This is a genomic window from Pseudooceanicola sp. NS-SX9 (assembly GCF_057380705.1).
Genome location: NZ_JBXXRN010000004.1, coordinates 57,672 through 173,014 on the forward strand (window position 1 = coordinate 57,672; position 115,343 = coordinate 173,014).

Below are 115,343 nucleotides of genomic sequence, written 5' to 3' on the forward strand. Positions count from 1 at the left end.
GCCTACAAGCAGCTGAACATCGACGCCATCGAAGAGGGCGCGATCATCCCGCTGCTGCAGGCGGTGCAGACCGTCGCGACCAAGCCCGGGCTTGATTACACGACCTATCCGAACGGCTGGATCCTCGGCCAGACGATGCACTGGTCGTAAGGAGGCCGGGCGATGTTGCTGACGATGTCGAAGGTGATCGGCAAGCGCCTGCTTGTCGTGATCCCGATCCTGCTGTGCGTCTCGATCCTGCTGTTCGCGGTGCTGCGCCTGCTGCCGGTGGATCCGGCCGCCATGTCGCTGCCACCCACCGCCACCAAGACGGAAATCGAGGCGATGCGGACGGCCATGGGGCTGAACCTGCCGATCCCGCAGCAGTACCTGATCTGGCTGCACGACACGCTGCTGGGGCAGTTCGGGACTTCGATCCAGTATCGTCAGCCCGTCGCCCAGCTGATCCTGGGCACCCTTCCCGCCACGATCGAGCTTGCGGTCATGGCCGCGATCATCGCGACCGTGGTGGGGCTGGGGGGCGGCCTGCTGATCTTTCGCGTCCGCGGCACGGTGGGCGAGGCGGCGGGCGATGTCGGATCGCTGCTGATGCTGTCGCTGCCGGATTTCCTGTGGGGGCTGATCCTGATCTTCCTGCTGGGGGTGTTCTGGCCGGTGCTGCCCTTCATCGGGCGCCTTGATGGCGGCATGGTGCAGCCCGGCGGCACCGGTTTCCTGCTGATCGACGCGCTGCTGGCGGGGCGGCTGGACATCTTCTGGTCCGCCATCGTGCATATGCTGATCCCGGCGCTGGCGCTTGGCATCAGCTTTGCCCCGATCATCATGCGGGTGCTGCGGTCCTCGCTGCTGGATGTCTACCAGGAGGGCTATATCGCCCAGGCCCGGATGCGCGGCGTCAGCGAAAGGCGGATCCTGGTCCGTCACGCGCTGAAGAACGCCATCCTGCCGACGCTGACGCTGATGGGGGTGCAGTTCGGCTTTCTGTTCGGCGGCACGCTGCTGGTCGAGGTCATCTGCTCCTACCCCGGCATCGGCAACCTGATGGTCAGTTCGGTGCGCAATGCCGACCTGCCGGTGATCCAGATGGTGGGGCTGACCTATTGCGCCGTCACCTTGCTGATCAACACCTTCATCGACGCGCTCTGCGTGGCGCTGAACCCGAAAGCGAGCGCCTGAGATGACGATCCCCAGACCCCTGCGCGACGCGCGCACCCTGATCGGCCTGGTCATCGTGACCGTGGTCTTCGTCACCGCCGTGCTGGCGCCGCTGCTGGCGCCGCATGATCCGAACGAACAGGACCTGATCTCGGTCCTGCTGCCGCCGGGCTGGTCGCCCGACGGCGATCCGGCGCATCTGCTGGGCACCGACAGCCTGGGGCGCGATACGCTGTCGCGGCTGATCTATTCCGCCCGGGTCGCGATGATCGTGGCCATCGTGTCGGCCTTCGGGGCGATGGTGATCGGGGCGGTGGCGGCGCTGGTGTCGGGCTATTTCGGCGGCTGGGTGGATGCGGTGATTTCCCGGATCGTCGACATCTGGATCAGCTTTCCGCCGGTGGTGCTGTCGCTGATCCTGATCGTGGGCCTGGGCGTGGGCCTCGACAAGGTGATCCTGGCGATCGTGCTGGTCGACTGGACCCGCTTCTGCCGCGTCCTGCGGGCCGAGGTGGTGGTGGTGCGCCAGCAGGCCTATGTCTCGGCCGCGCGGATGCTGGGGCAAAGCCATGTCATGACCCTGACGCGCGAGGTCCTTCCCGCCGTCGTGCCGCTGCTGATCACGCTTCTTAGCCTCGAGATGGGCATTGCCGTCACCGTCGAGGCGATCCTGTCGTTCGTCGGCATGGGCGTCAGTTCCGACACCGCCGCCTGGGGCCAGATGATCGCCGATGCGCGCACCAACATCTATGAATCGCCCTGGGGCCTGATGCTGCCCATTGCCGCCGTCTTCCTGACGGTCGCGGGCTTCAACCTGCTGGGGGACGGGCTGCGCAAGGGCCTGGACGCACGGCAGAACACCAGCCGGGGGGCATGAGCATGGCACTTCTGAAGGCAACCGATCTGTCCGTGGGCGTGCTGAAGGCGGGCCTGCCGATCAACCACCGTGTCAGCTTTGAGCTGCAAGAGGGCCGCGTGCTGGGGCTGATCGGGGAATCCGGCGCCGGAAAATCCATGATCGCCAAGACCATCGCCCGGCTGCTGCCCGAGGGCGTGGGCATCATGGAGGGCCGGCTGGACTATGACGGGCGCGACATCACGACCCTGCCTGCGGCCGAGCACCGCCGCCTTCTGGGCCGCGAGATCGCCTTTATCCCGCAGGAACCGCTGACCGCGCTCAACCCGGTCTACACCGTCGGCCACCAGATCGACGAGCACCTGCGCCTCATTGGTTTCGGTACCGCCCCCGAACGCCGCGCCCGCGCGCTGGAGATGTTCGCGGCCGTGGGACTTGAAGCCGACGATCTGATGCTGCGCAAATATCCGCACCAGTTCTCGGGCGGGCAGTTGCAGCGGATCCTGATCGCCATGGCGTTTTCTTCGCGGCCGCGGCTGGTGATCGCGGATGAACCGACGACGGCGCTGGACGTGTCGATCCAGGGCAAGGTGGTGGCGCTGATCGGCGAAATGCAGCGGCTATACAACACCGCCGTGATCTTCATCACCCATGACCTGAAGCTGGCCACCCAGGTCTGTGACGACCTGATGGTGCTCTATGGTGGGCGGATCGTCGAAAAGGGCCCGGCGGCGGCGGTCTTCGGGGCACCCCGGCACGCCTATACGCGCTGCCTGCAACTGTCGAACCCCGAACTTTACGGGCCCAGGCGGCCGTTGTTCACCATGCCAGACCGGATGCCCGGCCTGGTCGAGCTGAAGGCGATCCCCGGCTGTGCCTTTGCCCCCCGCTGCCCGCTGCGCACCCCCGCCTGCGAGCGCGAGGAGCCGCCCCTGGCCCCGACCGGCGCCCAGATGAGCCGCTGCATCCGCTCCGATCAGGTGGGCACGATCTCGACCGAGGGGCTGCCGCTGCCCGCCCTTGGCCGGATCGAGACCGGCGATGCGCTGCTGATCGCGCAGAACGTGGGCAAGCGCTATGTCTCGCGTCACGGGCTGCGGATGAAGAAGAAGGTCTTCGAGGCGGCGCGCAACATCAACTTCCAGATGCGGCACGGCGAATTCGTCGGCATCGTGGGGGAATCCGGGTCGGGCAAGTCGACGCTGGCGCGGATGGCGGTGGGGATGGATCTGCCGACCTCGGGCAACATGATCCTGTGCGGCGACAATGTCACCGACCGCACCCCCGAGGTCCACAGGCGCCGGGTCAGGAATGGCCAGATGGTGTTCCAGGATCCGCATTCGGCGCTGAACCCGCGTCGTCGCGTCGGCAGTCTGGTGTCGCAGGCGATGGAGGCCCAGGGCGCCCCCCTGCAGGATCGCATGGTCCGCGCCACCCAGCTGTTGCAGGAGGTGGGCCTGTCGGCCGAGATGGCGCTGCGCTATCCCAGCCAGATGTCGGGCGGGCAGAAGCAGCGGGTCAACATCGCCCGCGCGCTTTGCGTCATGCCGCAGCTTCTGGTCGCGGACGAGATCGTCTCGGGGCTGGATGTCTCGGTGCAGGCGCAGCTGCTGAACCTGCTGTCGAAGCTGCGCGAGGAGATGGGCTTTGGCCTGCTGCTGATTTCCCATGACCTGGCGGTGGTGCGCTATATCTGCGAGCGCGTCGTGGTCATGTACCAGGGCGAGATCGTCGAGAGCGGCTGGACCGAAGAGGTCTTTGCCGATCCGCAGCACCCCTACACGCAGCGTCTGCTGGCGGCGGTCCCGGGCGAGGTGCGTCCCCAGGCCGGGGCGGCGGCGGAATGATATCTGTCCCGGGGCCGTCACCGGCCCCGGGCGCCGGGGTCAGTCGCCCAGTTCGGTGGCGACGACCGACATCCAGTAGGCCACGCCGATCGGGATCAGCGCATCGTTGAAGTCATATTTCGGCGTGTGCACGAAGGCGGCTTCGGGGCCGTCGCCATTGCCGATCATGACATAGGCGCCGGGGATCTTTTCCAGCATGAAGGCAAAATCCTCGGACCCGCCGGCAAAGGGGGCCTCGGGGTCGACCAGATCAGCCCCCACCACGGCTGCGGCTGCGGTGACGGCCCGGGCGGTTTCGGCGGCGGTATTGACCAGCGGCGGATAGCGGCGGGTATAGATCAGCCGGGCCGAGACGCCATGCGGCGCCGCGCAGCCCTGGGCGAAGGCCCCGATCGCCTGTTCCAGCAGGTCCCGGATTTCCGGGCGGTAAGAACGCGCGGTGCCACGCACCACAACCTGCGCGGGGATGATGTTGGGGCTGTTGTAATCCCCCGCCGACATATGCCCGACCGAGATCACGGCGGAATCCGTCGCGGGCACCTTGCGGGCGATGATCTGGGCCAGGGCGGCGATGAACTGGCCTGCGGGCACCGTGGGATCGGTCGCGGCATGGGGCATGGCGCCATGGCCGCCCGACCCCTCAAAGATCACCTCCCAGGTGTCGCCGGCGGACATGAAGGCGCCGGGGCGGGTCTGCACGCGGCCCAGGGGTTCTTTCGGGGCGTTGTGGACGCCATAAACGGCATCGCAGGGGAAAAGCTCGAACAGCCCGTCCTCGATCATCACCCGGGCGCCGCCCAGCCCCTCTTCGGCGGGCTGGAAGATGAAATGCACGGTGCCGGCGAAATCGGGATCGGCGGCCAGCTTTTCGGCGGCGCCCAGCAGCATGGTGGTGTGGCCGTCATGGCCGCAGGCATGCATCTTGCCGGGGACGGCCGAGGCATAGGGCAGCCCGGTCTGTTCCTCGATGAAAAGCGCGTCCATGTCGGCGCGCAGCGCGATGACGCGCTGGCCGGGGCGACGGCCCTTCAGCGTGGCCACCACCCCGGTGCCGCCCAGGCCGCGGTGCACCGGCAGGCCCAGTGCACCCAGCCGCGCCGCCACCAGATCCGAGGTCCGGTGTTCCTCGAAGGCGGTTTCGGGATGGCGGTGGATGTCGTGGCGCAGGGCGGTCAGGCGCTCCAGAAAGGCGGTGTCGGCGCGGATCGCCTCAGGCGTGATCGGGGACATGGGGCAGGTCTTTCTCGGGGGCGCTCAGCCGGGCAAGGCCCTGGGCGCAAAAGGCGATCCCGTGCAGGAAGATGGCAAGGATGAAGATCGGCACGGTCACGGCCACGAAGATCGAGGGCATCCCGAAGGTCTCGGCCGTGGTGTAGAGGTTGCGCGCCAGGAACGAACGCGCGGGGTTCAGTCCGGGCCCGTAGAAGCAGTAGAACAGGATCGGTCCCAGAAAGACCAGCACGGCGGCGCCGCGCAGCAGGGCGGCAAGCGCCGAAAGGGGGCGCGGCAGGCGGGCGGGCAGGCGCACCAGCTTGGGGTCGAACCCCGCGCGATAGGACACCGAAGCGCCCAGCAGCCCGACCCAGACCATGGCATAGCGCGCGGCCTCCTCGGTCCAGGCGGGGGGCGCTGAAAAGCCGTAGCGGGCAACGACCTGCAGGGCGATGAAGGCGATCATCAGCACCAGCCCGATCAGCGCCAGGGCGCGCAGGATCTGGTCTGTCCAGTAGCTGATCCGCTCAAGGACATGGGCAATCTTGGTCATGGAAACCTCCGGTTGCGGCCGGCGGGGCAGGCACCCCGCCGGCCGGGGATCACTCCAGCGCGGCCTCGATGTCGTCGACATCCTTCTGCGGCACGATCTGGTTCCAGACAGACCGCGAGGCGGCGACGAACTTGTCACGCTCGCCGGGCTCCAGCGGGGTGATCTGGATGCCGCCGTCCTGGATGACCTTCTCGAAATAGGGGGCCTGCTGCAGTGCCCAGGCGCGGTTGGTGGCCACGCCCTGCGCCACGGCCGCATCGACCCAGCCCTTTTCCGTGTCCGAGAGGCCTTCGTACCAGTCGTCCGACATCATGATGACCTTCGGCACCGGGCCCGCATCGAGCGGGGTGAAGTATTTCAGCAGCGTCACCTGGCCTGCCGCCACCACGGTCGAGGGCGGGTTGAAATGGCCCACCGCCACGCCGGTCTGCAGCGCGTTCGGGGTCTCGGCCCAGCTGACGACGGTGGGTTTCGCGCCCCAGGCCGCCATGAAGGTCACCTGGTCGCCGTTCTGGGCCCGCAGACGCATGTCGGCCACATCCGCCAGCTTCGTCACCGGCTTTTCGGTGTTGAACAGGCCCAGCGTGCCGCCGCGCATCGCAAAGCCCGCGACCCGGATGCCCAGGCGGCCGGCTTCGTCATTGATGCGCTCCAGCCCGTGGCTGTCGGCCACCAGCCGGTCGAAGGAGGCCTCGTCCGAGGTCAGGAACGGCAGGAACAGCGCCGAGGACCATTTCGAGGCCTTCATCAGCGAGCCGCCATTGGCGATGTTGACGTCGATCAGCCCCTGCGAGGTCTGGTCGAAGCGGTCGCTTTCCTTGCCCATCGTGTCCGAAGGGTGCACCACGACATTGACGCCATGGGTCTTCAGGCTTTCGGCAAAGGCATGGATAAAGACGTATTCGGCGTCGTTTTGCAGGTCCTCGGTGCCGGCGAAGGCAATGACGACATCGTCCATGGCCTGGGCTGCGGGGGCGGCGGCCAGCACCGCCAGCCCCAGGCCCGCGGCAAGAAGGGTCTTTTTCATCGGTTTCTCCTGTTGGGGGATCAGTGGTTCAGGCCTTATTGGATCAGGCCAAGGTATCGCGGCAGGGTCAGCGAGATCGCGGGGACGTAGATCAGCACGCCCAGCAGGATCAGCTCGACCAGAAGGAAGGGCAGGGTGGCGCGCACCAGTCGCCAGTAGCCGATGTCGACCACCGTCGACAGGATCAGCAGCACGCCGCCCAGCGGGGGCGTCAGCAGCCCGACGGTCAGGTTGAAGCCGATCAGGATGCCCATGTGCACCGGATCGACGCCCAGGGCGATGGCGGGCGGGATCAGCAGCGGCCCCAGCAGCGCCACGGCCGCCTTGACATCCATCACCATGCCGGCCGCCAGGAACACCAGGTTCAGCACGATCATGTAGCCGGTGGCATCCAGGCCGATATCGCCGATCAGCTCGGCCAGCTTGCGCGGCAGCTGCTCGACCGAGGTCAGGTAGCCGAAGGTCGCCACGGCCACCAGGATGATGAAGACCGCCCCCGACAGCATGATCGTGCGCACCAGCGCCTCGTGCAGGTGTTTCCAGGTCATCCGGCCGTAGAACACCCCCACCGCCAGCGCCGCGATCGAGGCCACGCCTGCGGCCTCGGCCGGGGTCATGAAGCCAAAGAGGATCCCCGACAGGATGATCACCGGCAGCGTCAGCGCGGGCAGCGCCTGCAGCAGCGAGGGCCAGAAGGGCGGGATCTCGGTGCCCTTGCCGCCGGGGTGGTCGTGGCGATGCGCCATGATCGCGTTCACCACCATCAGCACGGCCGCCAGCAGCAGCCCCGGCACCACGCCCGCGGCAAACAGCGCCACCACCGAGGTGTTCAGCAGCGCCCCGTAGAAGATCAGGATGATCGACGGCGGGATGATCGGCCCGATGATCGAGGAGGCCGCGGTGATGGCGGCCGCGTAGTCACGGCTGTAGCCCTGCTTTTCCATCGCCGGGACCAGCGTGTTGCCAAGTGCCGCCGCATCCGCCGTGGCCGAGCCCGAGATGCCCGCGAAGAACACCGAGGTGAGGATGTTCACATGCGCCATGCCGCCCTTGAAGCGGCCCAGCATCGACATGGAAAAGCGGATCAGCGCCTCGGTCACGCCGCCGCGGTTCATTAGCTCTCCGGTCAGGATGAACAGCGGCATCGCCAGGAAGGCAAAGACGTCAAGCTGGCTCATGGCGCGCTGCGGCAGCGCCGCCAGATAGCGCGCCTGGTCCAGGGTGAAGAAGCCGACGATGGTGGCCCCGCCCACGAAATAGGCAATGGCCGAGCCCGAAAGCAGCGTCGCGAAGAGGAAGAGGAAGGGTAGGATCGGCATCTGGGTCTCCTTTGAAGCGGAGACAAGGCAACCGGCGTCATATAGGCAATACGATAAATATTGGATCATCCATGCATAACGACTATGGCTTGGTCTGAGGACACGGCCGAATTCGCCGCTTCACCCCGGTTGGCCGGGAGGGGCCGCAAAGCGGATAGGGCTGCCCGACCGGGGCCGGTCACGGCGCCGTGATGAAAAAACAGGCGCTTTGCGAGGGGCGATGGACCGTATCAACCTGCACCGGCTGGAGGTGTTCCGCCGGGTCTTCGAAACCGGCAGCGTCAGCGCCGCCGCCCGGGCCATGCGGCTGTCGCAGCCGACCGTCAGCCGCCATCTGCAGATCTTCGAGGACGAACTTGCGCTGGTGCTGTTCCGCACGGTCTCGGGGCGGCTGGAGCCGACCTGGGAGGCGCAGAGGCTATATGCGGAAAGTGGCGGACTGTTCGACCGGCTGGGCCAGGTCGAACAGTCGGTCGACTCGATCCGGCGCGGCAAGCAGGAGGCGCTGCGCATCATGTCGACCGCGGCGCTGGCGGGTTCCGTGCTGCCGGCGGCCGTGGGGCGGATCTACCGCGATTTCCCCGAGGTCGAGATCGTCGTCGATGGCGGCCGCCAGAACAACCAGATCCCGGCCCTGCACGAGGGCGCGGCGGATCTGGGCGTGGGCGGCGCCTGGGGCGACCGGCCGGAACTCAGGCAGTGGATCATCGGGCGGATGCCGCTGGTGGCGGTGGTGCCGAAGGAACATCCGCGCGCCCGGGAAGAGGCCTTTGACCTGGCCTGGCTGGAGGGCAGCGACCTGGTTTGCCACAATGCCCATGCGCCGCTCGGCCGACTGGTCGAGACCGAGCTGAACCGGCGTGGCATCGCGCCCCGGCGGCGGCTGACGGCGCTTGGCATTCCCTTCGCCGTGGGGCTGGCGCGCGAGGCGCGGCTGTGCACGGTGGTGGACCGGGTTTCGGCGATGGCGCAGGGCGGTGACATGCGGGTGATCCCGCTGACCACCGATCTGACGCTGGAACTGGCGGTGATCCAGATGGCCAATCGCCCCGAACGCCGGGTGGTGCGGGCCTTCGTGGCGGCGATGCGCAAGGCCTACGAGGCCACCACGCTGCAGCGGACATGAAAAAGGCCCGGCACCTGGATGCCGGGCAGAGCCTTCCTGCGGACAGGAAAGGCGGGGGAGTTCAGCCGAAGGCGCGCGGGCGGCCCTGATCGTCGATGGCAACCATGACGAATTCGGCGGTGACGACGCGGCGCGGCGCGGTGACCGGATCGGCCCAGCCCGTCAGCGCCAGCGTGAACGAGGTCCGGCCCTGGCGGATGACCTCGGCATGGATGGCGAATTCCTGACCGACCATCAGCGGGGCAAGAAAGTTCACCTCCTTGACCGAGCGCGTCAGGCAGGCACCGGCAAAGCGGTTGCCGGCCATGCCCGCGGCCAGGTCGAACTGCATCAGGATCCAGCCGCCGAAGACCCCGCCATGCAGGTTGCCCTGGGCGGGCAGGGTCAGGGTCTGCAGGACCGGGGCGCCCTGGGGCAGGTCGGTGTCAGTCATGGGGGATCACCGCGGTGGCTTCGATCTCGATCCGGGCGGCGTCCTCCATCAGCGCGCAGACCTGCACCACGGCCATGGCGGGGAAGTGGCGGCCGATGATCTCGCGGTAGGCGGCACCGAAGGCGCGCAGGTTCGCCAGGTATTCCTGCTTGTCGGTGATGTACCAGGTCAGCCGCACCAGATGTTCGGGGCGGGCGCCGCCCTTGTCCAGCACCGCCACGATGTTGCGCAGCGTCTGGGCGAACTGCCCGGCCATGGTGGTTTCCTCGAAGACCTGCTGGTCGTTCCAGCCGACAAGGCCACCGGTAAAGATCATCCGGCCCTCGGCCATCACCCCGTTGGCATAGCCCTTGGCGGGCATCCAGCCGTCGGGCTGCAGGAACATGTGGGGGGTCAGGAGACTCATGCGAGGGGGCCTTTCTGTGTGGTCTCGTCCGCCAGAAAGCGGATCATGGCGGCGCGGACATCGTCCGGCCAGGGGGCCGAACGGCCCTTGCGGGTATCGGCATGGACCACCGTGGCCGATGCCTCGAAACGGGTCTGATCGCCACAGGCGCAGCGGATCGCGAAAGTGGCCGAAGAGGTGCCCAGGCGCGCCACTTGCAGCGACAGCTCCAGCCAGTCCTCGAGCATCGAGGGGGCGCGGAAATCGACCTCGATATGGCCCATGGGCACGCCCATCTTCCCCTCCAGGTGCAGCTGCGCGAAGGAAAAGGCGATGGCATCGGTGAAGAAGCGTTCGATCAGCGCCGAGATCATCTCGAAATAGCGGGGATAGAAGACGATGCCGGCCGGGTCGCAATGGTTGAATTCCACCTGGCGGCTTATGCTGAAGGTCTGGCTCATGTCTCGCCCCCCGAAACGGAAATCGCCTGGCCCGTCACCATGGACGCGGCGGGCGAGCACAGCCACAGCACCGTCTGCGCCACCTCTTCGGGGGGGACAAGGCGGTGCATCGGGTTGGTGGCCTCCAGCGTCGCGCGGGCCTCTTCGGGGGTGCGGCCGGTCTTTTCGACGATGTTGGCGATGGATCTTTCGGTCATCTCGGTATCAAGAAAACCGGGACAGATCGCGTTCACCGTGATCCCCTTGCGGGCATATTCCAGCGCCGCCGAGCGCACCAGCCCCAGCACCCCGTGCTTGGCGGCCGCATAGGCGCTGACATAGCCATAGCCCTTCAGCGCGGCGGTCGAGGCAATGGCGATCAGCCGCCCCTCGCGGCCCTTCATCACCCGCGCGCCTTCGCGCAGGGTCAGGAAGGTGCCCGTCAGGTTGACCGAGACCATGCGGTTGAACGCCTCCAGCGAGGTGCGCTCAAAGGGCGCGGTCTCGCTGGCGCCGGCATTGGCGATGACGATATCGGGCCGGACTGCCGCCATCAGGGCGGCGATGGCGGCTTCGTCCGTGATGTCGCAGGTTTCGGCACGGATGCCCGGGGTCTGCGCGATCTGGGCCAGCGGTTCGGGCCGGCGGCCGCAGATCACCACCTGCGCGCCAGCCGCGGCCAGGGCCCGGGCGATGGCGGCCCCGACCCCGGTGCCGCCCCCCGTGACCAGTGCTGTCCGGCCCATCAGCGTCATGCCATGGCCTTCGCGCGTTCGGCCAGCGTAATGGCCTGACGGCGGCCGCCCTCGTAGGGGGCGGGCCAGGCCTGCTCGGTATCGCCAAGGGCCACGGCGGCGTGCAGCGTCCAGTAGGGATCAGCCAGATGCGGCCGCGCCAGCAGCACCAGATCCGCGCGCCCCGCCATCAGGATCGAGTTCACGTGGTCGGGTTCGTAGATATTGCCCGCAACCATGGTGGGCACCTTCAGGTCGTTGCGGATCTGGTCCGAGAACGGCACCTGGAACATCCGGCCATAGACCGGTTGCTCGGCCTTGTCGGTCTGCCCGGACGAGGCGTTGATCGCATCGGCACCTGCGGCGATGAACAGGCGGGAAATCTCGACCGCCTCATCGGGGGTCACGCCCGCCTCGCCCATCCAGTCATGGGCCGAGATCCGCACCGTCATGGGCTTGTCCTGGGGCCAGGCGGCGCGCATGGCGGCAAAGACCTCCAGCGGGTAGCGCATGCGGTTTTCCAGGCTGCCGCCGTATTCGTCTTCGCGCTTGTTGGTGACGGGCGAGATGAACGAGGCCAGCAGGTAGCCGTGGGCGGCGTGCATCTCGATCATGTCAAAGCCCGCAGCCAGCGCGGCCTTCACCGCATCGACATGCTGCTGCTTGACCAGATCCATGTCGGCGCGGTCCATGGCCTTGGGCACCACGTTGCCTTCCATCAGCGGAATGGCCGAGGGGGCCAGTAGCGCCCAGTTGCCATCCTTCAGCGGCTTGTCGATGCCATCCCAGGCCAGCCGGGTCGAGCCCTTGCGGCCCGCATGCCCGATCTGGGCGCAGACCTTGGCAGGCGTTTCGGCATGGACGAAATCGGTCAGCCGGGTCCAGGCGGGGATCTGCGCCGGGCCGATGCAGGGGCAGCCGGGGGTGATGCGGCCTTCCATGCTGACACACAGCATTTCCGTATAGATCAGGCCCGCCCCGCCCTTGGCGCGTTCGGCGTAATGCACGAAATGCCAGTCGTTGGGCATGCCGTCCTGGGCTTTGTACTGTGCCATGGGCGACAGCACGACACGGTTCACCAGTTCCATCCCGCGCATCTTGTAGGGGGCGAACATCGGGCGGCGCTGTGCATTGCTGCCGGCCTGCTTCTGGAACCAGCTTTCGGCCGAGGCCAGCCATTCCGGGTCGCGCAGGCGCAGGTTCTCGTGGCTGATCCGCTGGGACCGCGTCAGCAGCGAGTAGTTGAACTGCATCATGTCGAGATCGAGGTACCGCTCGACCTCCTCGAACCACTGGGTCGAGTTGCGCGCGGCCGAGGTGACGCGGATCACCTGCAGCTTGCGCTCGTCCTGGTAATCGGTCAGCGCCTGTTGCAGCGGCTTGCCCGAGTTCAGCTCGTCCGCCAGGGCAATGGCGCTTTCCATGCCCAGCTTGGACCCCGACCCGATCGAGAAATGCGCCGTCGCCGAGGCATCGCCCAGCAGCACCACGTTGCCGGTGAACCAGTTTTCACAGGTCACTCGGGGGAACCGGATCCAGGCGGAACCGCGGATGTGATTGGCGTTGGTCATCAGGGGATGGCCGCCCAGATGCTTGGCAAAGATCTTTTCGCACAGCGCGATGCTGTCGGCCTGGTTCAGCTTGTCAAAGCCGAAGGCGGTGAAGACCTCGGGGCCGCATTCGACGATGAAGGTCGCGGTGTCGTCATCGAACTGGTAGGCATGGGCCCAGATCCAGCCGTGCTCGGTCTTCTCGAAAATGAAGGTGAAGGCGTCGTCGAATTTCTGATGCGTGCCAAGCCAGACGAAATGGTTGCGGCGCATGTCGATTTCGGGCTGGAAGTCGGCCTGATACAGCGCCCGTGTGCGCGAGTTCAGACCATCGGCGGCGACCACCAGATCGTATTCGGCGCGCATCGCCTCGATCTTCTCGTCGCTGAGGTCGGTCTGGAAGGCCAGCGTCACGCCCAGCTGGCGGCAGCGCTCCTGCAGCAGCAGCAGCATCTGCTTGCGCCCGATGCCGCAGAACCCGTGCCCGCCCGAGGTCATCGCCTCGGCGCCGCGCACCACCTTGACGTCGTCCCAATAGGCGAAGTGATCGCGGATCATCTTTTCGCTGACCGGATCGTTGCGGTCGAAGTTCGACATCGTCTCGTCCGACAGCACGACGCCCCAGCCAAACGTGTCGTCGGCCTTGTTGCGTTCGAACACCGTGATGTCATGGGCTGCGTCGCGCAGCTTCATCGAGATGGCAAAATAGAGCCCGGCCGGACCCCCGCCAAGAACTGCGATCTTCATCGCCAAGGCCTCCTGTCTATGGTTGAGTCGAAGGTAGGGGGTCCGGGAATTTACTTCAAGCCTAAAATAAATGGCGGGAGGCCCAGATTGTCGCATCCCGGCCGAACCGGGCCATTTTTCGGGCTAACCCCTGTTCCATAGGCAGTTTCCGCACCGCCGCTCGACGGGTAAGGCAGATGGAGAACGGTCAGGTCCTATGTGCTTGAAATATGAGCAGTCGGTTTTGACGGGGCCTGACCGTCCTTTGGCAGCCCGGGTCGGCGGAGACGCGAAAACCCCTTTGGAACAAGGCCGAAGGGCGCCTTTTGGTCCTGAGAATAAATATTCTTCATGAAGGAAATGCGAAGAATACATTGGACGAATGTCTTGTCGGCCCCCCCGTATGGTCCGGAACCGACGGAGTAGCCGATGACCCATCACGATATCCCGGTGCCTGATTTCAGCACCCTGACCGAGACCCCGGAATTCCTGACCCTGCTGGCCGAGATCGAGGCCCGCCGCGACGAATTCCACGAAAAACGCCATATCCCCCGCGATGTCGTGGGGCTGATGAAGCAGGCGCGCATTTTCCGGTCCTCGACGCCGAAGCGCTTTGGTGGCGATGCCATGGCGCCGCACCACTTCCTGAAGATGGTCGACAAGATCGGCACGGTGGACGGATCCGCCGCCTGGGTCGCGGCCTTCGGCTCGGCCAATACCTATACCGCGGCGCTGCCGCTTGGCGCGCAAGAGATCATGTATGCCTCGGGGCCTGACCAGGCCTTTGCGGGCGGTCTTTATCCGCTGCATGCGGCCGATCGTGTCGAAGGCGGCTGGAAGGTCTCGGGGCGGTGGAAATTCGCCAGCGGCTGCATGGGCGCGGACTGGATCGGCGTCGGCATCTATGACCGCGCCAACCCGCCGGGCCCGGGCGTGCTGGCAGTGCCGCTGATGGCCGTCGCCCCCGCCTCCGAGGTCGAGATCATCGAGACCTGGGACACCATGGGGATGCAGGCCACCGGCAGCCACGACACCACCGTCACCGACAAGTACTATGCCGATCTGTGGACCTGCGACCGCGGTGCGCCGGGGATCTTCCAGGAGGAAACGCTGTATCGTTACCCGGCGCTGGCCTTCCAGGCGCAGGTGCACTCGGCCTGTTCGCTGGGGCTTGCGCGCGGGGCCATCGACCTGGCGATCAGCCTGGCGGGCGGGGCCAAGCTGATGCCCGGCGCCCCGCGCCTGGCCGACCGCGCCTATTTCCAGACCGGCCTGGCCGAGGCCGAGGCCAAGCTGCGCGCCGCCCGCGCCTGGTATTACGAGGCCGCCGAGGCCGCCTGGGACGTGCTGGATGCCGGCGATGACCTGCCGCTTGATCTGCACAACGACCTGCGCCTGTCGGCAAGCCACGCCGCCAAGGCCTCGCTCGAGGCGATCCAGACCTGCCAGCAGATCGTCGGCATGGTGGGCATCGCCAATTCCAACCGCATGCACCGCATCCTGCGCGACGCCATCGTGGTGACCCAGCACGCCGCGCTGAACGGCTGGACCTTCGAGAAGGCCGGTCAGGTTCTGGCCGGTCTGCCCGCCCCGGTGGCCTTCCCGTGAGCGCGCTGGAGGCGCGCCTGGCGGCGCTGGAAACCCGCGTTGAAACCCTGGAGGCCGAGGCCGAGATCCGCCGCATCCAGGCCCGCTACATGTTCCTGTGCGACACGCCGATGCCGGAATACGGCGTCACCAGCGATGCCGAACGCATCGATCTGATCATGGCGCTTTATGCCCCCGATGCGGTCTGGGAGGGGGTCGGCGAATATTACGACGGCCAGTTCGGCCGGGCCGAGGGCGCCGATGCCATCCGCGCCCATTTCAACCGCTTCTGGGGCGAAAAGAAGGACCCGGAGCTGCTGTTGAACTGCCACTATCTGACCAGCGAGCAGATCCGGGTGACCGGCGACACCGCCGAAGGCCAGTGGGTGCATATGCAGCCCTGGCTGTTTTCCGACGGCAAGGCGCTCCTGCGGTCCTCGCGGCTGAACAACGCCTTCCGGCGCGAGGCCGACGGGGCGTGGAAGATCACCCGCACCCGCACGGAAAACGTCTTCATCGCGCCGCTCTCGCCCGGCTGGGCCTCGGATTACCCGAGCGCCTCTGTGCTGATGAAGCCTTGAGGCCCCGGCGGCCTCTGTCCCCCTGCCCGGCGGGCGGGGGGTGCGCGCCTGTCGCGGTCGCGGGATGCCCCCTTTCCATCAGCCCCATTCATGGTGATACTCGGTGGCATGAAGCCCCTCGATCCACGCTCTTTCGATCTGAACCTCGTGCGGGTGTTCCTGGCCATCTGGGAGATGCGCTCGGTCACCGGGGCGGCGGATCGGCTGGGGCTGACCCAGCCCGCCGTCAGCCATGCCCTGAAACGCCTGCGCGAAAGCTTCGACGACCCGCTGTTCCTGCGCGTCGGACCGCAGATGAAGCCGACCGAGGCCGCGCGGCGCCTGCACGAACCCTTTGCCCAGGCGCTGCGGGTGATTTCGGCGACGATGCGCAGCCAGGGCAGCTTCGATCCCGGCGCCTCGGACCGGGTGTTCCGGCTGGCGCTGTCGGATTTCTCGGAATTCTACATCCTGCCGCAGATCCTGGCGCATCTGGACCCGCTGGCGCCCGACCTGCGGATCGAGACCCTGCCGATGGATGCCGCCACCGTCGCCTCGGATCTGCGCACGGGGCGGGCGGATCTGGCGATCGGCTATCTGCCGGATCTGCAGGCGCCCGACTATATCTCGTCCTGGATCCTGCGCGACCGCTTCCTGTGTCTGCTGGCGGCGGACCATCCGGCCGCGCAACAGCCGCTGACGGTGCAGGCGATGGCCGATCTGTCCTTCGTCGATGTCTCGGTGCACGCGACCGGCTACAAGCGCATCGAAGCCGCGCTGGAGCAGCTGGGGGTCATCCGCCGCACCATGGTCCGGATCGAGCATTTCAACGCCGCCCCCGAGATCGTGCGCCGCTCGCGGCTGGCGACGATCTTTTCGGCCTGCGGTGCCGAACGGCTGGCCCAGCCCGAGGATTTCGCCGCCCTGCCGCTGCCGCACGACCTGCCCGAGATCGACATCCACGTCCATATGCACGCCCATTTCGACAAGGATCCCGGGATCTTATGGCTGCGCGATGCGCTGGTCGCCGCCCTGCGCGCCGAGGCCGATCTGCCGGGCTGACCCCTTCCGTTCCCCCGCTTTCCTCCGGCCGGACCGATCCGCGCCGGATCCTTTTGCATGTCTGACAGGAGCCCCCATGCGTTTCGTGCACTTCATCCACGTCGCCGCCCCCGCCCCGATCCCCGAGGCGGCCTTTGCCGCCACCCGCAGCCTGCTGGCCGGGATCGCGGGCCTGCGGCGCGGTCTGCTTTATGCGCCCTCCGAGGCGCGCGACCTCTACCATGACGACGGGCCATCGCCGGCGATGGCGATCCAGCTTTACTACGACGATATCGAAACCGCCGAAGCCGCCATGGCGGCGGGAGGGGCGCTGCAGATGTTGCGCACCCTGCTGGGCGAGGTCGAGGTCGAACATCAGCTGATGGCGGTGCGGCCCTATCCGCTGGCGGATGCCACCTACGACACCCCCGAAGGCGAACGCCCCTGCGCCTACCTGGTCCATTACGCGGGCCATCCGCAGGACTACAACGCCTGGATCAGCCACTACCTGGATCACCATCCGCAAATCATGCACCGCTTCCCCCGCATCCGCGAGGTCGAGGTCTATACCCGGGCCGACTGGCGCGATGCGCTCGACTGGACGCGGGTGCAGCATGTCCAGCGCAACCGCCTGATCTTCGACAGCCGCGACGCGCTGGAGGCCGCGCTGCAATCCCCCGTCCGCCACGAGATGCGCGCCGATTTCCAGCAGTTCCCGCCCTATGAAGGCGCCGTCTTCCACTTCCCGATGCTGATGCAGGAGGTCCTCGGCTAAGGAAACGTTGCGCCACCCTGCCTTTGCACGGGCGGGCAGGGTGGTATAGTCCGCGCATGGAAATTGCGGAACGGCCCATGCAGTCAGACGAACTTGTGCCCAAAGGCAACGGCTTCAACGGTCAGGACTGGCCGTTCTACTGGGTGGTTCAGGCCTCGGCCAGCTACATGCAGGCGATGGAGACGCGGCTGAAGACCGTCGGTATGGATGTGGCCTACTGGCGTGTGCTGATGTCGCTGGGCGAGGGCGCGGCGCTGTCGATTTCCGAGATTTCAGGCTATTGCATCATCAAGCCCAATACCGCGACGAAGATCGTGCAGCGGATGGCGGGCGATGGGCTGGTGGCGACGCGGCCGCGCGAAACCGACGGCCGCGTGACCGAGGTGACGCTGACCGAGGCGGGCGAGGCGCTGTGCCATCAGGCCCGCGATGTCGCCACCGAGGTCTTCCGGCAGGCCTTTGACGGCTTCACCCGCGAAGAGCGGATGATGCTGAATCTGCTGCTGGAAAAGCTGGTGGGCAAGCTGCGCTAGACCTTCAGGGGATGGCATGCCCTTCCGAACCAAATGAGTGTTTCCGCGGCGCCGTTTTGGAGGTCCATGGCGCGGACCTGGCAGAAGATGACGGTGTGGGATCCGACCTCGGCGGTTTCGGTGATCTCGCAGTCGAAGGCGACGGGGGCATCGTCGAGGACCGGGGCGCCGGTGGCCAGCGTCTTCCAGCGGGCGGCGGCAAAGCGGGCGTCCATCTCGCCCTTGGCGAAGGCTGTCGACAGGGGCTGGTGGCGCTCGGCCAGCAGGTTCACCGCGATGCGGCCATTTTCCAGGAAAGCGCCATGCGCGCGCGCCGCGCGGTTGACGCAGACCAGCAGCGTCGGCGGCTGGTCGGTGACCGAACTGACCGCCGAAGCCGTCATTCCGAAGCGCCCGGCGGGCCCGTCGGTGGTCAGCACCGTGATTGCGGCGCCAAGGCGCGCCATGCCTTCGCGGAAGGTGGCGATGTCGGGGGAAAGATCCTGGGTCATGGTCACAGGTCCAGCACCAGTTTTGCGGAACAGGCACGCGAGCAGCACAGGCACATCTCGGTGTTGTCGGCCTTTTCTTCGTCAGTCAGGAAGTGGTCTCGGTGATCGGGGGTGCCCTCCAGCACGTCGGTCACGCAGGTGCCGCAGATGCCTTCCTCGCATTTGACCTCGATCTTGATACCCTCGCGGGCCAGGGCCGCGACGATGGTTTCCTCGGGGGCGACCGTCACCGTGACGCCGGATTGCGCGCATTCGACCTGGAAGCTGGCGCCGGTCACGTCGACCTCGGCCGAGAAGTATTCGCGGTGCACATTCGCGCCCGTATGGCCCATGGCGGTGGCGGCGGCGATGAAGTGCTCCATAAAGCCCTCGGGGCCGCAGATGTAAAGATGGGTGCCGGCGGCCGGGGCGGGCAGCAGCGCCGCCGGGTCCAGGCTGCGGACGCCGTGGTGCAGATGCACGTGACCGGCGAAGGGCGGCTTGTCCAGCAGATCGGTGAAGGCGGTGCAGTCGGGCGCGCGGGTGCAATAGTGCAGCTCCCAGTCGGCGCCGGAGGCCGACAGCTCATGCGCCATGGCCAGCATCGGCGTGACCCCCACGCCGCCGCCCAGCAGCACGGTTTTCGCCGCCGGAACAAGGGCAAAGTGGTTGCGCGGGCCGGTGATCTGCACCTTGTCGCCAACCTTCAGCCGGGCATGCAGCGCCTCGGATCCGCCGCGCGAGGCCGGGTCCTTCAGGATCCCCAGCTGCCAGGCGGACCGGTCGGCGGGATCGCCCGCCAGGGAATATTGCCGCCACAGCGCGTCGGTGCCGGGCACCAGGATGTCGATATGGGCACCGGCGGTGACGGCGGGCAGGGGCGCGCCCGTGGGGTCGGCCAGGGTCAGCTGCAGGATGTCGCCGCGGTCGTCCCGGCGCGCGCTGACGGTGAGAGAGAGAGGGGTCTCGGTCATCTTGGTCCTTCGCGCCCGGAGGGCGCAATTTTCGGGCGCGCCGGAGGCGCAATGTTCGGGCGCGCCGGGGGCGCGGTGTTTGGGCACGCCGGGAGGGCGCAAGTGTCAGCTGCCTCCGAAGCGACGCGTGGGTCGGACCGCCGGAGGCGCCCTGGGTCGTCACACCCGCAGGGGGCAGGGCGGGCAGGGTCGTCACGCCCGCGGGACGGGGCCGAGGCATTCGCCCCCGTATGGATCCCTTCAGCGCATGTAGAGGCCGCCGTTGTAATCCCAGCAGGCGCCGTTGACGAAGGCCGCGGCGGGCGAGGCCAGCATCGCCACCATCTGCCCGACAAAGCCCGGATCGCCCAGCCGCCCGACGGGGATGTTCTTCAGCATCTGCGGCATGTTCTCGCCCACCAGCGCATGCACCATCGGGCTGTCGAGCGGCCCGGGAGAGAGGCAGTTGCAGGTGATGCCGTATTGCGCCAGATCGCGGGCAAAGACCTTGGTCAGGGTCATGATGGCGCCTTTCGAGGCCGCGTAATGCGCCCCCGTGGTGGTGCCGCCGTTCTGGCCGGCAAGGCTGGCCATGTTGATGATCCGCCCGTAGCCCCGTTCGATGAAGTGGCGGGCAAAGATCTGGCTGCCGGCAAAGACGCCGCCCGCATTGATCCCCATGACGGCGTTGAAATCCGCCGGATCGATCTGCATCAGCGGCTGGGCGCGGGTGACGGCGGCATTGTTGACCAGCACCTCGACCGAGCCCCAGCGATCCACGACCTTGTCCAGAACCTCCTGGAAATCCGAAGGTTTCGACACGTCGAGCGTCGCCGTCAGCGCCAGTTCGGACGCCAGGTCCAGCTCTTCGGCCAGGCGGTAGGTGGCATCGCTGTCGATGTCGGTCAGGATGACCCGGAAGCCCGCGCCATGCAGCGCGCGGGCGATCTCGGCCCCGACGCCGTTGCCGGCGCCGGTGATCACGGCCGTCTGGGTCTGCAGCGGAAGCGGCGCGGCCATCAGAACAGGTAGCTGATCGAGGTCAGCATCCCATCGGCATTGAGCAGCCGCACCACCTTGCCGGCGATCTTCAGCCCGTCTTCGGTGGCCACCAGATCATGGGTGACATTGGCGGCAAACAGGCGCTGGCGGCCGAACTTGTCCTCGACCACGTGCATGGCGTGGCGCAGGGTGATGCGGCCCGGCGCCTGGTCGGTGATCACGAAGCGCGACAGGGTGCGGATGCATTGCGCGGGCGGCGCGGCCGAGATCGAAAAGCCCCCCGACAGGCGTGCCGCGCGCATCTTCCGCATCTCGGCATTGTCGTAGACGATGTTGAGGGAATTGGCGAAATCCTCGGTCTGCACGTCGGTGGGGATGACGTACATGCCGTCCTCGGTCCACAGCGGCAGCCAGGCCTGGTAGTCGTGGCGATCCAGGATGTCGGCCTCGGCCCACAGGAACTGTACCGCCTGGTCCAGGGTGATCTCGGTATCGGTCATGACGTCCTTCATGCCATCATCTCCTTCCACTTGGCATAGGCCGCGCGCATCCCGGTCTCGGCCGAGATATCGCCCACGGGCAGGCCGTTCTTGCTGTCCTTTTCCAGGCCCAGGCCGCGGTGGACCATGACGTCCAGATCGCCGCCGCCGGCCGAGCCGCGCTGCACGCGTTCCCAGACCTCGGCATCATCGGGGCTGCCAAAGCCCATCGGGCCCTGGAAATGCTCGTGCAGGCGCATCCGCATCTGGTTGGCCTCGGCCGGGCCGCCGTCCATGCCGAGGGCGACGTGGCGGATCTCGGTCTCGGTGACGGAGACGGGGCGCAGCACGCGGAAGAACGACAGCGAGCAGCCGACATTGGGGAAGAGGTTCAGGTTGAAGCCGCAGCCGCCGACCGCGCGGACGATCTTGCGCACCTGCGCGTCGTCATAGCCCTGGGCCGCGATGCTTTCGGCCAGATCCCTGAAGCGTTCGGGGATCGGCGCATCAAGATTTTCATCCAGATCAATCAGTTCCGGCATCATCACCATGACCGAATGGCCATTGCCCAGATCCTCGACATAGCCGTCGTCGTCATCCATGAAGGAGAACGTCTCGTTCGCCTCGCCATCGAGGGACTGCAGGAAGGACTTGTGGACGATCGGGAAGTGGTAGGCGTCGGTGGTGTTTTCCAGCTGGATCTTCCAGTTCATCGGCACCTTGAACTGATGCTCGCCCAGCACCTTCACCGGGAAGCCGCCGCCCTGTTTCATGAACAGCTCGATCCAGGGTTTCGCGTTGCCCAGGAAGTCTTCCAGCGGTTCGACGTCGAAGTTGAACGAGGCAAAGATCATGCCGCAGAAGATGCCGACCTTCAGGGGTTTCAGGCCCATCTGGGACTTGTCGAACTCGCCCGAGTAGCCCTCGGGGTAGGGGATGGCGCGCAGGCTGCCATCAAGCGCATAGCCCCAGCCGTGGTAGGGGCACTGGAAGGACGAGGTCTTGCCCTTCTTCACCTCGCAGACGGTGGCGGCGCGGTGGCGGCAGCGGTTGACGAAGACGTGGACCTCGCCCTTGCGGTCGCGCGAGATGATGACGGGCTGCTGGCCCACCCAGGAGAGCTTGAAGTTGCCCTTGCCGGGGACCTCGCTTTCGTGGCCGACCCAGACCCAGGTCGACTGGAAGATCTTCGTCATCTCCTCGTCGAAGATCGCCGGATCCTCATAAAGCGGCGTCGCAACGCGGTCGCCCTTCGCAAGATCGCTGTAATCGGGGGCGGGCCCGGTCGGAAAGGTTTCTAGGGGCATGGCTGGCGGTCCCTGGTGTGAAAGGGTTGGCGGGCGCTGGCGGCGAGGGCCGCGGCGCGCTTGGTAAACTATGTGAAAGTTACGGTATGCTCGTGGCCGAGGCTAGAGGTGTCAGGGACTTCCCTGCGAAAATATGCGGCGGGAACTGAGGAATTTATATAAATCAAATAAAATCAATTAGATGAATGAGATTAAATTTTCATCAATCCGTTTCCGCCTTCGCGCCTTGAAGGGAGTTTTGCTGATTTTTGGGCCTCTTCGAGGTGAATTTTGGAAATTAGAATCAGTGAAAAGGAAGATAAAATCTGGGCGGGCTACCTGACCCCCGAACGGGCTGACCCTCGTGCTTGATGCGGGATGGGGCGCGGCCCTTCTGGGTGTAATATTTTAATCCTAAAGATACATGTCCCAGAAAATAAGGGAAACTTCCCCTGCATCTGTTTTTGGCTGGAAGGGCCTTGCGCCTTTGGTCTGGCGTCGAGATGCGGGATGGATCACCTGTCCAGAAGGCGGCGTTTGCCCCCTTCCGCAGTGATCGGGCCGCGAGAGAATCTGGGTATATCACATAAATTCCCTGCATCCGCACTATGCACGGGATCTTTTCGCTGGAAATGGTCGCGCTTCGGTGGGGCGTAAGAAATATTCCAGATCCGCTTTTTTCACAGGTTTCCGCCTGAAATTCGGGCAGTCCACCGCAGAGAGGAAGTTGCCAGAGGGATTTCCTTTGTGCATGTTTATTTCACGTCTAAACATTAATTCAGTTGTCCCCGAAGAAAGCCGGTCCCGTCGCGGGCAGGTCCAGGACTGGAACCGGTTCCGGCAACCCAGCCACATGACAGAGAGGAAATGCCAGATGTCCAAGCTAACCGCCCTCCGCGGGCTCGCGGCCGCCGCGGCGTTCGGCCTGATGGGCGCCGCCGCCCATGCCGAGGACGTGATCCGCGCCGTCACCTTCGTGCCCGCCCAGGTGTCCTTCGCACAGAACTTCCAGAAATTCGTCGATCTGGTGAACGAGCGCGGCAAGGGTGTCGTGCAGATCCAGGTCATCGGTGGCCCCGAGGCCGTGCCGAATGACCGTCTGGGCGATGCGCAGAAGTCGGGCATCGTCGACATGATGCTGGCGCCTGCCGGTCTCTATCTGAACATGGTCCCCGAGGGCGAGGCCTTTGCCGGCTCCGACCTGAACCCGATGGAGCTGCGCGCGGCCGGCGGCATCGACCTGATCAACAAGGTCTATGCCGAGAAGGGCAACGCGATCGTGCTGGCCCACGTGGACGGCGGCGCCCCGTTCAACATCTGGACCACCGACAAGCCCAAGTTCGACGCCAACGGCAATCTGTCGATGGAGGGGCTGCGTCTGCGGTCCTCGCCGCTTTACCGTTCGTTCTTTGAAAAGCTGGGCGCGACGCTGGTCGTGCAACCCGCCTCCGAAGTCTATACCTCGCTTGAACGCGGCGTCGTCAACGGCACCGGCTATCCGGTCACCGGCCTGCGCGACTACGGCTGGGACAAGTTCCTGAAATACAAGATCGAACCGGGCTTCTTCCAGACCGACGTGCTGATCTCGATGAACCTCGACAGCTGGAACAAGCTGTCGCCCGAGGCCAAGAAGATCGTCCAGCAGGCCGCCATCGACCACGAGAAATCCTCGTACGAGGCCAATATCGCCCTCACCAAATCCGAGGACAAGGCGCTGGCCGACGAAGGCATCCAGACGATCGAGCTGAAGGGCGACCAGGCCAACTTCTTCCTGAAGACCGCCTATGACATCGCATGGGAGCGCCTGAAAAGCCGCGACGCCACCCATTACGAGGAACTCCGCAAGGTGTTCTTCCAGCCGATCGAGTGATCCGGCCCCGGGGCCTGGCCATCCTGGCCGGGCCCTTTCCCAGATGCCGCGCCCTGCTGCGGCCGCTCCGGTCAACGCCCCTGATGCCGGGAACCCCCCATGACTATCATTCTTTCCGCCCTGGACGGACTTTCCAGGCTGCTCTTCGTGCTGGCGGCGCTGATGGTGTTCGCCATCGTCTGTCTGGTCAGCTATGACGTCTTCTCGCGCAACCTCGGTCTGCCGACGTTGTCCTGGGCCGTCAGCTCGGTCGAATATGCGATGCTGCACATCACCTTCCTGACCCTGCCCTGGCTGGTGCGCACCCGCGGCCATGTCTGCGTCGAGATCGCCCTGACCTACATGTCGCCCAATGTCCGCAAGATGTGGGAGGTCTTCCTGCACATCCTGTCGGCCCTCATCTGCTTCTACCTGGCCTATCGCTGCTGGCTGATGTTCCTGGGCGCGCTGCATTCGGGCGATTACGAGGTCCGCTCGTTCGATGCGCCGATGTGGATGGTCTATTCCACCCTGCCGGTGGGCTTCCTGCTGGGCGGCCTGCAATTCCTGTCCTTCCCGCTGCGCGGGCAAAGCTTCTTCGGCGGCAAGCCCGAAGACAGCGCCGGTTTCTGAGAGAGAGGTAACGCATCATGATGGACTGGACCCTCTCTACCCTGATCCTGATCGGCGGGCTGATCCTGTCGATGGGGATCGGCCTGCCGGTGGCGCTTGGCTTTTTCCTGATCAACGTCGTCGGCGTCTTCCTGTTCATGGGTGGCTCGCGCGGGATCGACCAGATGATCGCCAATGCCACCACGGCGGTCTCGACCTATTCGCTGGCGCCGGTGCCTTTGTTCCTGATCATGGGGGCGCTGTTCTTCCATTCCGGCCTGGCGCGGCGCGTGCTGGACGCGATCGACGTGCTGATCGGCCGCCTGCCGGCCCGGCTGAGCTACCTGACCGTGACCACCGGCACCGTCTTTGCGGCGCTGTCGGGGTCTTCGCTGGCCAATACCGGCATGCTGGGCAGCCTGATGGTGCCCGAGATGATGAAGCGCGGCTACAAGCGCCACATGGCGCTTGGGCCGATCCTGGGGTCGGGCGGGCTTGCGGTGATCATCCCGCCCTCGACGCTGGCGGTGCTGTTCGGTTCGCTGGCGCGGATCGACATTGGCGGTCTGCTGGTCGCGGGGCTGCTGCCGGGGGCGGTTCTGGCCTGCCTTTACGCGGTGCTGATCTTCATCCAGTCCAAGGTCGACAAGGATGCCGCGCCCTCTTACGAGGTGACGCCGCTGCCGCTGATGACCCGGCTGGGGATCTTCGGCCGCGACGTGATGCCGATGCTGGTGATCATCATTGCGGTGGTGGGTTCGATCCTGACGGGCTTTGCGACACCGACGGAAAGCGGCGCGCTCGGGATCATTGCGGTGGTGGTGCTGGCGCTGTGCTTCAAGGCGCTGACCTGGGATTCGGTGATGAAGGCCTTCAACGAGGCCGCGCGGGTTTCGGGGATGACGTTCCTGCTGATCACGGCGTCGTCGACCTTCGCGCAGCTGCTGGCGTTCTCGGGGGCGTCGTCGGGGATGGTCCGCTGGGCCACCAGCATGCAGATGAACGGCACCGAGACGCTGATCGTCATGATGCTGATCCTGCTGGTGCTGGGCATGTTCATGGACCAGGTGTCGATGATGCTGATCACCCTGCCGATCTTCGTGCCGCTGGCGACGGGGCACCATTTCGACATGATCTGGTGGGGCCTGATCATGCTGCTGATGCTCGAGGTCAGCTTCACCACCCCGCCCTTCGGCCTGCTGCTGTTCGTCATGCAGGGCGTGGCGCCTGAGGGCACGACGCTGCCGCAGGTGGCGCGCGCCGCGATGCCCTATATCGCCTGCGTCTTCGTGCTGATCTTCCTGCTGATCCTGATGCCGGGCCTGGCGACCTGGATCCCATCGCTGATCGCGCGCGGCTAGCGGGCCGGATTTCGCCGATCCGACAGGGCCTCCGCCTTTGGGTGGGGGCCTTTTTGATTCGGGATTTCGAATGTTGCGCAGGGGCCAGTAAAGGATGCGTATTGCTGCAAATCGTGATCAATAATGGTCACTAAATAAGCTTTATTTACCTCAGATGATCATCTGTTAAGCGTCTTTTCGCAGGGGCGCGGAGGGTGCCCCTTCCGGTCACTGCAAGAAGGAGAGCACATGACCCTTGGCGTCTGGATCAGCCTGATCGTCTATTTCATCGCGATGCTGGGGATCGGCATCTATGCCTATCTGAAATCCAACACCGCATCCGAGGACTACCTGCTGGGCGGGCGCAACCTGCCGCCGGCGGTGGCGGCGTTGTCGGCCGGGGCCTCGGACATGAGCGGCTGGCTGCTGCTGGGCCTGCCGGGGGCGCTGTATCTGTCGGGGCTGGGCCAGGCCTGGATCGGCATCGGCCTGTTCGTCGGCGCGCTGGTCAACTGGATCATCGTCGCCCCCCGCCTGCGCGAGCAGACCGAGCGTTACGACAATGCCCTGACCATCCCCGCCTTCCTGGCGAACCGCTTTCCGACTGCGGCAACGGCGCTGAGGCTGGTCTCGGCGATCATCATCGTGGTGTTCTTCGCGGTCTACACGGCCTCGGGGCTGGTGGCGGGCGGCAAGCTGTTCACCAGCGTCTTCGATGGCGGCTACATGACCGGCGTCTGGGTGACGCTGGGCGTGGTGCTGGCCTATACGGTCATCGGCGGCTTTCTGGCGGTCAGCCTGACCGATTTCGTGCAGGGCTGCATCATGATGCTGGCGCTGGTGATCATGCCGCTGGTGGTGCTGTATTCGGGCAAGGGGCATGGGCTGGGGCAGGCGGCGCAGACGCTGTCGCAGGCCGATCCGCATTTCCTGTCGCTGACCCATGGGCTGACGCTGGTGGGCTTCCTGTCGGCGGTGACCTGGGGCCTGGGCTATTTCGGCCAGCCGCATATCATCGTGCGCTTCATGGCGATCCGCGACGTGCGCTCGGTCGGGACGGCGCGCAACATCGGCATGGGCTGGATGGCCGTGTCGCTGATCGGCGCCGTAGGCGTCGGCATCTTCGGCCGCGCCTATGCGATCCGCAACGGCCTGGAGGTGCATGATGCGGAAACCATCTTCATCGTGCTGGCGGACCTGCTGTTCCATCCGCTGGTGACGGGTTTCCTGTTCGCGGCGCTGCTGGCGGCGGTGATGTCGACGGTCTCCAGCCAGCTGCTGGTCGCCTCCTCCTCGCTGACCGAGGATTTCTACCGCCTGTTCCTGCGCAAGAGCGCCTCGGAAGCCGAGGTGGTGCGCATTGGCCGGCTGGCGGTGGTGCTGGTGGGGGTGATCGCGGCGATCATCGCGGGCAATCCCGACAGCAACGTGCTGGGGCTGGTGTCGAATGCCTGGGCGGGCTTTGGCGCGGCCTTCGGGCCGCTGATCATCCTGGCGCTGACCTGGCCGCGGATGACCGGCAGCGGCGCTGTCGCGGGGCTGATCACCGGCGCCGTGGTGGTGATCGGCTGGATCAGCCTGGGGCTGAACGCCAGCTTCCTGGGCGGCCCGGGCCTGTACGAGATCATCCCCGGCTTCATCGCCTCGTTCATCGCCATCCTGGTGGTCAGCCTGATGACCCCGGAACATGGCGAATACCGCGCAAGGTAAGCGCGGCATAAACGGCAACGAAGGGGGGGCGGCATGTTCGGATGCCGCCCCGTTTTCATCTGCGCCCGGTCCTGCCATCGGAGCGCCCCCGGAACCCCGCCCGGTCCTGCCATCGGAGCGCCCCTGGAACCCCGTCCGATCCTGCCGGGCGGGGAAAACGCCCGTGGGGGCCGTGATCGGGTGCCTAAAGGCGGATGCCGTAGCGGCTGATCTTGTCGTTCAGCGTCCGCCGCGCCATGCCAAGGGCCCTGGCCGCGCGTTCGGTATTGCCGCGGCAGCGTTCCAGGGTGCTCAGGATTTCCCGCGCCTCGAAGGCGGCCACGCGGTCCGCCAGGCTGTCGTCGGCAATTGCGGCGACGGGCGCCTCGGGCAGGTCCAGCCCCAGGGCAAAGCGCTCGGCCTGGGCCTTCAGTTCGCGCACGTTGCCGGGCCAGGGGCGGCGCAGCAGCTGCTGTTTCAGCGCATAGTCGATCTGTGGCAGCGGCCGGCCATAGCGCGCCGCCGCCAGGCCCGCGTAATGGCCGAACAGCAGCACGATATCCTCGCCCAGGGCGCGCAGCGGCTCGACCGAGACCTCGGCCCCCGCCAGCCGCCAGAACAGATCGGCCCGGAAGGACCCATCCAGCGTCAGCGGTTTCAGATCCGTCTTCGAGGTCGCGATGATCCGCAGGTCGAGCGGCCGCAGCCGGTTTTCCCCCAGCCGTTCCACCGCGCGTTCCTGCAGCGCGCGCAGCAGCTTGGGCTGGATGGAGGCGGGCATGGCCTCGACCTCGTCCAGCATCAGGGTGCCGCCCGATGCGGCCTCCAGCTTGCCGGGCTTGTCCTGGGCGCCGGGGAAGGCGCCGGCGACATGGCCGAAGATCTCGATCTCGAACAGGCTTTCGGGCAGGGCGGCGCAGTTCAGCGCCACGAAGGGGCCTGACGCGCGGGGGCTGGCGGCGTGCAGGGCGCGGGCGACCAGTTCCTTGCCGGTGCCGGTTTCGCCTGTGATCACGATGTCCAGATCGGTGGCGGCCAGCGCCTGGATGCGGGCGCGCAGCGCGGTCATGGCGGCGGACTGGCCCAGCAGGCCGCCCTCGTCCCGGGCGGTGATGCGGTCCTGCAGGCGGCCCAGTTCGGTGCGGGTGGCGCGGGCGCGCAGGGCGCGCTCGATCACCATCATCAGATGCATCCCGTCATAGGGCTTTTCCAGGAAATCCTCGGCGCCCGCGCGCATCGCCGCCACCGCCTGCGGCAGATCCCCATGGCCTGAGATCAGGATCACCGGACAATCGGGATCGCGCGCCCGGGCGGCCTCCAGCAGCGCCTGGCCATCCATCCCGGGCATCCTGAGGTCGGTGACGATCAGCGCCGGGCGCTCGGTCGCGGCCATCGCGGCCAGCCCGTCCGGGAAGCCCTGCGCGGCATGGCCCGCCGCCTCGATCAGATCGCAGAGCGCCTCGCGGTGGTCGCGGTCATCCTCGACGACATGGATCAGGGTGCTCATTCGGCGGCCTCCGTCTGGGTCTTCAGGCGGGGCAGGGTGACGCGGACCTCGGCACCGCCCTGCGCCCGGGTGCGGATGCGCATCCGCCCGCCGAATTGCTGGACCACCTCCGAGGAGATCGCAAGGCCCAGCCCCATCCCCTCGGCGCCGATCTTGGTGGAAAAGAACGGCTCGGTGATGCGCGGCAGCAGGTCTTCGGGGATGCCGGGGCCGTTGTCGGTGACGATCAGGTGCAGCGCGTGGGCGTCGCCCTCGAGGGTCAGCGTGACCTCTCCGGTGTCGGGATCGACGGCATCGATGGCGTTGTGCAGCAGGTTGATCAGCACCTGTTCCAGCCGTACCTGACCCGCCCGCACCACCGCATCGCCCTGCGCCACCAGCCGCGGCTGCAACCCCTTGCGGTCGGCCCGCGGCTGCACCAGCTGCAGCGCCGAGCGCGCCACCGGCAGCACCGACACCGGTTGCAGCGGCGCCACCTCCTGCCGCGAGAAGTTCTTGAGGTGTTTCGTCATCCGCTGCATCCGCCTGATCAGCCCGCGCGCCGATTGCAGCCGCGCGGCGGTCTTTTCCGGCGCGCCCGACAGGCTGAATTCGGCCGCCGTCAGCGTCGCCTCCATCGCCGCCAGGGGCTGGCTGACCTCGTGCACGATGGCGGCTGACATGCGCCCGAGCGCCGCCATCTTTTCCGATTGCACAAGGGTCGCCTGGGTGGCGCGCAGATCGGCCTCGGCGCGGGTGCGGGCCTCGATCTCGCGTTTCAGGGCGGCGGTGCGTTCGGTGACCTTGCGCTCCATCACCTCGCTCTGGCGCAGGCGCAGGGCGATCAGGCGGCGGCGGTGGCGGCGCATGTCCGCAAGGCCCAGGGCCAGCCCCCCCGCCAGCAGCACCAGCGCAAAGGTCAGCCCGGCGCCGGCGCGCGCAGGCCACAGGGGGGCTGCGGCCAGCAGCTGCCAGCCGTCTTCGAACGCAGGGCCCTGCAGGGTGGTGGCGCGGCCCTCGGCGGGAATGGCGATGCTGTCATCAGGGCCCAGCAGCGGCGTCGTGTAGGGCAGCGGCGATCCGGCATAAAGCCTCGAGGCCGCCAGCTGCGCCTTCACCTGCGCATCCAGCGGATGCAGTGGGCGATAGCGCCAGTCCGGCAGGCCCGCCAGAAAGACCACGCCATCGGCATCGACCAGCGCGACATGCTGGCCGGCCTCGGTCCAGGCGCGTTCCAGCGGCCGCAGGTCGATCTTGACCACCATCACGCCCAGCGGCTGCCCCCCCGCCCCGTCGATCCGGGCCGAGATGAAATAGCCCGGCTCGCCGGTGGTGATGCCCACCGCATAGACGCCGCCCTGACCCCGCGCCATGGCATCGCGGAAATAGGGGCGGAAGGCGTAATTGTGGCCGACATAGCTGTCGGGATCCTGCCAGTTCGACGAGGCGATGGTGACGCCCTTCGTGTTCAGCAGGTACAGCCGGTCCGATCCGGCATGGGTGGTGATGGTCTGCAGATAGCGGTTGGCGGCCTCGACCGTGGCGGGATCGGCGGGGCGGGCCAGCACGGCGCGCACGCGGGCGTCCTCTCCGGCGACGCGGGGCAGGTAGCGAAAGCGGCCGATCTCGGTCTGGATGGCGCGGTGGGTCAGCAGCTGGGTCTGGGCCAGGCGCTCGCGCAGGGTGCCAAGGCCCACCTGCCAGGCGATGGCGCCCGCCAGCAGCGCACACAGCGTCACCATCACCAGCCGGGCCCGCCAGGCAGGTCGCATCCGGCGCAGCAACGAGCGGCGCCGGGGCCGGTGCAGCCTAGTTCCCCGCACGATCCGTACAGGGCGCCAGGTGGATCGGGGCCTGGGCGGTGGCGCCCAGATCGGTGCAGCCCTGCGCCGTGCACAGGTGCCAGGCCGAAGGCGTATCCCCCGAAGCCGCCAGCGTCAGCGAGGGCACGGGTTTCAGCGTCGGCGTCCAGATCCACCAGCCGTCGGCGAAATGGCCGCCCGGGCCGGGCTCCATCCCGGCGCCCGATCCCTTCACCGCCGCCTCGACCAGGTGCAGGCGGTGGGTTTCGGTGACTTCCCAGGTCTCGCGCCAGTCTTCACGCTCGACCGAATGGGTCCAGTCGAGCGTGAATTGCCCCGAGCCCCCGAGGGCGATCACCATCGCCCCCGCCATCAGGCAGCCGGTCACGCCGCCACCGGGGGCTTGCGCCGCCACCACAGGTTGACCCCGAAGAGGATCGCCAGGGCAAAGCCCAGCTCGTCCGTGACGGGCAGGGCGGCGACCAGGGTGAAGGCCGCGACCATGGCCAGCGCGCGTTCCCACAGTTTCAGCGGGCGTCCCAGCCAGCCGATCACGGTAACGCCCCAGAGGCCGAGCGCCACCAGCGCCTTGACGACGACATAGGCGACGGCGGGCCAGTAGCCGATGTCCGTGGCCAGAGCACCGCCGTCCTGCAGCATCAGGGCGGGGGTATAGACCGCCATGAAGGGCACGACAAAGCCCGCGGCGGCGACCTTGATGGCCTCCATGCTGATTTTCAGTCCGCTTTCCTTGGCGATGGGGGCGGCGGCAAAGCACGCCAGCGCCACCGGCGGTGTCAGGTCCGCCAGGATGCCGAAGTAGAAGACGAACATGTGGCTGACGATCAGCGGCACGCCCAGGGCCAGCAGCGCCGGGCCCGCGATGGACGAGGTGATGATGTAGTTCGGGATCGTCGGGATCCCCATGCCAAGGATGATGCAGGTGATCATGGTCAGGATCAGCGACAGGAACAGGCTGTTCTGGCCGACGCTGACGATGAACTGACCAAAGGTGTTCGCCGCCCCCGTCAGGGTCATCACGCCGATGATCACGCCCACCAGCGCGCAGGCGATCCCCACCGGCAGCGCGGTCTTGGCGCCATCCGCCAGGCTGTCGCGGCAGATCGCCAGCGTCTCGCGGCCGCCCTTCGAGAAGGCATTGACCACCACCAGCACCGCCAGGATCAGCAGCAGCGCATTGATCCCCACCTTGAAGAACGCTGCCGCGCACAGGCCAAGCGCGATCCAGAACACCACCCGGATCACCATCGACGACATGCCCATCGCGACCGCCGTGCCCAGGATCAGCAGGCCGGTCATCGCCAGCCCGATGGTGCCCGCGAAAAGCGGCGTGTAGCCCGAGAACAGCAACCACACCAGCACCGCCAGCGGCAGGATCAGGTACCAGCCTTCCCGCAGCGCCTTGCGCGCCGAGGGCATCTGGTCGGGTGCGAGGCCCCGCAGGTCCTGCTTGCCGGCCTCAAGATGCACCATCCAGAAGGTCGCGGCGAAATACAGGATCGCCGGCACCAGCGCCGCCTTGACGACCTCGATGTATTGCACGCCCAGGGTCTCGGCCATGATGAAGGCCACCGCGCCCATCACCGGCGGCATCAGCTGCCCACCCATCGAGGCCGTGGCCTCGACGCCCCCGGCGAAGGCCGAACGGTAGCCGAAGCGCTTCATCAGCGGGATGGTGAACTGGCCGGTGGTCACGACATTCGCCACCCCGGACCCCGAGATCGTGCCCATCAGCCCCGACGACAGTACCGAAACCTTGGCCGCGCCCCCCATCCGGTGCCCCACCAGCCCCAGCGAGACATCGGTGAACAGCTTGATCATCCCGGCCTTTTCCAGGAAGGATCCAAACAGGATGAACAGGAAGATGTAGGTGGCCGACACATAGGTCGGAATACCGTAGATGCCTTCGGTGCCATAGGCGATCTGCTCGACCACCTGTTCGAAGGCATAGCCGCGGGTCTGGAAGGGGCCGGGGGCATATTGCCCCAGGAAGGCATAGGCCAGGAAGAAGGCGCAGATGATCGGCAGGGCCGGGCCCATCAGCATCCAGGCGGCGGCAAAGACGCAGAAGATCGCGATGCAGCCGATGATCAGGTCCGGCAGGTTCGGATCGCCCGCCCGGAACAGCAGCGGCGTGTATTCGACCCACTGGTAGGCCGCGACGGCGACACCGGCGGCCGCCAGCACCCAGCACAGCGCCTTCGACACCGGGCCCATCTTCTTGGCGATGGCCAGCAGCGGAAAGCCGATGGCCATCAGGAAGCCCACGTGCACCGCCCGCATCACCTGGCTGGGCAGGTCGATCACGTGCGCCGCGATGGCGATCTGATAGGCCGAAAACACCACGGCCAGCCAGAACAGGAACCGGCCCACGGTCCCGGCCGGAAAGCTCTCGGCGAGGGGATCGTGCAGATCGGCGGTCTCCGCCGCGGCAGAGGTCTGTGATTGTTCGGTCATGTGGATACTCTCCCAGGGCGGAAGACGGCCCCCGCAGGGGCCGCCTGCGCGGGCCTTACATCAGGCCCATTTCCTTGTAGTACTTGATCGCGCCGGGATGCAGCGGGATGGGCGAGTTCTTGACCGCATCCTTGATGTCGATCGCCGCCGCTGCCGCATGGGCCGCCTTCATCTGGTCGAGGTGCTCGAACAGCAGCTTGGTCATCTGGTAGGCCAGTTCGTCCGAGACATCCGACGAGGTGACCAGGATGTTGGTGATGGTCAGCGTCGGAATGTCGGCATCCTGCCCCGGATAGGTGCCCGCCGGGATGATCCCCGAGGCATAGGGCGCGCCCAGCTTCTCGGCCACTTCGGGCGGGACCGAGACATAGGTCACGTCCTGGGTCGAGCTGAGGTCCTTCAGCGCCGCCGAGCCCAGCCCCGAGGATTGCAGCGTCGCATCCAGCTGGCGGTTCTTCATCAGCTCGACGGATTCCGCGAAGGGCAGGTATTCGACCTTGCCCAGATCCTTGTAGGTCATGTCCATGGCGCCCAGGATCTTGCGGGCGTTGACCTCGGTGCCGGATTTCGCCGCGCCGACCGACACTTTCATCCCCTTCAGATCCGCCACCGTCTTGGCGCCCGAGGCCGCGGTGGCGGCGATCTGGATGTAGTTCGGATAGATCGCGGCAATGGCGCGCAGCTTGGTCAGCGGCTTGCTAAAGCCCACGTCGGCATTGCCCTCATAGGCATCCTTGACCGAATCCCCGAGGGCAAAGCCGATCTCTCCGCGGCCCTGCTGCAGCAGGTTCAGGTTCTCGACCGAGGCCTTGGTGGATTGCACCTGTGCCTTCGCGTCGGGGATGTTCTGGGCATAGATTTCCGACAGGGCGACGCCCAGCGGATAATACACGCCCGAGGTGCCCCCGGTCAGGATGTTGATGAATTCGGTTGCCTGAGCGGCGGGTGCAGCAATGGCAAGGCTGCCGGCGAGCAAGGCGCCGAGCCCAAGGGTTCTGATCATGATGTCCTCCCGTTACGGTGCGTCAGGGCGCACGTCGTGCGGGTATTGTTGGGGTGGACTCGCTTGTATGCAATGGGTTTTTGCGCCGGGGTGCGGATTTCGTCGCGGCGTTCTGCCCGGGGTCTGGCAGAAATCTGCCCCGCGTTCAGGCGGGTTCGGGGGCGAGGCGGCGCAGCGCCTGGCCATGGTCAGGCAGCTGCGACAGGATCTGCCGGGTCAGCGCCTGCATGGGCGGCGCGAAGGGCGCGGGGCCAGGAGCCGCAGCCTTGGGGCGCCAGCCCATGCCCAGCAGGATGAACTCGTAAGCGGCGGGGCTGAAGGGCGAAAACCGCGCCGAGAAATCCGCGAAGGAAGGCGGCCGAAGCTCCCACAGCGCCAGCAGATGCGCCAGGCGTTCGGTGCGTTGCGCGGCTGCCGCGGCATCGCGCCAGAATGCCGTGTAGCGGCGCTGCGCCACCGCGTAATGCAGCGCCAGGAAATCCGCCAGGTCGTCGTGCATCTCGGCCAGCAGCTGGTTGTAGCGCAGCGCCAGCGGGGCCATCGGCAGATGCGGCGCGGGGGGGAACATCTCGCACAGGACGCGGGCGGCGTAATCGGCCAGATACAGGCCGGTGCTTTCCAGCGGCTCCAGGAACCCCGCGGCCAGGCCAAGCGCCACGACATTGCCCTGCCAGGGCGCGGGGCGGCGGCCGGGGGCAAAGGGGATCATCCGCACGGGCAGGTCGGGATGGCCTTCGCTGGCGCGCAACGCCGCTTCGGCCGCTGTATCGTCCAGATGCGCCGAGGAATAGACATAGCCGCGCCCCCGCCGCGCGCGCAGGCCGATGTCCCAGCTCCAGCCCGCATCCAGCGCCCGGGCGCGGGTGTAGGGGCGGGGGGTGAAGGCGGGGTCGGGCTCGGGGATGCGCATCACCACGGCGCGGTCGCACAGCAGTCGGTCGCCATAGCCCACCCAGCCGCGATCACCCAGCAGCCGGGCGCGGAAACCGGTGCAGTCGATCCACAGGTCGGCCTCCAGCCGCCCGGCGTCGCGGGTCTGCAGGGCAAGGACATCGCCCGAGGCCGCGCGTTCGACCTGGGTCACATGGGCCTCGATGTGCCGCACGCCCTGCCCCTGCAGGTGCCGCGCCAGAAGCCCGGCGAATTTCTCGGCATCGAGGTGATAGCCATAGGGCACCGGGCCGGTGTAATCGCGCCCCTCGGCCGCGCGGGGGGCACGGTCGGCGGCGATCAGGTCGGGCTGGGCGCTGGCGATCCGGGCAAAGGGGATCTGGCCGTCGCCCGCCAGCCAGCGCGCGACAATGTCGCGCGGCAGGGCGTGGCGGTGAAAGGGATGCAGGCAGCGGCTGCCGGGGCCGGACCAGTCGTCGAAGGCGATGGCGTGCTTGAAACTGGCATCGCAGCCGCGCAGCACATCGGCCTCGGCCAGGCCGAAGCGGCGCAGCATGTCGCGAAAGGTGGGGATGGTCGCCTCTCCGACGCCGATGCGGGGCGTTTCGGGGCTTTCGACCACGCTGATCAGGACCGGCCCGGGGCCGGTCCCGTTCAGATGCACCTGCAGGGTGGCGGCGGCGATCCAGCCGGCCGAGCCGCCGCCCACCACGGTCACGCGCATCAGGCGTCTTCGGTCTCGGCCTCGGGGGCGGGTGCTGCGGCCTGCGCGGCGGCGGCCCGTCGGGCCATCGGCGTCAGATTGTTGAGCGATTGCATGTGGATGTAGCACAGCTCCAGCTCGTCCGTCTGCGCCATCGCGGCAAGCGTCTCGGGTGGCAGCGCCTTCAGCTTGTCGCGGTCGATGGTGAAGAAGCCGCCCAGCTGCGTCTGCTCGCCCCCCGGCAGGCTGAACTGGGCCTGGGCGGGTTTCAGAAGATCGTTGTCCTTCAGGCGCTTGCAGAACAGCTGCGTGCGGTCGAACAGGCCCTGGTATTCGCGGGTGAAGGTCAGCATGGTTTCCAGATAGCGGGTCCGGTTGCCATCGGCATCAAACAGGCGCTCGCCGCGGCCGTCCTTGTTGAAGCCCTCGAATTCCTCGTCGATGCACAGGGTGAAGGTCTTGCCGTCCTGGGCGCGGGCAAAGACGAAGGGATAGCGGCGCAGGAAGGCCGGAACATAGCCGCCGGTCCAGCTGCCATCGGCGGCGACATTGGCGTTTTCATTGGCGCGCATCCCCAGGATCACCGTGGGAAAGATGTTCTGCGCGTCGCCCGCAAAGACGATGGCGTAATCCGTCGCGGCCGAGATGAATTCGGCCGCCAGCAGCGGCACGGAATTGACCTCGCGCGCAAAGCTGTAGGAGCGCCCCGCCTGGAGCGACCAGTCGCGGTGCCGCTCGGACGAGACCGGCACGGCGCGTTCGTAGATCATCAGCTGCTTGGCCACGGAAAATCCTCCCTCGGAAATGCCATTCTGGGTTGTCCCTGCGGAAAGGCTAACCGCGAAAGCTGTGCGTGACCAGTCAAATTCAACCTTTTGGCAAGGGATGCAGCCGCGCGGCCTCGTCGCCATGGGCGGCGATATAGGCATGGGTCAGGCCCAGGCATTCGGTGGCGCCGCAGGCGGCGCGGTGCGGGCACTGGTAAAAGCCGTTGCGGTCGAATTCCTGCCAGAAGGCCGGGTCGATCATCAGCAGCGGCTGGGCATTGACCAGCGCGTCGCGCTGATCGCCCATCAGGCATTCGGGGACATTCTTGACCTCGACATGGCGGCCCAGGGCGCGGGCCTCGCGGATCGCCCGGCGCAGCGGCGGCAGCAGGTCGGACAGCGGCACGATCAGCCCGCGAGGGTCGGTCTCGGCCATGGGGAAGAAGTTCCAGAACTCCATCTGCACCAGGCGCTTCAGATGCGACAGCGCCGCGACCAGCGCCGGAAGGTCCTGATAGCAAAGGCTTGTGACCACGGTATTGGTCAGCAGCCGGACCTCGGGGTCGTCATCCAGCAGCGCCAGGCCGTGCATCATCTTTTCCCAGGAACCGGGCACCTGGGTGATCGCGTCATGCTGCGCGGCGTCTGCCCCCGCGACCGAGACGAAGAATTCGTTCACCCCGGCACTGCGCAGCCGCGCCGCATAGCCCGGCCGCCCCAGGTGCATCCCGTGGGTCTGGATGCGGACGCGGGCAAAGCCCGCGGCGCGGGCGCGTTCGGCCAGCCGGGGCAGGTCGGCGCGCAGGGTGATCTCGGATCCGGTCAGGATCAGCCCCTTCCAGCGGTGGTGGTCGCGCTGTTCCTGCAGCACCTTGTCGAACAATGGCGGCGGCGTCGCCTGCAGGCGGTCCATCGTGCCCTCGATCATGCAATGGACGCATTTCAGGTTGCAGCGGAACTCCATCGTGACGCTGACGTAATCAGCGTGATCGCGCAGCGACAGCTTCGGGCCCTGCAGCGGCCCGGGGGTGGTGACGCCGGCGCGCACGCCGGGCAGATCCAGCGCCCGGCGGGCGGCAAGGGCGGGGTCGCGGGGCTCAGACGAGGCCATAGACGCTGCCTTTCGTGGCAAGGATCCGACCGTCGCGGCAGTGCCAGTCATAGCCGATGTCGAACAGCAGATGCGAGAACCGCGCCAGGTTGTCGCGGAAGAACCCCCGGATGGCGTCAGGATAGCCCAGCCGGTCCAGACAATCCGCCGTCTGCCCCGCCGCTATGCGCGAGAAATAGATCCCGTCGGCCGCGCGCTTGTTGGCGACAACCAGCGTCTGTGGCGTGATCCCGGGCCAGAGCCAGGGCGACAGATCGCCCAGCGGCTGGCCGGCATGGGCGGTTTCCGCCAGCTTTTGGCGGATCGCGGGGGCCTCGGTCAGGGCATTGAAGAAAAAGTAGAAATTTCGCATTTCCCAGCCCGCGCGGGTCAGCCCGTAGCAGATCCCCGAAGACACGCTGCTGCCAGGATTGCCGATATAGAGGTCCAGCTGATCGACCGGCTTGCCCGCCAGTTCCTCGGCGCCGATCTCGATCGAGAACATGAAATAGGGCCGGTCGTCGCCGCTCAGGGGGGCGTCGATGCGGATCAGCCCCTGCAGCGCCCGGGCCAGGGCGCGGGTGTCAAAGCGGCGCTCCAGCCGGGCGTAATCGTAGAAATAGAACTCCCAACTCAGGCGGCCTGCGACGTGTTTCAGGCCCCAGACGGTGTTGAACGGGCCATTGGCGGCGATCAGCGCGTCGCAGACCGCCAGCATCTTCGCAGACAGTCCGGCGGCGGCGAACGAGTGATAGAGCAGCGCCGAGGATTGCCAGCTGTCCGCCCCCGGCAGGCGCGGCGGGTCATAGGGCCAAAGGCAGAAGTCGCGCGTCGGATCCGCCCGGCGGGCCGGGTGCAGGCGGTCGGCCAGCGACCAGTCGGGGGCGGTCAGGTGCATGAGGGTTCCCCCAAGGGGCCGGTGACACGTTCGACCCCGTGATAGAGCGTGGCAAAGGCGCGCCCGTCGCGGGCGGTGCCGGCGGCCACGTGATCCAGCCGCGATCCGGCGTGATCCCGCAGCCAGTCGCGGGCGGCAGGGCCCAGCAGCCCCGACAGTGCCGCCCGATGATCGCCGACCCGCGCCTGCAGCGCCGTCAGGTTCAGATCCAGCGAACAGCGCACAGACCCGGGCTCTGTCACCTCCAGCAGGGGCAGGGGGCCGGGCAGGGTGGCGAGCATCAGCAGCGCCTGCCGGACGGGGCCTTCGGGCAGGGCAGAGGTGATCCGGCGGTGCAGTCCCGGCCCGTCCAGCGGCCCGGGATCGTGGTAGCGGCTGATCGCATGGGCGCCGCCGGGGATCCATTTCAGCGCCAGGAAGGCCAGCCCAGGCTCTGGCCGGTCGGGGGGCGGGAATTCCAGGTAGCATTTCAGCACCTCGGCGCGGGCCTCGGGTTCATAGCCGAAATGGATCGCACTGGCGCGGCTCTGCAACGGCAGGATCTGCGCCAGCCCCCGGGGCGGCGCCTCGAGGCGGTTCAGCAGCCCCGCCAGCACCCGCGACGGCCCGGGACCAAGCGCCCCGCGCGGAAAGCTGACCAGAAAGCGGCCGTCGCGCAGCTCGTCCCCGATGACCTTCACGGAATATTCCCGCAGCAGCGGGCGTTCGATGCCTTCAAGGGCGTCCAGCAAGGGGCGGGCCAGGGTCATTCGGCCTCTCCCGACAGGGCCAGCAGCGTGCCGAGGCCGCGGTCCGAGGCCAGCAGGTCATGGCGCATCCGCCCGTGCATCCGTTCTACCCGGCGCTGACGGGCGCGAAAGGCCAGCGCCGCGGCGCCGGGGCCCAGATGGCGCAGCAGGCGCGCGGCGCGGCGGCTCCAGCGGGCGCCCTGATGGGCCATCAGCTCGTCCTCCAGCGAGAGAAAGCGCTCGACCCGGCCCGGATCGCCCTGCCGGCCGCAGCGCCCCTCCAGCTGGCGATCGACGCGGCGGCTGTCGTGGCGTTCGCTCAGCAGCACATGCAGCCCGCCCAGATCGGCAATGCCCGGGGCCAGCTTGATGTCGGTGCCGCGCCCGGCCATGTTGGTGGCCACCGTCACCGCGCCGCGCTGCCCGGCCCGGGCGACGATCTGCGCCTCGTCGGCATCCTGCACCGCGTTCAGCACCTGATGCGCGATGCCACGGGCCCGCAGCGCCGCGCTGACCTGCCCCGAGGCCGCGACCGAGCGCGTGCCGATCAGCACCGGCGCGCCGCTTGCCTGCAACGCGGCGGTGCGCGCGGCCAGCGCCTGCCATTTCTCGGCCCCGGTGGCAAAGACCCGGTCGGCGCCAAAGCTGCGCCGGTCGCCGCGGTGCGGCGGGATCCGCACCACGCCCAGCCCATAGACCGAATAGAGCTCCCATGCGGCATCGAGGCCCGTGCCCGTCATCCCGCCAACCCGTTGATAGCGCCGAAAGAACCGCTGGTAGGTGATGCGCGACAGGGTTTCGCGCGGATCCGTCGGCCGGGCCCCGTGGACCAGTTCGATCATCTGGTGCAGGCCCTCGGACCAGCTGCGGTCGGGCTGGATGCGGCCGGTGTTCTCGTCGACGATCTGCACCTTGCCGTCGCGGATGACGAAATCATTGTCGGCCCGGAACAGATGCAGCGCCGACAGCGCCTGCACCACCGCATGGTCCCGGATCACCGCGACGCGGAACGGGCCGGAGGCGTATTGGCCCATGATCTCGAGGCGTTCGGCACCTTCGGGGGTGATCTCGATCCGGCGTTCGTTGCTGTGGATGCGGTAATCGCGCCCCTGCTCCAGCGCCCGCGCGGCCTTTAGCGCGCGCGCCAGAAAGGCCGGGTCCTGGTTGCCCGCCCCCTCTGCCTGGCCCGAGATGATCAGCGGCGTGCGCGCCTCGTCGATCAGGACCGAATCCGCCTCGTCGATCAGGGCGAAATGCAGGCCGCGCATCCGCAGCCCGGTGTCCCGCTGGCCGGAGATCCGCTCCAGCTTGCGGCGCAGGTTGCCGGGGGTGCGGCGCAGCACCATGCGGTCGCGCAGGTAGTCGAAGGCGATTTCCTTGTTGGCGGCAAAGACGATATCGGCGCGGTAAAGGGCGCGGCGCTCGTCCCCGGACTGGCCCGCCTGCACGACGGCGCTCGACAGCCCCAGCAGATCATAGAGCGGCCGCATCAGGTCGCGGTCGCGCTGCGCCAGATAGTCGTTCACCGTGATCACATGCACCGGCACCCCCGCCAGCGCCATCGTGCAGGCGGCCAGCGTGGCGCAGAGTGTCTTGCCCTCGCCGGTGCGCATCTCGGCGATGGTGCCGCGCAGCAGGGCATAGCCGCCCAGCAGCTGCACGTCGTAGTGGCGCATCCCAAGCGTCCGGTGGGCGGCCTCGCGCAGCAGGGCAAAGACCGGGCCCAGGTCCCGGGCACGCGGCACGCCCTGCGCCATCGCCTGCCGCAGGGGGGCGCGCAGGGTCTGCGCCAGCGCCTGCAGTTCGGCATCCGACAGCGCGGCCATACGATCGCCATGGGCCTGCGTCGCGGGCAGGATCGCCCGCAGCGCCTGCCCCCGCAGCCCGGCCGCACGCGCCATCGCCAGACCCGCCAGCCGCCGCGTGACGCGATCAAGGCGGCTGTCCTCGGCATCGGGGCGTTCGGCATAGGTGGCGATGCGCGGCAGCGACAGGCGTCGCGGGGGGATCAGGCCCAGCTCAGACATGGAAGCGCTTCAGGAACAGTTGCCGCAGGGCGCGCCCCATGCGGCGGCCCACCGGTTCGTCGCCATGGTCAAAGCGCACCTGCACCCGTTCGCCCACATAGGGCAGGCCGGTGGGCTCCAGCGGCGCCAGATCGAACAGGAACAGCCGCTGCACGGTGCGGCGCCCCTCGGGGTCGGCGGGATCGGGGGCAAAGGGCCCCCCCGCCGCGGTCGAGAGCGCGCGCGAGGGCAACTGCATCACCCCCTCGGGCGACAGGCCGGCGATGCGGGCGGGGATCTGGGTCTGCGGCGCGCGTTCCAGCCGCAGGCTGATGCGGTCGGTGGCGCGCACCAGTTCCGCGGTCTGCTGCGGCACCGCCACGCGGTAGCGGCGGGCGTCTTCGGGCACCAGATAGCCCAGCACGGCGCCCTTGTGCAGCATCCGCCCCGTCAGATCGGCAGCGCCGGGGATCACCGCCTGGCCATCGCGCGGCGCGCTCACCGTCAGGGCGGCGGCGCGCTGGTCATAAAGCCTCAGCCGGCCTTCCAGATGCAGCACCTGTTCACGCAGCAGCTTGGCCTGCACCGCGTCCGATCCGGCGACACCCGCCAGCTTCAGCCGGACTTCCTCCAGCCGGGCGCGGGCCAGGCGGCGTTCCGACGACAGGATCGGGTCCTCCATCCGCAGCAGGGTGGTGCCGGCGGTGACGGCGGCCTCGGACACGGGGGCTTCGGCCACGAACCCATCGGTGGCGGCGCGCAGGATCTGGTCCTCTTCCAGCCACAGCACGCCGGTGGCCAGCGTCCGGTGCGGCAGCGGCAGGGCAAAGACCAGCGCCAGCGCCCCCGCCACGGCCGCCCCGCTGACCGCCAGCGCCCGCAGCCTGCGGCCCCGCAAGGATCCGCTGGTCAGCAGGAATTTCAGCCCCTTCCAGGCCGGGAACAGGAACACGTTCGACAGTGCCCAGGCCGCCAGCAGCACCCCGATGAAGAAGAATTTCGACGCCACCACCAGCGCGATCGTGACCGAGATCGACATCCGGTAGCAGAACCCGGCAATGGCGTAGAACAGGAACCAGCCGCGTTCTCCCGGCGCGGTCACGGGGCTTTCGACGCCCTGCGCCCCCAGCAGGTAGCGCTGCACCAGATACCAGAAATAGCCCGAGGCCCGCTGGCCCAGATTGGGGATTTCCACCACGTCGGTCAGCACGAAATAGCCGTCGAAGCGCAGCAGCGGATTGCCGTTGAACAGCAGCGTCGAGACGCCCCCGATCAGCATCACGTTGAAGGCAAAGGCCCGCACCAGCCCCGGTTCGACATTGATCCAGACGATCATCGCGATGGCGGCCAGCGCCAGTTCCACCATGATGCCCGCGCCCCCCACCACCGCGCGGCGCCATTTCTCCGGGAAGGCGGCCGAGGCCGAGGCATCGACATAAGGCACCGGCACGAAGACCAGGAACATGGTGCCGATCTCGTGCACCTCGCCGCCCCAGACCTTGGTGGCATAGGCATGGCCCATCTCGTGGATGGCCTTGACCAATGGGAAGGCCAGCGCGATCAGCACCAGGTTTTCCGCCGTCAGCACCCGGTCGATGACCCCGCCCAGCAGTTCCGGCCCATGCAGCACGGCCAGCGTCACGCCTGTGATCACAAGCGCCAGCCAGCCCAGGAACCCCCAGATCGTGAAAAGCGGCCGCACCAGCCCCACCGTCCGGTCCAGAAAGGCATCGGGGTCGAACAGCGGCAGCCGCAACGCCAGAGGGTTCCTCAGCCGCGCGATCATCGCGCTGCGGCTCTGGTCGTGATGGCGGCGGCCCAGTTCGGCGATGTCGGGGGCCATGTCGCCCGCGATCAGGTCGGATCCGTGCAGCTGCGCCAGCAGGCGGATGACCTCGGACTGGGTGGGGGGATCGTCGTCAAAGCGGCTGCAGGCGGCTTCCCACAGGCTCTGGACGGTGCGGCGGCCGTCCATCAGCGACAGCATCAGGTTGGCGGCGGGGCTCAGGCGGTGGTAGCGGCCCGAATGGCTGTCCTGCACGACGAACCATGTGGCACCGCGAAAGCGTTGCCGGTGGATCTGGACATGGCTGCGCAGCCGCGGTTTCAGCGGCGCGACGCGGTACCAGTCCTGGCTGAGAAACCCTTGCGCCACAGCCTACCCCCCCAGCCAGCGCCAGGCCCAGAGCCGCGCCCAGTCGGTCATCGGCTGCGTCCAGATGGCGATCAGGCGGCGCTGCCCGGCGTCGATCTTGGCCACCCCCTCCATCCCGGGCTGCAGCGCGGCAGTGTCGCCGGAAAACGCGGCCTCGACCCGGAAGGTCGTGGCGCCATCGGCATAATCCGCGACCGGCGTGATCTGGGTGACGGCGAAGGCAAAGCTGCTTTCGGGCAGGGCGGTCGCGACCAGCGTGCCGGTCTGGCCGGGATGCACATCGGCGATGCGGCGTTCATCGACATCCAGCACCAGCCGGTATTCCCCCGTGGGCGCCACCGTCAGCAGCGCATCGCCCCGCGCCACCGAGGCGCCGATGCTCTGGCTCAGATCGCCCGAGATCACCAGCCCGTCGAAGGGCGCGCTCAGCCGGGCGCGTGCCAGCTGCTTGTCGATCAGCGCGATTTCGGCCTCGGCCTGGGCGATCTCGGCCCGGCGGGCCTGGGTTTCCGAGCGGTCCCGGGCGGCCAACGCGCGGTCGTATTCGATCTGCTGGCGCTGGCGTTCGGTGACCAGCCGCAGCCGTTCCAGCGCCATCTCCCGGTCATCCAGTTGCACCAGAAGCTGCCCGGCACGCACCGGATCGCCCGCCCGCGCGCGGGCCTCGGCGATGAAGCCGTCATAGGGGGCGGCGATGGTGCGCTGGATCCGCCCCGAGACCTGCGCCTGCGCCGACACCCGGTCCGGCCCCACAGCAAACCAGCAGAACCCGGCCCCCGCCAGTAGTACCAGCAGCGCGATCTTGCGCCCCGGATAGCCCGGCCCGAAGACGCGGGTGAACTGGCGCGCGCCGGCCTCGGCCAGCTTGGTCAGCAGCCAGCGGTCGCCCCGGCGCTTTTCGTCCAGCACGGGGGCAAGGACGGTGGTGACGGCCTCGAGGATCTCAAGCTCGTCCTGGGTGAAGGGGGTATCCTGGGGGCGTTCGAAGGTGATGGCGCCGATGAAATGGCCAAGCGCATAAAGCGGCACCGTGATCACATGGCCGGTGCCCTGTGCCCGCGCCAGCGCCTCGTGACGGTGGGCGGCAACGGGATCGGCGCTGTCCTCGGCGGGCCACAGGACGGGGCCGCGCTGGTCGATGGCCTCGTCCATGGCGGCGCCCAGCAGGCGGATCAGGTTCATCTGCCGGGAAAACTGCGCCGAATGGGAAATCGCCACCACCCGGCACGACCCCAGCCGCCGGAACCCGACCGAGACCCGGTCGCAGCCAAAGCGCGTCGCCAGATCGGTCGCGGCGGCCCGGGCGGCGGTGGCGATGTCGTCGCGTTCGGCCACGGCAATGACCGCGTTCAGCGCGGCAATGGCATGGTCATGGCGGTGGCGGTCCGCCAGCATGACCTGCCGCCGCGCCAGATCACGCATCCAGGCCGCGCCCCATTGCAGGCGACGCATCGCCTCGCGCAGTTCGGCCGCGTCCTCGGGCAGGATTTCCAGCGTCACGGCGCCCTGCACCTGCCCCTCGATCGTCAGTGGACAGGCCAAGGCCACCAGCCCGCCCGAGGGCCGCCCGTCATCGCCCACCGCGCCGCGCACCACGCCACGATCGCCCGTCATCGCATCCTCGGCCGCGGCCAGCACCAGCCCCGAGGGGATGCGGGCCTCGGGCCAATGGGCGGCGGCGCGGGGGCGGCCGCCCTCTGGGTCGGTCAGGAAGACGCTGGCGCCCTCGGCCCCCTCGACCTGGGCGGCCATCAGAGGCGCCCAGGCGCGGGCGGCCTCGGGCAGGTCCTGCGTGCGGCCAAGGGCGCGCCAGGGGTGCGGCGTGCCGCGCGTTGGAACCTCTGCCGCGCCGGGGATCCCCAGCCCGTCCTCCATCAGTCGTCGACCTTCAGGATCCCGTGCCGGGCCTCGTATTCGCGCAGCACGCCGGTCAGGATCTGATGCAGCCGCTTGGCGGCAAAGGGCGTCATGATCACCCGGTTGGTCAGATCGACCCGCAGGGGCCCCGCATCGGCGGGGTTCCAGCTGCGGTTGGTGCCGAAGAAGACCTCGACCTGTTCGCGGGTGCCCTGAACGTTGACGACATTGGCGAAACTGGTCGCCATCGCCTCGTCATTCCAGACCACCATCGACTTGCGGTCGCCCTGTGCCTCGGTTTCGTCTTTCGCCATGTGGCCCTCCCCGGTCATGATGGCGGCGGCCCCCCTCCCGAAGGGGCCGCCGACTGTGGTCAGATCAGCGGGCGCCTAGTAGGCGCTGTTGTAATCGCTGACAAAGATCCAGTCGTCGGGATCATCATCGGCAAATCCGCCGTCATTCTCAAGCAAATCGTCGATCACCCACAGGCCGCCCTTGCTGTCGATATAGGCAAAGAGCGCGCCGTCTTCGTCCAGCAGCGTATAGGCGCTGTCGGCGGGTGTGCCGGCGGGGGCCTTGTAGCTGACATCCTTGACGAATTCGCCCAGCTCCGCGTCATAGACATAAGAGGCGGTGCCTTCGTTCTTCGCGGCCTGCTTCGGGTGGAAGCTGATCACGATCTCCGAGGCGGCGATGGCGTTCTGGATCTGCGCCACGCTGGAACGCTGCGCCGTGGTGGGGGTGACGACCGGCGCGGGCGTCGGTTCCGCCACGGTGGTTGTCGTCACCGTGCCGTAATCCGCCGTGGGCGAGGGCGCATCATTGCCGTCGCCGCCCGCCGCCGTTACCCGCACATCGCGCTGTGCCGGGCCGTTGCCGGGCTGCGGATCGGCGGGGGCGCCGTGGGTGTCGGCCCAGTCGGCATCGGATTGGGTGACGATGCCCATCTCTCCCTCGGGTTCGCCATGGCGCGCCGGATCGGATCCGGTATCCATCGCCCGGGTCGGATCGGCCCCGTCGGAGGCGCCCAGCAGATACCAGAACTCGATCGCGGAAGGCGCCATCAGGCGGTTCACCGTGGGCGCCCCGAAGGGTTTGAAGGGCACGATGAAGCTGTTGTATTCGCCGGTCCAGTCATGCAGCCGGTCGCCGCCGGTATTGGCGATCAGCACGTCGCGCCCGGCACCGCCCAGCACGTAATCCTCGTAGCTTTCGTCGGTATCGGTGGTGTCGGCGGTTTCCAGCACGTCATCGGCATTCAGCCAGTCGTCGCCGTAACCGCCATAGATCCGGTCGCGCCCGGTGCCGCCGGAGATCGCGTCATTGCCCAGATCGCCAAAGATCACGTCGTCGCCGTCGGTGCTGACCCCGTTGCTGCTGCGGGCATCCACCGGGCCTTCCTCGGCGATGTGGTTGAGGAAGAAGGTGCCGCCATTCGGAGTGATTTTCGCCCTCGGGTCGTTTTCGTCGTAATGGGCGAATTCCTGGGTCGTCGCGTCATAGGCCAGCAGGTCGCCGGGGTTCACCGGCGTCTCCCAGGACACAATGGTGCCATCCATCGCCTGCGGGGCCAGCGCGAGCGGCAGGGCCTCGGCGCCGCTGATCGCATCATCGCCCGCACCGCCATGCAGGAAATCATCGCCCCAGCCGCCAAAGATCACGTCATCGGCATATTGCGGGTCGAAGGCCGTATCCTGCGTGGCCGCGGGATCCAGGTTGAAGGGCGTCAGGTTCACCGTCTTCTTCAGCTGCTGATCGACGTTGATCACGTAGCGGAAGTTGAAGCTGTTGGGCGCGGTGATCAGGTCATTCACGCTGGAAAGCGCGGCAATGCCATAAAGATCCTCGCCATAGCTGGTGGAATTGCGGCTGGTCATGATGCGGCCATCGTCGCCCAGCACCCCGTCCGATCCCGTCCCGCCCGAGATCCAGTCATTGCCCCAGCCGCCGATCAGATCGTCGTTCTGACCATCGCCAAAGATCACGTCGGACCCGATCTGCGCATAGATCACGTCATCGCCCGCCTCGCCGTGGATCTCGTCTCCGGCGCCGTTGTCGTTCAGCGCGGTCGGGTCGTAATCCGGGCCGCCCTCGGTGTAATCCAGCAGCTCGACCGCGCGGGGGATGATGCGTTCGCCCCCATAGCTGTCGTAGGCAAAGGTCAGGTAGGCGCCGCTGTCGGTGCCGTAAGTGCCCACAATCCGGTAGATATTGCCGTTGTCGCCCAGGATCGTGTCGGCGTCGCGGGCATGGCCGTCGGCGCTTTCATCCCCCAGATCGTTGCGGCTGGCCGCCGTGCCGGAGCCGCCAAAGATCAGGTCGGCGCCATCGGGCCGCAGGCTCTCGTCTCCCTCCAGGCTGAAGAGGGTCGAGCTGCCGCCGACGATATCGTCCTGGCCAAGGTTGCCAAAGATCACGTCGTCGCCGCCATTGCCCTCGATATAGTCATCACCATCGCGGCCCGTGCCGGCAAAGTCATCGACCGAAGGCCCGGTTTCCAGCAACCCGTTGATCCTTGAGGCAAAGACCGCGCCCGGATCGGCGATGCCGTCGCCATCCAGATCGATCGAGCCATCGCCCTGGATCACGTCATTGCCCAGCTGGCCAAAGATCAGGTCATCCTCGGCGCCGCCTGCGATGTAATCGTCGCCGTATTCGGCCGCATCCTCGGTATCCGAATGATCGAATAGGGTGATATCACGCTGCTGGATGCCGTCGGGGCTGGTCATCGCCGCGCCCGTGATCTGCGCCACGCCATCGGTGTCGTACAGGATCCCCTCGGCCAGGGCACGCATCCTTGCATCGGCCGACTGACCCGAGCGGTAGATCCGCCCGTTGTCGCCCAGGATCACGTCATCGCCCGCGCCGCCGTCGATGGCATCGCCCGTGTCGAAGGCCAGTGCGCCCTCGTTGTCGGTATCGACATTGTGGCCGCCGATCAGATCGTCGTCGCCGTCCTCGCCAAAGATCACATCGGCGCCCTGCTGGCCCATGACCAGATCATCGCCCGCACCGCCAAAGATCGTGTCGGCGCCGCCCATCCGGTCGCCGCCCGTATAGGTGGCCCAGACATCGAAGGGCCTGAGGCCGGTGACAAGGGGCAGGGCGGTTTCGTCAATGTCGCCCGCAAGGGTGGCATGGTCGCCCATCACCAGATCGTTGCCCGCGCCCGCCCGGATCACATCCGCGCCGGTGCCGCCGATCACCAGATCATTGGCATCGCCCGTGGAAATCACGTCATCGCCGCCATGACGCCAGTCGGTGGTCTCGATCAGCTGCGCAAGATCGGTCGAGCCGTCCTGCGCATTGACCCAAAGGATCTGGCCCACATCGCCCAGCACGATATCCGCCGCGTCGGGGCCGTCGCCCGCATTGGTCGTGATCACATCGCCTGCGGCGCCGCCCAGAACGATATCCTCGCCCAGTCCGGTCGTGATCACATCCGCGCCGCCATGGGCCTCCTGCGTGGTGAGGGCGCTCAGCAGTTCCAGCGGCAGGGTGCCAAGGTTCACAGCCCCCGTGCCCGTCGTCACCGCGCCATTGTCACCGAAGACAAGGTTCGCGCCCTGGCCCGCGTCGATCTGATCGGCGCCAAGGCCCCCCAGGATCACGTCGCTGCCCGCGCCGCTCAGGATCGTGTCGGCGCCGCCCAGAAGCGTCTCCTGGCTGCGGATCGCGGCGATGGTCATCGCGAAACCGGTCAGCTGCGGGGCGTTCAGGGTCGCATAGGCCAAGACCTCGCCCAGATCGCCGAAGACGATGTTCGCGCCACTGCCCGCGTCAATCACGTCATCGCCGAAGCCGCCCAGTATCAGGTCGGTGCCGCCTGCCGCGGTGATCGAGTCATTCCCCGCATCCGAGGCGTAAGTGGTTTCGATCACGTCGAAATCGCCCTCGTCCCCGTCCAGGATCACCTTGTCGATATTGCCGTTGTCGCCGAACAGGATATTGGCGCCGCCAATGTCGGTCAGGCTGTCATCGCCCATGCCGCCCAGCACGATATCGTCGCCCATCCCGGCGAAAACGGTATCATTGCCGCCCTCGCCCGGGTTGGTGGTGTAGACTGCAGTGACGAAACCGGTGGTGGTGATGCGCTGCGTGCCCGCGACCTGTGTGATCACACCCAGATCGGCCAGCACGATATCGTCGCCCGTCCCCGCATCGATCCAGTCGCTACCCGGGCTGCGCGTATCGGCACTGTCGAGCGCCGGATCCAGGATGATATCATCCGAGACCACCAGATCCCGCGCCACCAGATCGACGCTGAAACCATTGTCGCCATAGATGTGATCACTGCCCGAGAGGCCATAGATCACGTCATCCCCGGCGCCGCCCGCGATATGGTCATCCCCCATCGAGCCGATGATCGTGTCATTGCCGATCCCGCCATAGATCACCAGGCCCAGCTGGCCGGCCGTGCCGATGGCCGAGGCGTCGATGTAATCCCCTTGCAGGTCGGGGTTTTCGTGGCCGTCAAAGACCAGACCGCCGCCGGTGGCCGCGCCGCCCAGGTAATCATAGCGCGCGCCGTAGGTGTCGGTGTCGCCGTAGATCACCAGCAGGCTGTCGGGCCCGCCGCCGCCCAGCACTGTGATCACATCCGCGCCGCCGCCGCCGTGGATCGCCGTGATCGGCAGATCAACAGTGTTGTCGGACAGGGTGTTGGTCGCCAGAACGGTGAAACTGTCATCGGCATCGCCCAGCAGGACGTCGATGATCTCCATCCGGTTCATGGTGATGCCCTGCGCATAGCTGACGATCTGAGACCCGTCCTGAGCGATGCTCTCGTCGAAATCGACGGTGCCGGTGCCCATGCCCAGACCGTTGACCAGCAGCCGCTCGGTGCCGTCGGGCAGGGTGGTGGTGGTCATGAAGCCCGCCTCGCCGGTCACATCCGTGTCGTTGAAGATGTTGACGCGGTCGTTCTGCGCGGTCTCGTCGATGACGATATCAAGGGCGATGGGGCCGGGATCGCTTTCGGTGGGCAGCATCACCGGGGCCAGCAGGGTGCGGTCCTCGGTCGGGCCGCCCTCAAGGATCAGGGGGCCGTAGACCTTGGCGCTGGTGTGCTCTTCCGCGGGGAAGACCTTGGTGATGTAGTCCGTTGCTGCCGGGGTATAGCCGGGATCGGCCTCCAGCGTGACCTCGACCGCCTCGAACCAGTTGGCGGTGGTGAAGGTGATCTGCGCCGCCGTCACGGTCAGCGTGGCGGGGCCGGTGGCGTCGGTCAGGGATTTCCCGCCCGAGAGGTAAAGCCTTGTACCATCGGCGGAAACCGCGCCGATCATCACCGCGCCGTCATTGCTGCCCGCGCCCGAGATATCCAGCGTCTGACCCGAGGCAAAGCCCTGCGCCGCCCAGTTCACCCCATCCGAACGCTCGATGTAATCGGCGCCGTCGCTGACATGGACAAAGCTGACGGCCAGCGTCTGATCGGCCAGCGTCACCCGCGTCACGCGGGCGCTTTCCACGATACGGGTCTGGCCGTCGTCGAAGATCGAGATCGTCACATCCGCCGTCGGCGCCTTCGTCAGCCTGACAGAGTAGCTGTCGGTCTGGTCATAGGCATCGTCGCTGCTGTCGATGACCACGGTGTCGCCATCGCTTTCGCGGATCACCACGCCCGCATCATCGCCGTCGATGGCGGTCAGCGTCAGCTCCTGCGCGCTGGCGGTGGCATAGACCGGGCCGTCGCTGCTGACCTGATGGGTCAGGGTGATGCGCTCGGCGTTTTCGACCAGCCCATCGGCCAGGGCGGTGACGGTCACGGTCTGGACCTGATCCCAATTCGTGGCATCGAAGGTAAAGACCGTCTGGCTATAGGCCAGATCCCCGGAATTTGCGTTGTCCGTCAGGGTGATGGTCACGGTTTCGCCCAGGCCGGGCGCCCGCGACAGGACCAGATCATAGGTGTCCGTGATCCCCTGCGCGCCTTCCAGCACGAAGGTATCGGCGCCCGACTGGGTGATTTGCAGTTCGGCCAGATCATTGTCGCGGACCTCGGCCACCAGGTTCTGCACCTGCGCGCCGTCAAAGGCCGCGTCGCTGGAGCGCACCGAGTGGCTGATCACCACGTTGCGGGTGCCTTCGGCGGCGGCGTCATCCTCGGCGCGGATCGTGACGGTCTGCGCCTGATCCCAGTTCGTGGCATCGAAGCTGAGGACGATGGCATCGGCGAAGGTGGTGCCATCGGCGCTGACACGGACCGAATCCGCCTCCTGTCCGGTCAGGGTGATGTCGGTGGCGTCGGTCTGGGTGATGTCAAAGGCCCCCTCGACCACGATCTGCGTCGCCGAGACCGAGACGATCTTGTAGATCCCGTCGGCATCGCCATCGGTGGTGCCGCCAAGGCGGATCGACTGGGTGACGTCGAACCCGTCATCCAGGAAACTGCCGCTGGCGCGGGTGATGGTGCTGCCCCCGGCGGCAAAGCTGATCGCCGTGCCCGCCGCCATCCCCGGCAGCGCCAGGTTGCGATCAGCGCTGGAGGCCCGGTTGGCCGAGACGGTCACATAGACCACGCCGGTCGGAATATCGGTCAGCCGGATCGTGTAGATATCCGTCCGTTCCCCTTCATTTTCAGACAGTTGCGTGACCCCGGGGGTGGTGTCGCCCGCAGCCCCCTGGCTGATGATCACGGCGCCCTGGTTGGCATCGGCAACCGTGGTGCCCAGCCCCTCGATAAAGGTCTGGTCATAGGCGTCATCGGTGCTGGCGGCCTGGTGGTTGATCAGCCCCGACCGCCCGGCCAGATCGGCCGAGATGATGGTTTCGGTCACATCCCCCGTCACGTCGAACGTGTCCGAGCCCAGCCCGCCGATGATCCGCGTCACCGCATTGGCGGCGGTCGAGAGGATGAAGAAGCTGTCGTCGCCCTCCAGCCCGTCGACCTCCAGCAGTTCCTCGGTGTTCGAAAGGCTGACGTTCAGACCGGCGCCAAAGACGCCATCCTCTGTGATCACAAAGGCATCGTCGCCCTCGGTCCCCAGCACGATCACCTTGTCAAAGCCCGCGCCCCCGTCGATATCGAGCGGCGCGTTGATGTTGTAGCGGATCAGGTCGTCGCCTTCGCCCGCGTTCAGCTGGGTGTCGTCCTGCAGAGACGAAGACCCGTCATCCGCCAGCAGGAAGGCCCGCACGGTGAAGTCGTCATTGCCGGCCTCGCCCTCCAGCTTCAGCTGGGCGCGGTTGGCGTAGACGGTGAAACTGTCCTGCCCCTCGCCGCCAAAGGCCACGGTGGCAAAGCTGATCCCGTCCGAGAGCCAGCCGCGGGTGGTCAGCACGGCGTTGATCTGATCCCCCGCCGCAATGCCGTTTTCTCCGCTTGCCACGTTGGGATCATTGCCGAACAGCTGGCCGAACTGGAAGCTGTCGTCGCCGAGGCCGCCGTCCAGCGTCATGATCGCGGCATTGTCGTCGGCGATGAAGGTATCGTCGCCCGCCTGCCCCAGCAGGGTGACGCGGCCATTGATGGCGCGGTCGTAGTTGATCCGCTCCAGCGTCTGGGGGCGGGTCGGATCCTCGCCGCGCATCTGGTCGATATCGCCATGCAGCAGCGCAAAGAAGGTCGTCCGGCTGAGGAAGACGTCATCCTCGGTCGTGCCCAGCACGATCATCGTGTCGACATCGGTCGGCCCGCCCGTGTCCTCGACGTCGATCACGTAGTTCACCGCGATCCCGCTGACGGATCCATGGGTCTGCACCGTCAGGTCGTCAGAGCCCGCGCCGCCATCCACCAGCAGGCTGTCCGAGGCGCCCTGGTCGTCCAGCCGGACGATCTCGATCAGGTCATCGCCAAGGTCACCGTAGATCGCCGCCGTGCCGTCGAAGGCCTGCGGATCCAGGATGCGGATCTGGTCGCGCCCCTCGTCGCCATGGATCACCAGGGTCGTCCCGGCCGAAACATCGGCGCCGTTGAACACCATCTGGTCATCGCCCGCCCCCAGGCTGACCGTCAGGCCCGTCCCGGCGGACAGGATCCCGGTCACGGTCAGGAAGTCGCGCGTCGCCCCGGTGTCGATCCGCAGTGTGCTGCCCGCCTGCATCCGCCCCGAGACCGCGACGCGGTCCTCGCCCTCGTCGGTGCGCAGGATCAGGCTGCTGCCCGCCAGCAGAACGCCGGTGATCGCCACCAGGTCGATGCCGGTGCCGGTGTCGAACAGCAGGTCATCCCCCGCCTGCACCTGCCCCGAGATGTCGATGCCGTCGCTGCCCTCTCCGGTGATCAGGGTGGCATCGCCGATGGTGCCAATCAGTCCGGTCAGGGTGAACAGGTCGTCGGCAGTGCCGGTGTCGATCAGCACCTCGATCATGCCTTCCAGGATGCCGGTGATCTCCAGCGCGTCCTCGGCCGCGCCGGTGTCGATGAAGACCTGGCCCAGCCCGCGATGGACCCCCTGCATCTGGATCGTGTCCTGCCCGGCGCCGGTCTCGATCGCCGTGTCGCCGCCGACCAGCACGGTGCCGGTGGTCAGGATGTCGTCGGTGCCGTCGCCGCCCAGCAGGGTCATGTCGCCGCCGACGGTGATGTCATCGGCGATGACCACGGTATTGGCGCCGTCGCCCATGTCGATCAGCAGATCCCCCGCGACCGAGACAGGCACCAGCGGTTGCAGCGGATCGGGGCCCAGCGTCAGCGTGTCGTCGCCTGCGCCCATCAGGATCGCGGCATCGCCGCCCACATCCAGCTGCCCCTGCACCAGCAGGTCGTCATTGCCGCCGCCAAGCGAGATCCACAGATCGCCGCCGACCCAGGTGGTGCCAGTCAGCACCACGTCGTCCCGGCCCGCGCCCGCGCTCAGCCGTAGGGCGCCGCCGGCGCTGATCTGGCCCAGGTCCTGGGTCAGGCTGTTCGTGCCCTCTCCCAGTTCGATCGTCAGATCGCCGGTCTGCGCGGTCAGGTCCGAGCGCAGGGTGATCGCGTCATCCCCGGCGCCGGTCGCCAGAGTGATCGCGCCAAAGGCGGTGATCTGTCCGGTCTCGCTCAGGACCAGGGTGTCGGAATTGGCGCCGGTGGTGATCCACAGGCTGCCGCCCGCCGTGATCACACCGTTGATCGTGACATGGCTGCCCTCGCCATCCAGGCTGGCCAGATCGCCGCTGATCACCACGTCGCCGCCCGCCTGCAGCAGGGCGCCGGTGCCCAGGGTCACGTGATCGCCTGCAGTGATGTAGATGCTGCCGCCCGCGGTGACGCTGATCCCGTCCAGCACGGAGAAGCTGTCGTAATCGGCCAGGGCCGTCTCGGTCGACAGATAGGTGATGTTGCCGCCCGCGGTGATCGTGTTGGCGACCGTGATCGGGCTGGTGGCGGTGGTCTGCACATCGCCGCCCGCATACTGGCCCGCCCCCGCGCCGCCATCCATCGTCTGGACCGTCAGCGCGCCGTCATTGGTCACATAGGTCGATCCGGTGGTCGAGCGCGACTGCAGCGATCCGATCTGCGTGTAAAGCCGGTTGTCGGCCGCACCGATATCCCCCTGGGCGATCAGATAGGCCCGGCCCCCCAGCACGTTCGAGGTCTGATCCGGCAAAAGCGCGTTCCAGATGCTGCCCGTGGTCGCCGTCAGATAGGCGGTGGCCAGCGCCGGATTGGCCTGCGTCACCTCGACGGTGTTCAGGTACAGATCGCCCGCCTGTTCGATCAGGAAGGTGTTTTCCTTCGAGGTCACCGTCACCACGCCCGTGCCGCCGCGATGGCTGTCGATGTCGAGCTCATTTCCGAAGGCGCCGATATAGCCGAACTCGGCCGTCAGGGTGATGCTGCCCGCCGCCAGCACATCGGCCGCCAGACGCGATCCGGTGGTATTGCCATCGGCGCTGGTTTCGGGCGCGGCGGGATCCGCCAGATCGAGGGCATCAAAGATCGACAGCTGCGCATAAAGCACCACATCCCCGCCGCGCGACAGCACGTTGCGGATGTTCATGTCGCCTTCCTGCTCATAGACGATGACGTCTCCGGCGGCGGTCAGGGTCACCAGGCCAAGCGCATCGGGATCGCTCAGCCCGTCGCCGCGGGCCTCGATCTCCATCGCGTTGGCCTTGGTCCCGATGCTGCCCGTCTGGGCGGTCAGGGTGATGTCCTTGGCCTCGATATTCACGTATTCGGTGGCATTGGCATCCAGGATCGACCCCTGCGCCACCAGATACACATCGCCCCCCGCCGAATAGATGGTCGAGACATTCATGTCGCCATCGCGCTCGGTCACGCTGATGTCGCCGGTGCCGCGCGCGGTCAGCTTGTAGCCCGCCTGCTGATCGACATAGATCGTGCCGGTGCCGCCCACGCCGCCATCCCCGGCCTCAAGCACCAGATCCTGAGAGGTGATGTTGGTGGCGCCATTGCCGCCGCCATTGGTCAGGTTGCCCTGAGCGCGCAGGCGCAGATCGCCCGCCACGTCCAGCACGCCCAGTTCGATCGCGGATTCCGAGCCCAGATAGGCCTGGCCCCCCGCGATCACGTTCAGCTGGCCCGAAACGGTGATGTCCAGATCCTCGCGCAGCTGGACCTGCACCATGGTCAGCTCGACGAACTGGTTGACGTCAAGGGTGACGCCGGTCTCGGCCGTCAGGGCGCGGTCCAGCACCAGCGTCGTCGCGGTGGCCGAAACCACGGTGTAAAGGCTGTCGGCGTCATTGGCATTGGCGGTATCGCCCGCCAGCAGCAGCTTCATCCCCGCCCGGTAGCCCGCGAAATCGCCCGTGCCGCCCACCAGCGTCAGCGTGCTGCCCGCAACGTCGACCACCATGTCCGACAGATCGAGCCCCCGCGGATCCAGCGCCAGCCCCGAGACATGGACGCTGATGTTGACCTCGGACAGCGTCAGGGCAACGCGGCTGGTGTCCAGCACCAGCGTCAGCCCGTCGGCCGAGATATGATCGACGGTATAGAAGGGGCCTTCCTCGGTGGCGTTGGCGGAATTGCCCTCGACCTGGATGACCTGCCCGGCCAGGCTGCTGTCCCAGATCCCCGAGGTGCGGGTGATGGTGCCGGCGGCGGCGTCGAAATTCACCGTGGCGGCAAAGCGGTCGGTGGTCAGGAAGAACAGGTCGTCACGCTCGGCCGAGGACAGCAGCACGCGCTCATCCGGGGTCAGGTCGGTGTTGGGGTCGATGGCGATGATCTCGAACCCGTCGGTGGCGCCGATCTGCCCCGAGACATCCAGCGTCACCGTGTCACCGATGATGTTGGCCTCTTCGATCACCGTGTCGGTGTCGGTCACCGGCACCAGAAGGCCGGCACCGATGGCGTTGATCAGCTCTTCTTCCGTCCAGATCTTGATCGACCCCTCGATGGCCGCGGCCTCTTCGGCGGTCAGCTGATAGGTCCAGTCGGCATCATAGACACCCGGCGTCAGCGCATTGCCCGGCGTCCCTGCGTAGCTGCCCCAGATCGTATCGAGGTTGCGGTACTGTTCTGTCCGAGAGGTCCGCAGGGTCAGGATCGCATTGGCCACATAGGCGCTGACATCGGCCGCGCCCTCGGCCGTGGCCTGAGCGGTGTAGAAGGCCTGGTAATAGGTTTCCTCGTCCGCGGTCAGCAGCAGCAGGGCGGCGGGGTCGTATTGGGCTGCCGAGGGGCGGAAGGTCAGGTAATAGTCCGCCGCCGCGGCGTCGATCGTGGCCTGGTCCCAGTCAGGGTGCAGATCGGCCAGTTCCAGCGCGTATTCTTCGCCTTGGGCGATGCGGGTCTGCCAGTAGCTGCGGTATTCCTGCGTCTTGGCATTGGCCAGGGTGTCCTTGGCGTCCTGCACCTTCTGGCTGGCCGCGCCGGTATAGACCTGATTGCCGTTCGCGTCGGTTTCATAGTCGGTCAGGCTGAGGGCGCCCCAGACGCCCGCACGCAGTTCCGACACGGCGCGCTCGTCGGTTTCCTCGGTCTGGTTGCCATCCACCAGGTCGCCCGATTGCACGCCCACGTAGACATCGTCCCGGGCGTGAATCTGGTAGAGCCGCAGATCGCCATCGGTTTCAGACACATAGACCCCGCCCTGCAGCGCCGTTGCCGTCAGAAGCGCGCGGTCGCGGGTGCCGGTGTCGATCTGGATGACCCGCGCGGCGCTGCCGATATCGCCGTCGGTCGCGGAAAGCGTCACCGCTTCGCCGGTGATCAGGTGGCCGGTGGCCGCCGCAAGGATGCTGCCCGCGGATGTGATCACAGCGTCATAACCGCCCGCTGCCGCCTGGATCGTGCCCAGCGTCAGATCGCCCGAGACCTCGGTTAAGTTGATGATCCCGGCGCTTGTGATCACATCCAGCCGCTGCCCCGAGACCCCGGCCGCATCCGACAGGTTGATCCGCACGGCGTCATAGACGCTGCCCACGGCCTGGGCCGTCAGCGACACGGTGCGGCCGCCGATCTCGCCCAGGATGGCGCCGCCGTTGGTGGTTGTGATCACACCCGTCGTGGTGATCGAGGTCGCCCCGTAGGCATTGCGCAGCGGCCCGTCGATGGTGATGTCCGAGGCGCCGCCGTCGATCACGATGGACCCGGCCGCATTGCCGATGAAGCTGATGCCGATGGGCCGGTCGGCCTCGATCGTGTGGGTGACGTATTCGACGGTATCGGTGACGGTGGTGAACTGGAACCAGGCGTAATTGGTGCCGTACCAGGTGGACCAGCTGTTGTAGCCGGTCTGGTTCGGCCCGTTGACATTGCCGGTCACGGTCACGCTGTCAAATGTATAGGCGTCGCCATCATGCGAGACATCGAGGTAGAAGTAATTGGAATCCGGGATCAATTCGCCCGCGAATACGGTGGTGTCGGTCTTGTCGGGCTCGCGGGTGTCGGGCACGAAGGCGTCGATGCCCAGCCAGTCGCCCTCGGTATATTCTTCGACCAGGACCTCGCGGCTGCCCTGCGCCAGCATCCAGCCGTAGCGGTAGCCCGACTGCGGATTGTAGGTGAAATCGCGGGCCGCGCCCTGGCCCACGTAGCCGCCGCCATTGTCGCTGACCTCGACCTCGCCTGCGGCATTGACGCGGTAGATCGTGGTGTAGGGCACGCCGTTGGTGGCCTGTTTCGCCAGATCCTTGATGATCAGCTCGCCGGTGCCGCGGGTGGTGGCGTCCAGTTCCTGGACGATGATCTCGGGGGTGTAGCCGGCATAGGCGCCGGTAAAGGTCATCTGGTTGACGATCTCGATCTCGGGGTAGCCGCCATAGACGATGATCTCGCCGTTGCGGGTGTTCATCACCCGCGCCGTGATGTCGACATAGCCGCCGCCCGGGGTCAGCGGCGTGACCAGCACGGCGCCCTGTCCGGCATTGGCGGTCGGATCGAAATAGATCTGGAAGTCGGAATTCGTCGTCGGCAGCAGGATCACGGTCGAGGATCCGCTGGCCAGATGCGCCGCGATCTTGTCGCGGGTGGCATCGTTCAGCACCACCTTGAAGGTGTCCTCGCCCGACTGGATGATGCCGTTGACGTTCAGATACTGGCTTTCGATATAGATCCGGTCGCCGGTGATCGAGGGCGTCACCGGCTGGACCGACAGGAAGGCGTCGATGGCGGCCTGAGAGATCCGCTCGGCGTTCAGCATCCCGGCGGTGCGGTCGGCATAGTTGTTGCCGGTCAGATCCGCGGTCTTCCACTTGGAATAGGGTTCGCCCGCCAGATGGTCCTGGGTGGCGCCGGTGTCCAGGATCGTCGTCCCGTTCGAGCGCACATAGACATTCTGCCCGTTCACATCGGCATAGATCAGCACCGAGCCGTTGGAAGAGCCATAGTTCGAATTGTTGTCGATGGTGATGTCGCCGCGCAGGTTCAGCACCGCGCCGTCGACGATCAGATCCGGCCAGATGGCGGTGTTGGTGTTCGGATTGCCGTCGTTCAGCACCGCGCCAAGGGCGTCGTAATCGATGGCGATGGTGATCTCGGGCACCCCGCCCGAGGGCGTGGTCGAGGCGGCGCTGAAGGTGAAACCGGGTGTGATCACACCCCAGAGGCCCGGATCATCCTGCAGCACATCGGCGTTTTCGGTCAGGATGGCGGCGGTGGGATCGGCGGCCAGCGACACGTCATTGCCGTTGAAATAGACGCCGCCATTGACCTCGGGGATCTCGGCGCCATTGACGCGCAGATAGGCGGCGGTCTGGTTCAGGATGCTGATCGAACTGTCGCGCGGCGTGTCGAACGTGCCCGAGCCCGACAGCTGATCGGCCAGGACCTCGACCAGGCCGGCCTGGGCAAAGACCGCATCCACGTCGATGATCTGCACGGTGGGCAGCAGGGCGCCCAGTTCGTTGTTGTCGAAATCGACGACGCCGTTGTGGTTCAGATCGTTCCAGACCGCTTCGCCCGCGGCCAGCATCTCGGCCAGGATGCGGTTGATCTGGTCCTTGTAGAACTGCACCAGATCGGGGTTCACCAGATTGCCGCTGTCATCCTTGACGTTGTAAAGCGCCAGGTTTTCCCGCGCGATGGCCAGCTGGGCGGACCGGTTGCTTTCCACCTGTTCGACCGTGACGGTGAAGGTGATGTCGCTGTCCTGGCCGTTGGTGGTCAGGACATAGGTGCCCGGGTTGCTGGGATCGCCGGCCGAGGCCGCATCGAAGGTCCAGGTCTGCACCCCCGCGCTGGTGGTCGAGGTGCCGACAAAGCTGTTGGTGGCGGCATCGAAGGTGATCGTCAGATCCTTGTGCCGCTCGGCCCCGGTGCGGATCAGCCCGTCGTTGATGACGCTGCCGCGCGCCGCGATCTGGCCAAAACCCGGGCCCAGATTGGCATTGTTGCCGCCCAGGGCGCTGTCGATGGCATCGGTCACGGCCGAGGTCCAGTTCACCGCCTTGGCCTTGACGTCCATGTTGCCCAGGCCGATCTCGTCGGCATAGAGGTTGATGTTGGCAAAGCCCTCCAGCACGGCGCCCGAGGTGACCTCGACCGTGTTGTCCGTGATCACGACGGCCCGGGTTTCCAGATCGTCGATCGGGATCAGTGAGCCCGCGAAATTGTCCACATAGGCGGTCAGCTGATGGACATAGAGATTGCGATCCGCATCGGTGCCCGCGGTCAGGTAGATGTCGCGCCCGGCGGTGACATGGCCCGCGATGGTGATGCGGTTATCGGGGGCAAGGTCGATCTTCGCATGGCCCACGGCCACGGTGCCCAGGCCGTAGGTCTCTGATTTCGAATGCAGATTGGCGGTGTGCTGGCCGTTCGCCTCAAAGATCAGGCGCCCTGCCGCGTCGATGGTCGCACCGCTGCCGACGCTCACTTCGGCCAGCAGCGTGTCGGCGGTCAGATCGGTGAAGGCCCCAGCCCCCGACAGCGCCCCGGCGGTGAACAGCGCCACGTCGTCGCTGATGTCGAGCGCGTTGAAGGCCCGCGCGGTAAAGCTGCCGGCGGTGTCGGTGGTGGTGATCTGGCTGTGATCATCCACGTCGATCCGGGTCTGCAGAGCGATCTCGATATCCGAGGACGACAGCGCCCCGCTGGCCAGCCCGCCGGCGTTGCCCTCCAAGTGGTTGCCGCTGGTGGCGGCCTTGATCACGGTGTTGGTGGCGGCGGCATAGAGGCTTTCGGCAATGACCTCGGCGCCGGTATTGTCACCGTCCTGGCTGCCGATGCGCACGGTCACATCCGCATTGACATCGATGTTCGACACCGCCCCGTTGCCCGCGATCAGCCCATAGCTGGAGGCGGTGACAAAGGCATTGGGCCGCGAGGTGAAGGCCGCCGTGATGTTCAAGAAGCCCGGGATTTCGTCAATGGTTCCAGCATAGTAGTCGATGATCGAGGCATTGTTCGTGGCGACCTCGATGTGCGCGCCGTCGCTGATCTGCGCGCGCACGTCGGCGTCGATTGTAACCGTCGGTGCGGCGCCCGCACCGGCCACCGCACCGCCCGAACCGGCGGTGGTATCGGCCACCGCCTCGGCCGTGCCACCGGCGCTGATGTTGACCAGCGCGGCGCTCACATCGGCATTGGTCCCGACCGTGGCATGAGAGGTCACGTCGGCCGTGGCCTCGGCCACTGCCGCACCGATGCCGACAAAGCCCACCGCCGCCGCCAGCGCATCGGCATATTGGGAACTGTCGGCGATGCTGGCGATGTTCACATCGACCAGCGCGTCGATCTGCGCGCCGCTGGCGATCTGGGCGCTGACGCTGTCACCCACATGGGTTGTGGCCAGCGTCGAGGTCGCCCCGATCAGCCCGCCCGCCGCCGCGTAGGTCGTGGCCAGAGCGTTGGTATTGTTATGATATTCCGCCGTCCGCGCGGTCACGTTCAGCGTGTCGACAGCCATTGTGCCGCCGGCCGTGGCGCTGACGTCACCGGCCACCGTCACATCGACCACATTGGCCGAGGCCGCAAAGCCCGAGGCCAGCGACAGCCCCACCGCGAGACCCGAGGCCCGGCTGCGGCTGGTGGCCTCGACCGAGACATCCTGCGCATATGTGATCACACCGGTGACCGAGGCCGTGACCTCGGGCAGGGCCTGAACCTCGACGCTGCTGCCAGCGGCGCCAAAGGCAAAATAGCCCAAGGAAAGCGAGGCGGCGACGGTTTCGGCCTCCAGCCGGGGGCGGGCCTCGGCGGTGACGTCCAGGTCGCCGGTCAATGTGATCACATCGTTGTTGCCGGTGCCGCTGACCAGCGCCTGGGTCCGCGACGTGTTCGACGCCACGACCCGCGTTCCGGCCCCCGCAACCGAGAAGCCCAGCGAAACCGACGCCGACACTGCTGCCGCGGCGGCTGCCGCATAGGTGTCGCTGTCGTCCTGGGCATTGACGACCATCGCGCCGGCGGTGACGTCTGTATTGTCGACCTGCGCCCGGATCGTGTTGTCGACGCTGTTTTCGGACAGGCCCACGGCGATCGAGACCGACCCGCCCACCAGCCCGGCCGACCCCGCGACGCTGGCCGCGCCGACGAAGCTGTCGATGACCGAGCTGTCGGTGGCCTCGACCGTGACCGTATCTCCGGTTGCGGTCACCTGGCTGTCGTCGATCTGCGCGATCACCGCGTAATCAATGGCATTCACCGCATCCGAGCCGCTGCCCGCGGCCGCCCCCGCCACCGCGCCCCCGGCGATGGCCACCGACAGTGCAACCACGGTCGCGTCAATCCGCGCCTGGTCCATCGCCGCCAGCACATCGACATCGCCGCCAGCCGTTACCGCGCTGTCGTCAATCGTGGCAAAGACGCCGGAACTGTCCCCGTTTCCGATACGGTTTTCCGCCAGGCTGACCCCGATCGAGGCGCCAAAGCCCCCGGCACCGACTCCGATCGCGGCCGAGGCCGCCAGAACAATGGCATCGATCTGCGCGTCGCCCTCGGCGCTGACCAGCAGGTCATCGGCGGCAGTGATAATGGCATCCGCGATGCGCGCGGTGGTGGATCCGGTGATCTCGTTTTCGGCATAGGCACCGGCGCCGGCAAAGCTGACGCCCACCAGCCCGCCGGACACCGCCAGCGCGGCGGCAGCGGTGGCGGCACGGATCTGGGCGCTGTTGCTGGCCAGGACCTCGATATCGCCGGTCGTGCTGGTGACGCCGCTGTCGGCATTGCGGATCTCGGCCAGAACGTCGCTGCCGATGGCGTTGAAGCCGATGCCCACCCCGGCCGAGACCGCCACGCCCACCATGCCAAAGCCCGCGGCCACGGCGACCGATCCGCCGAAGGCGTCGATCCTCGAGGTATCGCTGGCCTCGACTGTGATCACATCCGCGCTGATGCCGGTGCCATCGCCGTCGATCCAGGCGCCGGTGGTGGCGTCGATGAGGTTTTCCGCATAGGCGCCCGAACCCGCGACGCCGACGCCGACCTGGCCAGCGGCGACCGCCGCGGCACCCGCGAAGGTCAGCGCGCGAATGCCTTGGGCGCTTTGCGCGCCGATGGTCAGATCGCCCGACAGGTCCATGCTGCTGTCTTCGGCATAGGCCTGCACGACGCCGCGCCCGGCCACCAGATCGCCCGTCAGATCCCGCCCGATAAAGTTCCGCGCCACCGAAACGCCGATGCCGACGCCCACGCCCACCTGGCCCGCCGCCACCGCGGCCGAGACCGCCAGCACCGCCGCGTTGATTTCCGTATCCGAACGGGCGTCAATCACCAGATCTCCGCCATTGATCGTTGTCAGATCGGCATCAATGACCGCCGCCTCGACCGAGGACTGGATGGAATTCAGAGCCACCGCGCCTGCGCCCGCGATGCCGACGCCCACCTGGCCCACCGCAACCGACAGCGCCGCCGCGCCCGACACCGCGTTGATCGCGGCCTTGGCCGCGCGGATCTGGCCCGCCTCCAGGCGCAGCGCGATCGAGGAGCCCTCTTCGTCGACCACGGTCCAGCTCTGGCCCTCTTCCAGGGCGGCGACCTTGAGCTTGCCCACGACCTCGAAGCCCGCGGTCTGCAGGGCGGTGGCCAGCGACACGGCCAGCGCCGCATCCCCCGCAAGATCCGTCGCATCGGGGGTGTCGCTGTCGATCATGTCGGCCACGGCCAGATCGTTCAGCACTCCGGCCGAGACCGAGACCACCGCGTCCGACGCCCCGCTGCCCAGCGGCAGTTCGGGGGTCGAGGCGCTGACGGTGATGCCCTCGGCGCCCGTCGTCGTCACGCTGGCCTCGCTGATCGTGGCGCTGACATCGCCCGCGACCTCGTTCAGGGCGATGGAAACGCCCAGCGACACCGCGACACCGGCCTGACCGAAGGCCACCGACACGGCCATCGCCGCCGACACCGCGTCGATGCTGGAAACGTCATCTGCATTGACCACGACGTGATCCGCCTGCACGTTGCTGGCAGCCCCGGCGATCCGGGCGGAAACATCTGTATTGATGCGGTTTTCCACAGCCGAGCCGCTGCCCGAAACCGCAACTCCCGTCTGCCCTCCGGCAACGGCGACGGATCCGGCCAGGCTGGCGGCCTTGATGGCCTGCAGGCTGCGGGCATCGACATTGACGCCGCCCGTGGCGGTCACGTCGCTGTCGAGGATGGCCGCATCGACCACCGCAGCGCTGTCGGTCAGGTTCACCAGTTCCCACAGGTCGGTATTGCCATAATCCTGCGCATTCAGCGCGAAGGGTGCCGTGGTGCCGCCCGCGTCGATCACGTTGTCGGCCTGGGTCACGGTCTCGCCGATGTAGCGATAGATGTCGCCGGCGCGGGCACCTGCCTCGATCAGCACGGTCGTCGTGTTCTGCGTCAGCTGGGTCACGCTGTCGGCGGTGGTGTTGGTATGGGCGGCATTGCCCTGGGCATAGCCAATCAGGTTGCGCGACACGGCCACCCCGATCGAGGCCCCGACGCCGGTCTGCCCCACCGCGACCGCGGCCGAGGCCGCCAGTACGATGGCATTGATATCGCCCGAGGATTCGGCTGCGACATCCACATCGCCGCTGGCGCTGACGGTGCTGTCGTCGATCAGCGCAAGGGTCTGGGAGGTGATCCGGTTGGTCGCCTCGGCACCCGCGCCGCTGACCGCGATCCCGGTGCTGCCAAAGCCCGCCGCGATCGAGGCCGCGCCCGCGAAGGCACTGATCTGGGACGCATTTTCCGCCGTGACCGACAGATCGCCGCTGGTCGCGGCGAGCTCTGCGTCGCTCACCCGTGCGATGACGGTTCCGGCGATCTCGTTCTGCGCCAGTCCCAGCCCGATCGAGACCGCGACACCGGTGCTGCCGAACGCCACCCCGACCGAGGCGGCGCCTGCGAAGGCGTTGATTTCAGAGGCATTCATGGCCTCGACCGTGATCGTGTCGGCCGTCGTCTGGCCCGCCGCGCCGTCGATGGCGGCCAGCACGTCCACGTCGATCAGGTTCTCGTTCCACACGCCCGAGCCCGAGACCGCCACGCCCGTCGATCCGCCCGCCACCGCGACCGATCCGGCAAAGGTCAGGGCCTGGATCTGCTGGCTGGCCTCGGCTGTGATCACAAGGTCTCCGCCGCTGGTGATCTGGCTGTCGGTGACGCGGGCCATGACCTGCATCGGGCCGTCCGCGCCCAGCAGGTTGCGCGCGATGGCCGCCCCGATCGAGACCCCCACGCCGGTCGATCCCGAAACCGCAACGGCCGCCGAAGCCGCCAGCACCGCGGCGTTGATCCGGCTGTCGCCGAAGGCCTCGACCACCACGTCGCCGGGCGCGCTGAGGGTCGATCCGTCGATCATCGCCAGGGCCGAGGCCGTCACGCTGTTCTGCGCGACAGCCCCCGCGCCGCTGACCGCTATGGCACTGGAAGAGCTGACGGAAACGCTGACCGCTGCCGCCGCCGAAATGGCATTGATGGTGGAGCTGTCGACCTTCAGAACGTTGCCGTCGAAGGACAGGGCAAAGCTGCGGCCCGAGCCCTCTCCGTCGCCATTGGTGTCCTCGACCACTGCCAGCCACTGGCCGAAGCCCGCCTTCGACACCCGGATTGTATCCGTGGCCGAGACCTGGTCCTGCGGGTCCAGATGCGCGTTCAGCGCGCTGCGCAGTGCCGCGAGGATCGCCGCATCGGCCGCCGCATCGGTGGCATCTGGTGTGATCACATCGTCCGAGGTCTCCTCGGTTCCCATGTCGTCGTTCAGCATGTCGACCTGGGCGGCATCGTCCAGATCCTCGCCGTCAAAGCCGGGGGCGGCGACGGTAAAGCTGTCTCCGGCCGAGGTCTCGGCCGAGACGATCAGCGAGGTGCCATTGTCGCTGCCTGTGATCACAAGATCGGCGTCCAGGACCGAAGCTTCGGCCCGGTTCGAAACCTCGTTCAGCGAGGCCGCGATGCCGATGGCGACCGACACCGCCGTCGAGGAGCTGCCCACCCCCACCGCGACCGATGCCGCCCCCGTCACGCTGTCGATGGTCGAGCGGTCGAAGGCCTGGATGCGGCCATGGGCCAGCTGCAGCGCCGCGCCGCCGTCGCCCAGCACATAGGCCGCCGCATCCGAAGCGATCCGGTTGCGGGAGAAGCTGCCGGTGCCGCCCACGGCGGTGCCCGACTTGCCCACCGCGACCGCCACCGCCCCGGCCAGCACCAGCGAGGTGATGGTCTGTTCGGTCAGCGCCTCGATCTGCAGGCCGGCATCGCCGCCAAGGCCGGTGGTGATCGTGGAATTGTCCAGATGGGCGGCGGTCAGCGCGCCTTCACGCGACAGGCCGACCTCTTTCCAGGCCTGCACATCGCCGTAATCGGCAATCGAAAGGTCCGTGGCGGCGGTCTGGCTGGTGCCGACATATTCAAAGCTGCGGCCGCGATAGGCGCCTTCGGTCACGGCGATGATGTCGCCGGTGGCCAGCGTCACCGACTGGACGCTGGTGTAATCCGCAGACACCGCCGCATCCTGCCAGCCGATCTGGTTGTCGGAAACCGAGGCCCCGATGGCGACCGCCGTGCTGTCGCCCGAGGCCGAGACCGACACGGAGGCGGCAACCGCCGCCACCGTCGCATCAATGCGCGAGACGGACTCTGCCTGGATCACCACCTCGTCCGCGATCAGGCTGCTGTCCTCGATGCTGGCCTCGGCCGCGCCGAAGAGGCGGTTGACGGCAACGGCGCCGCCCACCGAAACGCCCACCGCATTGCCATCGGCCGCGCCAGAGACGCTGGCGGCAACGGCGGCGGCGGTGCTTTCGATGACGCCCGCGCGGCTGGCGGTGACCTGGATCGTGCCGGTCGTGGCCTCGGCCGAAGAGGCCAGGATGCCCGCATCGACCACGCTGCGCAGGGTGTTGCGCGCGATCGAGGTGGCCACCGCCACCGACAGCGACTTGCCCGTGCCCACGGCGATCGAGACCGAAGAGGCGATGTTTTCCGCATGGATCAGGCTGTCATCCAGCGCGGCGACGCTGATGTCACCGGTTGCGGTGGCGACGCTCGACGACAGGATCTCGGCCTGCGCGCCGGCGCTGCCGCGGTTCAGCGCCACGATGGGGGCCACCGTGATCGAGGTGTTGTCATCCAGCGCAATGGATGTCGCCAGCGCTGCGTTCACGATATCGGCGGTCAGCACCATGTCGTTGGTCGCCAGCACCGCAACCCCGTCCTGCGCCGTCACGTCCGAACGCAGGATCGCCGCCGTGGCCATGGCCGGATCCTCGTCCGCGGGCAGCAGGCCGAAGAGCGCGTCGATGGTGTTGAACAGCACGTTCTGGCTGCTGACCCCGACCGAGTTGAAGGCCAGCGTCACGCCGATGGCATAGCTTTCGCCGCCGCCCTCGGCGACCGTGGACATGTCGATATCGCTGTCCAGCACCGCGCTGTTGGTGGCCTGAACCGCCACCGCGCCCGAGGCCTGCAGATCGGCATCCTCGACCGTGGCCTGCGCGGTGGCCAGGACCACGTTGGTGGCGATCAGCGCGTTGACGGCCAGCGTCGTGCCGCCCTCGCCGAAGGCCGAACCGCCGTCGGCCGCCACGTCGCCGATGTTGTGGGCGTCGATCCGGGCGTCTTCGGTCGCGGTGACGGCGATGTCGGCGGTGGTGGTGGCGGTGGCCTCGGCCAGGCGGGCGATGACGGTGCCGCGCAGGTCGTTCATCGCCACCATGCCGCCGCCCGCAGTGGCGTCGGATTCAGAGAAGTTCAGGTTGATCCCCGGCGGCAGCAGGCTTTCGATATCCAGCGGGTCGATCTTGACCCAATCGCTGTCGGCCTCGAAATCGAGCGTGGACAGATCCACGTCCTCACCCCAGCGATTGTCGCCGAAATAGATATAAAGAGCGCCGCGTTCGCCCTTGGCCTCGTCGTAATCATCGGCGATGCGGATCTTCTGGCCGAAGGTCAGTTCCCGTTGGACGCCGGATTTCGTCGTGTAGGCATAGTCGTTGGCGACGTTTTCCAGGCTGGTGAAGATCACCCCAAGGCCCGCGTCATTGGTGACGGTGGTGGTGACGGAAAGGGTGTTGGTGGCGTCGATGGCATTGTTGTCATCGGCGGCGATGGTCAGGCTTTGTGACGTGATGTCAGTGGGATAGCCCGCATTGTTGCCATGGGACGTCCAATCTGCACCGGTGAAGGTCTGGGCGGACAGGTCCAGCACCGCCTCGGGGCCGGAATAGGCATAGACCGTGCCGGAATTGGCCAGCACCCGGTCGCCGGTCCGGATCCGTTGGGACCCGTCGGACTGCTTGTGGTTCGCCACGTCGACAAAGGCCCGGGCGCTGCCCGACAGCTTGTTGGTGGCAACAATCGCCCCCACCGCCGTCCCCGAGGCATCCTTCAGCGCCGAAGCTGCCGACGTCGTCTCGTTCGAGGTGGTGGCCGTGATCGTCGCATCGTTGCTGGCCAGGACCTCGACCCCGCCCGAGGCGGTGAGGCTGCTGGACAGCACATAGGCCTCGGCATCCACCGGGGCCTCGCCATTGAAGGCGCCCGAGATCAGCGGATCGCCGAGGATGCCGTCGATCGTGTTGAAGAGGATGTTGGAGGGCTCCCATCCGACCGAGTTGAAGGCCAGAATGATGCCGACGCCGGTGTCGCCGGTGGCGACCATGGCGGTGTTTTCTGCGGTCAGATCAGCGGTGTTGGTGGCCTCGACCCGGATATCGGCGCCGGTCAGGGCGCTGTCGATCACCGCGGCGCGCGCGCCCCCCTGCAACACGTTGGTGGCAATCACGCCGCCCACCGCGACCGAGGTGCCCTGGCCCTGGTTCGACCCGCCCGAGGAGGAGGTCGCAGCATCCACCAGCGCCTCCATCGTGGCGTCCTCGGTCGCGGTGACGGTGATGTCGCCGGCGGTCACATCGGCGGCAAGGATCCGCGCCTGCACGTCCGAGCGCAGGTCGTTCAGCACCACCAGCGCGCCCACGCCGACCGAGTCGCTTTCGCTGACATTGCCAAAGCTGGGGATGCCCTGAGTGGTCAGGGTGGGGCGCCAGAAATTCAGGTCCTCGTAGTCCACATCATTGATATCAATGATGCTTTCGGTGCCGAGGTATTCATAGACCCCGCCCGCCGTGCCGCCGTTGCCATAGCTGTCGTCAAGCCGCACCAGATCGCCGAACTTGACCGTGACCGGTTGCGTGCCGGCGCCCAGGGCCAGCCAGTCGGCCTGCTGTTCGTCATTCAGCGTCTCGGCTGCGACGGCCTGGCCGCCGTCATTGGTGGTGGTCGAGGAACTGACCAGTTTCGAATTCGACCACAGGCCGATCTGGTCCTGCGCATTGACCGAAACATCGCCCCCCGCGGTGATCGTGGCGGCAGGCGCACCTGTCCCGTCGATCTGCGCATAGGCCCGGCCGCTGACCTTGTTCGAGGCCAGCACGACGCCGATGCTCTTGCCGCTGGCATCGGTCTGGGCCGAGGCCGCGGATACGGTGGAATTCGACACGGTGGCATTCAGCCGCTCGCGCGAGGTGGCATCGACACCGATGTCGCCGCCCGCATCCAGCGTGCTGTCCAGCACCCAGGCCCGGGCCATCGAGGGATCCTCGCCGCCCATGGCCTCGGAAATCAGCGGATCGCCTAGCAGCGCATCGACCGTGTTGAACAGCAGGTTCGAGGCCTTCCAGCCCAGCGTGTTGAAGGCCAGCGTGACGCCCACGCCGGTATCGCCGGTATTGGTCTCGGTCTGGGTGGTGGCGTCCAGGATGGCGCTGTTGTCGGCGGTGACGGCGATGTCGCCGCCCGCGGTCAGGGTGCTGTCTGCGACCAGCGTCTCGGCGCTGGCGCGGACCATGTTGGTGGCGATGGTGGCATTGACCGCAAGCGATTCCCCCGTGCCCCAGGCGCTGCCGCCCGACGAGGTGACATTCGAGGTGAGCCGCGCCAGAATAGTCGCATCCGATTGCGAGGAAACGGAAATATCGCCCGACGTGGCGGTGATGGCAATGTCGGTGACGCGCGCGGTGGCCTCGGCCCGCACGTCATTGGTGACGACGATCCCACCCACCGAACGCGCATTGCTCTCGGCCAGGTTGCCGAAGTTGGGGAAGACGTCCTGAGGCTCGATCTGGCCGTTCAGCAGGGTCCAGGTCTCGGCATTGCCCAGACCCAGCCCCGCGACATTGCCCAGATCAAAGCTGCCGCCGTCGCCCGCATATTGGTAATACTTGCCCGCCTCGGTCCCCCCGTTCGAGCCGATGTAGATCACGTCGCCCTGCACCAGATCCTGCGTGCCCGAGAACGAGGTATAGGCATATTCCTTCTGCAGCGCCTGGTTCGCCAGCGCGGTGAAGGCATCCATGTTGTTGGTGACGACGGCCGAGACCTCTATATTGCTGTCGGCGCGCAGATGGGCATTGTCATGGGCGCTGACGGTGACGCTGCCGCCCGCGGTGACGGACCCCTGCGGCAGGGTCGCGTCGCGCAACTGCCAGTCGGCATTGGCGGCGTAGTTTTGCACCGCATCCGACAGGTCGATCGACAGCGCCGCATTGCCCAGGGCGAAATCGCCGGGCTGGGTATCAATGACGTCGAAAAGCGTGATCAGCGCGTAATCCACCGCCCGCGGATCGGTCTGCGCGGCCTGCAGCGTGGCACCGGAATAGACCAGAATGTCGCCCCGGACCCAGGCACCGTGATCTTCCTGCACCAGGATGCGATCCCCGGCCTCCAGCCGCTGCACGTCGCTGTCGGTGGTGTAGAGGAAGCCATGATCGGCCCCCAGATCCGCGCCGATGTATTCATACACATCCGTACCAACGGTGACGGTCGCACCTGTGGCAAGGGTTTCGACCGTATCGGTCGCGGCATGGTCGGTGGTGGTGGAATTGGCGATCCACGCGGCGGTCGAGGATGCCACGCGGTTGGTCGCCAGGATCCCGCCGCCCGCCGTGCCATCGGCACCGTATTTCAGATCTTTGATGCCCTTGCCCTGGTTGTCCTCCTTTGAGCCGGTCACATAGGCATCGAAGAGCGCGCGGTTGTTCGTCGCCACGGCCGAGCTTTCATTGCCCACCCGCGCATCCAGCAGGTTGGCGTTCAGCAGCACCAGCGTGCCCGAGCGGTTCTCGATGATCCAGGTGCGGCCGACCTCGTCCGAGACATACCAGCGCAGCTGCACCTCTACCGTCTCGACCGACAGATCGCCCTCGTAGGTGATGCCGGCGGCGTCGAATTCGGCCTGCAGATCGGCCAGGGCCGCGGCGTCACCGGAGGCGTCCTCTTCGTCCAGCGCCTTCGCCTCGGCCATGTCGTCCAGCAGCTGGGCGGTGGTGTCGGTGAAGGTGATGTCGGTGTTGTCTTCGCTGGTCTCGGCGGTGACGGTCACGTCGCCGCTGGCGGTGAGCACCGAATCCTCGACATAGGCTTCGGCGCCGACGGGTTCGGCCTCGATCAGGTAATCCGATCCCAGCAGCGCATCGACCGCCTGGAACAGCACGTTCGAGCCGTCAAAGCCCACCGCGTTGAAGGCCACGACCACGTTGATCGCATCCGACACGCCCGTCATCGACGACAGCGTCACCGCATCCAGAACCGACAGGTTCAGCGCCTCGACCGCGACATCGCCTGCGGTGGCGGTGACGCTGCTGTCGGTGATCCGGGCCGAGGCGCGCGAATTCAGCTCGTTCGTGACCATCAGCCCGCCATAGGTCTGGGTGGCGCTGATCGTGCTGGCATCGACCGCCTGCATCGTCGCGGCCTCGCGGGCGGTGACGGAAATCCCTTGGGCGGTCACGTCGTAGTCGTCGATAAAGGCAGTGGCGCCGCCCTGAGCCTCGTTCCGGCTGACCATGACGTAATAGGCCTTGGCGGAACCGGTGTCGATCTGGGCGCCCTTGGCGGCGACGCCGATCAGGGCAGGGGGGATGATGTTGGTCTCGTCCAGCTCTTTCCACAGATCCATGTCGGTGTAGGTCGCCGTGGCCAGATCGACCGTGGCGCCCGATCCCATGTACTGGAAGACCTTGCCCTGCAGATCCGCGTCCTGGTCGCTGCCGATCAGCACCCGGTCGCCAAAGGCCAGCGTCTGGCTGCCCGACAGGGTGGTGTACTGGTAGGCATCCATCAGTTCCTGCGCCAGGGCGTTCAGCATCCCCAGCCCCAGGTCGTTGGTGCGCGAGGCCCCGGTATCCAGCGCCGTCTGGCTGTGCAGCACGGTGTCGTCGCGGGCGCTGACCCGCACCAGGCCCGCCGCCGCCAGGATGGTTTCATCCGAGGGCGTGTCGTCGGTATCGTCGATATAGGCCGCCGCCTGACCCGCCAGCATGTTCGAGGCCAGAACCCCCTGCGCGGCCATGGCGGATGCCCCCTGCATCGCCGCCGTATCGGTGCTGACCGAGGTGCCGATGCGCGCCTCCAGCTGGGCTGCGTTCATCGCCGTGACGCTGACGCCGGTCTGCCCCGCGACATCGCTGTCGATGATCCGCGCCACTGCATCTGAAGGCGTCTGATCGCCGATATCGGTGCCGATCAGCGCATCGACCGTCTGGAACAGCAGGTTCTCGGCCTCGTAGCCCAGGGTGTTGAAGGCGATGATCACGCCGACGCTGTCGCCCGCCGCGCTGATCGCGGTATCGAGCTGCGCCTTCAGTTTCGCGATGCTCTGCGCTTCGACCGCGACCGATCCGGCGGTCGAGGTCACGTCCGATCCCTGCTCGATCGAGGCCAGCGCCCCGGCATTCGCCGTATTGACCACGATCAGCGCGCCAACCGCCAGGCTGTCGCCCTTGTCGCCCTGCACCGATCCCCCGCCCGAGGACGACACCGCCATGTTCCCCGTCGCGGAAAGCGATGCGTTTTCAAGGGCCTTGATGGTGACATCGCCACCCGCCTGCAGTGCCGATCCGATCACCCGCGCAATCGCCTGGGCGTCGAAGGTGTTGCGCACCGCCATGCCGCCCACGCCGACGCTGTCGCTGTCGGACAGGTTGGTGCCGGTGGGGATCAGCTCGGTCTCGGGGACGCGCTGCCAATAGTCGGTGTCCTCGAAATCGGTGTCGCGCAGGTCGATCTGGACCGGGCTGCCGCCCATGTAGCGATAGATCGTGCCGGCCTGGCCATTGGCATCGTTGAACGCCAGCCAGTCGTAGTTCAGCGCGATCCGGTCACCGAAATCGACCTGCCAGGTGGGGCCTGCAACCTCGTCGCCATTGCCGTCATAGACATGGGCGCCATCGGTGTTCAGATCCGACGGCAGGATGGTGCCAAGCGCCGCATCGACCCCCGAAAGCCCGCCGTCATTGGTGGTGACGGAGGAAGACGTGACCTTGGCATTCGAGGCGATGGTGGTGGTGTCCTCGGCCCGCACGCTCAGCGTGGTGCCGGCGATGGCGCCCTGGCCGGTGGCATTGACGATCTCGGCCAGCGCATCCGAGGCGATCTTGTTGTTCGCCAGGATCATCGCAAAGCCCATGCCCCGCGCATCATAAAGGGGGTTCGCCGTGGCGCTGTCCGAGGCCTGCGAGGTCGCGGAATTCAGCACCGTGGCGTCGATCAGGCTCTGGTTCTTGGCGGTGACGCTCAGCGCCCCTGCCGCTGCCACCTCGGCCGAGGTGACATGGGCATGGGCGTTGGAGGGGTCCTCGTTGCCGAGGTACTGGTTGATGCCGATCAGCGTATCAAGGCCAAGGGCGAAGGCATCCAGAACGTCGATGTCAAAGCCGATCAGGTTGAAGGAAATCCCCACGCCCACGGCGGAATTGTTGCCGCTGGTGACCTTGGTCGAGGCCTCGGACAGGCTGTCGAGGATCGCCGCATTGGTGGCGCCCACCGCGATCGTGTCGCCGGACACGCTGGCGCCATTGCGGATCGCGGCCTCGGTCGTGCCGCGCATCTCGTTGAAGGCGAGGGTGCCGCCAAAGCCCACGGTCTTGGTCGAGGCAATCAGCGTCGCCTTCGAGGGCCCGCTGCGGGTGTCCCGCAGGCTGAGCGCCGCCGCACGCGACACCAGCACCTGTTCGTTCGAGGCCTCGACCGTGACATCGCCCGCGGCGGTCACGTCGGCGCCGTCGATGGCGGCCTCGACATCCTTGTCCATCTGAGAGATCGCGGCGGCAACCGAGATCTTGCTGCCGCTCGCCTCGCTCAGGGTGATTTCGGTCAGCTCGTCCAGATAGGCGTCGAATTCGCCCGACAGCGCCGTCAGCGTCGTGGCGTCCAGCGCCTGCACCGTCAGCGCGCCCGACAGGGTGATCGTGCCGGTGTCGACCAGCGCGCGGGTGCTGCCGGAAATCGTGTGCACGGCGATCTTGGCCATGACGTCATACGTGGACGTATTCGTGGCCGTGACCGACAGATCGGTGCCGGTGACATCGCCGGAGACCTGCGCCAGGACGCTGTCGGTGGCATTCAGGTAGGTGGCCCCGATCAGCGAAGCGCTGACCTTGTTTTCGAAGGTGCCGGTGTTGCTGGCCTCGACCGCGAAGGCGCCGCCCGCCATGACCGATCCCGCAACCACCGCCTGGGTGTCGCGACTGATCGTCAGGATCCCGACCGAGACCTCGAAACTGCTGAGGGCGCCGCCCAGGATGCCGGTGGAATCCGTGCCTTCGGTGCCCGCTTCATCGGGCGTCACATCCAGCACGATGCTGGAGGCATCGCTGGCGCGCACCAGACCAGAGACGGTTTCGCCCGACAGGATATCGCTGCCGAGGCTGACCTGCGCCCCCGAGGCGATCGTGGCATGGGTGGTGATATCGGCGATCACCGCATTGGCGATCGTTCCCAATACGGACTGGCTGCCGTCGATGCTGACATCCAGCAGCGTCGTCGCCTGCAGGCGGAACGCGCCCCCCGAAATGACCGAAGCGCCCCCGATGGTGGCATGGGCGCCAAGGCTGGGCATCTGCAGCGGACTGCCCTCGCTGAAGGCGAAGTCCGAGAAATCGCCTGTCGCATCCAGGACCCGTTCCGCATGGGCGGAAATGTCGATGGCACCATCCGCGATGATGCTGCCCTGCACATCGACCGATGCCCCGACGCTGCCGATCCCCGACAGCTGCAGGAAGCTCAGCCCCGCCCCCGAGGCGCTGTTGGCCGCCTGCAGGGTGACATTGCCCAGCGGATTGACCAGCGTGCCCAGCGACACGCCCGCATCAAGGGTGATCGCCTCGGTCTGCACGGTCAGGTCCATGCCGTCGGTGGCGGTGCTGTCCCAATCCGTAATGGTCAGCGCCACGTCCGAATTCAGCACGCCATTGTCGCTGGTGATGGTCAGGCTGGCGGTGGGGGCGGCGAAATCGACGCTTTCCAGCCCCGGCCCGTCCAGCAGGAAATGCCCGGTCAGGCCATCGACGCTGAGCGTTGCGGTCTGGGGACCCAGGGCAAGGGTGCTCATGTCCACCGCGACATTGGCGGCGGTGTTGGTCAGGAAGGTGGGTTCAAGGCCCGCAAAGCGCAACAGCTCTCCGTCCAGTTCGAAGCTGCCGCTGCTGGGGTCCTCGGGGCGGTAGATGACAGTGTCATGGGCGCCCTCGATCACCAGCGTGTCAAAGCCCGCCGCGCCGCCATCCAGGCCCCCCGACAGCGATCCACCCTCTGCCAGGGTGAAGGTGTCGTGGGTGTCCGCCGCCCCTTCCAGCCATTCCACGCCCGAGAACGACAGGTCGATGAAGCCATCCGTTGCCACCCCGGCATCGGGCTGGCCGATGGTCCAGCGGGTATCGCGCGCGGTATCGAAGGTCAGCCGGTCCTCGCCCGCGCCACCGTCGAACTGGAAGCTGAAGGGCTGGTCCTCGCCGAAACTCAGCCCGTCGAAGGTGATCAGGTCGCGCCCCGCCCCCCCGGTGATCGACACGCCCGAGATCTCGGACAGATCACCAAAGCTCAGGATCGTGCCGCCGGTGCGGTCCAGGATCTGCACCCGCTGGACCTGGGTTGCGGCCTCGCCCTCGCCCTCGATGTCCTGGTGCAGCTGCACCAGCAGGTCGGTGTCGCGGTTGTCCTGGTAATAGGCCGCCAGATCCAGCGCCAGCACGTCGGCGTTCATCAGCACCCGCTGTTCCAGCGGCTCCAGCATCAGGCGGCGGGCGGCGCGCTCCAGCGCGGCAAAGCGCCGTTTGTCCCGCCCACGCAGACGCGACCGCACGCGACGGTTGTAGGGGATGTGCGGCAGCTGGCCGGGGCTCTGCTGAGCGAACGGAAAAGACATGGCAGATTTCCAATCCTGAGCGCGAGGTGCCCGGCTCCTCCCAGAGTGCACGTTGGAAAACGTGCCCGGACACACCCATGACTTGCAATGAACGCAAGCTGACTATGTGGGGGATGCAGCCTATGGGCAACCAAAACCATGCGGCCTAAGCGCGTTTTATTATTAACCATTCTTCCTATGGTTTAGTATTGGCTGTGAGTGATTTGCCGCATCGCACTTGCCAGGCAGGTATCGGGCGGTGCCCGGCCGTCGATCCGAAAACGGCACAGCGGCGCCAGCCGTGCCTGCTGCAGGGTGACGGCGGGATGGACGATCTCTTCATGGGCGCGCAGGTAGCCATTCAGCCAGTGGCAGAAGGCGGCCTGCTGGCCCGGCTGAACCGAATCGTTCAGTTGCCGCAGTTTCCGGGCCAGCGCGATGTCGGATGGCAGGTCGATCCAGAAGGATAGGGCAGGGTGGCCCGACAGCGCAGGGTCCTGCGGGCCAAGGGGCGTGTCGATCACCACCGGGTCTGGCCCGGCCAGCAGCGGGCGCAGCGCCCGGGCCAGACCGGGGGCGGCAAGCTCGTGATCGGGGGCGCCGCGGTCCAGCCAGTCGCGCACCCCCTCGGGCGGGGTGCGGGTGAAGGTCTCGTGATCGTCGTGGTGCAGGATGCGGGCGCTCAGCTGCCCCGCCAGGGCCCGTGCCAGGGTGGTCTTGCCGCTGCCGGGCGGCCCCGAGACGGTGATCAGCAGCGGCGTCATGCGGGGCGTTCGAACGCTGTGATGTGAAAGGTCATGTCAAGCATGATCCGGGCCGGGGGCAGGGGGCGCAGGCCTTCGGCTGCAAGGATTTCGCAATAAAGATCCGGGGCCCGGTAGAAAGGGGCGAAGACCAGGTTGGCGGCGGCGGCCAGGCCCCGGGGCGGCGGATCACCGGCCAGCGCACCGCGTTCGCAGATCACGATCCGGCCACCGGAGGGCAGGCGGGCTGCGGCGCGCGCCAGCAGCAGGCGGACCTCGGGGAGGGACCAGTCGTGCAGGACGGATTTGAACAGGATCGCCTCTGCCTCGGGCCAGGGGGTGGTGCGGGCATCGCCGGGCAGGAACTGCAGGCGGTCCCGCAGCGGGCGGTCCCGCATCCGCTGCCGCCCCAGGTGGCAGACCGCCGGCAGGTCCAGGACGGTGGCGCGCAGCGTGGGGTGCAGGGCCAGCAGCGCCTCGGCCATGACGCCGGTATTGCCGCCGATTTCCAGCAGCGACACGCAGCCCTGCAGCGGCATCAGCGGCGCCAGCGCCGGGGCCTCGCGCCGCGACAGGGCGGTGACATAGGCGACCCAGGGCGCGGTGTCCTGCAGCGCTGCGGCACTGGTGCTGCGGGCACGGTCGTAACGGAAGAAGGCAAAGGTTTCGGCCCGCGCCAGGAAGGCCTCGGGGCCCTGCGACAGGGCGGGCCCCGCACGCAGCATGTCGCAGGCGGCCAGGGCGATGAAATCGACGCGCGTTTCCAGCGTGTCATCGGCCAGCAGGCGCTGCATGGCGGCGGTGGGGCGCCAGCCTTCGGGGCAGGGTTCTAACGCGCCCAGGGACGCCAGGATCGGCAGGCCCCAGTCGGCAGGCGGCGTCAGGGGGCCGGGCAGTGCCGCGAACAGCCCCCCCTTCAGCGCCGCACGCAGGGCGGCAAGCGCCGGCAGATCGTCCAGCAGTGCGGTCTCCAGCTGTCGGACCTGCGGATCGTCCATGTGCCCCCTCCCCTTGATTGTGCGATCTTGCGATATGCAATCGGGCCGTGCAACATGGCCGTGCATCTGTCGGGGGAGGAAACCGGATGTCGCTGAACCGCCTGGGGCTGGCGCTGCTGGCCCTGCTGCCTGCCACCGCGCGCGCCCTGCCGCAGGATTGTGTGATCGAACCGCTGGCCACCGTCTCGCTCAGCTCGACCGAGCAGGGCCGCATCGAGGCGGTGCTGGTGCGCCGGGGCGATCATGTCGGTGCCGGTCAGCCCCTGCTGCGGCTGGAGGACAGCGTGCAGCGCCTGCAGCTGGAGATGGCGCAGGCCAAGGCTGCCTCGGATGTCGATCTGCGCGCCGCCGAGGCCCGGCTGCGCTTCCGCCAGGAGGAACTGGACCGCGCGCAGGAACTGTTCGCCCGCAATGCCGTGACTGCCTCGTCGGTGCAGGACAAGCGGATCGAGGTGACACTAAGCCAGCTGGCCCTGGAAGAGGCCCAGGCCAGCCATGCCCGCGCCCAGCTGGAACAGCGGCTGGCGGCGGCGATGCTGGCGCGGCGCACGATCACCAGCCCGGCCGACGGGGTGGTGCTGTCGGTCGATGCGGCGGCGGGCGAATATGCCTCGGACACTGCCGAGATGATGCGCCTGGCCGAGATGGACCCGCTGATGGTCGAGGTCTTCGTGCCGCTGGATTACCACGACCGCATCCGCACGGGCGACAGCTATGAGGTGGTGCAGGCAGAGCCGCTGTCGGGGCGGTTCATGGCGCGGGTGCGCACGGTGGATCAGGTCTTTGATGCGGCCTCGGGGACGTTCGGGGTGCAGCTGGAGCTGCCGAACCCGGGCGGCACCATCCCCGCCGGCACCCGCTGTGCGGTGGATTTCGACCTGCCGGCGAACTGATCCCCCAAGTGGCCCCGCCACGAAAAAACCGGCACCCGGCGAACGGCCGGGCACCGGTACAGGGTAGAAATCACGCCGATAAAAAGCGTTACCATTTACATGTACACACCCGGGCCAACGTTGGGGACAAGGACCGGGTCGGGACTGTCAAATACGACAGGGCGCAAGCTAGCGGAGCAGGCCCGGCGAGGCCATGCGTGCGGTTGCCTAGGCAATTATGCCTACGACCAAAGTCCTGAGCGGCGTTTTCGACACGTGTACGGATTTATTTCGTCCGGGCCACCGGAGCGGTTGTCCAGCAGGTCCGCTCCTCCTACGAGGGGCAAGGGCCGGGCAGACCGGCGGGCAGGGGGCTGCGGTGACGAAAACATTGGGGGTGCCCCTGTTTCTGGGGTTTGCGGGATTGCAGCTGCTGGCGGTGCTGGCGATCGTGTTCTCGTCCTACGTGACCTCCGAGAAGGTGCTGATGTTCCATGCCCGCAGCCTGCTGCGCAACGTCGGGCTGAACACGATGGAACATTCCCGGGGGTTCCTGAAACCCGCCCATGATGCCGCCGATCTGGCGGTGCGGCTGGCGCAAAACCGCATCATCGCCAGCGACGATCCGGTGCTGATGGAGCAGCTGCTGTTCCAGCAGCTGCAGTTGGCCACGCAGATCTCGGGGATGTATTTCGGCGGCGCCGACGGCAGCTTCGTCTTCGTGATGCGCGATGGTGCCCCGGGGGTATTCCGCTCCAAGATCATCAGCCGGCGGGGCGGCCGGCGGCAGGTCCACCTGATCTGGCGGTCGGCGGATTTTCAGGTCCTGCGCGAAGCCTGGGACGACAGCGACGATTTCGACCCGCGTACCCGCGCCTGGTACAAGCGCGCCACGATGGAGCGCCACACGATCTGGGCCGATCCCTATATCTTCTTCTCGTCCCAGGCGCCGGGCATCACCCTGGCGGCCCCGGTCTTTGACGCGCCGCGCGGGGTGACGCTGGCCAGCCCGGTGCGCGGGCAGGGCCGTGGCATCACCGGCGTCGTGGGGGTGGATATCGAGATCGACGAGATCTCGGAGTTCATTTCCCGGTTGACCATCGGCAAGACCGGCCTGGCGCTCGTGATCAACCGCAACGGCGACGTCATCGCCGGCGAGAGCGCGGAAAAGCTGAAGGCGCGCGCCGCCGACGGCAGCCTGCGCTTTTACCGGATCGGCGAATATGGCGATCCGATCGCCCGCGCCGCTTTCGCCGACCTTTTCGCCGACGGCCAGCCCCCCGTCACCCGCGAGGTCGAGCGCCGCGTCAGCTATGGCGGTCGCGATTATGTGGCGCTGGCGATGCCCATCCTCAGCGAGACCCTGCCCTGGACCATCGCCGTCTATGCCCCCGAGGATGACTTCATCTCGGAAATCAAGTCGAACCGCAGCCACAACATCTGGATCGCCGTGGCGGTGGCGCTGGTGACGGGGATCGCGGGGCTGTTGCTGGCGAACCGGATCCACCGCCCCGTGCGCGCCTTTGCCGTGCGCTCGGCGCTGGTGGCGCAGGGGGAACTGGCCCCCGACGCCCCGATGCCGCGCACCTATCTGGAGCTGGAGGCCGTCAACCATACCCTGATGCAGCAGATCCGCGCCCGTCACGATGCCGAGCGCGAATATGGCATGACCTTCGAAATGGCCTCGCGCGGGATGGCGCAGATCGATCCGCGCAGCGGCCGGTTCCTGCGCGTCAACGGCCGGCTTTGCGATATCACCGGCCATTCCGCCGGGGCGCTGCAGCAGATGACCCTGGCCGGGCTGGTGCTGCCGGCCGACCACCGCTTCCTGCCGCTGGGGGACCGGCGTTCGGATGCGGAATTCTCGACCAACCGCGAACTGCGGATGCGGCGTGCCGACGGGGCGGTGATCTGGGTGCGGCTGAACGCGATCAATATCCGCGACGGCGACGGGCGCACGCTGCATGCGGTGATGACCGTCGAGGATGTCACCAGCACCCACGAGCAGGAGGCCCAGCTGACCCAGCTGAGCCTCGAGATGACCGCATTGGTGCGCGACAACACCATGAGCCAGCTGGCCAACGGCCTGGCGCACGAGCTGAACCAGCCCCTTGTGGCGATCGCGCAGAATGCGGGCTCGGGCCTCTATCTGCTGCAGCAGGGCGGCGATCTGCAGGGGCCGCTTCAGGAAACCCTGACCGAGATCGAGGGCCAGGCCCTGCGCGCCGGAGAGATCATCAATGCCTTGCGGGGCCTGCTGACGCCCGATGACCACGACCAGGCGCCCTTCCGGGTGGCCGATCTGGCGGGGCAGGTGCTGCGCATCGTCCAGCACGAGGCCGAAGAGGCGGGCGTCGCCCTGCGGCTGGAGTGCACGGGCGATCCGCTGGCGCGTGCCAACCGGGTACAGGTGGCGCAGGTGCTGGTGAACCTGCTGCGCAATGCCATCGAGGCCTTCCAGGGCTCGGCCATTGCCGACCGCGCCGTGGCCTTGCAGATTCGGCAAGAGGGCGACAGGCTGCGTCTGGTGGTGCAGGACAACGGTCCCGGCGTCGCCGAGGGGCTGGCGCTGTTCACCCAGTTCGAAACCACCAAGCCGCAGGGCCTGGGCCTGGGGCTGTCGATCTGCCGTTCGCTGGTCAAGCTGAACGGTGGCCTTCTGTGGCACGAGGCGCCCGCAGGTGGCGGCGCCCGGTTCTGCCTGACCCTGCCCGCCTGCCCGCCATCCCCGGAGGATCAGGCATGAGCGACGAGATCTTCACCGTCTACCTGGTCGATGACGACAGCGACGTGCGCCGCGCCCTGACCCGCGCCATCGCGATCCGCGGCATGGCGGTACAGGATTTCGCCAGCGCCGAAGCCTTCCTGGCCGCCTATGATCCGGGTCTCAGCGCCTGCCTGATCCTGGACTATGGCCTGCCGGGCATGTCGGGGCTGGATCTGCAGGCCGAAATCGTCCGCCGCGGCCATGGCCTGCCGATCATCTTCATCACCGGCCATGGCGGCGTCCCCGAGGCGGTGATGGCCATCCAGGGCGGCGCCATCGACTTTCTGGAAAAGCCGTTCCGCCAGGCGACGCTGATGGAACGCCTCGAGACCGCCCGCGCCCGTGCCCTGGCCCTGCAGGAGGCCTGTGAACGCACCGCCGCCATCGCCGGCCGCTTTGCCCGCCTGACCGGCCGCGAGGGGCAGATCGTGCGCCATATGCTGACCCACCCGGCCGAGATCAGCAGCAAGGACATTGCCCGCAGGCTCGATATCAGCCCGCGCACCGTCGACCATCACCGCGCCCGTATCCTGGAAAAGCTGGCCGTGGTTTCGGTGACCGAGATGTTCGGCCTGGTGGCCGAGCTGCCCGATCCCGCCCTGATCACCCAGATGGTGCCCGGCGAGGACAGCGAAACCGCTTGATCGGGCGCGCGCAGCCGGGTACTGCGGATTTAGATTAGAATGATTCCAAGGTATGTTTCCCCGTGTTGCAATTCCTCTCCTCCAAGCGACGGTTCTCGGACTTGTCCGAGCAGGAAGTCCTGGCCCTGGCGATCTCCTCCGAAGAGGATGACAGCCGGATCTACCGCGGTTTTGCCGCCCGCCTGCGCACCGACTACCCGGCCACGGCGCGGGTCTTCGATGCCATGGCCGAAGAGGAAGAGACGCATATGCAGCGCCTCATCCACCGCCACAAGGTCCGCTTCGGCGACACCATCCCGCTGATCCGGCGAGAGCATGTCTCGGACTACTATCACCGCAAGCCGCTGTGGCTGACGACGAACCTGGGCCTGGAGGACATGCGCGCCCAGGCCGAGATCATGGAACATGACGCGCACCGCTTCTACGTCACTGCCGCGCAGCGCTGTTCGGATGCCGACACCCGCACCCTGCTGCACGAGCTGGCCGCGGCCGAGGCCGGCCACGAACGCCGCGCCAGCGAGCTGACCGAGCAGGAGCTGACCCCCGATGCCCGCACCGCCGAGGCCGAGACCGAGCACCGCCAGTTCGTCCTGACCTGGGTGCAGCCGGGGCTGGCGGGGCTGATGGATGGCTCTGTCTCGACGCTGGCGCCGATCTTTGCCACCGCTTTCGCCACCCAGAACCCCTGGACGACCTTCCTGGTGGGGCTTGCAGCCTCGGTGGGGGCGGGGATCTCGATGGGCTTCACCGAGGCCGCCTCGGATGACGGGCAGATCTCGGGGCGGGGGTCGCCGCTGAAACGCGGCATCGCCTCGGGGGTGATGACGGCGCTTGGGGGCCTGGGCCATGCGCTGCCCTACCTGATCCCGCATTTCTGGATCGCCACCTCGATCGCCTTCGTCGTGGTCTTCTGCGAGCTTTGGGCGATTGCCTGGATCCAGAAGCGCTACATGGACACGCCCTTCTTCCGCGCCGCGCTGCAGGTGGTGCTGGGTGGCGCGCTGGTGCTGGGCGCGGGGATCCTGATCGGCTCGGGCTGAGGGGCAGGGCGCCGGACCTGCCCGTTCGGGGCCCATGTCACCCGGCAGTCACCGCCATGTGATGCAATATGAAATCACGTGATAATGACTGTTTCCGGTTCTAAATGTCTGGAATCACTGATTTTGATGGATCCCTTCCCTGGGGGGATCCGTTTCGGCGCCTCCCGTCGCCCCCCTTGTCGCCCGTCCGTTGAGATTTCAATGGACGGGGAGACAAAAAACAAAACGGGAGACTGCACATGGCCGATATGTCCATGTCACAGCAAGGCGAAGGGGGGCTGCGGCGCGATGCCGGCCGGCTTGCCCTGCTGTTCGTTTCGACCACGTCGATGGTGGGGTCGGGGTGGCTGTTCGGCGCCTTCCACGCCGCCAAGATCGCCGGACCCTATGCCGTCTGGAGCTGGGTCGTCGGCGCCGCGATCGTGCTGCTGATCGCGCTGTGCTTTGCCGAGCTGGCGGCGCTGTTCCCGCGCTCTGGCGCGCTGGTGCACATGAGCCACGCCAGCCATGGCGCGGGCCTGGGCCGGATCTGGAGCTGGATGCTCTATCTGGCCTATGCGCCCGTCGCCGCGGTGGAAACCGAGGCCGTGGTGACCTATGCCAACAACTACCTGCCCTGGCTTCTGAAGGGCGACGGGTCCGGCACGCTGAGCCTGGCGGGCTTTCTGGTCTGTGCGGTGCTGCTGCTGGTGATCGCGCTGCTGAACCTGATGGCGGTCGGCAAGCTGATGAAGTTCAACACCGCGATCACCTGGTGGAAGATCGCCGTGCCGCTGGTGACGGTGGCGGCGCTGATCCTGGGATCCAGCCACTGGGCCGTCTGGCAGGCCGATCCGCAGCCCGGCCAGTTCAACGGCATCTTCACGGCCCTGCCGGCGGCGGGCATCGTGTTCTCTTTCCTGGGCTTCCGCAGTGCCATCGACATGGGCGGCGAGGCCGCGAACCCGGGCCGGGCGATCCCGATGGCGGTGATCGGATCTGTGCTGCTGGCGGCGGTGCTGTACGTGCTGCTGCAGGTGGGCTTTATCCTGGCGCTGAAGCCCGATGACCTGGCGCATGGCTGGGCGGGCCTGAGCTTTGCCGGCGATGCGGGTCCCTTTGCGGGTCTGGCAGCGGCGCTTGGCTTTGGCTGGGTGGCGGCGCTGCTTTACGTCGATGCCTATGTGTCGCCCGGCGGCACGGGGCTGATCTACCTGACCGGCGGCTCACGCATCCTTTATGCGGCGGGCGAGACGGGCGCGGCCCCGCAGGCCTTTGCCAAGCTGTCGAAGAATGGCGTGCCGTGGGTTGCCATCGCGGTCATGTGGATCACCGGCGTCTTCTTCCTGCTGCCCTTCCCGGCCTGGCAGAAGCTGGTGGGCTATATCACCTCGGTCACGGTGATCACCTATGGCCTGGGTCCGATCGTACTGCTGGTGCTGCGCCGGAACCAGCCCGAGGCGCCGCGGTCGTTCCGCCTGCCCTTCGCGGGCGTGCTGGCGCCGCTGGCCTTCATCTGCTCGAACCTGATCATCTACTGGACCGGTTTCGAGACCAATTCCGTGCTGTTCGTGCTGATGATCGTGCTGTTCGCGGCCTATGCGGTCTATCACCACGGGATCCGCAAGGATGATGCGGAAAGCTTTGGCTGGAAGCAGATCGGCTGGTTGCTGCCGTGGTTCGGCGGCATGTGGATCCTGTCGGCGCTGTCGGATGTGGGCGGCGGCTGGGCGGTGCTGCCGTTCTGGCCGGGCGTCGTGCTGACCGCGGTCTGGAGCCTGATCGTCGTGCGCTTCGCGCTGAAATCGGCGCTGCCGGCCGAGGAAACCGCCAGGGTGCTGGCGGGCCCCGAGGAGGCGTTTGCGCGGGACCTGTGAGGCGGGGGGCGATGCCCCCGTCCCCTGCGGGGACTCCCCCGGAGTATTTCGGGTCAGATGATGAAGAACCGCTCTCCGGCAGATCCGGGGGGCGGGCCCCGATCACCTTGGCGTGATGGCGGGGCGCCGGGCGAGGGCAATCTGATGGCACGGGGTGGCCTGCAAGGGCAGGGGAGCGGTGGGTAGGCGGGACCCGGGACGATTTCTTATGGGTCTGCCTGTCGAAAGAATTTGTTCCTTCATGCGGAATGGGGTCCAGTGATCGGACCGGAGGGGAGACCGGGGGAGATCCGTTGCGGATCTCGGAACATGTTGACCTTCCGGGAGGAGGCCTGGCCCCGCGCCAGAGCACCGGGCAGGTCCGAGGGAGGAGACACTTTGGGACAGAGCATTCAATTGCCGAACCTGCGGCATCTGCGGATGGCGCAGACCATCGGCCGCCTGGGCGGGGTCAGCTGTACGTCGCGGGCGCTGAATACTTCGCAGCCGGCGGTGACACAGGCGATCCTGAACCTGGAATGCCAGCTGGGGGCGCCGTTGTTCGAACGCCATGCCACCGGCACCCGGCCAACCGCCGCAGGGCGGCTGTTCCTGCGCCGCATCGGCCGGTTCTTCGAGATCCTGGAGGCGGCGCTGCACGATGTGCTGGGGGCGGCCGAGACCGGCGGCCCCTACCCACCGGCCGAGCGCCTGGTGACGGGAACCCAGCTGCGGGCGTTGATCGCGGCGGCGGATCCGGCCGGCGTGGCGGCCGAAGCGGCACGGCTGGATGTGGCCCCGGCGACGCTTTACCGTTCGGCCCGGACGCTGGAACGCACGCTGGGCCGGCCGCTGTTCGACCGCTCGGCCCAGGGGCCTGCCTGCAACCGGACCGGCGAGGCGCTGGTGCGCGAGGTGCGACGGGCCCTGAGCGAAATCACCCTGGGCTTTGCCGAGATCCGGGCCGATGGCCAGGCAGAGATCGTGCTGGGCGCTGCGCCCACCGCCGGCAGCCCGGAACTGACGCAGGCGTTGACGGCCTTCGCCGCGCAATGTCCCAGGGCGCGGGTCACGGTGATCGAGGGCGAGGCGGGGACATTGCGCCAGGCCCTGCTGGACTGCCGCATCGACCTGCTGCTGGCGCCGCTGCAGGGGCCGCAGCCCGGTCTGGATGAGGCGGAGCTGTGCGCCGAGGAGGTCCGCCTGGTGGCGCGGCGCGGCCATCCGTTGACCCGGCTGGCCGAGGTTCCGGCCGCGGCGCTGGCGCGCTGCGACTGGATCCTGCCGCCCACCGACAGCCCTCGCCGCGGACAGATCGACCGGATTTTGGCCGGGCTGCCGCATCCGCCGGCGCGTCGGCTGGAGACCAACTCGCTTGCATGTACCCGGGCGATGCTGCTGGAGACCGATATGGTCAGCGTCCTCGATCATGGCGAGATCGGGCCGGACCTGCGGATGGGACTGCTGGAGGCGCTGCCCTGTCCGGCCCTGGAGGCCCCGCCACCCCGCGGGGTGATCACCCGGACCGGATGGCTGCCGACCCGGGCGCATGGGCTGTTTCTGGACGGCCTGCACCGTGCCGCGGGCGCAGGGCCCGCGCCACAGGCCCTGCGCCCGCGGATCGTTGCGGCGTCCTGACCGGGATCAGCTGTTCTTGGCGCGCGGCGCGCAGAAATCGACGAAGGCTTTCAGCGCCGCTGAGGCATTGCGCCGCGACGGATAGACCACGCTGATCGGGATGTCGGGCAGCGAATATTCGCACAGGATCACCTCCAGCTGGCCGGCCTCGAGGTAGTCGCGCACCAGGAAATCGGGCATGAAGGCGATGCCCATCCCATCCAGCGCCGCAGTGGCGATCAGTTCGCCATTGTTGGCCGAGAAGACCGGGTGGATCTTCTGGTACAGCAGTTCCTCGCCGCGCTTGAAGGGCCAGGTGCCGGCGCCGCGCATGTTGGCGTAATAGAGCGTGCGGTGATGCGCCAAGTCCGAAGGTTGCTGGGGGATGCCGTGTTCGGCCAGATAGGCGGGCGAGGCGACCACATGGGTTTTCACCTGGTGGAACTGGCGGGCATGCATCGAGGTGTCCTCGAGCTCGCCCACGCGGATCACCGCGTCGTAGCCGTCAGAGATCATGTCATGCACCTTGTCGTCCAGCGAGACCTCGAGCTGGATGGCGGGGTATTCGCGCATGAAGCGGATCAGGTGCGGGCGCAGGGTCTTCAGCGTGTAGGAGACCGGCGCGCCGATCTTCAGCCGGCCGGCGGCGGTGTTGACCTCGGTCTTGACGCTTTCGTTGGCCTCGTCCAGCAGGTCGAGGATGCGCCGGACCTTGGCGTAGTAATCGAGCCCGATGCCCGTGGGCTTGACCGAGCGCGTCGTGCGCGTCAGCAGCCGGGCACCAAGGTTGGCCTCGATATCGTTGATATGCTTGGAGCACATGCTGCGGGAGATCCCCAGCCGGTCCGCCGCAGCCGAAAAGGAACCCTCTTCCACGATGAGGGCATAGGTGCGCAACGCGATAGTATCCATCGAAACCGTCTCACTGGTATGACGACCGCATGACGATCGTGCGAAGGGACTGTCTAGATAGGATAAACGGCGGCGGGTTTGAACTCCGTCTTTCTGCACAGCGGCACGTGGCTTCACGCTTGTGTGTTGGGAGTTGAAACATTTCGTGAAAATGAACAGGCCCCGGGCCTGCGCTTTTCTGCCTGGGTGGACAGGCAGAAGGCGGAGGACCGGGGCCCGACGTGCCGCGGCGGTCTCAGGGAGCGTTGACCGGACGGCGCGATTCTTTCGGCTTAGCGGCCGTTGCTGAGCGGCACGTCAGCGCGCGGGAAGGCCGTCACGGTGAAGGTGTCGTTCGAAGCCAGGTTTTCGGCCTGGGCGGTGGTGTGCGGCAGGACCGAGGCGGGAACCGAAACGGCGGTGCCCGAGGTCAGCGGCACTTTCGAGGTCGCGATGCCGGTTTCGTCGGCGGAAGCATAGAAGCTGTCGGTCGGGACCAGGACGGTCGTCGAGGTCGGCGCGGTGTTTGCGAAAGCGGCGCCGGCGGAGGTTGCGACGATCAGTGCGGTGAAGGCAGTTGCTGCGAGTTTCATTGTTTTTTCCTTCGTTTCTTATGTGGCGCGGTTGATCGCGTCTTGTGAGGAGGAGATAGGCCTCAATGCCCGGAAGCATTAGATGTCATTTTTCGTTTACACTTTTCGACATGAACGCACAATCAATGACCACTGTTCACGACCGCGTGCGCTAACGCGCCATGGATGCCCCTAGGTTATCCTTGACGGGAAAATTTTCATGTTTGGCAGAAAAATAAGGGGTCCGAATGTACCGTTCGGTTCCGTCAGGCCTGTCTGCCGCCGCTGCCGCGGCGCTTCTGCATGGAAATCCGTCGGGATCTGCGAGGGGCGTCGGTCTGCCGCCGCCGCCCGGACTCGCGCCGCATGCCATCGAGAACCGGCACGGAGCCTGATGCCCACCGAAGACCCGCAGAGCGACACCCTGGTCAAGACCAAGCGGCGGATATCGCCGTTCCATGTGGCGAAGCGGGGCCGCCTGCAGCGCCGGATTGGGGGCCGGGTGCGGCTGAGGAACCGATTGTTGCGGGGCTTCTGCGCCTTCGCAGCCCCGGGACCCAGGTGCCGCCTGGCCCCCGATCCGACGCCGTGGACCGGTGCGGCGATAGAGGCGGCAGAGCTGCTGCGGGTGTGCCGCATCCGGGGATGGGGGGAGAGGGCCGAAATCCTGACCGTCTGGCCGGATGAGGGTGCCGCCTTGGCTGTCGCGCGCGGCGGCACCCGGGGCGGGGGCTCTGCCCCCGTCTCCTGCGGAGACTCCCCCGAGGTATTTCGGAACAAGAAAATGCAGGCTCAGGCGGCGGGTTGCACCACAAGGCGATCACGGCCGGTGTCGGCCTGCCAGGCCTCGGCGATCCGGGTGAGAGGCGCGGTCTGCGTGGCGATCTGCAGCTGTGCGGCATCGGCGGCGGCAAGCAAGTCGCGGATCGACTGAATCATACCCGGCATCGAGACGCTGCCGATGCCACTGCCCATGAGCTCGATCGCGGCGGAGCGGAGCCAGGCGCCGGGCAGGGTGATCTCGGCTCCGGCGATGGCGCCGATCTGGACGAAGCGGCGACGTCGGTCGGCGGGGCGGGCATGGCTGGCAGCCTGCAGGATCGCCTCGGCCGAGGGGCCCCAGAGATAATCGAGGATGACGTCGACGCCGGCGGCGAAGCAGGCCTGAAGGCCGTCCTGGACAGCGGCCGGGTCGGCGAGCGACAGGACCGTGTCGGCGCCGAGCGCGCGCAGCTGTTCCAGGGCCTGAGGATCGCGGCCGGTGGCGATGATGTGAGCGGCGCCCATGTGCCGGGCGATCTGCACGGCGAGCTGGCCCGAGACCCCGGTGGCGCCATTGATCAGTACGGTTTCGCCTGGCTGCATCCGGGCGCGTTCGCGCAGCGCCATCCAGGACGACATGCCGGGATTGGCGAGCGCGGCGGCGCGCACATCGTCGAGCCCCTCGGGCAGGGGCACGCAGAAGGCCGGACGCACCGGCGCCAGTTCGGCCAGGGCGCCATAGGGCGCGCGTGGCAGGGCGAAGTAGACACGTTGCCCATCCGGCAGCTCTCCGGTGCCATCGACGCCGGCGACGAAGGGGTAGGTGCCGTCAAAGGAATAGTGGCGCCCCGAGGCGCGGGCGCGCACCAGCTGGCTGACGGCGGACGCGCGGACGCGGATGATCTGTTCGTCGCCCTGGGCGACGGGGGGTGGGAAATCGGCACAGACGGGGGCAGCGCCTGCCCCGGTGACAACGGCAGCCTTCATGGCATCGATCTTTTCAAAGAAGTATGTTGTGTGCATAATGCAGATAAATAACAGCAACCGATGTGTCAATGAAAAACCTGCAAAATGCACATATGTCAGCCGATATGCGGCAGCTTCACGGGGCGATCCTGGATATTGTGGCGGTTATGAACCGGCCGCAGCGCGATTCGCAGATCGTCGCGGCCGCAGGCATCCGGCTGGACCGGGCCCTGTTCCCGTTGCTGGTGCTGGTGGAACGGCTGGGGCCGGTCGCTCTGGGCGAGCTGGCGGACCGGGTGGGGCGTGATCACACGACGATCAGTCGCCAGGCCGCGCGGCTGGAGGAGCTGGGGCTGATCGAGCGTCGCCCCGGACAAAAGGACCGGCGGGTGCGCGAGGCGCGCGTCACCGAGGCCGGCCGGACAATGACCGACCGGATCGATGCCGCGCGCGAACAGATCATGCGCCGGACGCTGGCGGACTGGGCGCCCGAGGATGTCTCGGCGCTGGTGCGGCTGAGCCGGGACTATGCCGATGCGCTGCTGGCGGACATGGGGCGCGGCGGTGCGTCGCAGCCCGACGGCTGAGCGACCTGGCCGGCTTGGTGACCCAGGTCACCGAGCCTGTGGGGGCTGGAGAGGTAGCATCGGGTCATCCACAAAAGGGAGATCCGGGATGAAACGCAACATGGGATGGATCGACAGGGCCCTGCGCATGGTCGCGGCCCTGGTGCTGGCCTGGCTGGCCCTGTCCGGGCCGCTGGCTGAGGCAGGCGGTCTGCACTGGCTGACGCTGCTGGTGGCACTGGTCTTCGCGCTGACCGCGGTGATGGGATTTTGCCCGCTTTACCGGCTGGTGGGGCTGCGGACCTGCGGCCGCGGCTGAGGCCTCAGCCGTCGAGGATCAGCCCGGACACGCCGCTGAGCGCCTCCCAGGCGGTTTCGAACGCCACTTCCAGGGGGGTCTGCTGCTCCAGCCAATGTTCGATCGCCGTCCAGGAGGCGGTCAGCAGGGCATGCGACAGGATCACCAGGAAAAAGGCCGAGCGGCCGGGAAAGCGCCGGCCCAGGATATCGGCCATTTCACCGCTGATCAGTTCCCGCCGGGCCATGTAGATTTCCAGGATGCGCGGCTGGCAGCGCAGCAGCGGCACGATGACCTCCAGCTCGTCCCGGTGCTGCCGGGCGGCCAGGGTCGAGGTGCGCAGCATGTCATGGATATCGCTCCGCGCCGGCCCCTGCGCCGCAAGGAAGGCCGCGCGGGCCTCCTCGGGGAAGGCGGGGTGGTCGCCAAACAGCGCCGCTTCCTTGTTCGGGTAATAGTTGAAGAACGTCCGCGGGCTGACGCCCGCCCGCCGGCTGATGGCCTCGGCCGTGACGGCCTCGAATCCTTCCTCGCGGGTCAGCGCCACGGCGGCCTGCTGAATCACCCGCGCGGTCTCGGCCCGGCGCCGCGCCCTCAGATCGGCCATGTGTCTCCTCTCTCCCGGTTCGACGGGGCCTTCAGGCACGGCAAGACCCCCGGGTTGCGCCTGAAGGGCAAAACACGCCCCTGGGTGCAACCAGGCGTCCGAAACTGCCGCACTCCCACGAGGGATGAGTGAAAGCCCGCCGTTGAACGTCCATTCAACTAGTTGTCAGGCCGTTCTTGATTTACATACTGGGCAAACCTTGCACACTCTGCAAAGATTCGCCAAGTCATCCTCCCAGGGACCCGGCGAAGTGTTGCCGGAAAGCATGATCAGGAACGGACATTCGATGATGAGATATGACGGCCAGGGCCGCCGGACGCTGACGCTGGCAGTTGCCCTGATGGCCCCCAACGCGCTGCTGGCACAGGGCTGGCAGGTGACGCCGGAAGTTGGCTACGTGACCCTGCACCAGACAGACGTCACCCAGACGGTCGAGCTTCCGGGCCGGGCCGTTGCCTATGAGCAGGCCGACATCCGTCCCCGCGTTGACGGGATCGTGATGCAAAAGCTCTACAAGCCCGGCTCTGAGGTGAAGGCGGGCGATCCGCTGTTCCAGCTCGATGATGCCAGCTACCAGGCGACGGTGGATGCGGACGAGGCCAGCGTGGCCGAGGCCGAGGCCGACCTGCCCGTGAAGCAGGCGGCCTATGACCGCGCCGCCAAGCTGGAGGGGTCGGGCTACACGGCCGCGGATGTGGATACGGCGAAATCGGACCTGGCCTCGGCCAAGGCGACGCTGCAATCCGCGAAGGCCGCGCTGAAATATGCTCAGGTCCAGCTGGGCTGGACCACGATCCGCTCGCCCATCGACGGCATCGTCGACGTCGCGGCCGTATCGACGGGCGACCTGGTGACCTCGGCGCAGGATACCGCGCTGACCACCGTGACGACCCTCGATCCGATCGACGTCGAGCTGCTGGAGCCCGCCGCCGACATCCTGGCGCTGCGCAAGAAGGTGAAAAGCGGCGCGCTGACCCTGTCGGACAAGATCCAGGCCACCCTGGTCGTCGAGGGCGGCGATACCTACGAGGCCACCGGCGAGCTGGTCACCCCCTCGCCCACCGTGTCGACCACCACCGGTTCGGTCACCGTGCGCTTCCGCTTCGACAACCCCGAACACGTGATCCTGCCGGGTATGTTCCTGCGCGGTACCGTGCAGATTGGGACGCTAAAGGCCTTCCTGGTTCCCCAGCGTGCCGGCGAGCATGATGCCGACGGCAGCTTCAGCTTCTTCACCATCGGTGCCGACGGCAAGGCCAAGAAGGTCACCGTGCCGACCGAGGGCAGCCAGGACAATGCCTGGATCGTGACCTCGGGGCTGGAGGACGGCGTCAAGGTGATCGTCGACGGCCAGAAGAACCTGCAGGACGGCGCAGCCGTCAAGGCCACCGCCGTGACGATTGCCGATGACGGCAACACCACGGATGTGACGCCGGCTGCGGCTTCGGACGGCACGAAGGCCGCATCGGAATAACGCGACATGGCTCAGTTTTTCATTCACCGACCGGTGTTCGCCTGGGTCCTCGCGATCATCCTGATGATCGCCGGGGCCTTCGGCCTGAACTCCCTCGCCATCTCGCAATATCCAGAGGTGGCGCCCACCACGGTGCGCATCAGCGCCACCTATACCGGCGCCTCGGCGGCCATCGTGAAGGATTCGGTGACATCGGTCATCGAGGACGGCATGACGGGCCTCGACGGGCTGCTCTACATGACCTCCAGCTCGTCCGAGGGCAGCTCCTCGATCTCGCTGGTGTTCAACTCCAGCACCGATCCGGACATGGCGCAGGTGCAGGTTCAGAACAAGCTGCAACTTGTTGAAAGTACGCTGCCATCCGCGGTGACCACCGCGGGTGTCTCGGTCACGCGCTCGACCAGTTCGATCCTGATGGTGGGCGCGCTGGTCTCGGACGACAACAGCTATTCCAACGTCCAGCTGGGCGACATGTTCTCGAACCTGATGGAGGATTCGGTGCAGCGCCTGGAGGGCGTCGGCTCGATCCAGGTGTTCGGCTCGGAATATGCGATGCGGATCTGGCTGGATCCGGACAAGCTTTACAAATATGCCCTGACGCCCTCGGATGTGACCGATGCCGTGTCCGAGCAGAACAGCAACGTCACCGTCGGGACCCTGGGCGCCATCCCGGCCTCGAAGGGCCAGCAGGTGACCATCTCGCTGAAGGCGCAGTCGCAGCTGAGCACCGTCGACGACTTCCGCAAGATCGTGCTGAAGACCAATGACGACGGCTCTTCGGTCTATCTGGGCGATGTCGCGCGGGTGGAACTGGCGGATGACGACTATACCGTCCAGGGCCTTTACAACGGCCATAACGCCACCGGCTTCGGCATCAACCTGCAGAACGGCGCCAACGCGGTTGCCACGTCGGAACGCGTCCACGCGGCGATCGACAAGCTGAAGAAGGCGCTGCCGGAAGGCGTGTCGGTGGTCTATCCCTACGACACCACACCGTTCATCCAGGAATCCATCCAGCAGATCTACCACACCCTGTTCGAAGCCATCGTCCTGGTCTTCGTGGTGATCCTGGTCTTCCTGCAAAGCTGGCGGGCGACGATCATCCCCTGCATCGCTGTGCCTGTGGTTCTGCTGGGGACCTTCGGGGTCCTGGCGGTCACGGGGCTGTCGATCAACACATTGACGATGTTCGCCCTGGTGCTGGCCATCGGCCTGCTGGTCGATGACGCCATCGTGGTGGTGGAAAACGTCGAACGGGTGATGGAGGAAGAAAAGCTGGATGCCGTCACCGCCACCGAGAAATCCATGAAGGAGATCTCCTCGGCGCTGGTCGGCATCGTGGTGGTGCTGTCCTCGGTCTTCCTGCCGATGGCCTTCATGTCGGGCTCGACCGGGGTGATCTACCGGCAATTCTCGATCACCATCATCTCGGCCATGGTGCTGTCGCTGCTGGTGGCGCTGATCCTGACCCCCGCCATGTGCGCAAGCCTGCTGAAACCCCAGCACGGCAAGAAGAAGATCTGGCCAGCGCGCAAGTTCAACGGCGGCATGGATCGTCTGAACAACGGCTACACCGGCACCGTCGCCCGGCTGATCAAGCGGCCCTTCCGCATGGTCGTCGTCGTCGTCGCCGTCGGTTTCGGCATCTATGCCGTCTATGAAAAGCTGCCGTCGTCCTTCGTGCCGACGGAAGACCAGGGCGTGCTGATGGCCTCGATCTCGCTGCCGCAGAACGCCACCCGCGCCCAGACCGAGAAGACGGTGACCGCGGTCACCGACTTCCTGCAGCAGAAGTTCCCCGATCAGACCAAGAGCGTCTTTGCCGCCATCGGTTTCGGCTTTGACGGCAAGGGCCAGAACAACGCCCTGATGTTCGCCAAGTTGAGCTCGATCGAGGAGCGCCCCGGCCTGACCGCCGGACAGATCGCCATGGCCGCGAATGCGCATTTCGGCTCGGGGCGCTATGGCCAGGTGTTCTTCCTGCAACCGCCGCCGATCCAGGGCATGGGCTCTTCCGACGGGTTCAGCATGTACCTGATCGACCAGGGCAACCAGGGTCTGGACAAGCTGCAGGCCGCGGCCGCCGAAGTGGCGCAGAAGGCCACTGCCTCGGGCAAGATCACCTCGGTGCGCGGCTATGAGGCCAATACCAAGACCCAGCTGCAGATCGACCTGGATCCGCAGAAGGCGCAGGCGATGGGCCTGACCATCTCGGACATCAACTCGAACCTGTCGACGATCTTTGCCGGCAGCTATGTCAACGACTTCACCCTGAACGGCAAGCTGCGCGACGTCCGCGTCATGGGCGACGAACCCTACCGGATGCAGCCCTCGGACATCGACAAGTGGTACATGCGCAACTCGGATGACGAGATGGTGCCGCTGAAGGCGTTCTCGACCCAGAAATGGGGCACGACCTTCACCACGGTCGCCCGCTACGGTGGCGTCAACGCGATCGAGCTGCAGGGCTCGGCGGCGTCGGGCGTCAGCTCGGGCGATGCGATGAACGAGATGCAGTCGATCGTCGATGGCATGGACGGCAACTATACGTTGGCCTGGACCGGCCTCAGCTATCAGGAGCAACTGTCGGGCAACCAGGAACCGATCCTCTACACGCTGTCGGCGGTGGTGGTCTTCCTGGCGCTGGCGGCGCTTTACGAAAGCTGGTCGGTGCCCTTCGCGGTGATGCTGGCGGTGCCGGTCGGCCTGCTGGGCGCGCTGGTCGCGGCCTGGTGGTTCGGCCAGTCGAATGACGTCTACTTCAAGGTGGGCATGCTGACGACAATCGGTCTTGCGGCCAGGAACGCCATCCTGATCGTGGAATTCGCCGAGAAGCTGCGCGAAGAGGGCATGGAGCTGTTCGAGGCGGTCAAGACCGCCGCCCGGATGCGTCTGCGCCCGATTCTGATGACCACCTTTGCCTTCGGGCTGGGCGTCTTGCCGCTTGCAGTTGCCAGCGGAACCGGTGCCAATGCGCAGAACTCCATCGGGATCGGCATGCTGGGTGGCATCGCCTTCTCGGCCGTGTTCGGTATCGTGATGGTGCCTGTCCTTTACGTTGCGGTGCGCCGCATCGTCCGTACGTCCAAGCGCGGCCCGGGCCGCAAGGAGACCGCATAATGCAATTGATGAAACTGGCCCCTCTGATGCTGGTGGCGGGCTGTGCGGCCGTGGGGCCGAACTACAAGACCCCCGCAGTCCCGCTGACGACGCAGTTCGTCGGCGGTGACACCAGCCCGCTGGCGCAGGTCGCCTACCGGGCCTGGTGGAAGGACTACAAGGACCCGATGCTGGACCAGCTGGTGGAAACCGGCATGAAACAGAACCTGAGCCTGCTGCAGGCTCAGGAGCGGATCCGCGAAGCCCGCGCCAGCCTGCGGGAAACCGGCATCAACTCGGCGCTGAGCGGCTCGGCCGAAGTGTCGAAGACCCGCTCGGGCGTGCGTGGCCAAAGCGCGGCCTGGGGCGACACCTCTTCGTCGCTGTCGGCTGATTTCGTGATCGACCTCTTCGGTGGGGTGCGCCGCGAGCAGGAGGCCGCCAAGGCCAACCTGGCGGCCGCCCAGGCCGATGTCGGCACCGAACGGCTGGCCTGGCTGGCCGAGCTGATCGCGGATTACGGCAATGCGCGCTACTACCAGCAGGCGCTGGAGCTGACGCGCAAGACCATCGAGACCCGCCAGGAAACCCTGGACATCACCCAGCAGGAACTGAACGCCGGCGCCTCGACCACCCTGGACGAGGCCGAGGCCCAGGCCGCGCTGCAATCGGCCCAGGCCGACCTGCCCAGCTACCTGGCGCAGTTCCGGGCCCAGGTCTTTGCCATCGCGACGCTGCTGAACGTGCCGGCAGGCCCGCTGATGACCCAGATGGAAAAGGGTGCCAGCCAGCTGCGCATCCCCGGCACCATCGCCACCGGCGTGCCGGCGGACCTGCTGCGCAACCGTCCCGACATCCGCTATTACGAGGCCGTGCTGCACCAGCAGGTGGCCAAGGTGGGCGTCGATACCGCGGCGCTTTACCCCTCGATCAGCCTGTCGGGCACGGTCTCGGGGACCAGCAACGCCACCAGCTGGAGCTTCGGCCCCTCGATCAGCCAGGCGATCTTCAACCAGGGCGCGCTGCGGGCTACGCGCGATGCCCAGGTCTCGACCGCCAAGCAGGCCGAGATCGACTACCGCTCGGCGATCACCAGTGCCGTGGGCGATGTGCAGACCGCGCAATCGAACCTGAAGCAGTACCGCCTGCAGGCGGTGCAGCTGCAACGGGCGGCGGATTCGTACTCGAAGGCGCTGGAACTGGGGCAGACAACCTACCGCAACGGCGCGATGACGCTGCTGGACCTGCTGGACACCGACCGTTCCGAAGCCTCGGCGCGGATTTCGGCGGCCTCGGCCCGGAACCAGGCGGCACAGGAATGGGCGACGCTGCAGATCGCCATCGGCGCGGGCGCAGGCTATGCCGAGATCCCCGAGGAAAAACCGGCTCCGGCAAAGAACTGACACGGGCGTTCCGGCGCCAGGACAGGAAAGGGCGGCTCCGCAGGGGGCCGCCCTTTTGCGTGGATCAGGCGCTGTCGCGGATCACCAGCGGCGCCGGCAGCACCGTGACCGGCGCCGCCGCCTCGCCCGCGATCAGCCGCTGCAGGACGGCGACGGCGCTGCGGCCCAGCTCGGTACGCTGCTGGTGCACGGTGGTCAGCGGCACGCGGAAGGTTTCGGCCATGTCCAGATCGTCAAAGCCCACCAGGGCGATGTCCTGGGGGATGCGGCGCCCGGCGCGCAGCATCCGCGCGGCAAAGCTGACCGCGGCCGTGTCCGAGGCGCTGAATACGCCGTCGATCTGCACCCGCTGGGCCAGCAGCGCCTCGGCGGCCTCGGCGCCCGATTGCAGCGAATAGGGGCCCTGCCAGCGCCAGGCGGGGGTCAGCCCGGCCTCGGCCAGGACCTCAAGGAAGGCGGCCTCGCGCAGGCGGGCCGGGCCGCTGATCCCGGGGCCCGCGATATGCGCCAGCCGCCGGCAGCCGCGCGCCAGCAGGTGGCGCGTCGCCGCCCGCGCGGCACCGTGGTTGTCGGAATGCACCACCGGCCAGCCCGGCGGCGGCGTGTCGTCATCGACCAGCACCGCCGGCACCCGGCCCAGCTGGTCCATCGCCGCCTGCACCGCCGCGCAACAGCTTTGGTCCAGCACCACCATGCCGTCGCACCGCCGTGGGTCCAGCCCCTGCGGCTGGCGCAGGTCGCGCACCAGCAGCGACAGCCCGGCGCCTGCCAGCGCCTCGGACATGCCGGCCAGGATTTCGGCGTGGTAGCGGTTCGACAGGTGCGGCAGCACCGCCAGGATCGCCCCGGTCCGCCCGATCCGCAGGTTGCGCGCAGCCACATTCACCCGGTAGCCGGTTTCACGCACCGCGTTCAGCACCGCGACGCGGGTCGCCTCGGCCACCATGTCGGGGTGCTGCAAGGTGCGGCTGACGGTCGAGATGGAGACCCCCGCAATGCGGGCGACGTCCTCGAGGCGGGCGGTGGTCAGGGCATGTTCCTTCCGGGACGCGGGGCTTTCTGTCCGCTTAGCGGTCGCCCTGGCCCCTTTTCAAGCCGTTTCCGTCCCGGTACCGTAACCCCGCTTACAGGAAGGCCCCCGATGTCCCAGGAACGCCCGCTCAACAGGCCCGGTCTGGCCGAGGTCGCCGCTGCCGCGAATGTGTCGGTAGCGACCGTCAGCCGGGCCCTGTCGCGCCCCGACATGGTGTCCGAGCGCACCCGCACCCGGGTGCTGGAGGCCGCCGCCCGCATCGGCTACCAGGTCCATGCCGGAGCGCGGAACCTGCGGCTGCAGCGGGCGGGCGCCGTGATGGCGCTGGTGCGCGGCCTGTCGAACCCGTTCTTTTCCGAGGCGCTGGAAGGCATTGCCGATGTGCTCGAGGCCTCGGGGCTGGAACTGGTGATCGCCGATACCGCCCTGGCCGCCAACGGCCCCGAGGCGATGCGCGGCTTTCTGGCGCCGGGGCGCTGCGACGGGGTGATCGTGATGGACGGCTCGATGGGGGCCGCCCTGGCCGAGATGCACGACATCCTGCCGCCCGCCGTCCTGGCCTTCGAACCGGTCGCGGGGTCGCCCCTGCAGCAGGTGCTGTGCGACAATGCCGGCGGGATCGAACAGGCGATCGCGCATCTGTGGCAGGCCGGGCACCGGCGCATCGCGCATCTGGCGGGACCGGCCGACAACGTGGTGACCGGCCTGCGCAGCCAGGCGTTCCGGGCGGGGCTGGCCCGGCGCGGCGCCGAACCCGTGGTGATCGAAGCCGGAGACTTTACCCTGACCGCCGGGCGCGATGCCGCCCGGGACTGGCTGCGGGGGCCGCGGGCCGAAACCGCGCTGATCTGTGCCTCGGACCAGCTGGCCTGCGGCTTTGGCTGGGCGCTGCAGCGTGCGGGGCTGGTGCTCCCAGAGGCGCTGTCGCTGGTGGGCTTCGACGACCTGCCGCTGGCCGCCCACGGTCCGGTGCCGCTGACCACCCTGCGCCAGCCCCGCCGCCGCATTGGCGAAGAGGCCGCCCGCCGCGTCCTGTCGCTGATGGCCGCCGCCCCCCCTGAAGGCGACCTGCTGCTGCCCCCCGAACTGATCTGTCGCGACAGCACCTGCCCGCAGGCTGCGTGATCCGATAAACGGAATTACAATAGCCGTTGCATATTTTTGAAAACGTTTGCATTGTCACTTCGACGCCCGAAGGACGGAGACGGACGATGCAGACGATGAAAGGGCCAGCGATTTTCCTGGCGCAATTCCTGGGTGACAGCGCGCCCTTTGACAGCCTGAAGGGGATCGCGGGCTGGGCCGCGGGGCATGGCTATCGCGGTGTGCAGGTGCCGACCGGGGATCCGGCGATCTTCGATCTGGCCCGGGCCGCCGAGAGCCAGACCTATTGCGACGACATCCGTGGCCTTCTGGCCGACAAGGGGATCGAGATCACCGAGCTTTCGACCCATACCCAGGGCCAGCTGGTGGCGGTGCACCCGGCCTATGACACGCTGTTCGACGCCTTCGCGCCGAAAGCGGTGCAGGGCAACCCCGCCGCCCGCACCGCCTGGGCGGCCGAACAACTGATGCTGGCGGCGCGGGCCTCGACCCGGCTGGGGCTGAAGGCCCATGCGACGTTTTCCGGCGCGCTGGCCTGGCCCTATGTCTACCCCTGGCCGCAACGCCCCGCAGGCCTGGTCGAGGCCGCCTTTGCTGAACTCGGCCGTCGCTGGCGCCCGATCCTGGACGCTTTCGATGCCGCGGGCGTCGATCTGTGCTATGAACTCCACCCCGGCGAAGACCTGCACGACGGCACCACGTTCGACCGTTTCCTGGAGGTGGTGGACCACCACCCCCGCGCCAATATCCTGTATGATCCCAGCCACTTCGTGCTGCAGCAGCTGGATTACCTGGGCTTCATCGACCGCTACGGCGACCGCATCCGCGCCTTCCATGTCAAGGATGCCGAATTCAACCCGACCGCCGCGCAGGGCGTCTATGGCGGCTATGCCGACTGGAAGGACCGGGCCGGGCGCTTCCGCTCTCTGGGCGACGGACAGGTCGATTTCTCGGGCGTCTTCTCGCGGCTGGCGACGGCCGGATATGACGGCTGGGCGGTGCTGGAATGGGAATGCGCGCTCAAGCACCCCGAGGTCGGCGCCGCCGAAGGCGCCCCCTTCATCGCCCGGCACATCATCCCGCTGACCGACCGCGCCTTCGACGATTTCGCGGATAGCGGCGTCGATGCGGCCACCTTGAAAACCCTGATGGGGATCCCGGCATGAAACCTGTACGTCTTGGCATGGTCGGTGGCGGCATCGGCGGCAATATCGGCAAGGTCCACCGCATGGCCGCACGGCTGGATGGCGCCTATGATCTGGTGGCGGGCGCGCTGTCCTCGGATCCCGCGCGCGCCGCCGAAAGCGCCGCCGCCCTCAACATCGCGCGCAGCTATGCCGACTGGCAGGAGATGGCCCGGGCCGAGGCCGCCCGTCCCGACGGGATCGAGGCCGTGGCCATCGTCACCCCCAACCACCTGCACCGCCCCATGGCCGAGGCCTTCCTGCAGGCGGGCATCCACGTCATCCTCGACAAGCCCCTGACCACCACGCTGGAGGATGCGCTGGCGCTGGAAAAGGTGGTTCGGGATGCGGCCGCGCGCGGCGTGCAGTTCCTGCTGACCCATCCCTACATCGCCTATCCCATGGCCCAGGAGGCCCGCGCCATCGTCGCCCGTGGCGACATCGGCCGGCTGCGCGTGGCGCAGGTCGAATATGCCCAGGACTGGCTGGCCCGAGAGCTTCCGGGCAACAAGCAGGCCTCCTGGCGCGCCGATCCGGCGCTGGCGGGCGCCGGGGCGCTTGGCGATATCGCGACCCATGCCTTCCAGATGCTGCGCTATGTCTCGGGGGCGGCGGTGACGCAGGTCTCGGCACAGCTGACCGCCTTCGTGCCCGGCCGCCAGATCGACGACGACGTGCAGGCCCTGCTGCAGCTTGAAGGCGGCGCGCGCGGGATGCTGTGGGCCAGCCAGGTCGCGGCGGGGCGCGAAAACGGCCTGGTGCTGCGGCTTTACGGCGAAGACGGCTCGGTCGAATTCCACCAGGAACAGCCGAACACGCTGCGGGTCGCGCGGCTGGGGGAACCGGTGGTCACGCTGACCCGCGCCGGCCATGGCACCAGCGCGCCCGCCCGCGTGCCCTCGGGCCACCCGGAGGGCTATGTCGGCGCCTTTGCCGCCCTTTACACCGGCTTTGCCAGGCAGATCCGGGGGCAGGAGCCGGGGATCGTGCTGCCCGGAATCGACGATGGGGTCGAGGGCATGGCCTTCATCCGGGCCGTTCAGGGATCGGCCACGGCGGACGGCGCCTGGACGCCATTGCGCTGAACTCTGCGCCGCTCCGGGCTTCGGGGCGGCGCCATTTGCACGACCGATGCAGGGAAAGCTCGCCAGCCGCAAAATTTGGATGTACTCAAACGGTATATGCGCATCCGGTGGAAGGAAAGAGCGATGGAGATCAAGGTTCGCAAGATCATGTGCCGGGTGGACGAGATCCTGCACGAAGGCGGCCCCGTGGCCGAGGTGCCGCAGAAGAAGGGCGTGATCATGGCGGTGATCGCCAACCCCTATGCCGGCCGCTATGTCGAAGACATCACCCCGATGATGACCGCGCTGGAACCCCTGGGCGCCGAGCTGGCCGACCGTCTGGTCGCCGCCATGGGCGGGGATGCGCAGCTGATCGAGGGCTACGGCAAGGGCGCCATCGTTGGTGTCGAGGGCGAGCTGGAACATGGCGCGCTGTGGCATGTGCCGGGCGGCTACGCGATGCGCGGCGCCCTGGGCGAGGCGCTGGCGATCGTCCCCTCGACCAAGAAGGTCGCCCCCGCCGGCACCGAGATCGACCTGCCGATTACCCATGTGAACGCCTCTTACGTGCGCAGCCATTTCGACACGGTGACAGCGGGCATTGCCGATGCGCCGAAGCCGGACGAGATCGTCGTGGCGCTGGCGATGACCACCGGGCCGCGCGTGCACGCCCGCGTGGGTGGCCTGAAGGCGGCCGAGATCAGCAAGAAGGACGGCCTGCGGTGAAGATCCGGCGCCTTGTGACCTTTGTCGAGGACACCCTGTCGGAACAGGACATCGCGCTCGCCACCCCGGTGCGCCGCGCGGTCGCCATGGCGGTGATCGAGAACCCCTTTGCCGGCCGGTTCCAGGCCGATCTGTCCGATCTGATCGCCATGGGCGAGGCTCTGGGTGATCTGCTGCCGCGCCGGGCGCTGGCCGCCCTTGGGCCCGATGCGCAGGCGGAAAGCTTTGGCAAGGCCGCCATCGTCGGCACCGACGGAGAGCTGGAACATGCCGGCGCCATCCTGCACCCGAAGCTGGGCGCGCCCTTCCGCGCGGTGCTGGGGGGCGGGCCGGCGCTGATCCCCTCGGCCAAGAAGCGCGGCCGGGCCGGCACGGCGATCGACATCCCGCTGGGGCACAAGGATGATGCCTATATCCGCAGCCATTTCGACGCGATCGAGGCCCATATCCCCGATGCCCCCCGCCGCAACGAGATCCTGGTCGCGGTGGCTGTCACCGATGGCGGCCGCCCGCTGCCGCGCATCGGCGGCAAGACCACGGCGGATCTGTAAAAGATTTTCGCGATCCGGATAGGGCTTTCCCTTCCCGGATAGCGGCCCCGGCCCCCGGGCCCGCAAGATACCCCCGCAACCAACAGAAGCGGAGGGTAAGATGCGCAGTTTCGAGGGCCGGGTGGCCATCGTCCCGGGCGGGGCAACCAAGATCGGCGCGGCGGTGGTGCAGGGGCTGCGGGCCCGTGGCGCCCTGGCCATGGTGGCCGATATCGACATCGCCGGCGGCCGCGCCCTGCAGGCCGAAGGCGTCGCCTTCCAGCCCTGCGACCTGCGCGACGATGCCCAGATCGCGGCGCTGGTCGACCGCACGATCCAGACCTACGGCCGGATCGATTTCCTGGTCAACGTCGCCGCCAGCTATGCCGATAACGGCAGCGCCTCCAGCCGCGACGAATGGCTGGACGCGTTCAACGTCAATGTCGTGGGCTCGGTCATGCTGATGCAGGCGGCGCGGGCGGAACTGGCCCGCAACCGGGGCGCCATCGTCAATTTCGGCTCGATCTCGGCGCGGGTCGCGCAAAGCGGCCGCTGGCTGTACCCGGTGTCGAAGGCCGCGATCCTGCAGCTGACGCGCAACCAGGCGATGGATCTGGCGGGCGAGGGCATCCGCGTCAACGCCGTCTCGCCGGGCTGGACCTGGTCGAACATCCTCGACGGGCTGTCGGGCGGCGACCGCGCCCGTACCGACCGCGTCGCGGCCCCCTTCCACTTGCCCGGCCGCATCGCCGATCCCGAAGAGATCGCCAATGCCATCCTCTTCCTGCTCTCGGACGAGGCCAGCTTCATCACCGGCACCGACCTGCGCGTCGATGGCGGCTACACCGCCATGGGCCCCGAACAGGCCCTGGCCGCCATCCCCCTTCTGCAGGAGTAATCCCCATGGCACGTATCACCCTGATCGGCGGCGGCCAGAGCGGCCTGCAACTGGGCATCGGCCTGCTGCAGGCGGGCCATGCCGTCACCCTGATCCAGGATCGCACCCCCGCGCAGATCGCCTCTGGCAAGGTGCTGTCCTCGCAATGCCAGTTCGCCACCGCCCTGGCCGAGGAAGCGACCCTTGGCCTTGATCTGTGGGCCGAAAGCTGCCCGCCGGTGCAGGGCATCTCCTTCACCGTGCCGACCCCCGGGGGCGACAAGGCCATGGCATGGTCGGCCCGTCTGGATGCCCCGGCGCGTTCGGTCGACCAGCGGGTGAAGATGCCCCGCTGGATGGAGATTTTCGAATCCCAGGGCGGCCGGATCGAGATCCGCACCGCCGACATCGCCCTGCTGGAGGCCCGCGCGCGCACCGACGATCTGGTCATCGTGGCCTCTGGCAAGGGCGAGATCGGGCAGCTGTTCACCCGCGATGCCGAGCGCTCGGCCTTCGACGTGCCGCAACGCGCGCTGGCATTGACCTATGTCCACGGCATGGCGCCACGGCCCGACTTCACGGCGGTGAATTTCAATCTGATCCCGGGGGTGGGCGAATATTTCGTCTTCCCCGCCCTGACCACCTCGGGCCCCTGCGAGATCATGGTCTTCGAGGGCCTGCCCGGCGGCCCGATGGACCGCTGGTCAGGCGCGCGCACCCCGGCCGAGCATCTGGCGATGTCGCGCGAGATCCTTCAGACCTACCTGCCCTGGGAGGCCGAGCGCTGCCGCGACATCGAACTGACGGATGGCAACGGCACCCTGGCGGGGCGTTTCGCGCCGACGGTGCGCCATCCGGTCGGCCGGCTGCCCTCGGGCGCGGTGGTGCTGGGGATGGGCGATGCGGTCTGCCTGAACGATCCGATCACCGGGCAGGGGGCCAACAATGCCGTCCGGGCCGCAGCGGTCTACCTTCGGGCCATCGCCGAACGCGGCACGGCGCCCTTCGATGCGCCCTGGATGCAGGCCACGTTCGAACGCTTCTGGGACCAGGCGCAATGGGTGGTGCGCTGGACCAACATGATGCTGCAGCCGCCGCCGCCCCATGTGCTGGAACTGATGGGCGCCGCCCAGGCCCTGCCTGAACTCGCCCGCCGCATCGCCAACGGCTTCGACGATCCACGCGACTTTTTCCCCTGGTTCGCCGAAGACATGGCCGCCCGCGCCTATCTGCAACGCCTGCAGGCGGCCTGAGCGATGACGATCGCGGTCGATACCTTCCGCCAGGCGATGGCGCTGTTTCCCGGCGCCGTCACCCTGATCACCACCGGCGCGGGCGCGGCACGCCAGGGCCTGACCGCCACTGCGGTCTGCTCGGTCTCGGATGCGCCGCCCAGCCTGCTGGTCTGCGTCAACCGCCGCAACGCCACCTGCGCCGCGATCGAGACCTCGGGGCGGTTCTCGGTGCAGCTGCTGGGGCCCGGCCATGCCGATCTGGCCCTGGCCTTTGGCGGGGCGGGGGCAGAGCGCGGCGCCGACAAGTTCCGCCAGGGTCCCTGGACCCAGGATGCCTTCGGCCAGCCCCGGCTGCAGGACGCCTGCGCCAGCCTGTCCTGCGCCCTTGCCAGCGCCACGGCTTCGGGGACGCACATGATCTTCGTCGGCCGGATCGAGGCCGCAGCCCTGTCGGACGGCGCGGCGCTGATCTATGCGCGGGCAGGCTTTCACGGGCTGGCGGCGCTGGCCTAGGCCGGTGGCCGCGGCCGGGCCGCCATGCTAGGGCAGGGGCGTTCATCCCGGAGGCCCCATGTCCCAGCCCGCCCGCATCGTCGTCATGGGTGTCACCACCTGCGGCAAATCCACCATAGCCCAGGCGCTGGCGCAGCGGCTGGGCTATGCCTTCATCGAAGCCGACCTGCTGCATCCGCCTCAGAACATCGACGCCATGACCCGCGGCATCGCGCTGGATGATGCCATGCGCGCGCCCTGGCTTTCGGCGGTGGCGGCGGCGATGACGGTGGGATCGGTCACCGCCTGCTCGGCGCTGAAGCGGTCCTACCGCGACCAGCTGCGCAGCGGCGGGCCGGTGTTCTTTGCCCATCTGGCGCTGGATCTGGCCCAGGTCCGCGACCGTCTGGCCCGCCGGCAGGGCCATTTCATGAACCCCGCACTGGCCGACAGCCAGATCGCCACGCTGGAACCCCTGGGCCCGGACGAGACCGGCTGTACCCTTGATGCCACCCGCCCGCCCGAGGTCCTTGTGCAGCAGATCCTGGCGGCGCTGCCGCGCTAGCAGCCGCCCCCCTCTGGCGGTCTGAGGGGCCATTGCCAGCCCGCATTGATCGGATGTTGCCCCTGGGGGCCCTTGCGCCGCTCAGCCCACCATGGCGCCGATGCGCGCTGCGGTCTCTTTCAGCTCGGGCAAGAGCTGCAGCGCCCGCTCGCGCGTCAGCCGCTGCGAGATCGACGAGATGCTCATCGCCAGATAGGAGGCGCCGCGCGGATTGGGCACCGGCACCGTCAGCCCGGCCACGCCGATGAAGGTGACATCGCGCGCCCAGCCGAACCCGTCGCGGCGGATGCGCTCGACCTCTTCGTGCAGCCCGTCGGGGGTGGCCTCCTTGAACTGGCGGCGGTCGCGGGCGGCCCGGCGGATCAGGTCGTCGACCTCGTCCTCGGGCATGGCCGACAACAGCGAGCGGCCGCAATGGCTGGCCACCAGCGGCACGGATTCATTGGCGGTGACGAAATGGGTGCGGATCGGATAGGCGCCCTCGCAGCGCAGCAGGTAATGCGCCAGATCGCCGGTGCGCATCGCCAGATAGACCGTGTCGCCGCAGCTGTCGGCCAGCGCCTGCACCACCGGACGCAGCCGCGCCGGATCGCCCACGGGGCTTGGCGCATTCAGGCCCAGTTCATGCATCAGCGGCGCCAGGCGATAGCGCCGGTCCTGCGTCCGCTCGACGAACCGTTCCGTCGTCAGCGTCGCCAGGATCCGGTGCACCGTCGGCCGACTGAGGCCCGAGCGCGCCGTCAGGTCGATCAGCCGCGCCCCGGCCGGACCGTGACGCCCCAGCTCCTTCAGAATCAGGCAGGTGCGTTCCACCACCTGGCTGCGATTGCCGCGATCGCGGATGTCGTCGTCCTGGGCCGCGTCCATGGCGCCTCCGATAGTTCATCATGCGGACTATTATTCAGAATTTTCGCCGCATCTTTTCGGCAGACTTGCAAATTGCCCTGAAATTCTCAAGCCATATTGCGCGACGATCCGTTCACATGACGGACCATTTTGGACTCAGGGAGGATTCCATGCACAATCGTTTTGCTGGCCAGGTGGCCGTGATCACCGGCGGCGCCCGCGGCATCGGCCGCGCCGCCGCCACCCGCCTGCAGGCCGAGGGCGCCACCATCGCCCTGTGGGACCTGAAGGATGCCACCCAGGCCGCGGCGGAAATGGGCGGCGACACCCGCGGCTTTGCCGTCGATATCTCGGACGAGGCTTCGGTCGTGGCGGCCGCCGCCCAGACCGAAGCCGCCTTCGGGCGGATCGACATCCTGGTCACCGCCGCCGGCATCACCGGCCCCACCCATCCGGTGCAGGGCCAGCCCTATGCGCCCTGGCGGCAGGTCATCGACATCCACCTGGGCGGGGTCTTTCTGTGCACCCGCGCGGTGCTGGACGGGATGCTGGCGCGCGACTACGGGCGCATCGTCACCGTCGCCTCGGTGGCTGGCAAGGAAGGCAATGCCAATGCTTCGTGCTATTCGGCCGCAAAGGCGGGGATCATCGGCTTTACCAAGTCGCTGGGCAAGGAGCTGGCAACCAGCGGCGTGCGCGCCAACTGCTTTGCCCCCGGGCTGATCCGCACACCCCTGATGGACCAGCTGCCGCCCGAACAGGTGCAGTTCTCGTTGTCGCGAATCCCGCAGGGCCGCTTCGGCACGGTCGAGGAAGCCGCCGCCATGATCGCCTTTATGGCGAGCGGCGAATGTTCGTTCAATTCGGGCGCGGTCTTCGATATGTCCGGGGGACGGGCCACCTACTAGGTCCACATGCCGGACAGAGCGGACCCGCCAGGGTCCGCAAAGTCCAAAAAAATTCGCAGAACAGATCTACATTTTATTTCGTAAATTCTGATGTTTAAAAAATTCCATCGGAAAAGATTTGCCCTGAATCCATCAAAAATATTCCAAGACGTCCGCATATCGGACCTTGTCGATTGACCCCGGGCCGCAAAATTTCCAGCATAAGCCCACGGAGGACGAGCGACACCCGGACCAGAGGAGCGGGTCCGTCGCCCCGGGCTTCGGCCAAGAGGAGAAACTGACGACAGAACGCCCCAGACCCCCTGCAGCCCGGCTGCGGGCCAGTGTTCTGCGTCCAGGGAGGAAGACGATGAAAAGAATTCTCTGCGCGTCCGTGTTCGCCATGATGGCCACCGGCGCCCTGGCAGATGACACGTTCAAATTCGCCATGATCGACCCGTTCTCGGGGCCGGCCGCAGTGGTCTCGGAGCGCATCGAACAGGTGCTGCGCTTTGCCGCCGACAAGGTGAATGCCGAAGGCGGCCTGAACGGCCAGAAGATCGAGATCCTGACCTTCGACAACAAGATGAGCGCCCAGGAAACCGCCATCCAGGCGCAGAAGGCGATTGATGCGGGCGCCCGGATCCTGCAGACCTCGGTGTCGTCGTCGAACACTTTCGCGCTGGTCGATTTCGTCAAGAAGCACAACCGCCGCAACCCCGACGACAAGGTCATCGTCTTTGACGGCGCCTCGCATGATCCCGCGATCACCGGAGCGAAATGCAGCTTCTACAGCTTCTCCTGGGTGCTGGATGCGGACATGAAGACTGCCGGGCTGGCGCATTACCTGGAAAGCCGCCCCGATATCACCAAGGTCTTCCTGCTGAATGCGGAAGGGTCTTCGGGCCAGACCTCGCGCAAGTCGATCCTGGACATGGTGACCGAGGCCCGCCCCGATATCCAGTGGGTCGGCGATGACACCCACCCGCTGCAGAAGATCACCGATTTCACCCCCTATATCGCCAAGATCAAGGCCTCGGGGGCGCAGGCGGTGCTGACCTCGGACTGGGGCGCGGACCTGTCGCTGGAACTGAAGGCCGCCGGAGAGGCGGGCCTGCCGGCGGAATGGTTCACCTTCTTCTCGACCGGGCCGGGGGCGCCGACGGCGATGGCGCAGTCGGGGCTGGCGGGCAAGGTCTATTCGGTCTTCGACGGCGACGGCGGCACCCAGAATGACGACTACAAGGCCTATGAAGCCGCCTTCCGCGCCTCGGGCGGGGTCTCGGCCAGCAGCTTCCCGGGGGACACCTCGGCGATGCGCGCGCTTGCGATTGCCGCCAGGAAGGCTGGCAGCAACCAGGTCGATGCGCTGGTCACCGCGCTGGAGGGCACCCAGTTCCAGACCGTCTACGGCGCCGATGCCACGGTGCGGCCGGAAAACCACCAGCTGCTGACGCAGATGTCGATTGCCACCTTCGGTCCCGTCACCGACGGCGGCTTTGACGAGGAAGGCACCGGCTGGGGCTGGCATGATGTGGCCACGATCCCGGCGGATGTGATCACACTGCCGTCAACCTGCAAGATGGACCGCCCCTGAGCGGCGGAGGAGGCCGGGCCGCATGAGGCGGCCCGGCAACTGCCTGCCCGCTCTCGGCAGGCCGAGGAGGAGAACATGACTCTGCATTCCCAGAAGGACTACGCCTTTCGCGAGGTGACCGATGGCCTGGGCTTTCCCGAAGGCCCCGTCGTTCTGCCCGACGGCTCGGTCATCGTCTGCGAGATCCGCAGCCGCTGCCTGACCCGCGTTGCCCCCGATGGCAGCAAGACAGTGGTGGCGCAGCTGGACGGCGCCCCGAACGGCGCCGCGATGGGGCCCGATGGCGCGCTTTACATCTGCAACAACGGTGACGGCTTCGAATGGGGCGCACCCGGCGGCATCACCCAGCCGGTGGGCGGCAACCCCGCCTACAGCGGCGGCCGGATCGAGAAGGTCGACCTGGCGACCGGCACCGTGACCGAACTGTACCGAGAGATCGGCGGCCACCCCCTGCTGATGCCCAACGACATCGTCGTCGACCGCGCGGGCGGGCTGTGGTTCACCGATCACGGCACCCGCACCGCCCGCAGCTTCGTGCATGGCGGGCTGTATTACGGCGCGCCCGACGGCTCGTTTGCCTGCGAGGTCGCCTATCCGATCACCACCGCCAATGGCGTGGGCCTGTCGCCCGACGAAAGCCGCGTCTACGTGGCCGATACCGAAACGGGCCGCCTTTATGCCTATGACATCACCGGCCCCGGCCAGATCCGCCGCCCCGATCCCTTCCAGCCCGGCCAGGCCGTGCTGTCGCAGGTCGAGGGGTTCCGCCGCTACGACAGCCTGGCCGTCGAGGCCTGCGGCAACATCTGCTGCGCGGGCCTGACGCCCGGCTGCATCACCGTCATCGCACCCGATGGCCGCCTGGTCGAAACCGTCGAGATGCCCGACGCCTTCGCCACCAACATCGCCTTCGGGGGGCCGGACATGCAGACCGCCTACATCACCCTGTCGGGCTCGGGGCGGCTGATCGCCATGGTCTGGCCCCGCGCCGGTCTGAAACCCAATTTCTCGGGGCTGTGACATGAGCACCGAGGTTATCGCATTCTCGCTTCTGAACGGCCTTCTTTATGGGATGCTGCTGTTCCTGCTGGCCTCCGGGCTGACGCTGATCTTTTCGATGATGGGCGTGCTGAACTTTGCCCATGCCAGTTTCTTCATGGTGGGCGCCTATTTCGGCTATGAAATCTCGCGCCGGCTGGGGTTCTTCCCGGCGCTGGTGCTGGCGCCCGTGGCCGTCGGGCTGATCGGGGCGCTGGTGGAACGCTTCGGCCTGCGCCGGGTGCACCGCTTTGGCCATCTGGGGGAACTGCTGTTCACCTTCGGCCTGGCCTTCGTGATCGAGGAGGCCGTGCAGATGATCTGGGGCCGCAGCCCGATGGATTACCAGGTGCCCGCGGCGCTGGATTTCACCGCATTCGAGCTGTTCGGCACCGGCTATCCCGCCTTCCGGCTGTTCATGCTGGTGATGTCGGTGGTGATCTTCGGCGCGCTGGCGCTGCTGCTGATGCGCACCCGGGTCGGGCTGATCGTCAAGGCCTCGCTCTCGCACCCCGAGATGGTCTCGATGCTGGGCCATGACGTGCCGCTGGTGTTCATGGGCGTCTTCGGCGTCGGATCGGCGCTGGCGGGGATCGCGGGCGTCATCGGCGGCCCGATCCTGATCACCCAGCCCTCGATGGCGGCGTCGCTGGGGCCGATCCTGTTCGTGATCGTCGTGGTGGGGGGGCTTGGATCCCTGACCGGGGCCTTCATCGCCTCGCTGATCGTGGGCTTCATCCAGACCTTCGCCGTGGCCATCGACCTGTCGGTGCACGACGTCTTCGCCCTGGTCGGCGTGACCGAGCCGCCCGCCGCCCTTGGGGCCCTCGTCACCGACATCTGGAACGTGAGCGTGTCCCAGGTGGGCCCGGTCATCCCCTACCTGCTGCTTGTCGCCATGCTGATCTTCCGCCCCATGGGGCTGATCGGCAAGCGTGCCTGACCGGAAAGGATCCCCATGACTTACGACGCTCTCTCTTCCTCTCCGGCGCAGCGCCCGGCGGCCTTTGCCAAGATCGCCCCCTGGGCCGGGCTGATCGCCGTGCTGGCGGTGCTGCCGGTGGTGTTCACCGGATCGGCCATGGTCTCGACCCTCAGCTACCTTGGCACGATGGCGATCTTTGCGCTGTCCTACAACGTGCTGCTGGGCCAGACCGGTCTGCTGTCGCTGGGCCACGCGACCTTCTTCGGGCTGGGCGGCTTCATCGCCACCCATGCGGTGCTGGACCTTGGCGCGGCCGGGATCGCCTTTCCGCTGCCCCTGATCCCGCTGATCGGCGGCCTTGGCGCCTTCGTGCTGGGGATCTTCGGCGGCTGGCTGGCCTCGGGGCGGGGCGGGATGCCCTTTGCCATGATCACGCTGGGCCTGTCGGAACTGGTCTATGCGGCGGCCTCGCTCTTTCCCTCGATCTACGGATCCGAGGAAGGCGTCAGCATCGACCGCATGGATCTGGGCGCCTCCTTCGGGATGGATTACGCGGCCAATGTCGACATCTACGCCATCGTCGCCGTCTGGCTGGTGATCTGCGCGGGCATCCTTTATTTCTTCACCCGCACGCCCCTGGGCCTGCTGGCCAATGCCGTGCGCGACAATGCCGAACGGGTTGAATTCCTGGGCTTTTCCGCCCGCCGGGTCCGCATGGCCTCCTACGCGGTCGCGGCCGGCATCGCGGGCATCGCCGGATCGCTTGCCGCCCTCAACTTCGAGATCATGACCGTGAACGAGCTGGGCGCCGCGACCTCGACGCTGGTTCTGCTGATGACCTATATCGGCGGCACGCGGCATTTCTTCGGCCCCGTGCTGGGCGCCGTGGTGATCGGGCTGATGAAGGTCTGGCTGTCGGATGTGTCGCCCGCGTGGATGCTGTATTTCGGCCTGCTGTTCATCTTCGTGGTCATGGTCGCCCCCCGCGGTCTGGCGGGGATGGTGGCCGATGGCGCGGCGCTGGTGCGATCGGGGACGCTGGGCCGTCAGGCGCCGCTGCTGGCCGGGATCGCCATCGCGGGTCTGGCAACGCTGGCCGGGGTCATCATGCTGGTGGAACTGGCCTATCGCGCCGGGCTCGATGCCGCCATGGGCCCCGAGATCCGCGTGCTGTGGCTGCCGCTGGCGACCACCTCGATCACCAGCTGGGGGCTGGGGCTGGCGCTGGCTGCGGGCGGGATCCTTGCCATGCGGCCGCAGCTGGATCGTCTGGCCACCCTGCGCCACGCCCTGGGCAAGGAGGCCCGCGCATGACAAACGCCCTTGAAATCCGCAACCTCAAGAAGGCCTTCGGCCCGGTCGAGATCATCCGAGGCGTCAACCTGACCCTGAAGAAGGGCGAGCGTCACGCGCTGATCGGCCCGAACGGGGCGGGCAAGTCGACGCTGTTCCACCTGATCTCGGGGCGGATCACGCCGACCTCTGGGCAGATCCTGTTCGAAGGCCACGACATCGCCGGCAAGCCGCCTGCGCAGATCGTGCGGGCGGGGCTGTCGCGCAGCTTTCAGATCACCAACATCTTTCCGCAGATGAGCGTGCTGGAAAACCTGCGCTGCGCCGTGCTGTGGAAGCTGGGGCACCGCTATTCGGTGTGGCGCCCGGTGTCGGGGCTGCAGGACGTGGCGCAGGAATGCGACCGCCTGCTGCAGGACCTTGGCCTGGCCCACCGCGCCCATGACGCGGCCGAGAACCTGACCTATCCCGAACAGCGGGCGCTGGAACTGGGGCTGGCGGTGGCATCGGGGGCGCATACGCTGCTGCTGGATGAACCGATGGCCGGCATGAGCCATTCGGAAACCGCCGCCGCCCTGCAACTGATCATGAAGGTGACCGAGGGCAAGACGCTGCTGATGGTCGAACACGACATGGGCGTGATCTTCGAGATGGCCGACCGGATCAGCGTGCTGGTCTACGGCCAGATCATCGCCACCGGCACCCCCGAGGAGATCCGCCGCAACCCCGCCGTCCAGGAGGCCTATCTGGGCACCGCCGAGGAGGACGCCGCATGACGCGCCACGATCCCGCCATCACCGCCCCGCTTCTGCAGGTCGAGGGCCTGGAGGCCTGGTACGGCAAGAGCCACATCCTGCATGGCGTCCACCTGAGCGTCGGGCAGGGGGAAATCGTCTCGCTTCTGGGGCGCAACGGGGCGGGGCGCTCGACCCTGCTGAAGGCGATCATGGGGGCGGTGACCGTGAAGGGTGCCGTGCAGTTCAGGGGCCAGGCGGTGGGCGGGCTGAAGCCGCACCGCATCGCCTATGCCGGCATCGGCTATGTCCCCGAAAGCCGCGATGTCTTTCCCGACCTGACGGTGCGCGAGAACCTGATGCTGGGCCTGAAGAAAACCGGCCCCGGCCGTTGGAGCCTGGACGACATCTACGATCTTTTCCCGGTGCTGCGCACCCGGGCCGACACCAATGCCGGATCGCTGTCGGGGGGCGAACAGCAGATGCTGACCATATGCCGCACCCTGATGGGGGATCCCGACCTGATCATGGTGGACGAACCAACCGAGGGGCTGGCCCCCAAGATGGTCGCCGCCATTGCGGACCTGCTGGAACGGATCGCCGCGCGCGGCGTCTCGATCCTGCTGGTGGAACAGAAACTTGTCATCGCGCTCGACATCTCTCACAGGCTCTACGTCATGGGCCACGGAGAGATCGTCTTTGAGGGGACCCCTGCGGATCTGCAGGCTGCCCCCGAAGTGCGCGCGGAATGGCTGGAGGTATGACAATGACAAGACCCGTTGCCCTGGTGACAGGGGCCCGGCAGGGGCTGGGCCGGGGGATCGCGCTGGCGCTGGCGGGCGCCGGTTTCGACGTGGCCGGGCTGGACCTGGTGCTGGACGACAAGACCGATGCCGTCGTGGCCGAACTGCAGGCCCTGGGTGCCCGCGCCTGGTTCGGCGCCATGGATCTGGCGCAGATCGACACCCACGAGGCAGCCCTGGATGCCGCCGAGGCCGCCCTGGGCCCGATCGACGCGCTGGTCAACAACGCCGGCATCGCCGCCCGCCCGCTGACCGACATCCTGGATCTGGAGGCCGAGGCCTTCGACCGCAATCTCGGGATCAACCTGCGCGGCAATTTCTTCCTGACCCAGGCGATGGCGCGGCGGATGATCGCGCGCGACAGCGACAGCTACCGCTCGATCACCTTCATCACCTCAATCGCCGCCAGCCACGTGTCCTGGGATCGCAGCCCCTACTGCGTCTCGAAGGCGGGGCTGTCGATGGTGGCCCAGCTTTACGCCGACCGCCTCGGCCCCCATGGCATCGCCGTGCACGAGATCCGCCCCGGCTTCATCCGCACCGAGATGACCGGTTCCGCGCCCGTGGCCAAGATCGACGCCTACATGGAAACCGGCGCCGTGCCGCAGAAACGCTGGGGCCAGTCCGCCGACATCGGCGCCGTGGCCGCGGCGCTGGCCTCGGGCGCGCTGCCTTACGTCACCGGCCAGCCGATCTACGTCGACGGTGGGTATCACATCCCCACCGCCTGAAGACCCCCCCGAAGGCCCGGCCTTCGGTTCACCGCAATCCTGAAAGCCTTCCGTCCGGGACCTTCCGGCACGGCACCGCGGCCCCTTGGCCTGCGGGCACGGCAGGCGCATGAGCTTAGGGAGACCTCAAGATGCTCGACAATCCGTCCTTCCGCGAGGGCGAGGTGGAGGTGAACGGCATCGCCGTCCG

At 67.3% G+C, this 115,343-nt stretch carries 80 protein-coding genes (2 of these 80 cut by a window edge); 43 read left to right on the forward strand and 37 right to left on the reverse strand.

Annotated elements, in window-relative coordinates; all coding sequences use genetic code 11:
• The 4 genes in view from AC2ITM_RS20205 to AC2ITM_RS20220 are tightly spaced (at most 12 nt apart) and all read left to right on the forward strand, a layout consistent with a single transcriptional unit that may run on beyond the window.
• Positions 1–150: the 3' portion of an ABC transporter substrate-binding protein gene (locus tag AC2ITM_RS20205; protein WP_486470217.1), read on the forward strand. The gene continues 1,383 nt to the left of window position 1, outside the view; 150 of the gene's 1,533 nt are visible here — the last part of the coding sequence; its start codon lies off the left edge, out of view; its stop codon occupies positions 148–150.
• Between the two features lie 12 nt (positions 151–162).
• Positions 163–1,176 (forward strand): ABC transporter permease, encoded by a 1,014-nt coding sequence (locus tag AC2ITM_RS20210; protein WP_486470218.1) that lies wholly within the window; start codon positions 163–165, stop codon positions 1,174–1,176.
• 1 nt (position 1,177) lies between these two features.
• On the forward strand, positions 1,178–2,032 hold the full coding sequence (locus AC2ITM_RS20215; RefSeq protein ID WP_486470219.1) for an ABC transporter permease: 855 nt from the start codon (positions 1,178–1,180) through the stop codon (positions 2,030–2,032).
• Positions 2,033–2,034: 2 nt separating this feature from the next.
• Positions 2,035–3,858 (forward strand): dipeptide ABC transporter ATP-binding protein, encoded by a 1,824-nt coding sequence (locus AC2ITM_RS20220; RefSeq protein WP_486470220.1) that lies wholly within the window; start codon positions 2,035–2,037, stop codon positions 3,856–3,858.
• A gap of 39 nt (positions 3,859–3,897) precedes the next feature.
• Here the strand turns inward: AC2ITM_RS20220 and AC2ITM_RS20225 are convergent, their stop codons facing one another.
• From AC2ITM_RS20225 to AC2ITM_RS20240, 4 genes are read right to left on the reverse strand one after another with little or no spacing between them, the layout of a single operon-like run.
• The gene (locus AC2ITM_RS20225; protein ID WP_486470221.1) at positions 3,898–5,088 is read right to left on the reverse strand and encodes a M20 aminoacylase family protein; all 1,191 of its coding nucleotides are present in this window, start codon (positions 5,086–5,088) and stop codon (positions 3,898–3,900) included.
• Complete coding sequence (locus AC2ITM_RS20230; RefSeq protein ID WP_486470222.1) at positions 5,069–5,623, reverse strand: TRAP transporter small permease; 555 nt, start codon at positions 5,621–5,623, stop codon at positions 5,069–5,071. Before AC2ITM_RS20230 ends, AC2ITM_RS20225 begins: the two co-directional genes overlap by 20 nt.
• Before the next feature lie 49 nt (positions 5,624–5,672).
• Positions 5,673–6,650 carry a TRAP transporter substrate-binding protein gene (locus AC2ITM_RS20235; protein ID WP_486470223.1) on the reverse strand — a complete coding sequence of 326 codons (978 nt, stop codon included), beginning with the start codon at positions 6,648–6,650 and terminating at the stop codon, positions 5,673–5,675.
• Between the two features lie 35 nt (positions 6,651–6,685).
• Complete coding sequence (locus AC2ITM_RS20240) at positions 6,686–7,969, reverse strand: TRAP transporter large permease (protein WP_486470224.1); 1,284 nt, start codon at positions 7,967–7,969, stop codon at positions 6,686–6,688.
• A gap of 220 nt (positions 7,970–8,189) precedes the next feature.
• Here AC2ITM_RS20240 and AC2ITM_RS20245 point away from each other — a divergent pair, with 220 nt between their 5' ends.
• Positions 8,190–9,095, forward strand: coding sequence for a LysR family transcriptional regulator (locus AC2ITM_RS20245; RefSeq protein ID WP_486470225.1), 906 nt, complete (start codon positions 8,190–8,192; stop codon positions 9,093–9,095).
• A gap of 61 nt (positions 9,096–9,156) precedes the next feature.
• Here AC2ITM_RS20245 and AC2ITM_RS20250 read toward each other — a convergent pair whose 3' ends face one another.
• The 5 genes from AC2ITM_RS20250 to AC2ITM_RS20270 are packed head-to-tail and all read right to left on the reverse strand — an operon-like array spanning position 9,157 to position 13,384.
• On the reverse strand, positions 9,157–9,528 hold the full coding sequence (locus tag AC2ITM_RS20250; protein ID WP_486470226.1) for an acyl-CoA thioesterase: 372 nt from the start codon (positions 9,526–9,528) through the stop codon (positions 9,157–9,159).
• Positions 9,521–9,934, reverse strand: coding sequence for a RidA family protein (locus AC2ITM_RS20255; protein ID WP_486470227.1), 414 nt, complete (start codon positions 9,932–9,934; stop codon positions 9,521–9,523). The genes AC2ITM_RS20250 and AC2ITM_RS20255 overlap by 8 nt, the downstream gene beginning before the upstream one ends.
• Positions 9,931–10,374 carry an acyl-CoA thioesterase gene (locus AC2ITM_RS20260; protein WP_486470228.1) on the reverse strand — a complete coding sequence of 148 codons (444 nt, stop codon included), beginning with the start codon at positions 10,372–10,374 and terminating at the stop codon, positions 9,931–9,933. Before AC2ITM_RS20260 ends, AC2ITM_RS20255 begins: the two co-directional genes overlap by 4 nt.
• Positions 10,371–11,108, reverse strand: coding sequence for an SDR family NAD(P)-dependent oxidoreductase (locus AC2ITM_RS20265; protein WP_486470229.1), 738 nt, complete (start codon positions 11,106–11,108; stop codon positions 10,371–10,373). Before AC2ITM_RS20265 ends, AC2ITM_RS20260 begins: the two co-directional genes overlap by 4 nt.
• The gene (locus tag AC2ITM_RS20270; protein ID WP_486470230.1) at positions 11,105–13,384 is read right to left on the reverse strand and encodes a bifunctional salicylyl-CoA 5-hydroxylase/oxidoreductase; all 2,280 of its coding nucleotides are present in this window, start codon (positions 13,382–13,384) and stop codon (positions 11,105–11,107) included. The genes AC2ITM_RS20265 and AC2ITM_RS20270 overlap by 4 nt, the downstream gene beginning before the upstream one ends.
• A gap of 408 nt (positions 13,385–13,792) precedes the next feature.
• Between AC2ITM_RS20270 and AC2ITM_RS20275 the strand changes: the two genes are divergently transcribed.
• From AC2ITM_RS20275 to AC2ITM_RS20295, 5 genes are all read left to right on the forward strand, one after another.
• Positions 13,793–14,971: an acyl-CoA dehydrogenase family protein gene (locus tag AC2ITM_RS20275; RefSeq protein WP_486470231.1), complete on the forward strand. Its 1,179-nt coding sequence runs from the start codon at positions 13,793–13,795 to the stop codon at positions 14,969–14,971.
• Positions 14,968–15,531: a nuclear transport factor 2 family protein gene (locus tag AC2ITM_RS20280; RefSeq protein ID WP_486470232.1), complete on the forward strand. Its 564-nt coding sequence runs from the start codon at positions 14,968–14,970 to the stop codon at positions 15,529–15,531. Before AC2ITM_RS20275 ends, AC2ITM_RS20280 begins: the two co-directional genes overlap by 4 nt.
• A gap of 108 nt (positions 15,532–15,639) precedes the next feature.
• Positions 15,640–16,572, forward strand: coding sequence for a LysR family transcriptional regulator (locus AC2ITM_RS20285; RefSeq protein ID WP_486470233.1), 933 nt, complete (start codon positions 15,640–15,642; stop codon positions 16,570–16,572).
• Positions 16,573–16,648: 76 nt separating this feature from the next.
• Positions 16,649–17,326, forward strand: coding sequence for a hypothetical protein (locus AC2ITM_RS20290; protein ID WP_486470234.1), 678 nt, complete (start codon positions 16,649–16,651; stop codon positions 17,324–17,326).
• A gap of 77 nt (positions 17,327–17,403) precedes the next feature.
• Positions 17,404–17,859, forward strand: a complete 456-nt coding sequence (locus AC2ITM_RS20295) for a MarR family winged helix-turn-helix transcriptional regulator (RefSeq protein ID WP_486470235.1) — start codon at positions 17,404–17,406, stop codon at positions 17,857–17,859.
• Here the strand turns inward: AC2ITM_RS20295 and AC2ITM_RS20300 are convergent.
• The 5 genes from AC2ITM_RS20300 to AC2ITM_RS20320 all read right to left on the reverse strand — a co-directional run bounded on the left by AC2ITM_RS20300 (position 17,856) and on the right by AC2ITM_RS20320 (position 22,070).
• Entirely contained in the window at positions 17,856–18,350 is a 495-nt protein-coding gene (locus AC2ITM_RS20300) for a flavin reductase family protein (RefSeq protein ID WP_486470236.1), read from the reverse strand. The genes AC2ITM_RS20295 and AC2ITM_RS20300 overlap by 4 nt on opposite strands.
• Before the next feature lie 2 nt (positions 18,351–18,352).
• Positions 18,353–19,303 (reverse strand): PDR/VanB family oxidoreductase, encoded by a 951-nt coding sequence (locus AC2ITM_RS20305; RefSeq protein ID WP_486468978.1) that lies wholly within the window; start codon positions 19,301–19,303, stop codon positions 18,353–18,355.
• Between the two features lie 240 nt (positions 19,304–19,543).
• Positions 19,544–20,302: an SDR family NAD(P)-dependent oxidoreductase gene (locus tag AC2ITM_RS20310; protein WP_486468979.1), complete on the reverse strand. Its 759-nt coding sequence runs from the start codon at positions 20,300–20,302 to the stop codon at positions 19,544–19,546.
• Positions 20,302–20,796, reverse strand: coding sequence for an aromatic-ring-hydroxylating dioxygenase subunit beta (locus tag AC2ITM_RS20315; RefSeq protein WP_486468980.1), 495 nt, complete (start codon positions 20,794–20,796; stop codon positions 20,302–20,304). Before AC2ITM_RS20315 ends, AC2ITM_RS20310 begins: the two co-directional genes overlap by 1 nt.
• Complete coding sequence (locus AC2ITM_RS20320) at positions 20,793–22,070, reverse strand: aromatic ring-hydroxylating oxygenase subunit alpha (protein WP_486468981.1); 1,278 nt, start codon at positions 22,068–22,070, stop codon at positions 20,793–20,795. The genes AC2ITM_RS20315 and AC2ITM_RS20320 overlap by 4 nt, the downstream gene beginning before the upstream one ends.
• Before the next feature lie 853 nt (positions 22,071–22,923).
• Here AC2ITM_RS20320 and dctP point away from each other — a divergent pair.
• From dctP to putP, 4 genes are all read left to right on the forward strand, one after another.
• Positions 22,924–23,919 (forward strand): TRAP transporter substrate-binding protein DctP, encoded by a 996-nt coding sequence (dctP, locus tag AC2ITM_RS20325; RefSeq protein WP_486470237.1) that lies wholly within the window; start codon positions 22,924–22,926, stop codon positions 23,917–23,919.
• 99 nt (positions 23,920–24,018) lie between these two features.
• Entirely contained in the window at positions 24,019–24,531 is a 513-nt protein-coding gene (locus AC2ITM_RS20330; protein WP_486470238.1) for a TRAP transporter small permease, read from the forward strand.
• Positions 24,532–24,548: 17 nt separating this feature from the next.
• Positions 24,549–25,871, forward strand: coding sequence for a TRAP transporter large permease (locus AC2ITM_RS20335; RefSeq protein ID WP_486470239.1), 1,323 nt, complete (start codon positions 24,549–24,551; stop codon positions 25,869–25,871).
• A 228-nt stretch (positions 25,872–26,099) separates the two neighbouring features.
• A complete protein-coding gene (gene putP, locus AC2ITM_RS20340) occupies positions 26,100–27,560 on the forward strand; it encodes a sodium/proline symporter PutP (protein WP_486470240.1) in 1,461 nt (486 codons plus the stop codon).
• Positions 27,561–27,744: 184 nt separating this feature from the next.
• On the opposite strand, the gene AC2ITM_RS20345 is transcribed toward putP, so the two are convergent.
• The 17 genes from AC2ITM_RS20345 to AC2ITM_RS20425 all read right to left on the reverse strand — a co-directional run bounded on the left by AC2ITM_RS20345 (position 27,745) and on the right by AC2ITM_RS20425 (position 78,076).
• On the reverse strand, positions 27,745–29,046 hold the full coding sequence (locus AC2ITM_RS20345; protein ID WP_486470241.1) for a sigma-54-dependent transcriptional regulator: 1,302 nt from the start codon (positions 29,044–29,046) through the stop codon (positions 27,745–27,747).
• A complete protein-coding gene (locus AC2ITM_RS20350) occupies positions 29,043–30,797 on the reverse strand; it encodes a sensor histidine kinase (protein WP_486470242.1) in 1,755 nt (584 codons plus the stop codon). Before AC2ITM_RS20350 ends, AC2ITM_RS20345 begins: the two co-directional genes overlap by 4 nt.
• Before the next feature lie 37 nt (positions 30,798–30,834).
• Positions 30,835–31,215 (reverse strand): DUF1850 domain-containing protein, encoded by a 381-nt coding sequence (locus AC2ITM_RS20355; RefSeq protein ID WP_486470265.1) that lies wholly within the window; start codon positions 31,213–31,215, stop codon positions 30,835–30,837.
• Positions 31,212–33,305 carry a TRAP transporter permease gene (locus AC2ITM_RS20360; protein WP_486470243.1) on the reverse strand — a complete coding sequence of 698 codons (2,094 nt, stop codon included), beginning with the start codon at positions 33,303–33,305 and terminating at the stop codon, positions 31,212–31,214. Before AC2ITM_RS20360 ends, AC2ITM_RS20355 begins: the two co-directional genes overlap by 4 nt.
• A 55-nt stretch (positions 33,306–33,360) precedes the next feature.
• Positions 33,361–34,308, reverse strand: a complete 948-nt coding sequence (locus AC2ITM_RS20365; protein WP_486470244.1) for a TAXI family TRAP transporter solute-binding subunit — start codon at positions 34,306–34,308, stop codon at positions 33,361–33,363.
• A gap of 145 nt (positions 34,309–34,453) precedes the next feature.
• The gene (locus AC2ITM_RS20370) at positions 34,454–35,923 is read right to left on the reverse strand and encodes a tryptophan halogenase family protein (RefSeq protein WP_486470245.1); all 1,470 of its coding nucleotides are present in this window, start codon (positions 35,921–35,923) and stop codon (positions 34,454–34,456) included.
• Positions 35,923–36,687 (reverse strand): SapC family protein, encoded by a 765-nt coding sequence (locus tag AC2ITM_RS20375; protein WP_486470246.1) that lies wholly within the window; start codon positions 36,685–36,687, stop codon positions 35,923–35,925. Before AC2ITM_RS20375 ends, AC2ITM_RS20370 begins: the two co-directional genes overlap by 1 nt.
• Before the next feature lie 82 nt (positions 36,688–36,769).
• Positions 36,770–37,672 carry a radical SAM protein gene (locus tag AC2ITM_RS20380; RefSeq protein ID WP_486470266.1) on the reverse strand — a complete coding sequence of 301 codons (903 nt, stop codon included), beginning with the start codon at positions 37,670–37,672 and terminating at the stop codon, positions 36,770–36,772.
• Between the two features lie 94 nt (positions 37,673–37,766).
• Positions 37,767–38,657: a hypothetical protein gene (locus AC2ITM_RS20385; protein WP_486470247.1), complete on the reverse strand. Its 891-nt coding sequence runs from the start codon at positions 38,655–38,657 to the stop codon at positions 37,767–37,769.
• The gene (locus tag AC2ITM_RS20390) at positions 38,648–39,406 is read right to left on the reverse strand and encodes a hypothetical protein (RefSeq protein ID WP_486470248.1); all 759 of its coding nucleotides are present in this window, start codon (positions 39,404–39,406) and stop codon (positions 38,648–38,650) included. Before AC2ITM_RS20390 ends, AC2ITM_RS20385 begins: the two co-directional genes overlap by 10 nt.
• Positions 39,403–41,412, reverse strand: coding sequence for a preprotein translocase subunit SecA (locus AC2ITM_RS20395; RefSeq protein WP_486470249.1), 2,010 nt, complete (start codon positions 41,410–41,412; stop codon positions 39,403–39,405). Before AC2ITM_RS20395 ends, AC2ITM_RS20390 begins: the two co-directional genes overlap by 4 nt.
• Positions 41,405–43,546: a PqqD family peptide modification chaperone gene (locus AC2ITM_RS20400; protein ID WP_486470250.1), complete on the reverse strand. Its 2,142-nt coding sequence runs from the start codon at positions 43,544–43,546 to the stop codon at positions 41,405–41,407. Before AC2ITM_RS20400 ends, AC2ITM_RS20395 begins: the two co-directional genes overlap by 8 nt.
• 3 nt (positions 43,547–43,549) lie before the next feature.
• Positions 43,550–45,421, reverse strand: a complete 1,872-nt coding sequence (locus AC2ITM_RS20405) for a GAF domain-containing protein (RefSeq protein WP_486470251.1) — start codon at positions 45,419–45,421, stop codon at positions 43,550–43,552.
• Positions 45,421–45,717 carry a DUF3467 domain-containing protein gene (locus tag AC2ITM_RS20410; RefSeq protein WP_486470252.1) on the reverse strand — a complete coding sequence of 99 codons (297 nt, stop codon included), beginning with the start codon at positions 45,715–45,717 and terminating at the stop codon, positions 45,421–45,423. Before AC2ITM_RS20410 ends, AC2ITM_RS20405 begins: the two co-directional genes overlap by 1 nt.
• A 75-nt stretch (positions 45,718–45,792) precedes the next feature.
• The gene (locus AC2ITM_RS20415; RefSeq protein WP_486470253.1) at positions 45,793–76,356 is read right to left on the reverse strand and encodes a beta strand repeat-containing protein; all 30,564 of its coding nucleotides are present in this window, start codon (positions 76,354–76,356) and stop codon (positions 45,793–45,795) included.
• A 182-nt stretch (positions 76,357–76,538) separates the two neighbouring features.
• On the reverse strand, positions 76,539–77,099 hold the full coding sequence (locus tag AC2ITM_RS20420) for an AAA family ATPase (RefSeq protein ID WP_486470254.1): 561 nt from the start codon (positions 77,097–77,099) through the stop codon (positions 76,539–76,541).
• Positions 77,096–78,076: a methyltransferase gene (locus AC2ITM_RS20425; protein WP_486470255.1), complete on the reverse strand. Its 981-nt coding sequence runs from the start codon at positions 78,074–78,076 to the stop codon at positions 77,096–77,098. The genes AC2ITM_RS20420 and AC2ITM_RS20425 overlap by 4 nt, the downstream gene beginning before the upstream one ends.
• Positions 78,077–78,162: 86 nt before the next feature.
• On the opposite strand from AC2ITM_RS20425, the gene AC2ITM_RS20430 reads away from it, so the two are divergent.
• The 6 genes from AC2ITM_RS20430 to AC2ITM_RS20455 all read left to right on the forward strand — a co-directional run bounded on the left by AC2ITM_RS20430 (position 78,163) and on the right by AC2ITM_RS20455 (position 86,872).
• Positions 78,163–78,969, forward strand: a complete 807-nt coding sequence (locus AC2ITM_RS20430) for an efflux RND transporter periplasmic adaptor subunit (RefSeq protein ID WP_486470256.1) — start codon at positions 78,163–78,165, stop codon at positions 78,967–78,969.
• A gap of 358 nt (positions 78,970–79,327) precedes the next feature.
• Positions 79,328–81,694 (forward strand): sensor histidine kinase, encoded by a 2,367-nt coding sequence (locus tag AC2ITM_RS20435; protein ID WP_486470257.1) that lies wholly within the window; start codon positions 79,328–79,330, stop codon positions 81,692–81,694.
• Positions 81,691–82,359, forward strand: coding sequence for a response regulator transcription factor (locus AC2ITM_RS20440; RefSeq protein WP_486470258.1), 669 nt, complete (start codon positions 81,691–81,693; stop codon positions 82,357–82,359). The genes AC2ITM_RS20435 and AC2ITM_RS20440 overlap by 4 nt, the downstream gene beginning before the upstream one ends.
• A 101-nt stretch (positions 82,360–82,460) precedes the next feature.
• Entirely contained in the window at positions 82,461–83,399 is a 939-nt protein-coding gene (mbfA, locus tag AC2ITM_RS20445; RefSeq protein WP_486470259.1) for an iron exporter MbfA, read from the forward strand.
• Between the two features lie 239 nt (positions 83,400–83,638).
• The gene (locus AC2ITM_RS20450) at positions 83,639–85,255 is read left to right on the forward strand and encodes an APC family permease (RefSeq protein WP_486470260.1); all 1,617 of its coding nucleotides are present in this window, start codon (positions 83,639–83,641) and stop codon (positions 85,253–85,255) included.
• A gap of 378 nt (positions 85,256–85,633) precedes the next feature.
• Positions 85,634–86,872 (forward strand): LysR substrate-binding domain-containing protein, encoded by a 1,239-nt coding sequence (locus AC2ITM_RS20455; RefSeq protein ID WP_486470051.1) that lies wholly within the window; start codon positions 85,634–85,636, stop codon positions 86,870–86,872.
• Positions 86,873–86,878: 6 nt separating this feature from the next.
• Here the strand turns inward: AC2ITM_RS20455 and AC2ITM_RS20460 are convergent, their stop codons facing one another.
• The 3 genes from AC2ITM_RS20460 to AC2ITM_RS20470 all read right to left on the reverse strand — a co-directional run bounded on the left by AC2ITM_RS20460 (position 86,879) and on the right by AC2ITM_RS20470 (position 90,063).
• Positions 86,879–87,763, reverse strand: a complete 885-nt coding sequence (locus AC2ITM_RS20460) for a LysR family transcriptional regulator (protein WP_486470052.1) — start codon at positions 87,761–87,763, stop codon at positions 86,879–86,881.
• A gap of 272 nt (positions 87,764–88,035) precedes the next feature.
• A complete protein-coding gene (locus tag AC2ITM_RS20465; RefSeq protein WP_486470053.1) occupies positions 88,036–88,335 on the reverse strand; it encodes a hypothetical protein in 300 nt (99 codons plus the stop codon).
• A 771-nt stretch (positions 88,336–89,106) separates the two neighbouring features.
• Positions 89,107–90,063 carry a quinone oxidoreductase family protein gene (locus AC2ITM_RS20470; RefSeq protein WP_486470054.1) on the reverse strand — a complete coding sequence of 319 codons (957 nt, stop codon included), beginning with the start codon at positions 90,061–90,063 and terminating at the stop codon, positions 89,107–89,109.
• Between the two features lie 92 nt (positions 90,064–90,155).
• Here AC2ITM_RS20470 and AC2ITM_RS20475 point away from each other — a divergent pair, with 92 nt between their 5' ends.
• Together AC2ITM_RS20475 and AC2ITM_RS20480 are read left to right on the forward strand one after the other, a co-directional pair.
• Positions 90,156–90,629, forward strand: a complete 474-nt coding sequence (locus tag AC2ITM_RS20475) for a MarR family winged helix-turn-helix transcriptional regulator (RefSeq protein ID WP_486470055.1) — start codon at positions 90,156–90,158, stop codon at positions 90,627–90,629.
• A gap of 88 nt (positions 90,630–90,717) precedes the next feature.
• Entirely contained in the window at positions 90,718–90,927 is a 210-nt protein-coding gene (locus AC2ITM_RS20480) for a YgaP family membrane protein (protein ID WP_486470056.1), read from the forward strand.
• A gap of 4 nt (positions 90,928–90,931) precedes the next feature.
• Here AC2ITM_RS20480 and AC2ITM_RS20485 read toward each other — a convergent pair whose 3' ends face one another.
• Positions 90,932–91,513: a TetR/AcrR family transcriptional regulator gene (locus AC2ITM_RS20485; protein WP_486470057.1), complete on the reverse strand. Its 582-nt coding sequence runs from the start codon at positions 91,511–91,513 to the stop codon at positions 90,932–90,934.
• A 286-nt stretch (positions 91,514–91,799) separates the two neighbouring features.
• Here AC2ITM_RS20485 and AC2ITM_RS20490 point away from each other — a divergent pair, with 286 nt between their 5' ends.
• The 3 genes from AC2ITM_RS20490 to AC2ITM_RS20500 are packed head-to-tail and all read left to right on the forward strand — an operon-like array spanning position 91,800 to position 97,489.
• The gene (locus tag AC2ITM_RS20490) at positions 91,800–92,987 is read left to right on the forward strand and encodes an efflux RND transporter periplasmic adaptor subunit (RefSeq protein ID WP_486470058.1); all 1,188 of its coding nucleotides are present in this window, start codon (positions 91,800–91,802) and stop codon (positions 92,985–92,987) included.
• 6 nt (positions 92,988–92,993) lie between these two features.
• Positions 92,994–96,107 (forward strand): multidrug efflux RND transporter permease subunit, encoded by a 3,114-nt coding sequence (locus AC2ITM_RS20495; RefSeq protein WP_486470059.1) that lies wholly within the window; start codon positions 92,994–92,996, stop codon positions 96,105–96,107.
• Positions 96,107–97,489, forward strand: coding sequence for an efflux transporter outer membrane subunit (locus tag AC2ITM_RS20500; RefSeq protein ID WP_486470060.1), 1,383 nt, complete (start codon positions 96,107–96,109; stop codon positions 97,487–97,489). The genes AC2ITM_RS20495 and AC2ITM_RS20500 overlap by 1 nt, the downstream gene beginning before the upstream one ends.
• Before the next feature lie 64 nt (positions 97,490–97,553).
• Here AC2ITM_RS20500 and AC2ITM_RS20505 read toward each other — a convergent pair whose 3' ends face one another.
• Positions 97,554–98,450: a LacI family DNA-binding transcriptional regulator gene (locus tag AC2ITM_RS20505; RefSeq protein WP_486470061.1), complete on the reverse strand. Its 897-nt coding sequence runs from the start codon at positions 98,448–98,450 to the stop codon at positions 97,554–97,556.
• 180 nt (positions 98,451–98,630) lie between these two features.
• Between AC2ITM_RS20505 and AC2ITM_RS20510 the strand changes: the two genes are divergently transcribed.
• The 9 genes from AC2ITM_RS20510 to AC2ITM_RS20550 all read left to right on the forward strand — a co-directional run bounded on the left by AC2ITM_RS20510 (position 98,631) and on the right by AC2ITM_RS20550 (position 106,299).
• Positions 98,631–99,647 (forward strand): LacI family DNA-binding transcriptional regulator, encoded by a 1,017-nt coding sequence (locus AC2ITM_RS20510; RefSeq protein WP_486470062.1) that lies wholly within the window; start codon positions 98,631–98,633, stop codon positions 99,645–99,647.
• An 86-nt stretch (positions 99,648–99,733) separates the two neighbouring features.
• Positions 99,734–100,792, forward strand: coding sequence for a sugar phosphate isomerase/epimerase family protein (locus AC2ITM_RS20515; protein WP_486470063.1), 1,059 nt, complete (start codon positions 99,734–99,736; stop codon positions 100,790–100,792).
• On the forward strand, positions 100,789–101,895 hold the full coding sequence (locus tag AC2ITM_RS20520) for a Gfo/Idh/MocA family protein (RefSeq protein WP_486470064.1): 1,107 nt from the start codon (positions 100,789–100,791) through the stop codon (positions 101,893–101,895). The genes AC2ITM_RS20515 and AC2ITM_RS20520 overlap by 4 nt, the downstream gene beginning before the upstream one ends.
• Positions 101,896–102,018: 123 nt before the next feature.
• The gene (locus AC2ITM_RS20525) at positions 102,019–102,600 is read left to right on the forward strand and encodes an amino acid synthesis family protein (protein ID WP_486470065.1); all 582 of its coding nucleotides are present in this window, start codon (positions 102,019–102,021) and stop codon (positions 102,598–102,600) included.
• Positions 102,597–103,151 carry an amino acid synthesis family protein gene (locus AC2ITM_RS20530; protein ID WP_486470066.1) on the forward strand — a complete coding sequence of 185 codons (555 nt, stop codon included), beginning with the start codon at positions 102,597–102,599 and terminating at the stop codon, positions 103,149–103,151. The genes AC2ITM_RS20525 and AC2ITM_RS20530 overlap by 4 nt, the downstream gene beginning before the upstream one ends.
• 100 nt (positions 103,152–103,251) lie before the next feature.
• Positions 103,252–104,028, forward strand: a complete 777-nt coding sequence (locus AC2ITM_RS20535; protein WP_486470067.1) for an SDR family oxidoreductase — start codon at positions 103,252–103,254, stop codon at positions 104,026–104,028.
• Positions 104,029–104,033: 5 nt separating this feature from the next.
• Positions 104,034–105,260, forward strand: coding sequence for a styrene monooxygenase/indole monooxygenase family protein (locus AC2ITM_RS20540; RefSeq protein WP_486470068.1), 1,227 nt, complete (start codon positions 104,034–104,036; stop codon positions 105,258–105,260).
• 3 nt (positions 105,261–105,263) lie between these two features.
• Positions 105,264–105,755: a flavin reductase family protein gene (locus tag AC2ITM_RS20545; protein ID WP_486470069.1), complete on the forward strand. Its 492-nt coding sequence runs from the start codon at positions 105,264–105,266 to the stop codon at positions 105,753–105,755.
• A 58-nt stretch (positions 105,756–105,813) separates the two neighbouring features.
• Positions 105,814–106,299 carry a gluconokinase gene (locus tag AC2ITM_RS20550; protein ID WP_486470070.1) on the forward strand — a complete coding sequence of 162 codons (486 nt, stop codon included), beginning with the start codon at positions 105,814–105,816 and terminating at the stop codon, positions 106,297–106,299.
• A gap of 81 nt (positions 106,300–106,380) precedes the next feature.
• Here AC2ITM_RS20550 and AC2ITM_RS20555 read toward each other — a convergent pair whose 3' ends face one another.
• Positions 106,381–107,166, reverse strand: a complete 786-nt coding sequence (locus AC2ITM_RS20555; protein WP_486470071.1) for an IclR family transcriptional regulator — start codon at positions 107,164–107,166, stop codon at positions 106,381–106,383.
• A 149-nt stretch (positions 107,167–107,315) separates the two neighbouring features.
• On the opposite strand from AC2ITM_RS20555, the gene AC2ITM_RS20560 reads away from it, so the two are divergent.
• The 9 genes from AC2ITM_RS20560 to AC2ITM_RS20600 form a co-directional block, all read left to right on the forward strand.
• On the forward strand, positions 107,316–108,053 hold the full coding sequence (locus AC2ITM_RS20560) for an SDR family NAD(P)-dependent oxidoreductase (protein ID WP_486470072.1): 738 nt from the start codon (positions 107,316–107,318) through the stop codon (positions 108,051–108,053).
• A gap of 349 nt (positions 108,054–108,402) precedes the next feature.
• Positions 108,403–109,629: a branched-chain amino acid ABC transporter substrate-binding protein gene (locus tag AC2ITM_RS20565; RefSeq protein WP_486470073.1), complete on the forward strand. Its 1,227-nt coding sequence runs from the start codon at positions 108,403–108,405 to the stop codon at positions 109,627–109,629.
• Between the two features lie 75 nt (positions 109,630–109,704).
• Positions 109,705–110,649, forward strand: coding sequence for an SMP-30/gluconolactonase/LRE family protein (locus AC2ITM_RS20570; RefSeq protein WP_486470074.1), 945 nt, complete (start codon positions 109,705–109,707; stop codon positions 110,647–110,649).
• Position 110,650: 1 nt separating this feature from the next.
• Positions 110,651–111,610, forward strand: coding sequence for a branched-chain amino acid ABC transporter permease (locus AC2ITM_RS20575; protein WP_486470075.1), 960 nt, complete (start codon positions 110,651–110,653; stop codon positions 111,608–111,610).
• A gap of 15 nt (positions 111,611–111,625) precedes the next feature.
• Complete coding sequence (locus tag AC2ITM_RS20580) at positions 111,626–112,906, forward strand: branched-chain amino acid ABC transporter permease (RefSeq protein WP_486470076.1); 1,281 nt, start codon at positions 111,626–111,628, stop codon at positions 112,904–112,906.
• Complete coding sequence (locus AC2ITM_RS20585; RefSeq protein WP_486470077.1) at positions 112,903–113,661, forward strand: ABC transporter ATP-binding protein; 759 nt, start codon at positions 112,903–112,905, stop codon at positions 113,659–113,661. Before AC2ITM_RS20580 ends, AC2ITM_RS20585 begins: the two co-directional genes overlap by 4 nt.
• On the forward strand, positions 113,658–114,383 hold the full coding sequence (locus tag AC2ITM_RS20590) for an ABC transporter ATP-binding protein (RefSeq protein ID WP_486470078.1): 726 nt from the start codon (positions 113,658–113,660) through the stop codon (positions 114,381–114,383). Before AC2ITM_RS20585 ends, AC2ITM_RS20590 begins: the two co-directional genes overlap by 4 nt.
• Positions 114,384–114,385: 2 nt before the next feature.
• Positions 114,386–115,153: a 3-ketoacyl-ACP reductase gene (locus AC2ITM_RS20595; protein ID WP_486470079.1), complete on the forward strand. Its 768-nt coding sequence runs from the start codon at positions 114,386–114,388 to the stop codon at positions 115,151–115,153.
• A 131-nt stretch (positions 115,154–115,284) separates the two neighbouring features.
• Positions 115,285–115,343: the 5' portion of an alpha/beta fold hydrolase gene (locus tag AC2ITM_RS20600; RefSeq protein ID WP_486470080.1), read on the forward strand. 784 nt of this gene lie beyond the right edge of the window; only the first 59 of its 843 coding nucleotides appear in the window; the start codon lies at positions 115,285–115,287; the stop codon falls past the right edge of the window.

Bases quoted from the DNA above. Each gene is read 5' to 3' on its own strand.
- AC2ITM_RS20210 (WP_486470218.1), top strand. From the start codon at position 163: ATGTTGCTGACGATGTCGAAGGTGATCGGCAAGCGCCTGCTTGTCGTG.
- AC2ITM_RS20215 (WP_486470219.1), top strand. From the start codon at position 1,178: ATGACGATCCCCAGACCCCTGCGCGACGCGCGCACCCTGATCGGCCTG.
- AC2ITM_RS20220 (WP_486470220.1), top strand. From the start codon at position 2,035: ATGGCACTTCTGAAGGCAACCGATCTGTCCGTGGGCGTGCTGAAGGCG.
- AC2ITM_RS20225 (WP_486470221.1), bottom strand. From the start codon at position 5,088: ATGTCCCCGATCACGCCTGAGGCGATCCGCGCCGACACCGCCTTTCTG.
- AC2ITM_RS20230 (WP_486470222.1), bottom strand. From the start codon at position 5,623: ATGACCAAGATTGCCCATGTCCTTGAGCGGATCAGCTACTGGACAGAC.
- AC2ITM_RS20235 (WP_486470223.1), bottom strand. From the start codon at position 6,650: ATGAAAAAGACCCTTCTTGCCGCGGGCCTGGGGCTGGCGGTGCTGGCC.
- AC2ITM_RS20240 (WP_486470224.1), bottom strand. From the start codon at position 7,969: ATGCCGATCCTACCCTTCCTCTTCCTCTTCGCGACGCTGCTTTCGGGC.
- AC2ITM_RS20245 (WP_486470225.1), top strand. From the start codon at position 8,190: ATGGACCGTATCAACCTGCACCGGCTGGAGGTGTTCCGCCGGGTCTTC.
- AC2ITM_RS20250 (WP_486470226.1), bottom strand. From the start codon at position 9,528: ATGACTGACACCGACCTGCCCCAGGGCGCCCCGGTCCTGCAGACCCTG.
- AC2ITM_RS20255 (WP_486470227.1), bottom strand. From the start codon at position 9,934: ATGAGTCTCCTGACCCCCCACATGTTCCTGCAGCCCGACGGCTGGATG.
- AC2ITM_RS20260 (WP_486470228.1), bottom strand. From the start codon at position 10,374: ATGAGCCAGACCTTCAGCATAAGCCGCCAGGTGGAATTCAACCATTGC.
- AC2ITM_RS20265 (WP_486470229.1), bottom strand. From the start codon at position 11,108: ATGACGCTGATGGGCCGGACAGCACTGGTCACGGGGGGCGGCACCGGG.
- AC2ITM_RS20270 (WP_486470230.1), bottom strand. From the start codon at position 13,384: ATGAAGATCGCAGTTCTTGGCGGGGGTCCGGCCGGGCTCTATTTTGCC.
- AC2ITM_RS20275 (WP_486470231.1), top strand. From the start codon at position 13,793: ATGACCCATCACGATATCCCGGTGCCTGATTTCAGCACCCTGACCGAG.
- AC2ITM_RS20285 (WP_486470233.1), top strand. From the start codon at position 15,640: ATGAAGCCCCTCGATCCACGCTCTTTCGATCTGAACCTCGTGCGGGTG.
- AC2ITM_RS20290 (WP_486470234.1), top strand. From the start codon at position 16,649: ATGCGTTTCGTGCACTTCATCCACGTCGCCGCCCCCGCCCCGATCCCC.
- AC2ITM_RS20295 (WP_486470235.1), top strand. From the start codon at position 17,404: ATGCAGTCAGACGAACTTGTGCCCAAAGGCAACGGCTTCAACGGTCAG.
- AC2ITM_RS20300 (WP_486470236.1), bottom strand. From the start codon at position 18,350: ATGACCCAGGATCTTTCCCCCGACATCGCCACCTTCCGCGAAGGCATG.
- AC2ITM_RS20305 (WP_486468978.1), bottom strand. From the start codon at position 19,303: ATGACCGAGACCCCTCTCTCTCTCACCGTCAGCGCGCGCCGGGACGAC.
- AC2ITM_RS20310 (WP_486468979.1), bottom strand. From the start codon at position 20,302: ATGGCCGCGCCGCTTCCGCTGCAGACCCAGACGGCCGTGATCACCGGC.
- AC2ITM_RS20315 (WP_486468980.1), bottom strand. From the start codon at position 20,796: ATGAAGGACGTCATGACCGATACCGAGATCACCCTGGACCAGGCGGTA.
- AC2ITM_RS20320 (WP_486468981.1), bottom strand. From the start codon at position 22,070: ATGCCCCTAGAAACCTTTCCGACCGGGCCCGCCCCCGATTACAGCGAT.
- dctP (WP_486470237.1), top strand. From the start codon at position 22,924: ATGTCCAAGCTAACCGCCCTCCGCGGGCTCGCGGCCGCCGCGGCGTTC.
- AC2ITM_RS20330 (WP_486470238.1), top strand. From the start codon at position 24,019: ATGACTATCATTCTTTCCGCCCTGGACGGACTTTCCAGGCTGCTCTTC.
- AC2ITM_RS20335 (WP_486470239.1), top strand. From the start codon at position 24,549: ATGATGGACTGGACCCTCTCTACCCTGATCCTGATCGGCGGGCTGATC.
- putP (WP_486470240.1), top strand. From the start codon at position 26,100: ATGACCCTTGGCGTCTGGATCAGCCTGATCGTCTATTTCATCGCGATG.
- AC2ITM_RS20345 (WP_486470241.1), bottom strand. From the start codon at position 29,046: ATGAGCACCCTGATCCATGTCGTCGAGGATGACCGCGACCACCGCGAG.
- AC2ITM_RS20350 (WP_486470242.1), bottom strand. From the start codon at position 30,797: ATGCGACCTGCCTGGCGGGCCCGGCTGGTGATGGTGACGCTGTGTGCG.
- AC2ITM_RS20360 (WP_486470243.1), bottom strand. From the start codon at position 33,305: ATGACCGAACAATCACAGACCTCTGCCGCGGCGGAGACCGCCGATCTG.
- AC2ITM_RS20365 (WP_486470244.1), bottom strand. From the start codon at position 34,308: ATGATCAGAACCCTTGGGCTCGGCGCCTTGCTCGCCGGCAGCCTTGCC.
- AC2ITM_RS20370 (WP_486470245.1), bottom strand. From the start codon at position 35,923: ATGCGCGTGACCGTGGTGGGCGGCGGCTCGGCCGGCTGGATCGCCGCC.
- AC2ITM_RS20385 (WP_486470247.1), bottom strand. From the start codon at position 38,657: ATGCACCTGACCGCCCCCGACTGGTCGCTGGCCGACCGCCTGCACCCG.
- AC2ITM_RS20390 (WP_486470248.1), bottom strand. From the start codon at position 39,406: ATGACCCTGGCCCGCCCCTTGCTGGACGCCCTTGAAGGCATCGAACGC.
- AC2ITM_RS20395 (WP_486470249.1), bottom strand. From the start codon at position 41,412: ATGTCTGAGCTGGGCCTGATCCCCCCGCGACGCCTGTCGCTGCCGCGC.
- AC2ITM_RS20405 (WP_486470251.1), bottom strand. From the start codon at position 45,421: ATGGAGGACGGGCTGGGGATCCCCGGCGCGGCAGAGGTTCCAACGCGC.
- AC2ITM_RS20410 (WP_486470252.1), bottom strand. From the start codon at position 45,717: ATGGCGAAAGACGAAACCGAGGCACAGGGCGACCGCAAGTCGATGGTG.
- AC2ITM_RS20415 (WP_486470253.1), bottom strand. From the start codon at position 76,356: ATGTCTTTTCCGTTCGCTCAGCAGAGCCCCGGCCAGCTGCCGCACATC.
- AC2ITM_RS20420 (WP_486470254.1), bottom strand. From the start codon at position 77,099: ATGACGCCGCTGCTGATCACCGTCTCGGGGCCGCCCGGCAGCGGCAAG.
- AC2ITM_RS20425 (WP_486470255.1), bottom strand. From the start codon at position 78,076: ATGGACGATCCGCAGGTCCGACAGCTGGAGACCGCACTGCTGGACGAT.
- AC2ITM_RS20430 (WP_486470256.1), top strand. From the start codon at position 78,163: ATGTCGCTGAACCGCCTGGGGCTGGCGCTGCTGGCCCTGCTGCCTGCC.
- AC2ITM_RS20440 (WP_486470258.1), top strand. From the start codon at position 81,691: ATGAGCGACGAGATCTTCACCGTCTACCTGGTCGATGACGACAGCGAC.
- AC2ITM_RS20450 (WP_486470260.1), top strand. From the start codon at position 83,639: ATGGCCGATATGTCCATGTCACAGCAAGGCGAAGGGGGGCTGCGGCGC.
- AC2ITM_RS20460 (WP_486470052.1), bottom strand. From the start codon at position 87,763: ATGGATACTATCGCGTTGCGCACCTATGCCCTCATCGTGGAAGAGGGT.
- AC2ITM_RS20465 (WP_486470053.1), bottom strand. From the start codon at position 88,335: ATGAAACTCGCAGCAACTGCCTTCACCGCACTGATCGTCGCAACCTCC.
- AC2ITM_RS20470 (WP_486470054.1), bottom strand. From the start codon at position 90,063: ATGAAGGCTGCCGTTGTCACCGGGGCAGGCGCTGCCCCCGTCTGTGCC.
- AC2ITM_RS20475 (WP_486470055.1), top strand. From the start codon at position 90,156: ATGTCAGCCGATATGCGGCAGCTTCACGGGGCGATCCTGGATATTGTG.
- AC2ITM_RS20480 (WP_486470056.1), top strand. From the start codon at position 90,718: ATGAAACGCAACATGGGATGGATCGACAGGGCCCTGCGCATGGTCGCG.
- AC2ITM_RS20485 (WP_486470057.1), bottom strand. From the start codon at position 91,513: ATGGCCGATCTGAGGGCGCGGCGCCGGGCCGAGACCGCGCGGGTGATT.
- AC2ITM_RS20490 (WP_486470058.1), top strand. From the start codon at position 91,800: ATGATGAGATATGACGGCCAGGGCCGCCGGACGCTGACGCTGGCAGTT.
- AC2ITM_RS20495 (WP_486470059.1), top strand. From the start codon at position 92,994: ATGGCTCAGTTTTTCATTCACCGACCGGTGTTCGCCTGGGTCCTCGCG.
- AC2ITM_RS20500 (WP_486470060.1), top strand. From the start codon at position 96,107: ATGCAATTGATGAAACTGGCCCCTCTGATGCTGGTGGCGGGCTGTGCG.
- AC2ITM_RS20510 (WP_486470062.1), top strand. From the start codon at position 98,631: ATGTCCCAGGAACGCCCGCTCAACAGGCCCGGTCTGGCCGAGGTCGCC.
- AC2ITM_RS20515 (WP_486470063.1), top strand. From the start codon at position 99,734: ATGCAGACGATGAAAGGGCCAGCGATTTTCCTGGCGCAATTCCTGGGT.
- AC2ITM_RS20520 (WP_486470064.1), top strand. From the start codon at position 100,789: ATGAAACCTGTACGTCTTGGCATGGTCGGTGGCGGCATCGGCGGCAAT.
- AC2ITM_RS20525 (WP_486470065.1), top strand. From the start codon at position 102,019: ATGGAGATCAAGGTTCGCAAGATCATGTGCCGGGTGGACGAGATCCTG.
- AC2ITM_RS20535 (WP_486470067.1), top strand. From the start codon at position 103,252: ATGCGCAGTTTCGAGGGCCGGGTGGCCATCGTCCCGGGCGGGGCAACC.
- AC2ITM_RS20540 (WP_486470068.1), top strand. From the start codon at position 104,034: ATGGCACGTATCACCCTGATCGGCGGCGGCCAGAGCGGCCTGCAACTG.
- AC2ITM_RS20545 (WP_486470069.1), top strand. From the start codon at position 105,264: ATGACGATCGCGGTCGATACCTTCCGCCAGGCGATGGCGCTGTTTCCC.
- AC2ITM_RS20550 (WP_486470070.1), top strand. From the start codon at position 105,814: ATGTCCCAGCCCGCCCGCATCGTCGTCATGGGTGTCACCACCTGCGGC.
- AC2ITM_RS20555 (WP_486470071.1), bottom strand. From the start codon at position 107,166: ATGGACGCGGCCCAGGACGACGACATCCGCGATCGCGGCAATCGCAGC.
- AC2ITM_RS20560 (WP_486470072.1), top strand. From the start codon at position 107,316: ATGCACAATCGTTTTGCTGGCCAGGTGGCCGTGATCACCGGCGGCGCC.
- AC2ITM_RS20565 (WP_486470073.1), top strand. From the start codon at position 108,403: ATGAAAAGAATTCTCTGCGCGTCCGTGTTCGCCATGATGGCCACCGGC.
- AC2ITM_RS20570 (WP_486470074.1), top strand. From the start codon at position 109,705: ATGACTCTGCATTCCCAGAAGGACTACGCCTTTCGCGAGGTGACCGAT.
- AC2ITM_RS20575 (WP_486470075.1), top strand. From the start codon at position 110,651: ATGAGCACCGAGGTTATCGCATTCTCGCTTCTGAACGGCCTTCTTTAT.
- AC2ITM_RS20580 (WP_486470076.1), top strand. From the start codon at position 111,626: ATGACTTACGACGCTCTCTCTTCCTCTCCGGCGCAGCGCCCGGCGGCC.
- AC2ITM_RS20585 (WP_486470077.1), top strand. From the start codon at position 112,903: ATGACAAACGCCCTTGAAATCCGCAACCTCAAGAAGGCCTTCGGCCCG.
- AC2ITM_RS20590 (WP_486470078.1), top strand. From the start codon at position 113,658: ATGACGCGCCACGATCCCGCCATCACCGCCCCGCTTCTGCAGGTCGAG.
- AC2ITM_RS20595 (WP_486470079.1), top strand. From the start codon at position 114,386: ATGACAAGACCCGTTGCCCTGGTGACAGGGGCCCGGCAGGGGCTGGGC.